General features: G+C 20.5%; 124 protein-coding genes, 12 tRNA genes and 2 other RNA genes (2 of these 138 running past the window's edge). 75 read left to right on the top strand and 63 right to left on the bottom strand.

What is annotated here, in order from left to right; translation table 11 throughout:
• Together mtaB and SMPSPU_RS00750 are read right to left on the bottom strand one after the other, a co-directional pair.
• Positions 1-637, bottom strand: the 5' end (the start) of a protein-coding gene (gene mtaB / locus SMPSPU_RS00745; RefSeq protein WP_041093884.1) for a tRNA (N(6)-L-threonylcarbamoyladenosine(37)-C(2))-methylthiotransferase MtaB. 668 nt of this gene lie to the left of the window's left edge; 637 of the gene's 1,305 nt are visible here — the first part of the coding sequence; its start codon is at positions 635-637; its stop codon lies off the left edge, out of view.
• Positions 634-3,726, bottom strand: a complete 3,093-nt coding sequence (locus SMPSPU_RS00750; RefSeq protein WP_041093886.1) for a preprotein translocase subunit SecA — start codon at positions 3,724-3,726, stop codon at positions 634-636. Before SMPSPU_RS00750 ends, mtaB begins: the two co-directional genes overlap by 4 nt.
• A 51-nt stretch (positions 3,727-3,777) precedes the next feature.
• Here SMPSPU_RS00750 and rplS point away from each other — a divergent pair, with 51 nt between their 5' ends.
• The 4 genes from rplS (at position 3,778) to menA (ending at position 6,994) form a co-directional block, all read left to right on the top strand.
• Positions 3,778-4,113, top strand: a complete 336-nt coding sequence (rplS, locus tag SMPSPU_RS00755) for a 50S ribosomal protein L19 (RefSeq protein WP_041093888.1) — start codon at positions 3,778-3,780, stop codon at positions 4,111-4,113.
• A 9-nt stretch (positions 4,114-4,122) separates the two neighbouring features.
• Positions 4,123-4,470 (top strand): 4Fe-4S binding protein, encoded by a 348-nt coding sequence (locus tag SMPSPU_RS00760; protein WP_041093890.1) that lies wholly within the window; start codon positions 4,123-4,125, stop codon positions 4,468-4,470.
• Positions 4,471-4,473: 3 nt separating this feature from the next.
• Positions 4,474-5,967 (top strand): glycine--tRNA ligase, encoded by a 1,494-nt coding sequence (locus SMPSPU_RS00765; RefSeq protein WP_041093892.1) that lies wholly within the window; start codon positions 4,474-4,476, stop codon positions 5,965-5,967.
• Between the two features lie 127 nt (positions 5,968-6,094).
• A complete protein-coding gene (gene menA, locus SMPSPU_RS00770; protein ID WP_041093895.1) occupies positions 6,095-6,994 on the top strand; it encodes a 1,4-dihydroxy-2-naphthoate octaprenyltransferase in 900 nt (299 codons plus the stop codon).
• A 93-nt stretch (positions 6,995-7,087) separates the two neighbouring features.
• Here the strand turns inward: menA and thrC are convergent, their stop codons facing one another.
• From thrC to rpmH, 16 genes are all read right to left on the bottom strand, one after another.
• Positions 7,088-8,395, bottom strand: coding sequence for a threonine synthase (gene thrC / locus SMPSPU_RS00775; RefSeq protein ID WP_041093897.1), 1,308 nt, complete (start codon positions 8,393-8,395; stop codon positions 7,088-7,090).
• A gap of 16 nt (positions 8,396-8,411) precedes the next feature.
• Complete coding sequence (locus SMPSPU_RS00780) at positions 8,412-9,344, bottom strand: homoserine kinase (protein WP_041093899.1); 933 nt, start codon at positions 9,342-9,344, stop codon at positions 8,412-8,414.
• A gap of 1 nt (position 9,345) precedes the next feature.
• On the bottom strand, positions 9,346-11,802 hold the full coding sequence (thrA, locus tag SMPSPU_RS00785) for a bifunctional aspartate kinase/homoserine dehydrogenase I (RefSeq protein WP_171815084.1): 2,457 nt from the start codon (positions 11,800-11,802) through the stop codon (positions 9,346-9,348).
• Between the two features lie 40 nt (positions 11,803-11,842).
• Positions 11,843-11,915 (bottom strand) — tRNA-Arg (locus SMPSPU_RS00790).
• Positions 11,916-11,922: 7 nt separating this feature from the next.
• Positions 11,923-11,997: transfer RNA gene (locus SMPSPU_RS00795), tRNA-Pro, on the bottom strand.
• A gap of 3 nt (positions 11,998-12,000) precedes the next feature.
• Positions 12,001-12,086 (bottom strand) — tRNA-Ser (locus tag SMPSPU_RS00800).
• A gap of 5 nt (positions 12,087-12,091) precedes the next feature.
• Positions 12,092-13,366, bottom strand: a complete 1,275-nt coding sequence (locus SMPSPU_RS00805) for a malic enzyme-like NAD(P)-binding protein (protein WP_041093901.1) — start codon at positions 13,364-13,366, stop codon at positions 12,092-12,094.
• Positions 13,359-14,039 carry a sulfite exporter TauE/SafE family protein gene (locus SMPSPU_RS00810; RefSeq protein ID WP_041093903.1) on the bottom strand — a complete coding sequence of 227 codons (681 nt, stop codon included), beginning with the start codon at positions 14,037-14,039 and terminating at the stop codon, positions 13,359-13,361. Before SMPSPU_RS00810 ends, SMPSPU_RS00805 begins: the two co-directional genes overlap by 8 nt.
• A gap of 51 nt (positions 14,040-14,090) precedes the next feature.
• Positions 14,091-14,900 (bottom strand): cbb3-type cytochrome c oxidase N-terminal domain-containing protein, encoded by an 810-nt coding sequence (locus SMPSPU_RS00815; protein ID WP_041093905.1) that lies wholly within the window; start codon positions 14,898-14,900, stop codon positions 14,091-14,093.
• 185 nt (positions 14,901-15,085) lie between these two features.
• Complete coding sequence (gene ccoO, locus SMPSPU_RS00820) at positions 15,086-17,266, bottom strand: cytochrome-c oxidase, cbb3-type subunit II (RefSeq protein ID WP_041093907.1); 2,181 nt, start codon at positions 17,264-17,266, stop codon at positions 15,086-15,088.
• Between the two features lie 14 nt (positions 17,267-17,280).
• A complete protein-coding gene (ccoS, locus tag SMPSPU_RS01470) occupies positions 17,281-17,400 on the bottom strand; it encodes a cbb3-type cytochrome oxidase assembly protein CcoS (RefSeq protein ID WP_231850132.1) in 120 nt (39 codons plus the stop codon).
• A gap of 19 nt (positions 17,401-17,419) precedes the next feature.
• Positions 17,420-19,804: a heavy metal translocating P-type ATPase gene (locus SMPSPU_RS00825; RefSeq protein ID WP_080774835.1), complete on the bottom strand. Its 2,385-nt coding sequence runs from the start codon at positions 19,802-19,804 to the stop codon at positions 17,420-17,422.
• A gap of 303 nt (positions 19,805-20,107) precedes the next feature.
• Positions 20,108-20,248 (bottom strand): hypothetical protein, encoded by a 141-nt coding sequence (locus SMPSPU_RS01530; protein ID WP_157932398.1) that lies wholly within the window; start codon positions 20,246-20,248, stop codon positions 20,108-20,110.
• Between the two features lie 20 nt (positions 20,249-20,268).
• Positions 20,269-21,579 carry a ribosome biogenesis GTPase Der gene (gene der, locus SMPSPU_RS00830; protein WP_041093909.1) on the bottom strand — a complete coding sequence of 437 codons (1,311 nt, stop codon included), beginning with the start codon at positions 21,577-21,579 and terminating at the stop codon, positions 20,269-20,271.
• 187 nt (positions 21,580-21,766) lie between these two features.
• Entirely contained in the window at positions 21,767-22,618 is an 852-nt protein-coding gene (lipA, locus tag SMPSPU_RS00835) for a lipoyl synthase (protein WP_041093912.1), read from the bottom strand.
• Between the two features lie 25 nt (positions 22,619-22,643).
• Positions 22,644-22,799: a 50S ribosomal protein L34 gene (rpmH, locus tag SMPSPU_RS00840; protein WP_041093914.1), complete on the bottom strand. Its 156-nt coding sequence runs from the start codon at positions 22,797-22,799 to the stop codon at positions 22,644-22,646.
• 61 nt (positions 22,800-22,860) lie between these two features.
• On the opposite strand from rpmH, the gene efp reads away from it, so the two are divergent.
• Positions 22,861-23,427, top strand: a complete 567-nt coding sequence (gene efp / locus SMPSPU_RS00845; RefSeq protein WP_171815085.1) for an elongation factor P — start codon at positions 22,861-22,863, stop codon at positions 23,425-23,427.
• Positions 23,428-23,429: 2 nt separating this feature from the next.
• Positions 23,430-24,311 carry a succinate--CoA ligase subunit alpha gene (sucD, locus tag SMPSPU_RS00850; protein ID WP_041093916.1) on the top strand — a complete coding sequence of 294 codons (882 nt, stop codon included), beginning with the start codon at positions 23,430-23,432 and terminating at the stop codon, positions 24,309-24,311.
• A gap of 156 nt (positions 24,312-24,467) precedes the next feature.
• On the opposite strand, the gene SMPSPU_RS00855 is transcribed toward sucD, so the two are convergent.
• From SMPSPU_RS00855 to trpS, 5 genes are all read right to left on the bottom strand, one after another.
• Positions 24,468-25,241 (bottom strand): CPBP family intramembrane glutamic endopeptidase, encoded by a 774-nt coding sequence (locus SMPSPU_RS00855; protein WP_075050673.1) that lies wholly within the window; start codon positions 25,239-25,241, stop codon positions 24,468-24,470.
• Between the two features lie 15 nt (positions 25,242-25,256).
• Positions 25,257-25,340 (bottom strand) — tRNA-Leu (locus SMPSPU_RS00860).
• A gap of 126 nt (positions 25,341-25,466) precedes the next feature.
• Entirely contained in the window at positions 25,467-27,212 is a 1,746-nt protein-coding gene (locus tag SMPSPU_RS00865) for a 2-oxoacid:acceptor oxidoreductase subunit alpha (RefSeq protein ID WP_041093918.1), read from the bottom strand.
• 2 nt (positions 27,213-27,214) lie between these two features.
• Positions 27,215-28,225: an Mrp/NBP35 family ATP-binding protein gene (locus SMPSPU_RS00870; RefSeq protein ID WP_041093920.1), complete on the bottom strand. Its 1,011-nt coding sequence runs from the start codon at positions 28,223-28,225 to the stop codon at positions 27,215-27,217.
• The gene (gene trpS / locus SMPSPU_RS00875; RefSeq protein ID WP_041093922.1) at positions 28,222-29,199 is read right to left on the bottom strand and encodes a tryptophan--tRNA ligase; all 978 of its coding nucleotides are present in this window, start codon (positions 29,197-29,199) and stop codon (positions 28,222-28,224) included. Before trpS ends, SMPSPU_RS00870 begins: the two co-directional genes overlap by 4 nt.
• Positions 29,200-29,255: 56 nt before the next feature.
• Here trpS and SMPSPU_RS01490 point away from each other — a divergent pair, with 56 nt between their 5' ends.
• The 3 genes from SMPSPU_RS01490 (at position 29,256) to SMPSPU_RS01535 (ending at position 32,679) form a co-directional block, all read left to right on the top strand.
• The gene (locus tag SMPSPU_RS01490; protein WP_041093924.1) at positions 29,256-30,578 is read left to right on the top strand and encodes a cytochrome c biogenesis protein ResB; all 1,323 of its coding nucleotides are present in this window, start codon (positions 29,256-29,258) and stop codon (positions 30,576-30,578) included.
• On the top strand, positions 30,575-32,350 hold the full coding sequence (locus SMPSPU_RS01495; RefSeq protein ID WP_080774836.1) for a cytochrome c biogenesis protein: 1,776 nt from the start codon (positions 30,575-30,577) through the stop codon (positions 32,348-32,350). Before SMPSPU_RS01490 ends, SMPSPU_RS01495 begins: the two co-directional genes overlap by 4 nt.
• 164 nt (positions 32,351-32,514) lie before the next feature.
• Positions 32,515-32,679 carry a hypothetical protein gene (locus SMPSPU_RS01535; protein WP_169756379.1) on the top strand — a complete coding sequence of 55 codons (165 nt, stop codon included), beginning with the start codon at positions 32,515-32,517 and terminating at the stop codon, positions 32,677-32,679.
• Here SMPSPU_RS01535 and SMPSPU_RS00890 read toward each other — a convergent pair.
• Positions 32,657-35,119: a BamA/OMP85 family outer membrane protein gene (locus tag SMPSPU_RS00890; RefSeq protein ID WP_075050674.1), complete on the bottom strand. Its 2,463-nt coding sequence runs from the start codon at positions 35,117-35,119 to the stop codon at positions 32,657-32,659. The genes SMPSPU_RS01535 and SMPSPU_RS00890 overlap by 23 nt on opposite strands.
• 292 nt (positions 35,120-35,411) lie before the next feature.
• Here SMPSPU_RS00890 and SMPSPU_RS00895 point away from each other — a divergent pair, with 292 nt between their 5' ends.
• From SMPSPU_RS00895 to rplI, 10 genes are all read left to right on the top strand, one after another.
• The gene (locus SMPSPU_RS00895) at positions 35,412-35,966 is read left to right on the top strand and encodes a ribosome-recycling factor (RefSeq protein WP_041093926.1); all 555 of its coding nucleotides are present in this window, start codon (positions 35,412-35,414) and stop codon (positions 35,964-35,966) included.
• Positions 35,966-37,369, top strand: coding sequence for an asparagine--tRNA ligase (gene asnS, locus SMPSPU_RS00900; protein WP_041093928.1), 1,404 nt, complete (start codon positions 35,966-35,968; stop codon positions 37,367-37,369). Before SMPSPU_RS00895 ends, asnS begins: the two co-directional genes overlap by 1 nt.
• A 51-nt stretch (positions 37,370-37,420) precedes the next feature.
• Positions 37,421-37,507 (top strand) — tRNA-Ser (locus SMPSPU_RS00905).
• A 12-nt stretch (positions 37,508-37,519) separates the two neighbouring features.
• A tRNA-Ile gene (locus tag SMPSPU_RS00910) sits at positions 37,520-37,593 on the top strand.
• Positions 37,594-37,618: 25 nt separating this feature from the next.
• Positions 37,619-37,936 carry a 50S ribosomal protein L21 gene (rplU, locus tag SMPSPU_RS00915; RefSeq protein ID WP_041093930.1) on the top strand — a complete coding sequence of 106 codons (318 nt, stop codon included), beginning with the start codon at positions 37,619-37,621 and terminating at the stop codon, positions 37,934-37,936.
• A gap of 5 nt (positions 37,937-37,941) precedes the next feature.
• The gene (gene rpmA, locus SMPSPU_RS00920; protein ID WP_041093932.1) at positions 37,942-38,193 is read left to right on the top strand and encodes a 50S ribosomal protein L27; all 252 of its coding nucleotides are present in this window, start codon (positions 37,942-37,944) and stop codon (positions 38,191-38,193) included.
• Positions 38,194-38,222: 29 nt separating this feature from the next.
• Positions 38,223-38,618, top strand: a transfer-messenger RNA (tmRNA) gene (ssrA, locus tag SMPSPU_RS01480).
• Positions 38,619-38,636: 18 nt separating this feature from the next.
• Entirely contained in the window at positions 38,637-38,978 is a 342-nt protein-coding gene (rpsF, locus tag SMPSPU_RS00925) for a 30S ribosomal protein S6 (protein WP_041093934.1), read from the top strand.
• A gap of 37 nt (positions 38,979-39,015) precedes the next feature.
• The gene (rpsR, locus tag SMPSPU_RS01550; RefSeq protein WP_080774837.1) at positions 39,016-40,293 is read left to right on the top strand and encodes a 30S ribosomal protein S18; all 1,278 of its coding nucleotides are present in this window, start codon (positions 39,016-39,018) and stop codon (positions 40,291-40,293) included.
• Positions 40,294-40,317: 24 nt separating this feature from the next.
• Complete coding sequence (rplI, locus tag SMPSPU_RS00935) at positions 40,318-40,758, top strand: 50S ribosomal protein L9 (RefSeq protein WP_075050675.1); 441 nt, start codon at positions 40,318-40,320, stop codon at positions 40,756-40,758.
• A 201-nt stretch (positions 40,759-40,959) separates the two neighbouring features.
• On the opposite strand, the gene SMPSPU_RS00940 is transcribed toward rplI, so the two are convergent.
• The 4 genes from SMPSPU_RS00940 to SMPSPU_RS00955 form a co-directional block, all read right to left on the bottom strand.
• Entirely contained in the window at positions 40,960-41,292 is a 333-nt protein-coding gene (locus SMPSPU_RS00940) for a DNA-directed RNA polymerase subunit omega (RefSeq protein WP_041093936.1), read from the bottom strand.
• A 6-nt stretch (positions 41,293-41,298) separates the two neighbouring features.
• Positions 41,299-42,186 (bottom strand): outer membrane protein assembly factor BamD, encoded by an 888-nt coding sequence (locus SMPSPU_RS00945; protein ID WP_041093938.1) that lies wholly within the window; start codon positions 42,184-42,186, stop codon positions 41,299-41,301.
• Positions 42,170-43,069: a 4-hydroxy-tetrahydrodipicolinate synthase gene (dapA, locus tag SMPSPU_RS00950; RefSeq protein WP_041093941.1), complete on the bottom strand. Its 900-nt coding sequence runs from the start codon at positions 43,067-43,069 to the stop codon at positions 42,170-42,172. Before dapA ends, SMPSPU_RS00945 begins: the two co-directional genes overlap by 17 nt.
• Positions 43,070-43,104: 35 nt before the next feature.
• Positions 43,105-43,179 (bottom strand) — tRNA-Val (locus tag SMPSPU_RS00955).
• Between the two features lie 54 nt (positions 43,180-43,233).
• Between SMPSPU_RS00955 and prfB the strand changes: the two genes are divergently transcribed.
• The 5 genes from prfB (at position 43,234) to SMPSPU_RS00980 (ending at position 47,411) form a co-directional block, all read left to right on the top strand.
• A complete protein-coding gene (gene prfB / locus SMPSPU_RS00960; protein WP_041093943.1) occupies positions 43,234-44,235 on the top strand; it encodes a peptide chain release factor 2 in 1,002 nt (333 codons plus the stop codon).
• A 150-nt stretch (positions 44,236-44,385) separates the two neighbouring features.
• Positions 44,386-45,099, top strand: coding sequence for a 4-hydroxy-tetrahydrodipicolinate reductase (gene dapB, locus SMPSPU_RS00965; protein WP_041093945.1), 714 nt, complete (start codon positions 44,386-44,388; stop codon positions 45,097-45,099).
• A gap of 145 nt (positions 45,100-45,244) precedes the next feature.
• Entirely contained in the window at positions 45,245-46,456 is a 1,212-nt protein-coding gene (lepB, locus tag SMPSPU_RS00970) for a signal peptidase I (protein ID WP_075050676.1), read from the top strand.
• Positions 46,457-46,468: 12 nt separating this feature from the next.
• Positions 46,469-46,666, top strand: a complete 198-nt coding sequence (rpsU, locus tag SMPSPU_RS00975) for a 30S ribosomal protein S21 (protein ID WP_041093950.1) — start codon at positions 46,469-46,471, stop codon at positions 46,664-46,666.
• The gene (locus SMPSPU_RS00980) at positions 46,659-47,411 is read left to right on the top strand and encodes a shikimate dehydrogenase family protein (protein WP_041093952.1); all 753 of its coding nucleotides are present in this window, start codon (positions 46,659-46,661) and stop codon (positions 47,409-47,411) included. The genes rpsU and SMPSPU_RS00980 overlap by 8 nt, the downstream gene beginning before the upstream one ends.
• Here SMPSPU_RS00980 and obgE read toward each other — a convergent pair.
• From obgE to SMPSPU_RS01000, 4 genes are all read right to left on the bottom strand, one after another.
• Positions 47,408-48,388 (bottom strand): GTPase ObgE, encoded by a 981-nt coding sequence (gene obgE, locus SMPSPU_RS00985; RefSeq protein WP_041093954.1) that lies wholly within the window; start codon positions 48,386-48,388, stop codon positions 47,408-47,410. The genes SMPSPU_RS00980 and obgE overlap by 4 nt on opposite strands.
• A 12-nt stretch (positions 48,389-48,400) precedes the next feature.
• Positions 48,401-49,795 (bottom strand): dihydrolipoyl dehydrogenase, encoded by a 1,395-nt coding sequence (gene lpdA / locus SMPSPU_RS00990; RefSeq protein ID WP_041093956.1) that lies wholly within the window; start codon positions 49,793-49,795, stop codon positions 48,401-48,403.
• 15 nt (positions 49,796-49,810) lie between these two features.
• A tRNA-Leu gene (locus SMPSPU_RS00995) sits at positions 49,811-49,895 on the bottom strand.
• A 42-nt stretch (positions 49,896-49,937) separates the two neighbouring features.
• Positions 49,938-50,315, bottom strand: coding sequence for an START-like domain-containing protein (locus SMPSPU_RS01000; RefSeq protein WP_041093958.1), 378 nt, complete (start codon positions 50,313-50,315; stop codon positions 49,938-49,940).
• Positions 50,316-50,368: 53 nt separating this feature from the next.
• Here SMPSPU_RS01000 and SMPSPU_RS01005 point away from each other — a divergent pair.
• The 5 genes from SMPSPU_RS01005 to tatC all read left to right on the top strand — a co-directional run bounded on the left by SMPSPU_RS01005 (position 50,369) and on the right by tatC (position 56,447).
• Positions 50,369-50,442: transfer RNA gene (locus SMPSPU_RS01005), tRNA-Met, on the top strand.
• A gap of 23 nt (positions 50,443-50,465) precedes the next feature.
• Entirely contained in the window at positions 50,466-51,806 is a 1,341-nt protein-coding gene (locus tag SMPSPU_RS01010) for an alanine--tRNA ligase-related protein (protein ID WP_075050677.1), read from the top strand.
• 14 nt (positions 51,807-51,820) lie between these two features.
• Entirely contained in the window at positions 51,821-54,529 is a 2,709-nt protein-coding gene (locus SMPSPU_RS01015; protein ID WP_041094157.1) for a 2-oxoglutarate dehydrogenase E1 component, read from the top strand.
• 17 nt (positions 54,530-54,546) lie between these two features.
• Complete coding sequence (gene sucB / locus SMPSPU_RS01020; protein WP_041093960.1) at positions 54,547-55,668, top strand: dihydrolipoyllysine-residue succinyltransferase; 1,122 nt, start codon at positions 54,547-54,549, stop codon at positions 55,666-55,668.
• An 8-nt stretch (positions 55,669-55,676) separates the two neighbouring features.
• Positions 55,677-56,447: a twin-arginine translocase subunit TatC gene (gene tatC, locus SMPSPU_RS01025; RefSeq protein ID WP_041093962.1), complete on the top strand. Its 771-nt coding sequence runs from the start codon at positions 55,677-55,679 to the stop codon at positions 56,445-56,447.
• Here the strand turns inward: tatC and smpB are convergent.
• On the bottom strand, positions 56,433-56,882 hold the full coding sequence (gene smpB / locus SMPSPU_RS01030; RefSeq protein ID WP_041093964.1) for an SsrA-binding protein: 450 nt from the start codon (positions 56,880-56,882) through the stop codon (positions 56,433-56,435). The genes tatC and smpB overlap by 15 nt on opposite strands.
• 94 nt (positions 56,883-56,976) lie before the next feature.
• Between smpB and SMPSPU_RS01035 the strand changes: the two genes are divergently transcribed.
• On the top strand, positions 56,977-57,282 hold the full coding sequence (locus SMPSPU_RS01035) for an iron-sulfur cluster assembly protein (protein WP_041093966.1): 306 nt from the start codon (positions 56,977-56,979) through the stop codon (positions 57,280-57,282).
• Positions 57,283-57,364: 82 nt separating this feature from the next.
• Positions 57,365-57,694 (top strand): DUF3127 domain-containing protein, encoded by a 330-nt coding sequence (locus SMPSPU_RS01040; RefSeq protein ID WP_041093969.1) that lies wholly within the window; start codon positions 57,365-57,367, stop codon positions 57,692-57,694.
• 57 nt (positions 57,695-57,751) lie between these two features.
• Here SMPSPU_RS01040 and groL read toward each other — a convergent pair whose 3' ends face one another.
• The 3 genes from groL to miaB all read right to left on the bottom strand — a co-directional run bounded on the left by groL (position 57,752) and on the right by miaB (position 61,331).
• Entirely contained in the window at positions 57,752-59,389 is a 1,638-nt protein-coding gene (gene groL / locus SMPSPU_RS01045; RefSeq protein WP_041093971.1) for a chaperonin GroEL, read from the bottom strand.
• A gap of 4 nt (positions 59,390-59,393) precedes the next feature.
• A complete protein-coding gene (locus SMPSPU_RS01050) occupies positions 59,394-59,672 on the bottom strand; it encodes a co-chaperone GroES (RefSeq protein WP_041094159.1) in 279 nt (92 codons plus the stop codon).
• 276 nt (positions 59,673-59,948) lie between these two features.
• Positions 59,949-61,331: a tRNA (N6-isopentenyl adenosine(37)-C2)-methylthiotransferase MiaB gene (gene miaB / locus SMPSPU_RS01055; RefSeq protein ID WP_041093973.1), complete on the bottom strand. Its 1,383-nt coding sequence runs from the start codon at positions 61,329-61,331 to the stop codon at positions 59,949-59,951.
• 72 nt (positions 61,332-61,403) lie between these two features.
• On the opposite strand from miaB, the gene sufB reads away from it, so the two are divergent.
• From sufB to infB, 5 genes are all read left to right on the top strand, one after another.
• Positions 61,404-62,849, top strand: coding sequence for a Fe-S cluster assembly protein SufB (gene sufB / locus SMPSPU_RS01060; protein WP_041093976.1), 1,446 nt, complete (start codon positions 61,404-61,406; stop codon positions 62,847-62,849).
• A gap of 26 nt (positions 62,850-62,875) precedes the next feature.
• Positions 62,876-63,616: a Fe-S cluster assembly ATPase SufC gene (sufC, locus tag SMPSPU_RS01065; RefSeq protein ID WP_041093978.1), complete on the top strand. Its 741-nt coding sequence runs from the start codon at positions 62,876-62,878 to the stop codon at positions 63,614-63,616.
• 11 nt (positions 63,617-63,627) lie between these two features.
• Positions 63,628-64,932 carry a SufB/SufD family protein gene (locus tag SMPSPU_RS01070; protein WP_041093981.1) on the top strand — a complete coding sequence of 435 codons (1,305 nt, stop codon included), beginning with the start codon at positions 63,628-63,630 and terminating at the stop codon, positions 64,930-64,932.
• Positions 64,933-64,934: 2 nt separating this feature from the next.
• On the top strand, positions 64,935-66,155 hold the full coding sequence (locus tag SMPSPU_RS01075; RefSeq protein ID WP_041093983.1) for an aminotransferase class V-fold PLP-dependent enzyme: 1,221 nt from the start codon (positions 64,935-64,937) through the stop codon (positions 66,153-66,155).
• A gap of 155 nt (positions 66,156-66,310) precedes the next feature.
• Entirely contained in the window at positions 66,311-67,987 is a 1,677-nt protein-coding gene (gene infB / locus SMPSPU_RS01080; RefSeq protein ID WP_201277726.1) for a translation initiation factor IF-2, read from the top strand.
• Positions 67,988-68,041: 54 nt separating this feature from the next.
• On the opposite strand, the gene SMPSPU_RS01085 is transcribed toward infB, so the two are convergent.
• The 11 genes from SMPSPU_RS01085 to SMPSPU_RS01135 all read right to left on the bottom strand — a co-directional run bounded on the left by SMPSPU_RS01085 (position 68,042) and on the right by SMPSPU_RS01135 (position 75,994).
• A complete protein-coding gene (locus SMPSPU_RS01085) occupies positions 68,042-69,088 on the bottom strand; it encodes a bifunctional 3-deoxy-7-phosphoheptulonate synthase/chorismate mutase type II (RefSeq protein ID WP_041093985.1) in 1,047 nt (348 codons plus the stop codon).
• A gap of 23 nt (positions 69,089-69,111) precedes the next feature.
• On the bottom strand, positions 69,112-69,945 hold the full coding sequence (locus tag SMPSPU_RS01090) for a prephenate dehydratase (RefSeq protein WP_041093987.1): 834 nt from the start codon (positions 69,943-69,945) through the stop codon (positions 69,112-69,114).
• 17 nt (positions 69,946-69,962) lie between these two features.
• Entirely contained in the window at positions 69,963-70,952 is a 990-nt protein-coding gene (locus SMPSPU_RS01095; protein ID WP_041093990.1) for an aspartate-semialdehyde dehydrogenase, read from the bottom strand.
• A gap of 5 nt (positions 70,953-70,957) precedes the next feature.
• Positions 70,958-71,194, bottom strand: coding sequence for a 30S ribosomal protein S20 (rpsT, locus tag SMPSPU_RS01100; protein WP_041093992.1), 237 nt, complete (start codon positions 71,192-71,194; stop codon positions 70,958-70,960).
• 16 nt (positions 71,195-71,210) lie between these two features.
• Positions 71,211-71,282: transfer RNA gene (locus tag SMPSPU_RS01105), tRNA-Glu, on the bottom strand.
• A 1-nt stretch (position 71,283) separates the two neighbouring features.
• Positions 71,284-72,537: a 3-phosphoshikimate 1-carboxyvinyltransferase gene (locus SMPSPU_RS01110; RefSeq protein WP_041093994.1), complete on the bottom strand. Its 1,254-nt coding sequence runs from the start codon at positions 72,535-72,537 to the stop codon at positions 71,284-71,286.
• A complete protein-coding gene (gene rpsP, locus SMPSPU_RS01115; RefSeq protein ID WP_041093996.1) occupies positions 72,524-72,865 on the bottom strand; it encodes a 30S ribosomal protein S16 in 342 nt (113 codons plus the stop codon). The genes SMPSPU_RS01110 and rpsP overlap by 14 nt, the downstream gene beginning before the upstream one ends.
• 16 nt (positions 72,866-72,881) lie before the next feature.
• Positions 72,882-72,952: transfer RNA gene (locus SMPSPU_RS01120), tRNA-Gln, on the bottom strand.
• Positions 72,953-72,959: 7 nt separating this feature from the next.
• Positions 72,960-73,436 (bottom strand): transcription elongation factor GreA, encoded by a 477-nt coding sequence (gene greA, locus SMPSPU_RS01125; protein ID WP_197538273.1) that lies wholly within the window; start codon positions 73,434-73,436, stop codon positions 72,960-72,962.
• Positions 73,437-73,448: 12 nt separating this feature from the next.
• Positions 73,449-75,365, bottom strand: a complete 1,917-nt coding sequence (locus tag SMPSPU_RS01130; protein WP_041093998.1) for a DNA gyrase subunit B — start codon at positions 75,363-75,365, stop codon at positions 73,449-73,451.
• Complete coding sequence (locus tag SMPSPU_RS01135; RefSeq protein ID WP_041094000.1) at positions 75,362-75,994, bottom strand: 16S rRNA (guanine(527)-N(7))-methyltransferase RsmG; 633 nt, start codon at positions 75,992-75,994, stop codon at positions 75,362-75,364. Before SMPSPU_RS01135 ends, SMPSPU_RS01130 begins: the two co-directional genes overlap by 4 nt.
• 48 nt (positions 75,995-76,042) lie before the next feature.
• On the opposite strand from SMPSPU_RS01135, the gene SMPSPU_RS01140 reads away from it, so the two are divergent.
• Positions 76,043-77,224 (top strand): pyridoxal phosphate-dependent aminotransferase, encoded by a 1,182-nt coding sequence (locus SMPSPU_RS01140; protein WP_041094002.1) that lies wholly within the window; start codon positions 76,043-76,045, stop codon positions 77,222-77,224.
• Here SMPSPU_RS01140 and map read toward each other — a convergent pair.
• Positions 77,216-78,010, bottom strand: coding sequence for a type I methionyl aminopeptidase (gene map / locus SMPSPU_RS01145; protein WP_041094004.1), 795 nt, complete (start codon positions 78,008-78,010; stop codon positions 77,216-77,218). The genes SMPSPU_RS01140 and map overlap by 9 nt on opposite strands.
• Positions 78,011-78,081: 71 nt before the next feature.
• On the opposite strand from map, the gene rpmF reads away from it, so the two are divergent.
• The gene (gene rpmF / locus SMPSPU_RS01150; protein ID WP_041094005.1) at positions 78,082-78,297 is read left to right on the top strand and encodes a 50S ribosomal protein L32; all 216 of its coding nucleotides are present in this window, start codon (positions 78,082-78,084) and stop codon (positions 78,295-78,297) included.
• Here the strand turns inward: rpmF and SMPSPU_RS01155 are convergent.
• From SMPSPU_RS01155 to SMPSPU_RS01185, 7 genes are all read right to left on the bottom strand, one after another.
• Positions 78,283-79,263 (bottom strand): pyruvate dehydrogenase complex E1 component subunit beta, encoded by a 981-nt coding sequence (locus tag SMPSPU_RS01155; protein WP_041094007.1) that lies wholly within the window; start codon positions 79,261-79,263, stop codon positions 78,283-78,285. The genes rpmF and SMPSPU_RS01155 overlap by 15 nt on opposite strands.
• Positions 79,264-79,269: 6 nt before the next feature.
• The gene (gene fbaA / locus SMPSPU_RS01160; protein WP_041094009.1) at positions 79,270-80,340 is read right to left on the bottom strand and encodes a class II fructose-bisphosphate aldolase; all 1,071 of its coding nucleotides are present in this window, start codon (positions 80,338-80,340) and stop codon (positions 79,270-79,272) included.
• Positions 80,341-80,374: 34 nt separating this feature from the next.
• Complete coding sequence (locus SMPSPU_RS01165) at positions 80,375-81,253, bottom strand: transcription antitermination protein NusB (protein ID WP_133120936.1); 879 nt, start codon at positions 81,251-81,253, stop codon at positions 80,375-80,377.
• Between the two features lie 241 nt (positions 81,254-81,494).
• Positions 81,495-82,361 carry a sigma-70 family RNA polymerase sigma factor gene (locus SMPSPU_RS01170; protein ID WP_041094013.1) on the bottom strand — a complete coding sequence of 289 codons (867 nt, stop codon included), beginning with the start codon at positions 82,359-82,361 and terminating at the stop codon, positions 81,495-81,497.
• Positions 82,362-82,376: 15 nt separating this feature from the next.
• Entirely contained in the window at positions 82,377-84,500 is a 2,124-nt protein-coding gene (locus SMPSPU_RS01175) for a polyribonucleotide nucleotidyltransferase (RefSeq protein ID WP_041094015.1), read from the bottom strand.
• Between the two features lie 17 nt (positions 84,501-84,517).
• Positions 84,518-84,787 carry a 30S ribosomal protein S15 gene (rpsO, locus tag SMPSPU_RS01180; RefSeq protein WP_041094018.1) on the bottom strand — a complete coding sequence of 90 codons (270 nt, stop codon included), beginning with the start codon at positions 84,785-84,787 and terminating at the stop codon, positions 84,518-84,520.
• Positions 84,788-84,814: 27 nt separating this feature from the next.
• The gene (locus SMPSPU_RS01185; RefSeq protein ID WP_041094020.1) at positions 84,815-85,537 is read right to left on the bottom strand and encodes a ubiquinone/menaquinone biosynthesis methyltransferase; all 723 of its coding nucleotides are present in this window, start codon (positions 85,535-85,537) and stop codon (positions 84,815-84,817) included.
• A 40-nt stretch (positions 85,538-85,577) separates the two neighbouring features.
• Between SMPSPU_RS01185 and SMPSPU_RS01190 the strand changes: the two genes are divergently transcribed.
• Genes SMPSPU_RS01190 through rplQ form a run of 31 tightly spaced genes read left to right on the top strand, consistent with a single transcriptional unit; the run spans position 85,578 to position 101,780 of the window.
• Complete coding sequence (locus tag SMPSPU_RS01190; protein WP_041094022.1) at positions 85,578-85,826, top strand: type B 50S ribosomal protein L31; 249 nt, start codon at positions 85,578-85,580, stop codon at positions 85,824-85,826.
• Between the two features lie 59 nt (positions 85,827-85,885).
• Complete coding sequence (rpsL, locus tag SMPSPU_RS01195; RefSeq protein ID WP_041094024.1) at positions 85,886-86,266, top strand: 30S ribosomal protein S12; 381 nt, start codon at positions 85,886-85,888, stop codon at positions 86,264-86,266.
• Positions 86,267-86,743: a 30S ribosomal protein S7 gene (rpsG, locus tag SMPSPU_RS01200; RefSeq protein WP_041094026.1), complete on the top strand. Its 477-nt coding sequence runs from the start codon at positions 86,267-86,269 to the stop codon at positions 86,741-86,743.
• 11 nt (positions 86,744-86,754) lie between these two features.
• Positions 86,755-88,845: an elongation factor G gene (gene fusA, locus SMPSPU_RS01205; protein WP_041094028.1), complete on the top strand. Its 2,091-nt coding sequence runs from the start codon at positions 86,755-86,757 to the stop codon at positions 88,843-88,845.
• Positions 88,846-88,851: 6 nt separating this feature from the next.
• Positions 88,852-89,160: a 30S ribosomal protein S10 gene (rpsJ, locus tag SMPSPU_RS01210; RefSeq protein WP_041094030.1), complete on the top strand. Its 309-nt coding sequence runs from the start codon at positions 88,852-88,854 to the stop codon at positions 89,158-89,160.
• A gap of 12 nt (positions 89,161-89,172) precedes the next feature.
• Positions 89,173-89,787: a 50S ribosomal protein L3 gene (rplC, locus tag SMPSPU_RS01215; RefSeq protein WP_041094166.1), complete on the top strand. Its 615-nt coding sequence runs from the start codon at positions 89,173-89,175 to the stop codon at positions 89,785-89,787.
• Positions 89,784-90,407 carry a 50S ribosomal protein L4 gene (gene rplD / locus SMPSPU_RS01220; RefSeq protein WP_041094032.1) on the top strand — a complete coding sequence of 208 codons (624 nt, stop codon included), beginning with the start codon at positions 89,784-89,786 and terminating at the stop codon, positions 90,405-90,407. Before rplC ends, rplD begins: the two co-directional genes overlap by 4 nt.
• A 2-nt stretch (positions 90,408-90,409) precedes the next feature.
• Positions 90,410-90,652: a 50S ribosomal protein L23 gene (gene rplW / locus SMPSPU_RS01225; protein ID WP_075050679.1), complete on the top strand. Its 243-nt coding sequence runs from the start codon at positions 90,410-90,412 to the stop codon at positions 90,650-90,652.
• Between the two features lie 5 nt (positions 90,653-90,657).
• Positions 90,658-91,479: a 50S ribosomal protein L2 gene (gene rplB / locus SMPSPU_RS01230; RefSeq protein ID WP_041094034.1), complete on the top strand. Its 822-nt coding sequence runs from the start codon at positions 90,658-90,660 to the stop codon at positions 91,477-91,479.
• Positions 91,480-91,486: 7 nt separating this feature from the next.
• Positions 91,487-91,768 (top strand): 30S ribosomal protein S19, encoded by a 282-nt coding sequence (gene rpsS / locus SMPSPU_RS01235; RefSeq protein ID WP_013315671.1) that lies wholly within the window; start codon positions 91,487-91,489, stop codon positions 91,766-91,768.
• Complete coding sequence (locus SMPSPU_RS01240; protein WP_041094037.1) at positions 91,768-92,142, top strand: large ribosomal subunit protein uL22; 375 nt, start codon at positions 91,768-91,770, stop codon at positions 92,140-92,142. The genes rpsS and SMPSPU_RS01240 overlap by 1 nt, the downstream gene beginning before the upstream one ends.
• A 6-nt stretch (positions 92,143-92,148) precedes the next feature.
• Positions 92,149-92,820 (top strand): 30S ribosomal protein S3, encoded by a 672-nt coding sequence (rpsC, locus tag SMPSPU_RS01245; RefSeq protein ID WP_041094039.1) that lies wholly within the window; start codon positions 92,149-92,151, stop codon positions 92,818-92,820.
• A gap of 2 nt (positions 92,821-92,822) precedes the next feature.
• Positions 92,823-93,242, top strand: a complete 420-nt coding sequence (gene rplP, locus SMPSPU_RS01250; RefSeq protein WP_041094041.1) for a 50S ribosomal protein L16 — start codon at positions 92,823-92,825, stop codon at positions 93,240-93,242.
• A gap of 5 nt (positions 93,243-93,247) precedes the next feature.
• Positions 93,248-93,508, top strand: a complete 261-nt coding sequence (gene rpsQ / locus SMPSPU_RS01255; protein ID WP_041094043.1) for a 30S ribosomal protein S17 — start codon at positions 93,248-93,250, stop codon at positions 93,506-93,508.
• 16 nt (positions 93,509-93,524) lie between these two features.
• Positions 93,525-93,893 (top strand): 50S ribosomal protein L14, encoded by a 369-nt coding sequence (gene rplN, locus SMPSPU_RS01260; protein ID WP_013315676.1) that lies wholly within the window; start codon positions 93,525-93,527, stop codon positions 93,891-93,893.
• Complete coding sequence (rplX, locus tag SMPSPU_RS01265) at positions 93,890-94,135, top strand: 50S ribosomal protein L24 (RefSeq protein ID WP_041094045.1); 246 nt, start codon at positions 93,890-93,892, stop codon at positions 94,133-94,135. Before rplN ends, rplX begins: the two co-directional genes overlap by 4 nt.
• Positions 94,132-94,680 (top strand): 50S ribosomal protein L5, encoded by a 549-nt coding sequence (rplE, locus tag SMPSPU_RS01270; RefSeq protein ID WP_041094047.1) that lies wholly within the window; start codon positions 94,132-94,134, stop codon positions 94,678-94,680. Before rplX ends, rplE begins: the two co-directional genes overlap by 4 nt.
• A gap of 4 nt (positions 94,681-94,684) precedes the next feature.
• On the top strand, positions 94,685-94,954 hold the full coding sequence (rpsN, locus tag SMPSPU_RS01275; RefSeq protein ID WP_013315679.1) for a 30S ribosomal protein S14: 270 nt from the start codon (positions 94,685-94,687) through the stop codon (positions 94,952-94,954).
• 15 nt (positions 94,955-94,969) lie between these two features.
• Positions 94,970-95,371, top strand: coding sequence for a 30S ribosomal protein S8 (gene rpsH, locus SMPSPU_RS01280; RefSeq protein WP_041094049.1), 402 nt, complete (start codon positions 94,970-94,972; stop codon positions 95,369-95,371).
• Between the two features lie 14 nt (positions 95,372-95,385).
• Positions 95,386-95,934, top strand: coding sequence for a 50S ribosomal protein L6 (gene rplF / locus SMPSPU_RS01285; RefSeq protein ID WP_041094051.1), 549 nt, complete (start codon positions 95,386-95,388; stop codon positions 95,932-95,934).
• A 10-nt stretch (positions 95,935-95,944) separates the two neighbouring features.
• The gene (rplR, locus tag SMPSPU_RS01290) at positions 95,945-96,274 is read left to right on the top strand and encodes a 50S ribosomal protein L18 (RefSeq protein WP_101731446.1); all 330 of its coding nucleotides are present in this window, start codon (positions 95,945-95,947) and stop codon (positions 96,272-96,274) included.
• Between the two features lie 5 nt (positions 96,275-96,279).
• The gene (gene rpsE / locus SMPSPU_RS01295) at positions 96,280-96,792 is read left to right on the top strand and encodes a 30S ribosomal protein S5 (protein ID WP_041094055.1); all 513 of its coding nucleotides are present in this window, start codon (positions 96,280-96,282) and stop codon (positions 96,790-96,792) included.
• Between the two features lie 51 nt (positions 96,793-96,843).
• The gene (gene rplO, locus SMPSPU_RS01300) at positions 96,844-97,293 is read left to right on the top strand and encodes a 50S ribosomal protein L15 (RefSeq protein ID WP_041094057.1); all 450 of its coding nucleotides are present in this window, start codon (positions 96,844-96,846) and stop codon (positions 97,291-97,293) included.
• 2 nt (positions 97,294-97,295) lie between these two features.
• Positions 97,296-98,603, top strand: coding sequence for a preprotein translocase subunit SecY (gene secY / locus SMPSPU_RS01305; RefSeq protein WP_041094059.1), 1,308 nt, complete (start codon positions 97,296-97,298; stop codon positions 98,601-98,603).
• Positions 98,604-98,616: 13 nt separating this feature from the next.
• The gene (infA, locus tag SMPSPU_RS01310) at positions 98,617-98,832 is read left to right on the top strand and encodes a translation initiation factor IF-1 (protein ID WP_041094061.1); all 216 of its coding nucleotides are present in this window, start codon (positions 98,617-98,619) and stop codon (positions 98,830-98,832) included.
• Between the two features lie 56 nt (positions 98,833-98,888).
• A complete protein-coding gene (gene rpmJ, locus SMPSPU_RS01315; protein WP_041094063.1) occupies positions 98,889-99,005 on the top strand; it encodes a 50S ribosomal protein L36 in 117 nt (38 codons plus the stop codon).
• Positions 99,005-99,385 carry a 30S ribosomal protein S13 gene (gene rpsM, locus SMPSPU_RS01320; protein WP_041094065.1) on the top strand — a complete coding sequence of 127 codons (381 nt, stop codon included), beginning with the start codon at positions 99,005-99,007 and terminating at the stop codon, positions 99,383-99,385. The genes rpmJ and rpsM overlap by 1 nt, the downstream gene beginning before the upstream one ends.
• Positions 99,386-99,399: 14 nt before the next feature.
• The gene (gene rpsK / locus SMPSPU_RS01325; protein WP_041094067.1) at positions 99,400-99,762 is read left to right on the top strand and encodes a 30S ribosomal protein S11; all 363 of its coding nucleotides are present in this window, start codon (positions 99,400-99,402) and stop codon (positions 99,760-99,762) included.
• Positions 99,763-99,774: 12 nt separating this feature from the next.
• On the top strand, positions 99,775-100,389 hold the full coding sequence (gene rpsD / locus SMPSPU_RS01330) for a 30S ribosomal protein S4 (protein WP_041094069.1): 615 nt from the start codon (positions 99,775-99,777) through the stop codon (positions 100,387-100,389).
• Between the two features lie 12 nt (positions 100,390-100,401).
• Entirely contained in the window at positions 100,402-101,403 is a 1,002-nt protein-coding gene (locus SMPSPU_RS01335) for a DNA-directed RNA polymerase subunit alpha (protein ID WP_041094071.1), read from the top strand.
• Positions 101,404-101,405: 2 nt separating this feature from the next.
• A complete protein-coding gene (gene rplQ / locus SMPSPU_RS01340; protein ID WP_041094073.1) occupies positions 101,406-101,780 on the top strand; it encodes a 50S ribosomal protein L17 in 375 nt (124 codons plus the stop codon).
• A 126-nt stretch (positions 101,781-101,906) separates the two neighbouring features.
• On the opposite strand, the gene dapF is transcribed toward rplQ, so the two are convergent.
• Positions 101,907-102,683, bottom strand: coding sequence for a diaminopimelate epimerase (gene dapF, locus SMPSPU_RS01345; RefSeq protein WP_041094170.1), 777 nt, complete (start codon positions 102,681-102,683; stop codon positions 101,907-101,909).
• A 42-nt stretch (positions 102,684-102,725) separates the two neighbouring features.
• Here dapF and rsmH point away from each other — a divergent pair, with 42 nt between their 5' ends.
• Complete coding sequence (rsmH, locus tag SMPSPU_RS01350; RefSeq protein WP_041094172.1) at positions 102,726-103,634, top strand: 16S rRNA (cytosine(1402)-N(4))-methyltransferase RsmH; 909 nt, start codon at positions 102,726-102,728, stop codon at positions 103,632-103,634.
• Here the strand turns inward: rsmH and rnpB are convergent.
• From rnpB to mutL, 3 genes are all read right to left on the bottom strand, one after another.
• Positions 103,632-103,941, bottom strand: an RNA gene (gene rnpB, locus SMPSPU_RS01455) — RNase P RNA component class A. The genes rsmH and rnpB overlap by 3 nt on opposite strands.
• Position 103,942: 1 nt before the next feature.
• Positions 103,943-105,481 carry an aldehyde dehydrogenase family protein gene (locus tag SMPSPU_RS01355; protein WP_075050680.1) on the bottom strand — a complete coding sequence of 513 codons (1,539 nt, stop codon included), beginning with the start codon at positions 105,479-105,481 and terminating at the stop codon, positions 103,943-103,945.
• Positions 105,482-105,496: 15 nt separating this feature from the next.
• Positions 105,497-107,131, bottom strand: a complete 1,635-nt coding sequence (gene mutL / locus SMPSPU_RS01360; protein WP_041094176.1) for a DNA mismatch repair endonuclease MutL — start codon at positions 107,129-107,131, stop codon at positions 105,497-105,499.
• Between the two features lie 78 nt (positions 107,132-107,209).
• Here mutL and argH point away from each other — a divergent pair, with 78 nt between their 5' ends.
• Positions 107,210-108,547, top strand: a complete 1,338-nt coding sequence (argH, locus tag SMPSPU_RS01365; protein ID WP_041094076.1) for an argininosuccinate lyase — start codon at positions 107,210-107,212, stop codon at positions 108,545-108,547.
• A 2-nt stretch (positions 108,548-108,549) separates the two neighbouring features.
• On the opposite strand, the gene lysS is transcribed toward argH, so the two are convergent.
• Complete coding sequence (gene lysS / locus SMPSPU_RS01370) at positions 108,550-110,031, bottom strand: lysine--tRNA ligase (protein ID WP_041094078.1); 1,482 nt, start codon at positions 110,029-110,031, stop codon at positions 108,550-108,552.
• A 31-nt stretch (positions 110,032-110,062) separates the two neighbouring features.
• Positions 110,063-110,136 (bottom strand) — tRNA-Arg (locus SMPSPU_RS01375).
• Positions 110,137-110,222: 86 nt separating this feature from the next.
• Between SMPSPU_RS01375 and pdhA the strand changes: the two genes are divergently transcribed.
• Together pdhA and SMPSPU_RS01385 are read left to right on the top strand one after the other, a co-directional pair.
• Positions 110,223-111,197 carry a pyruvate dehydrogenase (acetyl-transferring) E1 component subunit alpha gene (gene pdhA / locus SMPSPU_RS01380; RefSeq protein ID WP_041094080.1) on the top strand — a complete coding sequence of 325 codons (975 nt, stop codon included), beginning with the start codon at positions 110,223-110,225 and terminating at the stop codon, positions 111,195-111,197.
• A 23-nt stretch (positions 111,198-111,220) separates the two neighbouring features.
• The gene (locus SMPSPU_RS01385; RefSeq protein ID WP_041094082.1) at positions 111,221-112,315 is read left to right on the top strand and encodes a dihydrolipoamide acetyltransferase family protein; all 1,095 of its coding nucleotides are present in this window, start codon (positions 111,221-111,223) and stop codon (positions 112,313-112,315) included.
• Here the strand turns inward: SMPSPU_RS01385 and SMPSPU_RS01390 are convergent.
• The gene (locus tag SMPSPU_RS01390; RefSeq protein ID WP_041094084.1) at positions 112,312-113,040 is read right to left on the bottom strand and encodes a TerC family protein; all 729 of its coding nucleotides are present in this window, start codon (positions 113,038-113,040) and stop codon (positions 112,312-112,314) included. The genes SMPSPU_RS01385 and SMPSPU_RS01390 overlap by 4 nt on opposite strands.
• Before the next feature lie 61 nt (positions 113,041-113,101).
• Here SMPSPU_RS01390 and pfkA point away from each other — a divergent pair, with 61 nt between their 5' ends.
• Both pfkA and gap read left to right on the top strand, forming a co-directional pair.
• Positions 113,102-114,079: a 6-phosphofructokinase gene (pfkA, locus tag SMPSPU_RS01395; protein ID WP_041094086.1), complete on the top strand. Its 978-nt coding sequence runs from the start codon at positions 113,102-113,104 to the stop codon at positions 114,077-114,079.
• A 22-nt stretch (positions 114,080-114,101) separates the two neighbouring features.
• Positions 114,102-115,106: a type I glyceraldehyde-3-phosphate dehydrogenase gene (gene gap / locus SMPSPU_RS01400; protein WP_041094088.1), complete on the top strand. Its 1,005-nt coding sequence runs from the start codon at positions 114,102-114,104 to the stop codon at positions 115,104-115,106.
• A gap of 7 nt (positions 115,107-115,113) precedes the next feature.
• Here gap and SMPSPU_RS01405 read toward each other — a convergent pair whose 3' ends face one another.
• A protein-coding gene (locus tag SMPSPU_RS01405) for a type I restriction enzyme HsdR N-terminal domain-containing protein (protein WP_041094090.1) crosses the window boundary here: on the bottom strand, positions 115,114-115,343 show its 3' portion. Its footprint extends 190 nt past the window's final position; 230 of the gene's 420 nt are visible here — the last part of the coding sequence; its start codon lies off the right edge, out of view; the stop codon is at positions 115,114-115,116.

Below are 115,343 nucleotides of genomic sequence, written 5' to 3' on the forward strand. Positions count from 1 at the left end.
TAGATTTATTTTTTTTATTATATATTTTTCCAAAATCTCCTATATTAACTCCAGTTAATACTATTTCTTTTATACCTTGTTTAATAATATTTTTAGCATATTTAATAATATTTTTTATATTATCAGATCTTGATAAACCTCTAGCTTTTGGAATAGTACAGTAACTACATTTATAATCACAACCATCTTGAATTTTTAAAAAAGAACGTGTACGATTTAATTTTGAATATGATGGAATAAACATATTATATTCTTTTAAAGAACAAGAATATATATTTGCATTCTTTTTTTTAGAAAAATTCTTTAAATAATTAATTATATTAAATTTTTCTTTTGATCCAATTATTAAATCTATTCCATTTATTAAGGAAATTTCTTTTGGATTTACTTGTGAATAACAACCTATAGCTACTATAAATCCATTTACATTATTTTTTATAGCAATACGTACAAGTTTTTTTAGTTCTTTATCTGCATTTTTTGTTACTGAACATGTATTAATTATGTAAATATCAGCAAAAGACCTAAATTTTACATATTCATATCCTTTTTTTAAAAATTTATTTATTATCGTATCTGTTTCGGCAAAATTAAGTTTACATCCTAATGTATAAAAAGCAACTTTATTTTTTTTCATTTAAATGTTAATTTTTTTTTTATAAAAAAGTAATCATTAATTTTACAATTAAATAAAAATTGTATAGAAGATTTATTTATATTTTTAAGAAGCTTATTGAATTTTTCAAAAGCTTTATATTTAAATACTAATATTGGCTTTTTCTGTTCATAAACTGAATATTGTGAAAATTTTATTAAATTTTCCATATATTTAAGATGATGTTTACATTTTTCATCTATAAAATAAATAATTATTTTTTTTTCAAGTTTATTTATTACTTTATAATAGTTCTTTTCTTTTAAAGAAAGTTTAATTATAAAATTTTTAATTTTTAAATTTATAAAATTTGGGTTACAACTAAATTTTATAAATGATCTTATATATTTAATTTTTTTTATTATTTTATGTTTTATAAAATTATAATAATTAATTATATCATAATATATTTTTTTTTTAAAATCTTCTTTATTATAAGAATAATAAAATTTTTTTTTAATAATATTAAAATTAAAAATTTTTAATAATTCATTTTCAAATACTTTAAAATCATTTTTACTATCAGATATAATTTGATCAATTAGATTATAAATCATATGTGATATGAATATACTTGATATATTTATATCTAATGCATTTTTCCTAAATTTATATAGAAATTTTCTTTGTTCATTTATTACATCATCATATTCTAACAAACGTTTTCTAATACTAAAGTTATTGGCTTCTATTTTTTTTTGAGCAAGTTCTATAGAATTACTAATTAATGGCCCTGTTATATACTCTCCTTTTTTATGACCTAATTTATCAAGTAGTTTGGATATACGGTCTAATCCAAAAATCCGCATTAGATCATCTTCCAATGATAAATAAAATTGAGAACTACCAGGATCTCCTTGACGCCCAGAACGACCTATTAATTGTCTATCTATTCGTCTTGAATAATGTTTTTCAGTACCTATTATTGCCAATCCTCCTAATTTTTTTACCTCATCAGATATTTTTATATCAGTTCCTCTACCCGCCATATTAGTTGCAATCGTTACTATTCCAGATAGTCCAGCTGCTTCAATTATATCGGCTTCTTTTTTATAATATTTTGCATTTAAAACATTATTATAAATTTTACTAATGTTTAATGACCTACTTATAAGTTCAGATACCTCAACAGAAGTTGTTCCAACTAATACAGGTCTTTTTTCATTTTTTGATAAAAAAATAACTTTATTTATAATTGCATTATATTTTTCTTTTTTAGTTTTAAAAATAAAATCTTCATAATTTTTTCTTATTACTGGTTTATTTGTAGGAATAATGACTACGTCAAGATTATAAATTTTAAAAAATTCTTCTTCTTCTGTTGAAGCGGTACCCGTCATACCTGATAGTTTTTTATACATTCTAAAATAATTTTGCAATGTAATAGTCGCTAATGGTTGGCTATAATTTTCTATATTTACATTTTCTTTAGCTTCTAATGCTTGATGTAAACCATCTGAATAACGTTTTTCTTCTATAATTCTACCTGTTTGTTCATCTACTATTTTAACTTTATTATCTATTACTAGATAATGTATATTTTTTTCAAATAATGTGTAAGCTTTCATTAATTGATTTACAGTATGTATTTTATCTGATTTTTTATAAAAATTAATTAATTTTTTTCTTTTTAAAAAATTTTTTTCTTCTATAGAAATGTTTTCCATTTCTATATAAATAAATTGTTTTTGTATATCAGGAAGTCTAAAAAAATTAGTATCATTTATTTCATTAGAAATAAAATTCATTCCTTTTTCTGATAATTCTACAGTATTATTTTTTTCATTTATAACAAAATATAAATCTGAATCAACTATAAACATATTTTTATTATTATCTTGCATATAATAATATTCTGTATTTTCTAAAATTTTACGTATTTTTTTTTCTCCTAAAAACTTAATAAGAGGTTTATATTTTGGTAAACCTCTATAAACTTTAAAAAGATTTAATCCACCTTCTTTTTTATTTCCTGAATTGATTAACTTACGAGCTAAATTAAAAATTTTATTTAAAAAAAGAAGTTGTTTATTAAAAATTTTTTCTACTATATATTTAAATATATAAAAATAATTAAAATTTTGGTCATTAACGGGACCAGATATTATGAATGGCGTACGTGCTTCATCTATTAAGACAGAATCGACTTCATCTATTATGGCATAATTTAATTTTTTTTGTATTAATTTTTTAAAAGAATTAACCATATTATCACGTAAATAATCAAATACAAATTCATTATTTGTCCCATATGTAACATCTGCTTCATATGCTTTACGACGGAAATATGAATTATTTTTATATATATCTATACAATCTACAGTTAAACCATGAAATTCCATAAGAGGAGCCATCCATTCACTATCACGTTTAGCTAAATATTCATTTACAGTTACTACATGAACTCCTTTTCCAGTAAGAGCATTCAAATAAATAGGTAAAGTAGCTACTAAAGTTTTACCTTCACCAGTATACATTTCGGCTATTTTACCTTGATGTAATACAACCCCTCCCATTAACTGTACATCATAATGTATCATATTCCATATGACGGGTTTCCCCATAGAACTCCATTTATTTTTCCAAATAGTTTTTCCCCCTTCTATCTTTAGATAAGATCTACTTTTAATTAGTAGATAATCTAGTTTATTAGAATTAACTATTATTTCTTTATTTTCTTTAAATCTTTTAGCAGTTTCTTTTACTACTGCAAATGCTTCAGGAAGTAATTCTACTAAAATTTTTTCTTCTTCTTTATAAATTTTTTTTTTAATTTTATAGATTTTTTTTAAAAAAAATCCTTTTTCATTTATTTCTTCAATAGAAAGATATTGATCCTTTTTATAACTTAACTTTTTTTGTAAGTTATCTATTTCTTTATAAAAAAATTTTGTTTTTTCTTTTATTTTTGATTTGAAAATCAAAGTTTGATTTCTTAATTCATCATTTGAATAGAAATTTATTTTTTTTTCAAAAAATTTAATATTTTTTAAAAAAAAAATAAGATTTTTCATATCTTTTTTGTTTTTTTTTAAAAAAAAAAACTCAATAAGTTTATTGAAACTATTCATTTTATATATTAGATTAGATTATATTATATTATATTATATTTAAAAAAAAAAATGAATAATATTATAAATTATGTTTATAACAAATATATAAAGACAAAAAAGAAATTAGATATTTTAAAATTAAATTCTGGAGATAATATAACAGTTCATTATGAAATAATTGAAGGAGAAAAAAATAGAATACAATTATTTAAAGGAATAATAATTAAAATTAAAGGATATACTTTTACTGTCCGTAAAATTAGTGGAGAAATAGGTGTAGAAAAAATATTTAATATTCATCAAACTTCAATAAAAAAAATATATATAAATCAAAAAGGTAAAGTACGTAGATCTAAAATTTATTATTTTAGAAAATTAAAAGGAAAAAAAGCTAAAATTAAATAAAAATTATTTATGTCATTAAAAATAACAGAAGAATGTATTAATTGTGGTGCTTGTGAACCAGAATGTCCTAATAATGCTATTTATGAAGGATCTAAAGAATGGACTATTTCAGATGGTACAAAAATAAAAGGTTTTATTATTAATAAATTAGGAATTAAAATAGATGTTAATTTTTTACAAAAACCTAAAAAATATGATTATTATTTTATAGTTTACGAAAAATGTACAGAATGTTTAGGATTTTATGATGAACCTCAATGTGCCTCTGTATGTCCAGTAGATTGTTGTATATTAGATGAATCTAATATAGAATCTAAGGAAGAACTTTTAAAAAAAAAAAAAATATTACATACATAAAAAATGGAAAAAAATTATAAAAAATTAAAATTTATTATTTCACATGCAAAATATTACGGTTTTATATTTCCGTCTAGTGAAATATATGATGGATTAAAAGCTGTTTATGATTATGGCCAATATGGTATTTTATTAAAAAATAATATTAAAGAATATTGGTGGAAATCAATGACCCAATTACATGAAAATATAGTTGGTATAGAATCAAGTATATTGATGCATAATAAAATTTGGAAAGCTTCTGGACATATAGATGAATTTAATGATATATTATTATATAATGAAAATACAAAAAAAAATTATCGTATTGATTTATTAATAGAAGATTTTTTAGAAAAAATTAATAATTATAAGAATATATTATTTTATAATAAAAAAATAATTTATAATATAAATTATATAAAAAAAAAATTTAAAAAAAAATTATTTTATTATATATATGAATGTTTCAATAAAAACAAAATTTTAGATATAAAATCATTAATAAATAAATTAAATATATATGAGCCCAATAGTGGTTATAAAATTTATAAAATAAATCTTATGTTTATTGTATATCTAAAAAATTTAGATAATAATAAAAAACTTTATTTAAGACCAGAAACCGCTCAAGGTAGTTTTATAAATTTTTTAAATGTAAAAAAAACAAGTAAAATTAATATTCCTTTTGGAATTTCCCAAATAGGAAAAGTATTTAGAAATGAAATAATAGCTAGACAGTTTCTTTTTAGAATGAGAGAATTTGAACAAATGGAAATGCAATTTTTCTTTTGTCCTGGTGAAGAAGAAAAATGGTATTATTACTGGAAAGAATATAGGTTAAAATGGCATTTATCTTTAGGAATAAAAAAAGATAATTATCGTTTTTATAATCATGATAAACTTGCACATTATTCTAAAGATGCTTGTGATATTCAATTTAAATTTCCTTTTGGATTTAAAGAATTAGAAGGAATTCATTCACGTACAGATTTTGATATGAAAAATCATGAAAAATTTTCTAAAAAAAAATTAAGATATTTTGATTTTAAAAAAAATAGAAGTTATATACCTTATATTATAGAGACCTCTATTGGTTTAGATCGTATGTTTTTAGCTATATTTTCTTCTTGTTTAAAAGAAGAAAAAATTAAAAATGATATTAATCATAAACGTATAGTATTTAAAATACCTTATATACTATCTCCTATAAAAGTAGCAATATTACCTTTAGTTAAAAAAAATGAATTAACTTTTATAGGTAAAAAAATATTTAAAAAATTTAAATTATATTATTCATTAGTTTATGATGAAAAAGATTCAATAGGAAAAAGATATAGAAGACAAGATTCTATAGGAACTCCTATTTGTATAACAATAGATTATGATAGCCTCAATGATAATTGTGTTACAATTAGATATAGAGATAGCATGAATCAAAAAAGAATACCAATATTAAAAATAAAAAAAAATATTGAAAAATCAATAAATATTAAAAATATATTAAATTATATTTAAAATTGTACAAAAGTTTTATAATTTTATTTAGCACGGAATATTGTTTTACTTGTAAAAAATATAACGCGAAAGAAGCCTTAAAAATGGGGTTAATTAATAAATCTCCTTAGATTTTAAAAATCTAATTATGTTAGAATTTTATAATTGGATTTATGCTTTTAGGTTAAATACATTACCTTTGTCTTTATCTGGGATAATATTAAGTTCTTTTATATCTTATTCAGAAAAAGGAATATTTAATGTTCATATTTTTATATGGTCATCATTAACTTCTATATTTCTTCAAATATTATCTAATATTGCAAATGATTATGGTGATGGAATAAAAGGTACAGATAATATATACAGGATTGGTCCTAAAAGAACCATACAATCATGTATGATTTCTAAAAAAAAAATTAGAATAGCATTGATAATATTTAGTGTATTATCATTTATATCAAATATAATATTATTATTTGATTATTTTAAAAAAAAAAATTACTATATTATTATTGTCATTTTAATATGTATTTTATCTGCGATAAAATATACAATTGGTTATCATCCATATGGATATAAAGGGTTAGGCGATTTATCTGTATTAATATTCTTTGGTTTCATTTCTTTAGAAGGAAATTATTATTTATATAATAATCATTTAAATATTAAATTATTATTATTATGTTTTTCTTTAGGATTTTTAACGGTATCAGTACTTAATATTAATAATATGAGGGATATTGATAATGATAAAAAAAATAAAAAATATACTATTCCAGTAAGAATAGGACTTAAAAAGTCTAAAATATATCATATCCTATTAATGATAGTTCCTTTTATTTTAAGTATAATATTTGTTATTATAACATATAAAAGTATATACCAATATATTTTTATTATATTAATATTACCTACAATAATACATTTAAATAAAATTTATAAAATATCTAATAATAAAGATTTTAATAATGAACTAAAAACAGCTGTATATATAAATATATTATATGCATTATTAATGGGTATAGGTTTTATATTAAAAAAATAATTAATAAGCCTATACAAACTAATGATATAGTTAATATATGATAATTATTTTTCATATATATGATTATATTATTAATGGTATAAAAATCTTCTTTTAAAGAAAATTATTACTTAATAACCAATTTTTGAAAATTTCATACTTATTACTTAAGTGTATACTTTTTTTATTTTTTTTTATAAGTTTTATTACTTTTTTATCTAAAAAGATTTTATCAGATAAATCCTCAGTAATTTTATCTAAAAATTTCACTGGAGCGGCTGTTGATAAAAAAATATTATTAAAATAATTATTTTTATAATTTTTAATTAATTTAATTAAACCTAAAAATCCAATTGCTCCATGTGGATCCATCATATATTTATAATTATTCCAAATATATTTAATAATATCAATTGTTTCTTTATCCGTAAAAGAATATGCAGATACAATTGTTTTTAGGTTATTTATTGTTTTAAACATATACATTATACGACTAAAATTACTTGGATCAGATATATCCATAGCATTAGAAATTGTTTCTTGTGAAGGATATGGGTTATAAATTCCTGTTTTTAATAATCTAGGAATTGTGTCATTTATATTTGTAGCTGCAATAAAATGTTTTATAGGTAACCCCATTTTAAATGCTATTAATCCTGCACATATATTTCCATAATTTCCACTAGGAATAGAAAAAACAAGTTTATTATTGGAATGTAATAGTTTATAACACATAAAATAATAAAATATTTGAGAAAGTAAACGTGCAATATTTATAGAATTTGCTGATGTTAAAAATAATTTTTCACGTATTTGTTCGTCGTAAAAAGCTTGTTTTACCAAAATTTGGCAATCATCAAAATTTCCTTTTATTTCTAAAGCTAGAATATTATCTCCTAATGTTGTTATCTGTTTTTCTTGTAAAATACTTATTTTAGAAGAAGGATATAATATTACTACTTTTACACCATCAATTTTATGAAAAGCATGAGCTACCGCAGCTCCTGTATCCCCAGAAGTAGCAGTAAGTATTATAATATTTTTATTCAAATTTTTCCTAAAATATTTTATACATCCTGACAAAAATTTTACTCCTATATCTTTAAAAGCCAGAGTAGGTCCTAAAAATAACTCTAATGAAAAAATATTATTATAAATATTATTTATATTTATTTTAAAATTTAATGTATTAGATATAATATTTAATAATTCTTTATATGGAATTTCATTTCCAATGAATGGTTGGATTACTTCCAGAATTAAATCGTTTACATCATAATTTGATATATTTTTAATTATTTTTTTTTCTAATAAAGGTATATTTTCAGGAAAATACAAACCTTTTTCTGGACTTTGTCCAGTTAAAACAGCTTCCTTAAAAGAAACTTTATATTTATAATTTTTTAAACTTTTATACAGCATTTATAAAATATTAATTTTATATTAATTCATAATATACAATTCCAGTTTTATTAATAGAAGAAGTATATATTTTATATTTTAATTCTAATTTAGAATAAATTTTTTTCATCACATTAGTTACTAATTCTGCTTTTTTTTTCCCATTACTTAACATAAAGACAGAAGGTCCAGAACCAGAAATTCCTCCTCCTAATGCACCTATTGATTTACAATTTATTTTTAATTCATTAAAAGCTGGTATTAATATAGCACGTATAGGTTCTATAATAACATCTTCTAATGATCTACTTATAATATCATAATCTTCTTTATATAATCCTGCTATTAAAGCACCTAAATTCCCCCATTGTTTTATAGCATCGTTCATTAATATTTTATGTTTTAATATTTTTCTTGCATCAGATGTTTTTATTTCTATTTCTGGATGTAGAATACTTATCCAAATATTATCTGGTGAACGCAAAGAAATTATATCTAAAGGTTTATAACTTCTAATTAATGTTATTCCTCCAATAATAGCTGGAGCAACATTATCTGCATGAGGAACACCTCCAGCTAATCTTTCACCTTCCATAGCAAATTGAATTAATTCAATTTTATTAAAAGGATTTCCTAATAAATAGTTAGCTCCTACTACAATTCCTGCTGCACTAGCTGCACTAGAACCTATCCCACTTCCAGGTTTAATTTTTTTATATATTTCTATATCAAATCCTATATTTGATTTTTTATATTTATTTAATAAAGCTTGTAATGCAATACTAATTACATTTTTGTTTTTATTTTTAGATAATTTAGCTCCAAAAATTTTTTTTATTTTTATTCCAGGTATATTTGTTATTTTAATTATGATTTCATCATTAGGTATATTTACAGCTAAACCTAAAACATCAAATCCACAAACTATATTTGCTATAGTAGCAGGAGCAATTACTTTGATTATCTTCATTTTAAAATTTACTAGCTTTAATTATATCTGACAATACTCCAGATGCAGTAACTTCTGCACCTGCACCTGCACCTTTTATAATTAATGGTTGTTCACTATATCTATGTGTATTATATAATACCATATTATCTTTTCCTTCAAGGTTAAAAAATGGATGATCAACTCCTATTGATTTTAAACGTACATATGCATTTCCATTTTTATATTTAGCTATAAAACGTAATTTTTGACCTGTTCTTACAGTTTTTTTACGGATTTCATAAAAAAAATTATTATATTTCTCTAATAGATTATAAAAATTATCTATTGAAGTAGATGTTAAACATTCTTCAGGTAAAAAATTTGTTTTATATATATTTTCTAATTCTAGATTAGATCCACATTCACGTGCTAATATCAATATTTTTCTCATTACATCTATTCCGCTAAGATCTATACGTGGATCTGGTTCTGTATATCCATAATTTTGTGCTTCTATTACAACTTTAAAAAAAGTTTTATTATAAACAAATTTATTAAAAATAAAATTTAAACTTCCAGAAAGAACAGCTTCAATTTTATATATTTTATCGCCACTATTTATTAAATCATTAAGTGTACTAATAACAGGTAAACTAGCTCCTACATTAGTTTCAAAATAAAATGGAAAATTCAAATTTCTTGATAATTCTTTAAGTTTTTTATAATATTTATAATTTGATGAACATGCTATTTTATTACATGTAATAACACCTATTCCTTTTTTTAAAATATTTTCATATATCATAGCAATATTACTATTTGCAGTATTATCAACAAAAATACTATTTCTAAGATTAATTTCAGACATTATTTCCATAAATTTATTTAAATCCATATCATAAGACATATTTTCAATATAATATTGATATTTTTTTATAAAAATTCCATCTTTTTTAAAAATCATTTTTTTACTATTTGCTAAACCAATTACTCTTAATTTAATTTTAAATTCTTTATTTAAATATTTTTTTTGTTTATTTATTTGATATAAAAGATTACTTCCAACTTTTCCTAAACCTATTATAAATAAATTGATTTGTTTATTTTGTTTTTCAAAAAATTTTTCATGTAAAATATTTATAGCTTTTTTTAAATCTGTGTTTTTTATAACAACTGAAATATTTTTTTCAGTTGAACCTTGAGAAATAGCTCGTATATTAATACTATTTTTCCCCATAGCACTAAATATTTTTCCACTTGTACCATGCATATTTTTCATATTATCTCCAACAATAGCTATAATACATAAATCTTTTTCTATAGAAAGGGGTTTTATACTTTTATTATATATTTCTCTGTAAAATTCATTATCTATAACTATTTTAGCTTTTAAAACATCTTTATCATGTATACCTACAGCAATAGAATGTTCTGATGAGCTTTGGGTAATTAATACTACATTTATTTTTTTTTCTGAAAGAGTTTTAAAAAGTCTTTTAGAATAACCAGGTATTCCTACCATTACACTACCTTCTAATGTAATTAATGATATTTGTTTCATTACAGAAATTCCAGTTATAGTTTTTTTTTTAATAAAATTTCTATTTTTTAGAGAAGTTCCCTTTTTTTTTTCTAAAAAAATACTTTTAATTTTTAAAGGTATTTGGTTTTCTATAACTGGTTGTAAAGTTGGAGAATATATTATTTTAGCACAAAAATGTGACAATTCCATGGCCTCTTCATATGAGATCTTTTTTAGAGTATAAGCTTGTGATACTAATTTTGGATCAGCTGTCATTATACCATTTACATTTGTCCATATTTCTAATAAATTTGCTTTTAAAGCTGAAGCAATAATACATGCTATATAGTCTGCCCCCCCTAATGTAGAAGTTTTTACTTCTGATGAAAAAGCTATAAAACCTGGCAATATAATAAATTTTGATTTTTCTTTTTTAAAAAAATCAATTATTTTATAATTACTTTTTTTAAAATCTATATTTGCACATTCAAATTCATAATCTGTTAAAATTAATTCTCTACTATCTTTCAATTTTACTTTTAAATTAAATTCTTTAATTTTTTCTGCTATTAAATAAGACAAATTTATAACTCCAAAATTCATTATATTATATAATGAATATTTTGATAATTCTTCTACTTGAAAAATTCCATTACAGAAATTTTCTAAAACATTTAAATTTTTTTTTAAATTACTAATTATATAACTTTTTTTAGTTATTGTAAATAATTCATATATTATAATTATGTGTTTATATTCTATTAATTCTAGAATATGTTTATAATCATTATTTTTTTTAGAAGCTAATTTTCCACATTTTATTAAAATATTTGTAATATTATATAAAGCAGATATAATAATAGCATATTTTACATTATTTTTATTTTTTTTTAAAATATTACATATTTTTTTTAGTGATACACTATCAATTAGTGAACTACTTCCAAACTTTAATACTTTTATAGCATTTGCCATTCTACAACTTTATAGAAAAATACGGTTTTTTATTTCTTCGTGATCACGACAGGATTCGAACCTGTAACATACTGCTTAGAAGGCAGTTGCTCTATCCATTGAGCTACGTGACCTTCGAAGTCGGGATGATAGGATTCGAACCTACGACCTCCTGGTCCCAAACCAGGCGCGATAACCGTACTACGCTACATCCCGTTGCGGAGAGTGTGAGATTTGAACTCACGAAGCAAATAAATTGCTGACAGTTTAGCAAACTGTTCCGTTAACCACTCCGGCAACTCTCCTTATACTATATATAATTTATTCTATTTAATAATTCTTTTTCATAATTGACCCAATTAGTTATATTTTTTTTAGAAACTCCAGATTTTATAGCTGCTTTGGCAACAGCTGGAGCTACATATGTTATTAACCTTTTATCAAAAGGTTTGGGTATAATATAATTTTTACCAAATTCAATTGTTTTTTCATGATAAATAATATTTATATTTTTTGGTACTGGCTCTTTAGCCAGATTAGCTATAGCTTTTATAGCTGCTAATTTCATTTCTTCGTTAATTATAGTAGCCTTTACATCTAAAGCTCCTCTAAAGATATATGGAAATCCTAAAACATTATTAACTTGATTTGGATAATCACTTCTACCAGTAGCTATAATAATATCAGGACGTATTTTTATTGCCATATTATAATCTATTTCTGGCTCTGGATTTGCCAGAGCAAAAACTATTGGATTTTTTGCCATACTAATTATCATTTCTTTCGTTAAAATATTTCCAACAGATAAACCTATAAATATATCTGCATTTTTAATTACCTCATTTAAAGTTTTTAAATCAGTATTAATAGCAAATTCTAATTTTTCTTTATTTATATTTTTTCTTAAAGTATTTATTACTCCATTTCTATCACACATGACAATATTTTCAGGTTTGACTCCTAATTTTTTATAAATTCTTGTGCAGGAAATAGCTGCAGAACCAGCTCCATTAACAACCATTTTTACTTTTTTAATATCTTTATTAACTAATTCTATAGCATTAATTAAAGCCGCACCTGATATAATAGCAGTACCATGTTGATCATCATGCATGATTGGAATATTTAATTCTTTTTTTAAGATATTTTCTATTTCAAAAGCTTCTGGAGCTTTAATATCTTCTAAATTTATTCCACCAAAAGTTGGTGCTATAGATTTAACTATTTTTATAAATTTTTCTACATCTGTTTCATTGATTTCTATATCAAATACATCAATTCCAGAAAATATTTTAAATAAAAGAGCTTTTCCTTCCATTACAGGTTTAGATGCAAGGGGCCCTATATTTCCTAACCCTAATACAGCTGTTCCATTTGTTATAACAGCTACTAAATTTCCCTTATTTGTATATTTATATACTTTTTGGGGATTCTGTGATATTTCTTTGCAAGGTTCTGCTACTCCAGGAGAGTAAGCTAAAGATAAATCTTCTTGAGTTTTATATTTTTTAGTAGGTGAAATTTTTATTTTTCCAGAAGGAAATTTACTATGATAGTCTAAAGCTTTTTTTTTAAATTTATTCATTTTTAATAATTTGTTTTGTCAATAATGAGTATTCAATAGGAGATACATATGGAAGACCTAATCCTAATCCACGAATTAATAATAAAATTCCTATTATTAATGTTAATATTGTTATATTATTTAATAATATATTTTTAATATTAAAATTAATATATTTGCCTATACTAAATGTAGTAAACATCATAGGTACTGTACCTAATCCAAAATAAAACATAAACATTACACCCCAAAAAATATTTCCTATAGAAATAGCTATACTAATAGCTATGTAAACTATACTACATGGTAGAAGTCCATTTAAAATTCCTATAATAAAGAATGATTTTTTTTTAAAAAAAAATATCAAAGATATTATTTTTTTTAAAAAAAAATATATATTATATTTTTTTTTAAAAAAAAATGAACAAATTAGATTTCCCCCTAAAAATAATGATAATTTTTTTTGAAATCCTGCTAATGCAAATTCATACCCTATTATTCCAAATATAAATCCTAATAAAATATAGGATATAATTCTGCCTATTTGATATAGTAAATTTTTTATTAACATTTTTATTTTATTTTCTCTTTCTAGAGAAAAAAAAAACGTAATAGGTCCACACATGCTAAAACAATGAATACTACTAATCAATCCTAATATAAATCCTATAGTAATATAATTTAATTTTTCCATATGAAATTTCTATTTCATAGAAAAAATGTATAATTTATTAATTTTTTTAAATTAATAAAAATTAATTTTGTCACCTTCTGGAGATTTTGGATTATTTGGTTTTTTATTTTTTTTATTTATAAAATAAATATAACTAGATAATTTTTCAATATCATTGCCTTTTATTTCTCCTGAAGCGCCAAAAGCCCTCATAACTTTATTATTTTTACTACCATTCCAGATTATATAAAATATATTTTTTATAAGAGTTTTTTCTGTATGATTTATCCAATAATCATCTGTTAAATTAGGTCCTATATTTCCTCCTCCATCAACATTATGACAAGTTGCACAATTTTCATTAAATAGTTTTTTTCCATCATTTATAAATTTTTTATCAAATTTTACAGTATCTAGATTAGCTTGTGGTTTTTTTTTTTCATATTCTTTTATTTTTTTTAATTGATTTTTATATGCTATTTTATATTCAAATTGTTGATTGGCAAAATTTGTAAATAAAAAAGAAAAAAAATATAATGTAGACATTACTATAGTAATAATAAAAATTTGTTTCCACCATTTAGGAATTTTATTATCTAATTCTAATATTCCATCAAATCCATGATCAATTTTTTTAATTTTTTTACTATAAATAAAATTATTTTTATTTTTATTTTTATTTATAAAATAAATTTTTTCGTTAATAATTATATTATCTATATAATAGCTTAATATTATTATTATTAATAATAATATATATATAATTATTGATAATGGATGTTTTATATAATAAAAATCACCATCTAAAAACACATAAAAAATAAATATTATAATAAAAAATGAATAAAACATTTTTATTAAAGATGGATGTTTAGATAGCATAATTTTTATTGATTTTATAAAGTCAAATTATATTACTTATATATAAATAAGTTTTTTGAGATTTTGTAAAAATAAAAATTAATATAAAAATAAAAATTATAAAATATAATAATAAAATTATAGACTGTATAATATAAAAATTTTTTATTATTAATAAATAATGTTTAAAAAAAAATATCATTTAATTATTTTTTTTTTATATCTTTTCCTAATCTTTGTAAATATGATATTAATGCAATTATTTCTCTATCTTTTAAAGATATAAATTTAGATCCATAATATTTTTTTTGAAAATCTATCTGATTTTTTATCTCAGGAGATTCTTTATATATTTCTTGTTCTAAAAAAGAAGCTTGTCTATCAAGATAATTATATGCATTTTCTATATCTCTTTTAGAATAAGGAACTCCTAGTTTCTTCAGAGAATTCATTTTTAATAATAAATTATTTTTATATAATTTTCTATAAATTAACCATGGATATCTTGGCATAATAGATCCTGGAGAGGTAGATCTTGGGTCAAACATATGTTTAAAATGCCATGAACTAGTATTTTTCCCTCCTTCTCTAGCTAAATCAGGACCAGTACGCTTAGATCCCCATAAAAAAGGGTGATCGTATACAAATTCACCAGCTTTAGAATATTTTCCATAACGGACTACTTCATCACGAAATGGACGTACAATTTGAGAATGACATCCATTACATCCTTCTCTAATATATAAATCTCTACCTTCTAATTCAAGTGGGGAATAAGGTCTAACACTACTTATAGTAGGTATATTTGATTTTATTACTATAGTAGGGATTATTTCTACTAATCCACCAATAGAAACTACTATTAAAGTCAGTATATAAAATATTATTGGTTTGGTTTCTAACCAACTATGAAAATTTTTATTATTATTAATATTCTTATCATTAAAAGTAATTAATTCGCCAGTTTCATCATTAATAAAAACTCCTTGTTTTATTGTTTTATATATATTAAACATCATAAATAGAAATCCTAACATATATAAAAATCCTCCTATAAATCTTATTTTATAAAAAGGAATGATCTTAATTACAGAATCTAAAAAATTTTTATTTAAAAGTGTTCCATCAGGATTAAATTCTTTCCACATTTTTGATTGTACTATTGCACTACAATACATTGGTATAACATATAATAATATCCCTAAAGTACCTAAAAAGAAATGTATATTAGTATATAATTTAGAATAAATTTTAGTATTCCATAATTTTTCTACAAGCCAATAAATTACTCCAAAAGCCATAAATCCATTCCAGCCTAAAGTTCCTATATGAACATGTGCAACTATCCAATCAGTAAAATGAGCTATAGAATTTAATTTTTGAGTAGCAAGTATAGGACCTTCAAATGTAGCAATTCCATAACAAGTAAGAGATAAAACAAAAAATTTTAAAATTGGATTTTTATAAGAACCTCTTAATGTTAATAAACCATTTAACATTCCCCCCCATGAAGGAGCAATTAACATAATTGAAAATATAGTTCCTAACATTTGAGCCCATGCAGGGAGAGCAGTGTAAATTAAATGATGTGGACCTGCCCAGATATATATAAAGATTAATGACCAAAAATGTATAATTGATAATTTATATGAAAAAATTGGTTTTTCTGAAGCTTTAGGAACGAAATAATACATTAAACCTAATATTGGTGTAGTTAAAATAAATGCTACAGCATTATGACCATACCACCATTGTACTAAAGCATCTTGAACTCCAGCATAAATAGAATAACTTTTAAAAGATGATAAAGATATAGGTAATTCTATATTATTAAATATATGAAGTATACATACACTTACCCAGGTTCCAATAAAAAACCAAATAGATACATATATATGTTTAATCCTTCTTTTAAGGATTGTACCTATAATATTTATTCCATAAATAATCCAGACAATACAGATTATTATATCTAATGGCCATTCATGTTCTGAATATTCTTTACTAGTATTTATTCCGAATAAAAATGTAATCCAAGATAACATAATAAATATTTGCCATCCCCAAAAGTTTATCCAACTTAATATATCACTATACATTCTTGATTTTAATAAACGTTGTAAAGAATAATAAGAACCGGTAAAAATTATATTTCCTATAAATGCAAATATAACTGTTGTCGTATGTATCATTCTTAAACGACCAAAACCCATGACCCCATTATAATATTTTAGACTATGTCCAAATATTATTTCTGGTAAATTTGGATAAAATAGCATTAAAGAAATAATAACCCCTATTAAAAAACCTGTAAAAGCCCAAAATATTGTAGCATATAAAAAGGCTTTTACAATTTTATTATCATAATAAAATTTTTCTATTTTCATATATTTTATATTATTTAATTCTCAATTAACATTCTTATAGAAGACGATTCATAATCATAAAATTGATTATTATTTGCAATAATAATAAATATTATTAGAAATATCATACTTATAATTATACTTGTTAATATCATTAATATGAATATATCCATTTTATATTATATGGAGTTTATAAGCAGTTATCCAAGTAGATAATATAGAAAATATTATAACTGATATAAAACTTAAAGGCATTAATATAGCAGATATAATTGGGGTTAAATGTCCAGTTATAGCAAATAATAATCCAATTAGATTATATATAATACTTATTATCAAACTTATTAATACTAATTTAGAGCTAATATTAGTATATTTTAAAAATCTTGGTATTTCTTCAAAAGAACTAGCATCCATTATTATATCACAATTTTGACAAAAACTATTATTATTTGATATTACTATTCCTACATCACTTTGTTTTAAAGCTAAAGAATCATTAATTCCATCTCCAAACATTAGAATTTTTTCTCCAATTTTTTGTAAATTTTTTATCTTATTCAATTTATCCATTGGACTTTGAAAAAAGAATAATTTACTTTTATAAGGTAATAAAGATTTTAAATATTTTTTTTCTTTATCATTATCTCCTGACATTATTAATATTTTATATTTATTACCTATATTTTTTAATATTAATTGTAATTTATTACGATAATAATTTTTAATTAAAAAGTACCCTATTTTTTTTTTTTCAAAAGAAATAAATACTTTAGTATCTTTTTTTTTATTTATCAATTTGTACCTTGAAATATAAGAATATTTTCCTGCTTTTATTTCTATACCATTTACTAATCCTTTTATTCCTTTACCAGGATTTTCTTCAAAGTAAGTAACAGGAATTATTTCATGTGATTTTATATATGAAAATTTATTATATATAATTTTACATAAAGGATGATTTGAGTTTTTTAATAATGAAATTATTTTTATTTTTTTATCATTATCAAGTTTTTGACCAAAATATTTAATATTTGATTTATCAATTTCAGTTATAGTTCCTGTCTTATCAAAAATTATATATGTTATTTTAGAAATACGTTCTATAATAGATATATCTCTTATATAGAATCCTTTTTTACCTAAAATATGTATAACATTACCAAATATAAAAGGAGTAGATAAAGCTAATCCACATGGACAAGCAACTATTAATATTGAAGATATTATTTCAAAAACTCTATTTATATTTTTATAATACCAAATTATTCCGGAAATAAGAGATATTATTAATATTAATATAGTAAAATATTTGCTAACTAAATTTAATCTAATATTAATAGTTTTTTTTTTATTCCTAAAAGCTTCATTAATCCATAAATTATTAAGATAACTTTTATTTACATTTTTTATTATTTTTAGTTTAATCATTCCTCCCTTTTGTTTAGCTCCAGCATAAATATAATCACCTAATTTTTTTTCTTTTATATTAGATTCTCCTGTTATAAAACTATTATCTATCATTGCTAATCCATCCATCAAGATGGAATCTGCTGGTATAATTTCGTTATTTTTTATGATTATATCATCACCTTTTTTTAAATTAGAAATAAGAATAGTTTCTTCTAAATTATTTATTAATCTTGTAACATAAATAGGATAATAATATTTATAATTATTTTCAAATGATAAATATTTATAAGTTTTTAATTGTAAATATTTTCCTAAAAGAATAAAAAAAACTAATCCAGAAAGACTATCAAAATACCCACTACCTATATTATATATTATTTCATATATACTTCTAAAGTATAATACTAAAATTCCTATAGAAATGGGAATATCTATATTTAGATATTTATGTTTTAAACATAAAAAAGCAGATTGAAAATAATCTATAGATGAAAAGGAGATTATAGGTATAGAAAGAATAAATTTTATTAATTTGAAAAAAATCTTGTTTTTTATAAACCATTCATCATTATTAGATCCTAAATATTCAGGAAATGATAAAAGCATTATGTTTCCAAAACAAAAAAAAGAAATAACTATTTTATATAATAAATAATTATTATTATTTATTTTTTTATTATTTATATCACCATAAGTAATGGATGGTTTATACCCAATTTTAGTAAGAAGTTTAGCTAAATCACTAAGTTTATAGAATGAATTTTTATATGTTATATTAACATTTTTTTTAGTAAAATTTACTGTAGATTTTAGAATTTTGTTTTCTATTTTGTTTAGATTTTCTAATAACCATATACAAGAACTACAATGAATTGATGGAATCTTAAATTTTACAATTGTAATATTATTATCATAATAATATACTATATTTTTATATATATTTTCCGTATCTAAATAATAAAAATTATTTGTTTTTTCAGGAGAAATTCCTGGATTTTTATTTAATTCATAAAATTTAAATAAATTATATTTATTAAATATTTTATAAATTGTTAAACATCCATAACAACAAAAAAAAAAATTATTAATACATATTTTATTAGTAATACATGTTTTACCACAATGGTAACATTTATTAGATAACATTATCTAATTTTGTCTTAGACATTAAAATAGTCATTTAAATAAAAAATATTTTTATAATATAATTATTTGATAGATTAATATCAATAATTGTATTTTAAACACATATTATTAGATATATCTATAACATTAATTAAAAGATCTTATTATTTCATAAATAGTTTATTTAAAATATTATATTAATTAAAAACGATTTTATACATCTAATTTTTAATAGTATTCTATTACCCACCCCAAATTAGGACACATCTTAGTAAGTCTAGGTCATAAATATTTAGCTAATTGTATTTGTGTTTTAGCTCTTTTTTAAAAAATATCCAATATAATTTGGGTACGATAAAAAACTTTAGTTTTTATTATCCATCCTTTATAATAAGGATCTTTATTAATTTTTTTAGTTCCTAATTTATATTGTGCAATATAAGTTCTAAAATTATTTTTATACATTCATGATCTTTAGTAAATTTTTATTTAAATCTAAATAAAATTTTTATTGGAATACCTGTAAAATTAAATTTTTCTCTTATCTTATTTTCTATAAATCTTTTATATGTTTCTTTTATAAAATTTGGATAATTAGTAAAAAAAATAAATTGAGGATTATATGTTGGAATTTGGCTACAATATTTTATTTTAATATATTTTCCATTTATTGATGGGGGAGTATTTTTATATAAAATAGGTAATATAATTTTGTTAAGTAAACTTGTTTTTATTTTTAATTTTAAATTAAATGAAATTTTCACTGCAGTTTTTATAGATTTAATTATATTTTTTTTTGTAAAAGATGAAGTAAAAAATATAGGTACATCATTAAAAGGAGTTATTTTTTTTTTTATTTCTTTTTCATAATTAATTGATAAATTATTTTCATTTTTTTTAATTAAATCCCATTTATTTATTAAAATAACTATTCCTTTATTATTATTCTCAATAATTTTAAATATATTCAGATCTTGAGATTCAAAACCAGATTTAATATCTATTATTAGTAGACATACATCTGAATTTTGTATAGATTTAATGGCTCTCATTACAGAATAAAATTCTATATTTTCTTTTATTTTTTTTTTTTTTCTAATACCAGCAGTATCTACTAATATACATTCAATTCCAAATTTTTGATATAAAACATCTATACTATCTCTTGTTGTTCCAGAAATGTTTGTAACAATATTTTGATTTTTATTTAACAATGTATTTATTAAAGTTGATTTTCCTACATTAGGACGTCCTACTATAGCTATTCTAGGAAATTTTTTTTTATTTTTATTTAAATAATTTTTTCTAAATATAGAGACAATTGAATCTAATAACTCTCCTGTTCCAGTTCCATTAATAGATGATATACAATATGTATTTGAAATACCAAGTTTTAAAAAATTTGAAGTATTATCTCTATTTTTAGAGATATCTATTTTATTTATTACTAAATAAATAATTTTTTTTAATTTTAGTAGAATTTTTGATATATCGTAATCAATACCTAAAATATCATTGCTGGGATCTACTAAAAAAAGTATAATATCTGATTCTTCTAATGCAAAAAAAAATTGTTCACATATTTTTTTTTCAAAAATATTTTCTGATTTATTTGTATATCCTCCTGTATCTATTAAACAAAATTCTATTCCATTCCAATTGCAAAAACCATAATTTCGATCTCTAGTTACGCAACTTTTATAATTAACTATAGATTTTCTATATCCTATTAAACGATTAAAAAGTGTAGATTTTCCAACATTAGAACGTCCTACTATAGAAACTATTTTATTCATAACATATTAAATTTATATCTCCATAAGCATAATTTATCATACTAACTGTAGACCAAATTCTACATGAGTTTTTAACAAAGTTAAAGATAATAAATCAGCAGCAACTATTAATCCTATATTTTAGCTAAATAATAATATCTTCTTCCTGAAGAACTTTTAAATTTAAGAATTATAAAATATTTGTTTTTTATAATACATGTTTATATGCATTGTAAGAAGATCTTATTAATGGACCACTTTCTACATATAGAAAACCCATATCTAATGCAAGATTTTTATATTTTTTAAATAAATAAGGGTGAATAAAATTTTTTACAGGTAAATGTTTAATAGAAGGAGATAAATATTGGCCTATAGTAATGATATCAATTTTAGCATTTATACTATCTTTTAAAGTCTGTATAACTTCTTCTTCAGTTTCACCTAATCCTAACATTAGACCAGTTTTTGTTCTTATATTACTTTTAATTTTTATATATTTTAATACATTAATACTACGATCATACTTAGCTTGAACACGTACTTTTTTAGTTAATCTACGTACAGTTTCTATATTATGTGATATCACCTCTGGTTTTTCATTTATAATAATATTTATTAAATCTTCTCTTCCTTTAAAATCAGGAATTAATGTTTCTAATGTAATTTTATAATTTATATTTCTTATAGCCTTTATTGTTTTTCCCCATATAATGGCTCCCATATCTTTTAAATCATCTCTATCTACTGATGTAATTACTGCATGTTTAATTCTCATAATTTTTATAGAATGAGCAACTTTTTTTGGTTCCTCAAAATAAATTTTTTTTGGTTTACCTGTTTTTACTCCACAAAATTTACATGATCTTGTACATATATTTCCTAATATCATAAAAGTAGCTACTCCTTTTCCCCAACATTCAGCTATATTAGGACAACTACCACTTTTGCAAATAGTATTTAAATTCTTATCATTTGATAATTTAAGTATTTTATTATATTTTTTCCCTATTGGGAATTTAACACGTAACCATTTAGGTTTATAAAAATATATTTTCATTTTTTTTTAAAAATCGTAAATAAAATTATTTAGATTTTTTATAATCACTTACAGTCAGTTTTTTTCTTTTTTTATATTTTCTTCTTTTTAATAATTTACGTCCATTTTTACTATTCATTCTTTTTATAAAACCATGATTATTTATTTTTTTTCTATTAGAAGGTTGATAAGTTCTTTTCATTATAAAAATAAATGAATTTTTTTATTTAAAAATAAATTTAAAAATATAATAACTAAAATAAATGATTATATCTACATCAAATATAAAAAAAGGTTTATGTATTATTTTTAATAATGAAATATATAAAATTATAGAATTTCTTCATGTTAAACCTGGTAAGGGGCCTGCTTTTATAAGAACTAAATTAAAAAATTTTATTACAGGACGTATAATAGAAAATAATTTTATTTCAGGTCATAAAATAAAAGAAATTAATTTAGAATATAAAATATATATATTTTTATATAAAAATAAAATTAATTACTATTTTATGAATATCAAAGATTATAATCAAATATCAATAGAAAAAAAATATATAAAAAAATACAAATTTTTAAAATCTGGACAAGAAGTAATTATTATTTATAAAGAAAATAATAAAACGCCATTTTATGTTAAAATTCCTTCAAAAGTAATTTTAAAAGTAATTGATACAGAAATTGCTTTAAAAGGAGATACAGTAACAAATACCAATAAATATGTAAAGCTTGAAACAGGCTTGATTATACAAGTTCCACTTTTTATAAATATAGGTGATAATATAAAAATTAATACTGAAAATTCAATGTATATAGAAAGAATAAAATAATTATGAGTATATTAGTTAATAAATTTTCTAAAATTATAGTACAAGGCTTTACAGGAAAAGAAGGATCATTTCATTCTAATAAAATGATTTCTTATGGAACTCCTATAATTGGAGGGGTAACTCCAGGAAAAGGAGGAAAAAAACATTTAGGAAAACCTGTATTTAATACAGTAGAAGAAGCTGTAAAAAAATTAAATGCTAATGTTAGTATAATATTTGTTCCACCTATGTTTGCATATGATGCAATTATTGAATCAATAGATTCAGGTATAAAAATAATAGTATGTATAACTGAAGGTATACCTATTTCAGATATGTTAAAAATAAAAAATTATATTAATTTTAAAAAAAAATGTTTATTAATAGGACCAAATTGTCCTGGAATAATAACACCTAATGAGGCTAAAGTAGGAATAATGCCTGGATTTATTTTTAAAAAAGGAAGAGTCGGAATTGTTTCTAAATCAGGTACTCTTACATACGAAGCAGCCGATCAAATTGTAAAATCAGGATATGGAATATCTACAGCTGTAGGAATAGGAGGAGATCCTATTATAGGAACTACAATGAAATATATTATATCAGAATTTTTTAATGATTCTGAAACAGATATCATCGTTATGATAGGAGAAATAGGAGGAAAATTAGAAATAGATGCTGCAAAATGGATAAAAAATAAAAAAAATAAAAAACCAGTTTTATGTTTTATTGCAGGACAGACAGCTCCAAAAGGAAGAACTATGGGACATGCGGGAGCAATAATAGGCAATAAAAATGATACGGCTATTTATAAAATAAATATTTTAAAAAATTGTGGAATACATATAGTAAAATATCATTCACAAATAGGAAATGCAGTATTTAATTATTTTAATAATTGTTAAAAAATTTATAAAGAACGGGGGGTAATAAAATGTATAAAATATCCAATCTTATCTGATATAAATCAAATACAACTATTTATTTGGAGTTACCATTAGTAATGAATGTTAATTCAGCTATTCGTATGGTAGATGCACTTAAATATTCTTAATAACTTTTTATAAGTAGGCCCATCTAATTTTATTATTTAATTTTTTATCAATTACAATTGTAATTGATAAAATCAAAATTAAAATTTTAGATTTATCATATAATGATAAAAATTTATTTGATGATATTATAGCAATCATATTATTATATATATGTATTAATATACATATATTTATCGAGAAAGTAGTTACATAACTAACTCCAATAATATTTCCTATAAAAAATCCACTTATAAATTGTAATATATTCATATGAATAAATCCAAATAATAATGAAGAAAATAAAATGGCTTTTATAGGATCTTCATTATTATATAATATATTTAATATTATTCCTCTGAATAATATTTCTTCAAAAAATGGGGCTAATAGTGTTATTGTAGGTATAAATATATATGGATATTTATATGTTTTTATATCTAAATTTTTTATATCTTTCAAAGATTGTTTTGAAACAAAAAATTTATTTAATCCACAAAAATAATTATTAAATAATATTATAAAAATTATAAAAATAAAAAAAAAATAATAATTTATTTTTTTATTTTTTTTTTTTAAAAATATAATTTTTTTATTATTTTTATTATTTTTAATATATATATATATTAATATATATGGAAATATATAAAGTGTATAAAATAAAGTATATTTATTTATATTTAAAATATAAAAATAGTTTTTTAAAATTAAAGTTAAAATTTTAAAAATTATAAATTTTAAAATTATTTCTATTGAATATTTGTAACTGAATTTTGAGTTCAGCACGTATATAATTTTTGTCATCCATGTTTAATAAAGTGCGGGTAAAGGGACTTGAACCCCCATATCTGTAAAGATACTAGATCCTAAGTCTAGCGTGTATACCAATTCCACCATACCCGCATGTTTTTTTTTACGTTTATAGCTATTTTTTTTTATGTCTATTTTTTCTACTTTTTTTTTTACGTTTATGTGTAGCTATTTTTTTTTTTTTTCTTTTTTTTCCGTTTGGCATATTTTAATTAAATTTTAAATTAACTGATATACTTTATTCATTATATCAGATATTGTAAAAGGAATTCCTTTTATTTTATTTAAAGCAATTGGATCTATTAAAAAATTATTTCGTATAATATTAATTAATTGACCATTATTTATTTCGGGAATAAGAATTTTTTCAAAATTATATATTATTTCTTTAATTCCATTAGGAAATGGATAGAGATATTCTAAATGCATACTAGATACAGAATATCCTTTTATAATCAGTTTTTTAACTGCTTCTGTTATACAACCATAAGTAGATCCCCAACTTAATATTAGTAATTTTCCTTTTTTTTTACCTATATTAATTTTTTGAATAGGTAAATATTTTTTTATTTTATTTATTTTATTTTGACGATATTTTATCATCAATTCATGATTATCTTTATCAGTAGATACATTTCCTGTTAAATGTTTTTTTTCTAATCCTCCTATTATATTTTCAAAGCCTATATTACCTGGTTTAACCCAATATCTTACTCCATTTTTATTTCTTTCATATGGAAAATATATAATATTTTTATTATAATTAATTTTAATTTTATTTAATTTTTTTTCTTTAGGAATTTTCCATGTTTCATAGCAATTTGCTATATATCCATCACTAAGGATTATAACTGGAGTCATATATTCTATAGCAATTTTACAAGCAATAAAAGATATATAAAAACAATTAGAAGGAGATTTAGAAGCCAGTATTGGAATAGGACATTCTCCATGTCTTCCATAAAAAGCTTGCAATAAATCGGATTGTTCTGTTTTAGTTGGTAATCCTGTAGAAGGCCCAGCACGTTGAACATTTATAACTACTAATGGTAGTTCTAACATAAAACATAAACCTAATCCTTCTTGTTTAAGTGACATTCCAGGGCCTGAAGTTCCAGTCATACCTAAATGACCTGAATAAGATGCTCCTATTGATGAAGTAATAGCAGATATTTCATCTTCAGCTTGAAATGTTTTTATTCCATTTATTTTAATATTAGATAAATAACTAAATATTTCTGAAGCTGGAGTAATAGGATATCCTGAATAAAACATTTTTATATTTGCTTTTTTACAAGCTGCAATTAATCCTAATGAAATACCTTCGTTTCCATTTATATTTATATAATTTTTTAATTTTAAATTAGAAATTAATTTTAATTTTTTTTCTTTTAAAAAAAAGTTTTTTTTACCAAAAAAAAATCCAGCTTTTAATAAAATTAAATTTATTTTAATTTTTTTTTTAAAAAATTTAATTTTTATAAAATTTTTAATTTTATTTATTGATATATTATAAAACCAACATAAAAATCCTAATATAAACATATTATTATTTTTTATGTTTAATTTATTTTTAATTTTTATATTATAAAATATATAATTTTTATTTTTTAAAGGATTTTCTAAATATCCTGCTAATTTTAATTGTTTTTTATTAAATCCAGAAATTTCAGCTATAATTATTCCTCCAATTTTTAATTTATTTAAATATTTTTTTAATGAAAATGCATTCATTACTATGAATACATCATATTTATCTCCTATATATGAGATTTTTTTATGGCTAATATTTATTTTAAATACAGAAATTCCTGATTTAATATTAGTTGAACGTATTTCAGAAGGAAAATCTGAAACAGTACTTATATAATTTCCTAATGAAGTACATATATATGCAAATATTTTTCCAAGAAATTGGATTCCTTCTCCAGAATTTCCAGCAAATAGTATATTTATACTATTCATGTTTATATATTATTTATATATGTAAAATTTATTATTTTTTTAGCTATTTTTAGAAAAATATAATATATTTTTTTTTCATTTTTTAATACAATTGGACATCCAAAATCAGCAGATTTTCTAATACTTTCTATTATTGGAATTTCTCCTAAAAATTTAATATTTAAATATTTTGCCATTTTTTTAACTCCTTCTTCTCCAAAAATATAATATTTTTTATTAGGTGATTCTTTAGGAGAAAAAAATGACATATTTTCTATAATTCCTATTATAGGAACATTAATCTGTTTAAGATTAAACATAGCTATTGATTTTCTAACATCTATTAAAGATATTATTTGAGGAGTACTTACTAAAATAACGCCCGTTATATTTAATTCTTGTATTAGAGAGAGAGTAATATCTCCAGTACCTGGAGGTAAATCTACTATTAAAAAATCTAATTTATCCCAAAAAGATTCATTTATAAATTCTTTTATAGCTTTACTTGCCATTGGTCCACGCCAAACTATAGCTTGATTTAATTCTGAAAAAAAACCTATAGATAAAATTTTTATGCCATATTTAATAATAGGTAGTATTTTTTTACAATTTTCAATCTCTATTATAGATATTTTTTCATTTTCAATATCAAACATTAAAGGTATTGAGGGACCATAAAGATCAGCATCTAATAATCCTACTTTAAATCCAAGATTTGATATTGTTAAAGCTATATTAGCAGCTATAGTTGATTTTCCTACCCCTCCTTTTCCAGAAGCGATTACAATAATATTTTTTATATTATTAATATATTTTTTTTCTTTTATATTTGAAATAATTTTAATTTTAATATTTTTATATATATTTTTATATATACATTTTTTTATTTTTGATTCAATTTTTTTTTTATCATTAATATGATTTAATTCTATTTTAATTAGAATTTTATTATTATTATATATAATAATATCAATTTTATTCTTAATTCCAATTTTTTTTATTAATTTTAAAATTTTATATTTAATTTTATTCATTTTTTTTTATTAAAAGCATTTTTGATTTTTATCATTGTAATATTTGCTATTTTTTGAGCTTCTTCAGCTCCTTTATTTAAAATATAATATATTATATTTTTATTTTTTAAAAAAAATTTATATTTTTTTCTTTCATTTGAAAAACTATATATTATATATTTATATAATTCTATTTTTGCTTTTTCATATCCAAATTCTTTTTCAAAAAGAATTTTTTTTTCAAAATTTAAAATTTCAGCTTTATTAGCTAATAATATATATATATTATATATAATATCATTATTTAATTCCTCATAATAGGATATTTTATTATTATTTGTATGTATATTCATTATTTGTTTTTTTATTTCTTTTTTAGAATAAAAAATATTTATTGTATTCTTTTTAGATTTACTCATTTTAGATCCATCTATCCCTGGTATAGACATTGAATTTTTTTTCATTTTAGCTTCTGGTATTACAAATATTTTTTTAATTTTATTATTAATTTTTTTTGCAATTTTTCTAGTTATTTCAATATGTTGTAATTGATCTTTTCCAACGAAAACTATTTTTGTTTCAAAAAGAAGTATATCTGCTGCCATTAATATGGGATATGTAAAAAGTCCAATATTTCTATTTTTATTAGAATTCTTAATATTTTTAAATGAATGAGATAACTTCAATCTTTTATAAGGGAAAAAACAATTTAAATACCAAAAAAGTTCCGTTATTTGAGGAATATCAGATTGTTTGTATAATATTGCTTTATCTATATTTAATCCACAAGCTAACCATGCAGCGGCTATTTTATATGTATTATCTTTAATATCTTTAATATTTTTTATTTTTGTGAGTGAGTGTAAATCAGCTATTAAAATAAAAACTTTTTCTAATGAATTATTCACTATATCAATAATTGGTAACATTACTCCTAATACATTTCCTATATGTGGAATACCAGTACTTTTAATTCCTGTTAAGATTCTCGACATTATTTTTTATATTTTATTTAAATATATATATTTAAATAAAATAAAATTTGTTATAAATGAAAAAAATTATAAATTTTTTTTTATCAAAAATATTCTTTTTATTACTTATTATTATATATATAATAGCTCTTGCTATAGCAACTTTTTTGGAAGAAAAATATTCGACAGAAACAGCACAAGCTATTATTTATTATTCTAAATGGTTTGAAATAATAATGTTATTATTAGTAATAAATTTTATTGGAAATATAAAAAAATATAAATTATTTAATTTAAAAAAATGGCCAATATTAACTTTTCATATATCATTTTTATTTATTATTTTAGGAGGAGGAATATCAAGATATTTTGGTTTTGATGGAACATTATTAATTCGTGAGGGGAATAAATCCAACCATTTTTTTTCAAAAAAAAAATATTTACAAATAAATCTGTCAGATAATAATAAATGTTCTTGTTTTAAACAAAATTATATAATTTCTGATATTCATAATCATTTTGAAAAATTTTTTTATTTTAAAAATAATATTTTTCTAATAAAATTAGAGAATTATTTAAAAAATGTAAAAGAAATCTTTATAAATGATAAGTTAGGTGAAAAATATATTAATATTATTACTATAAATAATAATATTTCTAAATATCATTTTATACAAAGTGGATCTCTAAAAGAGATAGAAGGATATTATATTAGTTTTAATAAACATGTAAAAGGTATTATAAATATTTATGAATTAAATAATAAAATTTATATAGAAACTCCATTAAATCTTAAATCAGAATTGAAATTATCATATATATATAATATCTATAATTTTAAATTTTTTATTAAAAGTAAACCTATTTTAGTAAAAAAATATTTAATTCCTATTAATAATAAATATAATTTATCAAATTATCCATCTTATATAAATGGATTTATTTATAAACAAAATTTGTTTAAAAAATTTGATATTTTAATATCAAAAAATTTTAAATTAATTAAAAATAAAATAAATTTTTTAGGAAATAATATATCTATTACATATGGTCCAATAGAATTGGAATTGCCTTTTTTTGTAAAATTAAAAAAATTTATTTTAGAAAAATATCCTGGATCTTTAAATCCATCTTTTTTCAAAAGTGAATTACAAATTATTTATGGTAATAAAATAAATAATTTTTATATTTCTATGAATAATATTTTTGATTATAAAGGATATAGATTTTTTCAATCTGGATATAATTCAGATGAAAAAGGAACTATTCTTTATATTAATCATGATTTTTGGGGTTATAATATTTCATATTTTGGTTATCTTATATTAATAATAAGTGTGTTTTTTATTTCTTTTTGTAAGAACAGTCGATTTGGTAAATTAAAAAGTCAATTTAAATGATTATGTCAATAAATAAATTGAATATTAAGAAACATATTATTTTAATATTTTTTTGTTTTTTTTTCATTAATTTTAATTATGGAAATTCTAATTTTAAAAATTTAGATAAAAAAAGATTTTATCTTGAACCTTCTCATACTAAAAAATTTGGAACTATACTTGTTCAAGATTCCAATGGGAGGATTAAACCAATGAATACTGTAGCCTTAGAATTATTAAGAAAAATTTCTAAAACAGATCATATTCAAAATATAGATGCCAATAATTGGTTATTGTCATTTTATAAAAATGATATATACTGGTTTATATATCCTTTTATAAAAGTTAATAAAAAACTAGGACCAAAATTATTGGAACTTTTTAAAGTTAATGAAGATGGATATACTTGTTTTATTAATTTCTATAAAAATGTCACTAAATATAGTGATAAAAAAAAAAAATATGAATTAATTTTTAAAAAAGAATTAAAAGAAGCTTTTTCTAAAAATCCTTTTGAAAGGAATGATTTTGATAAAGAAATAGTTGATTTATTTAGGACCATAAATATGATATCAAATATTTTAAAAGGAAAATATATTAAGATTTTCCCTGTTCCTAATAATGAAAATATGGCTTGGGAGCCTTGGATTAATCCAAAATCTAATTTAGAGAATATTTTACCATTTAAAGAATATTTGGAATCTTTATCTTATTCTAAAAAAACTAATAATTGGGATAAACCAAATCAAATATTAGATAATATTATTTCTTTTCAAAAAAAAAATGGTCTTTCTTTAATTCCTTCTAATAAGAAAGTAAAATTAGAAATTTTATATAATAAATTAAATATTAATACATTTTTAATGTATAGTTACATATACTTAGGTATAATAATATTATTATATTCTTTTTTTAGAATATTTAATAAAAAAAAAAAAATTAATTTTATTAATTATATATTATATATTTTATTATATATATTTTTTTTATATCATACATTTGGTTTATTTATACGTTGGTATGTGTCTTCACATGCTCCTTGGAGTAATGAATATGAATCAATTATTTTTATTAGTTGGTGTACTTTATTCTCAGGATTATTATTATCAAAAAATAAAAATTTATTTGTACCAGGAGTATCTTGTATTACATCAAGTATTTTATTATTTATAGCATATTTCAATTTAATTAATCCTGAAATTACAAATTTAACACCTGTTCTTAAATCTTATTGGTTAATTATCCACGTTGCAATTATCATATCAAGTTATGGCTTTTTAATTGTTAGTTCTTTTTTAGGATTATTAGTTTTAATATTTTTATTTTTAAATAAAAAAATAAGAAAAAAAAGACTAGAATTTATAATTTTTGAATTAACTATTATTAATGAATTATCTATGATAATAGGTCTTTTTTTTCTAACTATAGGAACTTTTTTAGGAGCTATTTGGGCAAATGAAAGTTGGGGAACTTATTGGAATTGGGATCCAAAAGAAACATGGGCATTAATTACTATAATGGTTTATGTCTTTATTTTACATATGAGGTTTATTCCTTTATTTAAAGGAATCTATATTTTTAATTTTTTTAGTTTTTTATCTCTATTATCTATAGTTATGACTTATTTTGGAGTAAATTATTATTTATCAGGATTACATTCCTATGCTAAAGGAGAAAATGTAAATATTTTATATATTTTTTACATTTTATTTATTATTATTATAATAATAATTATATTATCATTTAATGATTTATTAGATCATTTCATAAAAAAAAAAAAAATTAATAATTAAATAATTATGACTTATATCTTTTTATATATAAAAAATTTTTTTACTATTATTTTTGATAAAATGCAATTATATGGATATATTATTAATATAATATTAATTATATTATTTATATTATATATGTTTTTTGGTATAAAAAAATATATATTATAATACAAATTATTTATATGTTTATAATGTTTATAAGATATATTATTACTCTTATAGCTTATACAGTTCCATATTTTTTATATGAAATTAATTTTATTATTAAAGTAATAATAATTACAAATTTATCTTACTTTATAAGAAATCATTTTTATCCAATAATTAAAATTTATTATCAAATATAAAATTCAATTTCCATCCTGGTTTAGTAGTCTTATCAAGAGTTTTATCCAATCTATAAGATAAATCACATCCTAAATATCCAATATAATTTACAAAAAGTCTAAGTCCAGTTCCTATAGAACGTTTTAAATTGAAAAGAGAAAAATTTTTATAATTATCAAATATATTTCCAGCTTCAAAAAAATTAGAAATCCAAAATTTAAACCAATTTTTATCCAATATTAAATATCTTAATTCTGATTTATATTTATTATAAATCACTCCTCCATTTTTGGGAGTTATAACTCCCAAAAATTTATTAGGTTCAGAATATCCTCTTAAAGGAATAAAATTTTCTTTATTTAAATTATCTTTTTCAAAATTTGTTCCTCCCATATAAAAATTATTAAGATTATTTGAATTATTATTCAAGATAAATCCAAATTCATATCCTATTTTAGTCATCAAATTATTAAAAAATTGATTATACAAAATCGTTTTCAATTGAAATTGAAAATATTCAAAAAATTTTTTTTTAAAATTAGAAATTCTTAATAAAGAAGGTAAGGTAAAAATTGACTTTAATTTAAAATTTTCACCTGTTTTCATGAAAATTTGTTTTTTATCAATTGTGTTTTTATTAAACAAAAATTTAAATTTTAAATTTTTTGATGTTTTAATAACTTTTGTTATCAAATTGTTTTTATTAAAAAAAGATTTCTTATTAGAATCATAATTTATATGAAATTCTAGTTTATTCATTTTTTTTAATTTTTTTATAAATTTAATTGAATTTTTATTTTTTGTCAAATAATAATTTTTTTCTTCATTTAAATTTGGGTTTGAATTAGATTCAATATTATTTTTCTTTTTTTCTTTAGAAGAAAATAAATTTAATTTAAATTTACTAAAATTAAATAATTTGGGATCTATAAAAGATAGATTAATTTCTTTTAAATTTTCTCCTAAATTTATTAAAAAATTAACTTTTTGATTATCCCCATATGGCCTTTTATTAAATTTTAAAAAATTTAATAAAGAAAAATTCTTTATTTTTAAAAAAAATTGTCCAAATAAATCAGGAACTTTATAATTCATTTTAAAGTTTATCTCACTATTTTTTTTTTCAGTAAATAAAAAATTAATATCTACTTGATTTTTTGTTTTATTGGTTTCATTATTCCAATCCACATTTTCAAATAAATCTAATTTCTTTAAATTTTCTAATGATTTTATAATTTTTTTATGAGACCATAAGTCTCCTGGAGAGAAGGTAATTTCTTGTAAAAGAATACTATCTTTTACTTTTTTATTTCCTATTAAATTTATTTTATTAAAATAAAATTTTTCATTTTCTAATATAGAAATCTCTAAATCAAGAACATTATCATCTACCTTTTTTTCAGAAAAACTAAATTTTGGATTGAAATATCCATTTTTTTTATATTCTGAAATTAGACTATTGGGATTAGATTCATTTAATACCAAACTTTTTATTTCTAATAAATTAAAAATTTTATTTTGAATTGAATTAAATTTTTGTTTTAAAATGTTATCGTTAAAAAATTTATTTCCTTTAAAAGAACAATTTCTTAAAAAGTATTGATTACCTTGATCTATTTTTAGATTTAATAAATAATAATTATTATTAATTTTTTTTATTTTTTCTGAAAGAATTTTTACTTCTTTAAATCCATTTATTTTAAAAAGATTAATTAAATTTTCTTGATCTAATTTAAATTTGTCTTTAACAAAGATTTGTTCTTTAAAAGAATTGATCATTATATTTTTTATTTCCTCTTTTGAAAAAAAATTATTTCCTTCAATTATTAAATCTTTTATTTTAAATAAATTTCCTTTTTTTACTGTAATTTTTAATTTATTATTCTCTTCATAATCCATTTGATATTGGATATTTGTATATCCTTTTTTTTCATAAAATTCATTAATTCTTTTTAAAAAAAAAATAATTAAATCATCATTTAAATCTTTTTTTAAAAAATCTTTATCAAAAATTAATTTTGATTCTTTTTCAGTAATTCCTATTACTTCAATAGTATTAAAATAATCAATTTCATTAGATGATATCTCTAATATAATTTCTTTATTATTAAGATAATGTATATGAATTTTTATATCTTTAAAATTACCATATTTTAATAAATTATTTATAGTTTTATCAAAATTATATTTTTTTATATCAATTTTATCTCCTTCTTTTAAATCTATTAAAGATAATATTTCATTATTTCCATATATTTTAATTTTTTTTATTTTAAAAAAATTTTCTTTATTAAAATTTTCTTTTATCATAATTTTATTCTCACTATGAGCTGGTTGAAAATTTTCTTTATTAAAATTTTCTTTTATCATAATTTTATTCTCACTATAAGCTGGTTGAAAATTTAATTCCAAAAATAGCTCTATTATTAGATATCTTAATATAGATAAAAAATTATTCATTTTGTTCAATATAAATTATATTTATATATTTGTATACTTTAATATAAGTAATTTTTTTTTAAATTTGTAATAATTTAATGTCTTAAATAGGTCCCTTCTAAATTTTGTAACCTATTTACATAATCTTTAATTATCTATCTCATCTGTTTTATTATTTAATATACAATATATAAATATTAAGACTATCAATATTTGATATATTTTATATATTATTTTATAAATAAATTTTATTATAAACAAACTATTAAAAAATTTTTATTTTAATATATAAATATATTTTTTTAAAAAAAAAATGAAAGAATCGTTTGATTTAATCAAAAAATTTAAATTAGAAGTAAAAGATAAAAAGGAAAAATTTAAAAAAAAAATTTTAAAAATTAGAATAGATAGAATAAATGAAAATTTTTTAGATTCTATTAATATAGAATATTATGGGCAGAAAGTACCTATAAATAATCTATCTACTATATTAAAAGTAAATGCAATTACTGTTTTCATAAAACCTTGGGAAAAAAAATATTTAAATATTATTTATAAAACTTTATTAAAAGAAGATAGAGGTTTCATCATTATAAATGATGGAAAAATGATAAAATTAAAAATTTCTAAATTAACAGAAGAAACTAGAAAAAAATTAATAAAAAAGGTAAAATTTTTTTTAGAAAAAAAAAAAATTGAAATAAGAAATCTTCGAAATGAAGTTAATAAAAAATTAAAAAAATTTTCTTATTTAGAAGAAGATTTTTTAAAAAAAAAAAAAAATGAAATACAAAATATAACTGATAAATATTTAGAAAAAATAAATGTTATTTTTAAACAAAAAGAAAAAGAAATATTAACAATTTAATGATAATAAATTCAAATTATATATATAATATATTAATTAATTATAATTTTTTTTTATTTAAAAAAATAAATGTAAAAGGATGGGTAAAACATTTTCGTTATAATTATTTTTTAAATATAAATGATGGATCTTCTTTAAAAGATTTACAAATTATTATTGATAATAAATATTTTAATATTTTTTTTTTAAAAAAAATTAATATAGGAGTTTCCTTAGAAATAATAGGAATTTTAGTATTAAGTAAAGGTCAAAAACAAAATATAGAGATCTATGCAAATAGAATTAAGATTTTGGGATCTTTTAAAATGGAAGATTTACAAAAGACTATTTTACAAAAAAAAAAACATAGTTTAAAAAAATTAAGAGAACAATCTTATTTAAGATTTAGAACAAATATTTTTAGTTCTATTATGAGAATACGTCATAATATTGCTTTTTCAATACACAAATTTTTTTATAAAAAAAATTTTTTTTATATAAATACTCCTATTATTACAACTTATGATACTGAAGGAGCAGGAGATATGTTTAAAGTTACAAATTTTAAGTTGAAACAAATTCCAATAAATGAATTTGGAGAAATAAATAAGACTTTAGATTTTTTTGGAGATTTTACATATTTAACTGTATCTGGTCAATTACAAGGAGAAGCAGCCGTTTCAGGTTTAGGAAAAATTTATACATTTGGACCAACTTTTCGTGCAGAAAAATCTAATACTTTTAGACATTTATCTGAATTTTGGATGATAGAACCTGAAATGGCCTTTTATAAATTAAATCATAATATGATTTTAGCAGAAAATTTATTAAAATATGTCATTAAATATGTGATAAATAATTGTTATGATGATTTATTCTTTTTAGAAAAAAAAAATATTAATAGATTATATTCTATATTAAATTCTTCTTTTAAAAGGATAAGTTATACTAATGCTATAAAAATTCTAAAATATAGTAAATATAATAAAAATGGAAAATTTTTTTTTCCAGTTAAATGGGGAACAGATTTACAATCTGAACATGAAAAATTTTTATCAGAACATTATTTTAATAATTGTCCTATAATTATATATAATTATCCGTTAAGAATTAAACCTTTTTATATGCGTATCAATGATGATAATAAAACTGTAGCGGCTATGGATGTAATATTTCCTATAATAGGTGAAATTATAGGAGGGTCTCAAAGAGAAGAAAGATATAATTTTTTATTAAAACGTATGATTGAGTTAAATTTAAATATAAAATCTCTTTGGTGGTATTTAAATATAAGACGTTTTGGATCTGTTCCTCACAGTGGATTTGGATTAGGATTTGAAAGATTAATTCAATTTATTACAAATATAAATAATATTAAAGATATTATACCTTTTCCTAGATTTCAAAAAAATGCATTTTTTTAAAAAAAAAAATATTTTTTATTTTAAAAAAAATAATTATATTAATTTTAAAAAGGAGAGATTGCTGAGAGGTTTAAGGCACATGTTTGGAAAACATGTATATATTAAAAATATTCAAGGGTTCGAATCCCTTTCTCTCCGCTATAAATTTATGGTCTCATAGCTCAGTTGGTTAGAGCACCTGACTCATAATCAGGTAGTCGCTGGTTCAAATCCAGCTGAGACCACAAATAAAAATTTAATTATTAATTAATGGAAGCATATTTTGAAATATTAGGTTATCAATATAAAGCTTATTTAAATCGTTCTATTTATATTCCTTTTTTAGAAAAAGAAAAAATAGGAAATGATATATATATTAATCATATATTTTTTTTTAAAAAAGAAAAATTAATTATGATTGGTAATCCAATTATAAATAATATAAAAATAAAAGCTAGGATAATAAAACATTTTAGATCTAATAAATTAATTATTTTTAAAAAAAAAAGAAGAAAAGGATATAAATTAAAAAAAGGACATAGACAATATTTAACACAGATAAAAATTATTTCTTTTGAAAAAAAATAAAAAATATGGCACATAAAAAAGGTGTAGGAAGTTCTAGAAATGGACGTGATTCTATTGGAAAACGTCTAGGAGTTAAATTATTTGGAGGACAAATTGCTAAACCTGGAAGTATAATTATAAGACAACGGGGAACAAAACATCATCCTAAAAAAAATGTATATATGGGGAAAGATTATTCAATTCATTCTTTAATTTATGGAAAAGTTTTTTTTGAAAAAAAAAAAAAATCTTTTATATCAGTAATACCTATTTTATAATAAATATTGTACTAATTTAAATTTAGTGAGGGGCTGTATTGGAATTGACATCAAGATTAATATATAAGTAAGCATATCGTGTATTGTAATGTAATCACGTAAAATTAATTACAAAAAAAAACCGACAAAACAAATTATGCTCTTGCTGCTTAATATTATTTATTAATAAAGAGTAAATTCGCATAAACTGCGAAAGCAAGATATTATTTTATTTTTTTTTTCTTACAAAAGAATAAAATATAAAATATAGTAAGAATAGGAAAAATTGAGGTTCTAAATTTTTCTAAAATTTATATAGAACTATTTTCTTTGTTAAAATTTCTTGTTATTTTACTTAGAATTATTTTTTTTTTATAAGATAAATATGTAGAAAGCTTATAATATTACTTGTTTGGACACGGGTTCGAATCCCGTCAGCTCCACTTAATTAATAAATATTAAATATGAAATATGAAACTCTTTTTATTTTAAATCCTGTTCTTTCTGAAGAACAGATGAAATATTGTGTCTATGAATACATAGATTTTTTTTTTAAAAAAAAAGCAAAATTATTGTTTCAAGAACATTGGGGTTTAAAAAAATTAGCTTATTATATACAAAATAAAATTAATGGATATTATCATGTTTTTTATTATAAAGTAAATTCTCAATTTATTTCTAAATTAGAATTAAAAATAAGACGCGATGAAAGAATCATTAGATTTTTTTCTGTTAAAATAGATAAAGATGCTTCTTTATACATAAAAAGAAATAAAAGTAATTTGGTTCAGGCAGATTTTTTTTAAAAAAAAAATTATATATAAATATAATAAAATAATAAAAATGAAAAAAAATAATATTGAAACTGAGACTAAAATAGTAAAACCTAAAAGATCTTATAAAAAAAAGATAAAAAACGTTAATGAAACTTCAATTGAAGGTGTAAAACCTAAAAGATCTTATAAAAAAAAGATAAAAAACGTTAATGAAACTTCAATTGAAGGTGTAAAACCTAAAAGATCTTATAAAAGAAAACTTAAACCTGAAACGGAAGTAGCAAAACCTAAAAAAGATTATAAAACTGAAACGGAAGTAGCAAAACCTAAAAGATCTTATAAAAGAAAACTTAAACCTGAAACGGAAGTAGCAAAACCTAAAAAAGATTATAAACCTGAAACGGAAGTAGCAAAACCTAAAAAAGATTATAAAACTGAAACGGAAGTAGCAAAACCTAAAAGATCTTATAAAAGAAAACTTAAACCTGAAACGGAAGTAGCGAAATATAAACCGGAAACGGAAGTAGCAAAACCTAAAAGATCTTATAAAAGAAAACTTAAACCTGAAACGGAAGTAGCGAAATATAAACCGGAAACGGAAGTAGCAAAACCTAAAAGATCTTATAAAAGAAAACTTAAACCTGAAACGGAAGTAGCGAAATATAAACCGGAAACGAAAGTAGCAAAATATAAACCGGAAACGGAAGTAGCGAAATATAAACCGGAAACGGAAGTAGCAAAACCTAAAAAAGATTATAAACCGGAAACGGAAGTAGCGAAATATAAACCGGAAACGAAAGTAGCAAAATATAAACCGGAAACGGAAGTAGCGAAACCTAAAAAATATTCTATAAAAAAAATTAAAACAGCAATTTTTCCAATAAAAAATAAAATATTAGAATATTTTAATAATGAAATTAATCAAATTTTAAAAAATAAAAAAATCTATTTTAGATTAGATGAGTATAAATTATTAAATAATAATATTATTTTAAATAAAAAAAAAAATAAAAAAATTATTTTTAATTTAAAAAAAAAATTAAAAAAAAAAAAAAAAATAAAATATAAACAAAATCTTGAAGAAATAGAATTAAGATTTTTAACTCCTTTTGAAGTAAAATTAAAAGAGAAAAAAAAATATTGTTTTTTTAAAAAAGCAAATATAGGTTATGTTGATTTTAAAAATCCATTATTTTTAATTAAATTTTTAAATGAAAGAGCAGAAATTCTTCCTAGAAGGATTACTGGAACTTCAAAAAAATTTCAAAGAAAAATAAAAATAGCAGTAAAAAGATGTAAACAAATTGGTTTATTACCATATATAACTGATATATTAAGAAAATAATATTATTAATAATAAATTCATCATATGAAAGTAATTTTATTAAAAAAAAATAACAATTTAGGAAAAAAATTCGAAGAAATAGATGTTAAACCTGGTTATGGTCGTAATTTTTTATTACCTAAACGTTATGTAATAATTGCGACTAATTCAGTTAGAAAAAAAATAATTGAATTTAAAAAAAAAATAATTCAAAATAAAATAAAAAACCTAAAAAAAATTTTTTTTTTTTTAAAAAAAAAAAAAAAAATAGAAATTACTTTTTATCTTAAATTAGGAAAAAATGGAAAATTACTAGGATCAATTACTAAAAAAAATATAAAAAAAATTTTTTTTTTAAAAAAAAATAAAATAAAAAAAATTTTTTTAGAAAAAAGAAAAATAAATAAAATTGGAATTTTTAACGGTTATTTTAATTTACCATATAAGATAAAATACAAATTTTTATTTAAAATATTTTATTACTAATAAATGATTATAAAAAAAAAGTATTTGCTTTTTTAAAAATTTTTTTTTATATTTATAAAAGAAATAAAATTTACTTTTTATTTTTTCTTTCTTTAGAGAGAGGAGAAAAAAATTTTTTTTATAAATGAGAGAATAAACTTATTGAAGTTTTTTTTATTTGAATATAACAAAAAACTGTCCTCTCTTTAAAGAAGGAAAAAATTAATTTTTAAGTTTTTTTTTAATTTTTTTAAAAGAAAGAAGATAATCTAAAAATTCTATTATAGAAATAGATGTAGGTTTGGTCATAATTTCATATTTTTTAGAAATTTTAATTCTTAAATCATTTAAAATAATTTTTTCAAATTTATCTTTTTCTTGTCCAAAAATACCTATTTTACTATATAATGATTCTTTCATAAAATAATTTATTTGATAAGCTCTTTTTGCTAGAATCTGAACTAGATCATATATATTATTTCCTGTATTTTCAATTTTTTTTAGATCTATACTATAAGTAGATAAATCACTGTTTTTATATTTTAAATCAATCATAAATTTTTATTTATTTAAATAAAGTTTAGAATAAATATCAACAATAATTAAATATGATTCTATTTTTTTAAATAAAAATAGAATTTTATTTGAAATTTTTAATTTGTTTTCAATTTTAAAATTATTATCATTTTTTTTAAAAAAAGATAAATAATTATCATATAATTTTCTTGTTTCTTGAAAAGAATAATTTTTATTATTTTCTTCTATTTTATATTGTGATATAATCATATATATATAAAATATTTGAGAATCTGGCATATATAGAAAATATTTAATTAAATATTTAAATATTATTAGTGAAGATTTATAGTTTTTTTTATTAAAATAATAATATGCTATTGTTAAGTGTTTTTGTTTTATTTTAAAAACAGCCTTATAAAGGTTAGAATCAACTTCTTTTATTCTAATACTATTAGGATATAATTGTTTAAATTTTAAAAACAAATCTATTACTTTGTAAGTATTTTTTTGATCAAAATTAAAATCATTAGATTTAAAATAATAACACATTCCTAGATAAAAAAGACTTTCTTCTGAAAGAAAATTAGTATCAAATTTAAAAAAAACAGATTTAAAATCTAAAATAGCTGTATCAAAATTTAATAAAAAATAATTACATAATCCTCTAAAAAATATAATTTTTTTATAAATTGTTTTTTCTTTATTTAACGAATTTTTCTTTTCAGATAAAACCTCTTTTAAAACTTTTAAAGTTTCTTCATATTTTTCTTTATGAAAAAAATTAAGTGCTCTTTTTATATTTTTTTTAAATCTTTTATTTGTTATTTGAGTTTTATCAAAAATTTGAATTAAATTAATCATTTTATGATTATGAATCATAAATGATTTTTCATATTTAAAAAAAAATAATAAATTAATGAATATATTCATTAAATAAATGAACTTTTTTAAGTTCCAAAAAAAGTTTTTTTTCAAAATTTGGGCTACTTTTAAATAAAGGTAATCTAACATATTCATGACATAATCCTTTTAATTTTAATAAAGTTTTTATTCCAGAAGGATTACCTTCTTTAAAAATTAAAGATATAATATTAATTATATTATAATATATTTTATAAGCATAATTAATTTTTTTTTTTTTAATTAATAAAATTATTTTAGAAAATTCTTTTGGAAAGGCTTGTCCTATAACAGATATAATTCCATCTCCTCCTCCCAAAATTATAGGTAATACTAAATTATCATCACCAGATAAAATTATAAATTTTTTTGAAGTTTTTTTTTTTATAAAATTATATGATTGTATCAAATTTCCTGAAGCTTCTTTTATGCCTATAATATTTTTTTTTTTAATTAATTTATTAATAGTTTCTATATTAATATTACAACCAGTTCTATGTGGAACATTATAAATAATAATATTTTTATCAGTATTATCAGATATTTTTTTAAAATGATTATAAATTCCTTTTTGAGTAGGTTTATTATAATAAGGACAAACAGATAAAATTGCATCAATACGATCTAAATTTATTCTGTTTAAATTATATATTACTTTTTTAGTATTATTACTACCTATCCCTAAAACAATAGGTAATCTATCATTATTAACATTTTTTACACAATTTATAATATCAATTTTTTCTTTTAACTTTAATGTACAAGCTTCACCAGTAGTTCCTAATAATACTAAATATTTAACTCCTCCATCTATTACAGAAGAAACTAAATTTTCAAGAGACGTAAAATCTATTTTTCCTTGTTTATTAAAAGGAGTTATTAAAGCAATACCAAGACCCAAAAGTTTTTTCATTTATTTTAAATTAATAAATATGTTTATGAAACAAATGGACATTATTGGATTTGAACCAATGACCTTTACCCTGTCAAGATAACGCTCTTACCAAACTGAGCTAAATGTCCTATATATATATAATAATATTTAATATTATTATGAATTTTTAATTTATTAAATTAATGATAGCAAAAGAAAAAATAAAAAAAATATGGATAAAAATTAAATTTTTTTATTTTTTATTAAAAATAAAAAATATAAAATATAAAAAAAAAAATAAAAAAAAAGTAAAATATTTATATATTTTTATATATAAATTATTATATGATATAAAAATTTTATTAATAAATATAAAATTTCTAAAAAAAATAGAATTAATTAATAAATTAAATAAAATTAAAAATTCAATTTATAAAATTGAAAGTAAAATACTTTTTACTAAAAAAGTATATAAATTAAATGCTATTATACAAATAACTCCAGGAGCTGGAGGAACAGAAAGTTGTGATTGGGTTTCTATGTTATATAGAATGTATACTATGTGGGCAGAAAAAAATAATTATTCTATAAAAGAATTATATAATTTACAAGGAGATGTTGGAGGTTTAAAATATATTCTTTTTGAAGTTCAAGGTTTTTATCCTTTTGGATTTTTAAAAGGAGAAAATGGAGTTCATAGATTAGTAAGAATTTCTCCATTTGATGATTCTAAAAGACATACATCATTTGCTTCTGTATATATATATCCATTAATTAATGATGATATAAAAATTCAAATAAATAATTCAGATATAAAATGGTCTACATTTAGATCAGGAGGATCTGGTGGACAAAATGTAAATAAAGTTGAAACTGGAGTTAGATTACATCATAAACCTACTAATATAATTATTGAAAATACTGAAACAAGATCACAAATTAATAATAAAACTAAAGCCTTAAAATTACTTAAATCTCGTTTATATTATATTGAAAAAAAAAATAAAAATATTATACGAAAAAAAAATAAATTAAAAAAAATAGAATGGGGATCTCAAATAAGGAATTATATTATGCATCCTTATAAATTAGTTAAAGATTTAAAAACTGGATATGAAACATCAAATATAAATTCAGTAATGGATGGAAATATAAATAATTTTTTAAAAAATTATTTAATTCTTTTATTAAAAACAAAAAAGTAGTATCTCTAGTCAGAGAGAAACAGATAGTTTAATTATTTTATAAAAAATTCTTCTCTACAGAAGAGAGAGCAAATACTTTTTTATTTTTATATTAACATTTATAAAGTTATATTACTGGATAAATAATAATTTTTTTTTTAATATAAAAATATGAATATTGGATTAATAGGATATGGAAAAATGGGAAAATCTATAGAAAAACAAGCTATACTACGTGGTCATAAAATTAGTTTTATTACTAATAAAACACCAACTTATAAAGAATTAAAAAAAAATGATATAGAAATGGTCATAGAATTTAGTTCTCCTAAATATGCTGTTTCAAATATAATTATTTGTATTGAAAATAATATATCTGTAGTTTGTGGAACTACAGGTTGGTATAAACATTTTTTTTTTATAAAAAAAAAATGTAAAAAATACAATGGATCATTCCTTTATTCTCCTAATTTTAGTATAGGTGTAAATATTCTTTTTTATATAAATAAATTATTAGCAAAATTAATGTTTAAATCTAATTTAGATTATAAAGTAAGTATAAAAGAAATACATCATAAAAATAAATTAGATACACCAAGTGGAACTGCTTTGCTTTTAGCAGAAGATATAATTATAGAAAAATATTGTGATAATTGGGGATTAATTAATTTTAAAAAAAAAAAAAAGTCCATATATATAGACTCAAAAAGAATAAATAATATAATAGGAATACATTCTGTAATATATAATTCATCTATTGATAGTATAGAAATTAAACATAATGCTAATAATAGAAAAGGGTTCGCATTAGGTTCAATAATTGCAGCTGAATGGTTATTTAAAAAAACTGGAATTTTTTCTATGAAAGATGTTTTAAAATTATAAAATAATAAAATTTTTAATATTTAAAATATTATTATTAATAATAATTATTAAAATAATATATTTTTTAGCGACTTATAATATATATATAAAATATAAAAGAAAACTTTTTGAAGCTATAATTCCAATATATAATGTCATTATATTAATGAGTATCTTAAAAAGACCGATATGGTGGTCTATATTATTATATTTTCCTATAATTTTTTTTTTAATATATCCTTTATTATGTTTAGATATAATAAATCTTTATAAAGAACGTCATAATAAAAAAATATTATTTTTAACAATGGGGGCTTATTTAATATATTTAAATATAAAAAATAAGGTTTTGTTAAATAACATTAATAATAAAAAGAAAACATCTTTATTTTCTTATTTTATTTTTTCTTCTTTTATAAAAATATATATAATTCAATTTTTTTTTATTCCTACTCCTTCTATGCAAGATAGTTTATTAGTGGGAGATTTTTTATTTGTAAGTAAATTCCATTATGGAATAAGAATTCCTATAACTCAAATTTTTTTTCCATCAGAAAATAATGAAATTAAATTTTTAGGAATAAAATCTTATATAAATTATATAAAATTACCTTATATTAGATTACCTAAGTTTAAAACTATTAAATATAATGATATTTTAGTATTTAATTTTCCAAATGATTTAAAAGAAATTCCTATTGATAGGACAAAATATTATATTAAACGTTGTATAGGTTTACCAGGAGATAATTTAAAAATTAAAAATGGTTTTATTTATATAAATGGAATTTTAAAATCAAATGACAAAAATGTTTTTTTTTATAAAATTCAAAAAATTTTTAATTCATTCAATATTTTATTTTTTTTAAAAAAATTATGTTTAAAAAAAGATTATATATATAATATAAAAATTAATGATTATAAAATTAATTTTTTTAAAAAAAATATTTTATATATAAAAAAAAATATTATGCCAAAATATTTAAAAGAATATAATATTTTTCCAGAAGATAAATTCTGGAATCGTGATAATTATGGTCCTATATATATACCAAAAATAGGAGATAATATATCTATAAATAAAAAAAATATAAATTTATATAAAGATATAATTGTTAAATATGAAAAAAATTCATTAAAATTAAAAGATGGTAATATATTTATAAATAATAAAAAAACATCTAATTATAAAATTAAAAAAAATTATTATTTTTTATTGGGAGATAATAGAAACAATTCATTAGATTCTCGTTATTGGGGTTTTTTACCATATGATTATATAGTAGGAAAGCCATTATTTATAATATTAAATTTAATTTTTAATAAAAAAAAAATATTTAAATTACGTTGGAATAGAATCTTTACTATTTTAAAATAAATTATAATAATTATGAAATTAATTACAAATGTAAAAGAAGGAGAATCTATAGATAGAGTTTTAAAAAAATGTAAACAAAAATTTGATAAAGCTCGTATTTTAAAAAAATTACGTAAACGTCAACATTATATTAAACCTTCTGAAAGAAAAAGGAAAAAATTAATAAAAGCTAAATATAGAGAATATATAAATTCTAAAAATTATGATTAAAATATATGGATTAGTAGGTAAAAATATTAGTTATTCTTTTTCTAATTCTTTTTTTAAAAGAAAATTTAAAAAAGAAAATATAAAAAATACTATATATAATATTTTTGATATAAAAAAATTATCATTAATAAATGAAATAATAAAAGTAAATAAAAATTTTTTAGGATTTAATGTAACTATTCCATATAAAAAAAAAATAATTTCTAAGATTAATATCATTAATAATAATTTAAAAAAAATAGGATCAATAAATACTGTTAAAATCATAAATGATATTACTATAGGTTATAATACAGATATATATGGATTTGAAAATTCATTTAAACTTAAATTAAAATCATATCATAATAATGCCTTAATTTTAGGTAATGGTGGAGTATCTAAATCTATAATATATGTTTTAACAAAATTAGGTATAAAATATCTTGTTGTTTCAAGAAATAAAAAAAATGGTATTTCTTATTCAAATATTTCTAAAGAAATTATTAATAATAATAATATTATTATTAATTGTACTCCATTGGGAACATATCCTAATATTAATGAATGTCCTAATATTCCTTATGAATTTCTGTCAAAAAAACATTATTTATATGATTTAGTTTATAATCCTAAAGAAACTTTATTTTTAAAAAAAGGAAAAAATATAGGATGTATTGTCCAAAATGGACTAAATATGCTTTATTTACAGGCAAATCTTTCTTGGAAAATTTGGAATGAGATTAATTTTGATATATTATATTAAATAATATTACATATATAATTTATTAATTCATCTAATCCTTCTTTAGAAAAAGAGGAAATAAAAATATATTTTTCATTTTTTTTTAATTTATTTATAATTTCATATTTTAATTCATTATCTAAATGATCAGATTTAGAAATTAATAATAAACGTTTTTTATTTAAAATTTTTTTATCAAAAAAATTTAATTCATTTAATATTATATTATATTCTTTAATATAATTCTTTTCTTCACAAGAAATCATAATTAATATAATTCTATTACGTTGAATATGTTTCATAAATTTAAATCCTAATCCTTTTCCTTTTGAAGCACCTTTTATTATTCCAGGAATATCTGCTATAACTAATTTTTTAAATTTTTTATAATTAAGTATACCTATATTAGGATTTAATGTAGTAAATGGATAATTAGATATTTTTGGTTTAGATGATGTAATAATAGATATTAAAGTGGATTTTCCAGAATTTGGAAATCCAATAATTCCTACATCGGCTAGAATTTTTAATTCTAAAAAAAAACAAAATTCTTTTACAATTTTTCCTTTTTCAGAATAAAAAGGAGCTTGACATATAGCATTTTTAAAATGCCAATTTCCTTTTCCTCCTTTTCCTCCATATAATAATATTTTTTTTTCATTATGATTTAATATTTCCATAATAATATTTTTATATTCATCTTTAATAATAGTTCCAATTGGAACTTCTATTATACAATCTTTTCCATTAGAACCAGTAATCCTATTTATCCCTCCATTTTTTCCATTTTCAGCTATATTATGTTTTTTATATTTTAAATGAGATATTGTATATAATTGATTATTTCCTTTAATTATTACATTTCCTCCTTTTCCTCCATCTCCTCCATCAGGACCTCCTTTATTAATAAATTTTTCTCTTCTAAAATGTATTAGACCAGATCCACCATTTCCACTTTTACAATAGATTTTTATAAAATCTATAAATTTATTAATCATATAAATATTTAACTAAATATGAATACATTTATTATAAGCATTATTTATTGCTTCAATAATAGATTCACTAATAGTAGGATGTGGGTGAATACATTGACTAAATTCAAATGATGTTGTTTCTAATTTACGAGCTACTACAATTTCAGAAATAAGTTCTGTAACTCCAGAACCTATCATATGACATCCTAACAATTCTCCATATTTTTCATCAAAAATTACTTTAATAAAACCATCTGTACTATCATTAACTTTTGCTTTTCCTAAAGCCGTAAATGGAAACTTACCTATTTTTAATTTATATCCTTTATTTATAGCTTCTTTTTCAGAAAAACCTACATATGAAATTTCAGGATTAGAATAAATACACATAGGAACATTGTTATAATTTAATGTAAAGGGATTTAATCCCGTAATTTTTTCTACACAAATTATTCCTTCATAAGAAGCAACATGAGCTAAAGAAATACTAGAAATTACATCTCCTATAGCATAATATCCTTTTATATTAGTTGAATAATATTTATCGACACAGATATGTTTAGTATTATTCATATCAATACCTATTTCTTCTAATCCTAAATTTTCAGTATTTGGACAAATACCAATAGCAGAAATTATAATATCTACATATAAAATTTCATTATTATTTTTTAAATTTTTAATAATTACTTTTGTACATTTTTTTTCAGATAAATATGAAATATTTTCAATAATTGAAGATTTTATTATTATAATACCAGATTTTTTAAATAACTTTTCCAATTGTATTGAAATATCAATATCTGAAGATGGTAAAATATAAGGCATTTTTTCTATTATAAAAATTTTAGATCCTAGACTATTATAAAAATAAGCAAATTCTAAACCAATAGCACCAGATCCTATAATTAAAATATTTTTAGGTATAGTTTTTAATAACATCGCTTCACGATAACAAATTATATTTGATAATTCTTTTTTCTTAAAAAGATTAGATCTAGCTCCTGTGGCTATAATTATATTTTTAGCATTATATTTTTTTTTATTTCCATATTTATCTTTAACATATACTATTTTAGTTTTTAATATTTTAGCTTTACCATATAATATTTTTATATTATTTTTTTTCATTAAAAATGAAACTCCTTTATTCATCTTTTCTGATATAGAACGACTACGTAAAATAATTTTTTCAAAATCTAATTTTAAATTATTAGTAATAATTCCATATTTTGAAGCTTTTTTTAAAGTATTAAAAATATTTGCACTTTTTAATAATGATTTTGTTGGTATACACCCCCAATTAAGACATACACCTCCAATATTTTCCTTTTCGACAATAGCTGTTTTTAATCCTAATTGTGCAGCACGTATAGCAGCTACATAACCTCCAGGACCACTTCCAATTATAATTAAGTCAAAAGACATAAATAAAGAATTTAGTACTCACGACTGGATTTGAACCAGCAAATCTTAATAAGATACTACCACCTCAAGGTAGCGTGTATACCAATTTCACCACGTGAGTCTTTAAAAGACAATATTCATAATCTACTATTAAATAATATTATTAACTTATTAATAATTTACTTAATATTTGAATTTTATTTTTCCACCACATTTTAGATTCTTCTATTTCATTTTTTTTAGCAAAATCTGTTATAATAAGGTAAATATTTTTTGTTAATTTTTCTTTTTCAAGAAAAAATTCAAAATAATAGATCTTATCAAGATCTTGTTCCCATCTATATCTTACAGATTTATATGGTATTTTTTTTATTAAAAAACATGTTTCTTCATATCCGTTCCAAGTAAAAATATATCTATTACTTAGATAAATAACATTGTCAGCAAACCATTCTGTCATATTTGAAGGTGCAGAAATATAATTATATAATATCTTTATAGAAGAATTCATTCTAAATTCAAAGTTTATTTTTTCACGCATTTTTTTTATCTGTTTTAATTTATTATTATAATAATAATAAATTTTAAAAAAAAGGCGTGATAGCTCATTTGGTTAGAGCGTCGGATTCATAACCCGGAGGTTGGGGGTTCAATTCCCCCTCACGCTACATTTTACATATAGAATAATTTAATGAATTATAAAAATATCATAAAAAATTTTTTATATTTTTTTAAAAAAAAAAATCATAAAATTATTTATTCTGCTTCACTTTTAGCAAAAAATGATACAACTTTAATGTTTACTAATGCTGGAATGAATAGATTTAAAAACTATTTTATTTGTTATAAACATCCAAAATTTTTAAGAATTACGAATATTCAAAAATGTCTTAGAATTACAGGAAAACATAATGATTTATATGATGTAGGAAAGGATAAATATCATCATACTATGTTTGAAATGTTAGGAAATTGGTCATTTGGTGATTATTTTAAAAAAAAAGCTATAAAATGGGCTTGGGAGTTATTAACAAAAATTTATAAAATAAAAAAATACAATATTTATGTTACTATTTTTAGTGGAGATAAAAAAAAAAATTTACCTTTTGATATAGAATCATATAAATTTTGGAAAAAAATAATAGATGAAAATCAAATTATTTTTTTTGATAAAAAAAATAATTTTTGGGAAATGGGGGAAACAGGTCCATGTGGATATAGTTCAGAAATTCATATAGATATTAGAAATGAAAAAGAAAAAAATAAAATATCTGGAAAAAAATTAATTAATAAAGGCCATCCTTTAGTAATTGAATTATGGAATTTAGTTTTTATAGAATATTTTAGGAAAAAAAATGGTAATCTTGAAAAATTACCGAAATCTCATGTTGATACAGGAATGGGTATAGAAAGATTATGTATGATTTTACAAAAAAAAAAATCTACATATGATACTGATATATTTAATATTTTAATTAAAAAAATAGAAAATATTACTGGAATCGTTTATGGGAAATTTTATAAACAGGATATAGCCATTCGTGTATTAGCAGATCATATTAGAGCAATTGTATTTGCTATTAAGGATGGGGTAATTCCTTCAAATAAGAAATCAGGATATATAATAAAAAAACTTTTAAGAAGAACTATTATATATTATTATATTTTTTTAAAAAAAAAAAAAAAAATTTTATATAAACTTGTAAAATATGTATTATTACAGAATAATAAATTTCATTACAAAATGAATAATAAAGAAAAAATTATAAATTTTATAATAAAAAAAGAAGAAATTTTATTTTTTAAAACAATAAGTAAAGTTACTTTTAAAATAAAAAAAAAAATTTTTCTTTTAAAAAAAGAAGGTAAAAAAAAAATAAATGGAAATATAATATTTAAATTATATGATACATATGGATTACCTTTTGAATTAGCAAATTTTATGGCTATAAAAAATAATATGATTATTGATAAATTTTCTTTTGAAAAAGAAATGTTAAAAACAAAACTACGTTCTAAACAAAAGAAATAATGAAATATAAATCTATGGAGAGATTTTCTTTCCTAAATACAATAAATTTTAACCAAATAGAAATATTATATAATAAATATTTAAAATCTCCTGATTCAATAGAACATAGTTGGCGTGCTTTTTTTCAAGGGTTTGATTTTTATAAAAAAAAATATAATATTTTTTTAAAAAAAAAATCAAAAAAAATTTTTAAAGAAATTAATGTGTTAAAATTAATTAATTTTTATAAAGAAAAAGGTCATTTATTTTCTAATATAAATCCTATATTTGAAAAAAAAATAAAATATGATCCTACATTAGATATAAAAAATTTTAATCTTGATAAAGAAGATCTTGATAATTGTTTTTTTTCTTCAAAAGAAATAGGAATATATCCATGTTCTCTTAAAGAAATAATTGGAGTTTTAAAAAAAAAATATTGTGAATCTATTGGATTAGAATATATGTATATAAATAATATAAAACAAATCAAATGGATTAATAACTGGATTAATAATAATAATAATTATATATTATCTAATAATGAAAAAATTAATTTTTTAATAAAATTAAATAAAGCTATAGAATTTGAAAAATTTCTTCATACAAAATTTGTAGGCCAAAAAAGATTTTCAATAGAAGGAAATGAATCTATTTTACCTGCTTTATATTATATTATTGAATATTCTTCTATTAATTATCCTATAGAGGATTTTGTAATAGGTATGTCACATAGAGGACGTTTAAATATATTATGTAATTTTTTTAAAAAAGAATGTAAAAAAATTTTTAATGAATTTTTAGGAAAAGAATATTATGAAAATAAATTTTTAGGAGATGTAAAATATCATTTAGGATATAAAAGATATATAAAAAATAAAATAGGTAAAAAAATTAATATTATTAATGTACCTAATTCATCTCATTTAGAATCTGTGGATCCTATTGTAGAAGGAATTGTTCGTGCTAAAATTGATAATGATTATAATGGTAATTATAATAAAGTTATACCAATTATTATACATGGGGATGCGTCTTTTTCTGCTCAAGGAATAGCATATGAAGTAATACAAATGTCATTACTTGAAGGATATAAAACTGGTGGAACAATACATATTATAATAAATAATCAAATTGGATTTACTACAAATTGCTCAGATTCTCGTTCAAGTATTTATTGTACAGATTTAGCTAAAGTTATTCTTTCTCCAGTTATACATGTTAATTCAGATGATATAGAATCAGTTATATATTCTATTCGTTTTGCTATAGATTTTCGTATGTATTCGAATAAAGATGTATTTGTAGATTTATTAGGTTATAGAAGATATGGGCATAATGAAGGAGATGATCCCCGTTTTACTCAACAATTTTTTTATAAAATGATTGATAATCATAAAAATATATATGATATTTATAAAAAAAAACTTAAAAAAAAGAATTTTTTTTCTAAAAAATTTTTAAAAAAAATTGAAAATAAATATAAAAATATTATTGAAAATGGATATAATGAATCTAAATATATAAAAAAAACTGAATTAGATAATTTTATTTCTTATAAAGATGAATTAATTTATGCTAAATATAAATATTTAATAAAAAAAGTAAATACTACTTTTCCAAAAAAAAAATTATTAGAAATAGGTAATAAAATTTATAATATAAATAAATATCAAAATATTTATAAAAAATTAAAAAAAATATTAATTAATAAATTATTTTTACTTATAAAAAAAAGAATTGTAGATTGGGGAATAGCGGAATTACTTGCTTATGGATCTTTATTATATGAAGGTTATAATGTAAGATTATCTGGAGAAGATGTAGAAAGAGGAACTTTTGCTCATAGACATATTGTAATTAATTCAGAATTTGAAGAAAAAATATTATTATTAAATAATATAGGTAAAGGTAAAATAAATGTTTATAATTCCTTATTATCAGAATATGGAGTTTTAGGTTTTGATTATGGATATTCCATGTTTTCTAACAAAACTTTAACATTATGGGAAGCTCAATTTGGAGATTTTAGTAATGGAGCTCAAATTATAATAGATCAATATTTATCTTCTGCAGAAACTAAATGGAAAATTAAAAATGGATTAGTTTTACTTTTACCTCATGGATATGAAGGTCAAGGATCAGAACATTCTTCTTCAAGAATTGAAAGATATTTACAATTATGTGCAAATTATAATATGTTTATATGTAATTGTAGTACTCCATCAAATTTTTATCATCTTTTAAGAAGACAAATAAAATCTAATTTTAGAAAACCATTAATAATATTTACTCCAAAAAGTTTATTAAGAAATATTAAATGTATTTCCTTATTAAAGGAATTATCTAATGGAGAATTTGAAGAAATTATATATGATAAATATATAAAAAAAAAAAATGTAAAAAAAATAATTTTTTGTTCTGGAAAAATTTATTATGATATTTTAAAAAAAACAAAAAAACTTAATAATAAAAATATTGCGATAATAAGAATTGAACAATTATATCCAATAAAAAATAATTATATTGAAAATATACTAATGCAGTATAAAAATAAAAAATATATTCTTTGGGTACAAGAAGAACCAGAGAATATGGGAGTATGGCCTTATTTATATATAAAATATAGGAAAATTCCATGGATACTTATTTCACCACCTGAAAGTTCAGCACCTTCTACCGGTTCATATAATAGTTTTTTTAAAAATCATATAGAATTAGTAAATAAAATTTTTACTATATAATATTAAATTTAAAATTAATGATATTAGAAATAAAAGTTCCTTCTCCAGGAGAATCAATAACAGAAGTTGAAATCTCATCTTGGTTAGTTAAAAATGGTGATTTTGTTAAAAAAAATCAAGTTATTGCAGAAATAGATTCAGATAAGGCTACTTTAGAAATCTGTGCAGAAGAAAGTGGCATGTTAATTATAAAAGCGAAAAAAGGAGATATTTTAAAAGTAGGAGAAATATTATGTTTAATAGATACTTCTTTTTCAAAAGAAAAAAGAAATTTTAGAGCTCCATCAACAATAAAAATATTAAATCAATATAAAATTGAGAAAAAAAAAATAATTTCAACTGTTAAAAATAAAAAAGATGATGCTCTTAAAAAAATCCCATCTATGGGAACTAAAAATTTAATTAATAGATCTTTTGACATAACAAAGTTATCTAAACTTAGACGGAAATTATCAGAAAGACTTGTTTCCGTGAAAAATGAAACAGCTATGCTGACTACTTTTAACGAAGTAGATATGAGTAATATATTTTTTTTAAGAAAAAAATATAAAAATATTTTTAAAGAAAAACATGGAGTTAAATTAGGCTTCATGTCTTTTTTTGTAAAATCTTGTATAATAGCGTTAAAAAAATATCCAGATATTAATTCTATGATAGATGGGGAAAATAAAATAAATTTTAAATATTATGATATAAGTATTGCAGTATCTGGACCAAAAGGTTTGATGGTCCCAGTTATTAGAAATGCTGATACTCTTTCTTTTAGAGGAATAGAAAAGACTATAAAAAATTTATCTAATAGTATAAAAAATTCAACTATATCTATAGATGATATTACTGGAGGTACTTTTACTATAACAAATGGAGGTATTTTTGGATCTATGTTATCTACTCCTATAATAAATCCTCCCCAAAGTGCTATATTAGGTATGCATAATATAGTAGAAAGACCTATCGTAAAATTAGGAAAAATAGAAATTAGACCAATTATGTATTTAGCATTATCTTATGATCATCGTCTAATAGATGGAAAAGAAGCAGTGGGATTTTTATTATCAATAAAAGAATCAATAGAAAATCCTATTAAAAATTTAATAGGATCAGAAGAAAATTTAAAAAATTCTTTTGAATTAAAATAAAATTATTAATGAATACATGTGAAAAACAATTATTTTTTTATCATGTTAAAGAATTGAGAAAGAGGGTAGTACGTAGTATTATTAGTATAATAATATGTACATTATATTGTTTTAATAAAAAAAAAATTATATTTGAGAATATTCTTTTTTATCCTGCTAAATCTAATTTTATATCTTATCAATTTTTTTATAAAATTGGTCTTTTTTTTAATCCAAAAATTAATATATTACCAAATAATATTTGTATTCAAAATATCCAATTATTTGGACAATTTCATATTTATCTTTTGATATCTTTAATAGGTGGAATTATTTTATCTTTTCCATTTATATGTTATGAATTATGGAAGTTTATTAAACCTGGTCTTTCTAAAAAAGAAAGACAAAATATAAAAAAATTTTTTTTTATATTTTTATCATTATTTATAATAGGTTTATTATTTGGATATTTTATTCTTTCTCCATTTGCAATACAATTTGCAGATAATTTTTTTATAAGTGAATTACCTAAAAATATTTTTGATTTAAATGATTATGTATCAATAATAATTGAATCGACATTATTAATGGGAATAGTTTTTTTATTTCCTATAATTCCATTTTTTTTAAAAAAAATTAATATAATTAAATCAGGTTTGTTAAAAAAATATAGAAAACATGCATTTTTAATATTATTTATAATAGCTTCTGCTATTACTACTGGAGATATTATAACAACTATAATTGTATTTATTCCTTTTTATTTATTATTTGAAATAAGTTTATTAATTATTAATTAATTTTTTTTTTTCTCTTTCTATATCTTTTATTTTTATTAATTGACGTTTATCATATTTTTTTTTACTTTTAGCTAGAAAAAAAATTAATTTTATATATCCTCTATTATTTAATAGAATTTTAGTAGGAATTATATTGAATTTAAATTCATTTATTTTCTTTTTTATTTTATAAATTTCTTTTTTTTTAAGAAGAATTTTTTTTATTCTTTTAGAATCAAAATTCTCTCCAAAAGAAGAATTTGATATATACATATCATATACATATATATTATTATTTATTAATTTACAATAACTATTATTTATAGATACTTTATTTTGTTTTATTGATTTAACTTCACTTCCTAATAAGACTATTCCAGCTATAAATTTATATTTATTTAATAATTCATAATCAAAAAAAGCTTTTTTATTCTTAATATTTAGGTTATATTTCATATAACTTTATTTATATATTATTTAATAAAAATAAAAAACAATTTTTATTAGATAAATTACATTTAATGTCTTATTAAGAAATATAATAATTTATATGATAAAAATATATATATTTGATATAATATCTGTCTTAAAAGATATATATGATCCAGAAATTCCAATAGATATATATGAATTAGGTCTTATATATGATATAAGAATAGAAAATAATAATAATATTCAAATTATTATGACCCTTACTACACCTAATTGTCCTGTAGCAGATATTTTACCTAATGAAGTAAAATTTAAAATTTTTAATATTAAAAATGTAAAAAATGTAGAAGTAATCCTTACATTTTATCCTAATTGGACATATGAAATGATGAGTGAAGTTGCTCGTTTAGAATTAACATTATAATTAAATAAATTATTTTAAAAAACAATTTTTAAAAAAAAAAAAAAATACTTATATTATTCTTATTAATTAATTTTTAAAGGCCATGGAAATAATTGGTTTAGTAAAAACTATATTTGACATTCAAGTATTGAAAAATGGGTTTAAAAAAAGAGAAATACTTTTCTTCACAGAAGAACAATACCCACAAAATTTATTAATTGAATTTATTCAAGACAAAATAAAATTATTAGATGCTCTTAAAATAGAAGATAGAATTAAAATTTTTATTAATTTAAAAGGAAGAAAATGGACTACGCCAAATGGAAGCGTTAAATACTTTAATTCAATTCAAGGATGGAAAATAGAAAAAATTTTAAATAAAAAAAATATATCTTCATCAGATGGAAATGAATTTGATGATTTCCCTTTTTAAAGTAAAACCTCCAAAATAAGTTTATATTATTAATTTATTTTGGGGGTTAATTAAAATTTACATCATTCCTCCCATTCCTCCACCACCACTAGGCATTTGTGGCATAGTTTGTTCTTCTTTTTTTATTTCTGTAATAACACATTCAGTAGTTAATAACATTCCAGAAACTGATGCAGCATTTTCTAATGCTACACGTGTTACTTTTGTTGGATCAATTATTCCTTCATAAATCATATTTTTATATTCACCTAATTTAGCATCGTAACCGAATTCATCTTTGCCTTCAGCAACTTTAGCAACTATTACTGAACCTTCTTCACCAGCATTAGCAACTATTTGACGTAAAGGCTCTTGTAAAGAACGTTTAACAATTTTTATACCTGTATCTTGATCTACATTATCTCCTTTAATTTCACTTAAAGCTTTTATTGCACGAACTAATGCTACTCCTCCTCCAGCAACTATTCCTTCTTCAACTGCTGCTCTTGTAGCATGTAAAGCATCATCTACACGATCTTTTTTTTCTTTCATTTCAACCTCAGATGCAGCACCTACATATAAAACTGCAACTCCTCCAGCTAATTTAGCTAATCTTTCTTGAAGTTTTTCTTTATCATAGTCAGATGTAGTAGTTTCTATTTGAGCTTTTATTTGATTTACACGTGATTCTATATCGTATTTATCTCCATGTCCATTTACAATAGTAGTATTATCTTTATCTATAGTTACTCTTTCTGCTTTTCCTAAAAAATTTAATTTAGTATCTTCTAATTTACTTCCTGTTTCTTCAGAAATAACCGTTCCTCCAGTCAAAATTGCAATATCTTCTAACATTGCTTTTCTTCTATCTCCAAAACCTGGAGCTTTTACTGCTGCTACTTTTAAAGCACCTCTAATTTTATTTACTACAAGAGTAGCTAATGCTTCTCCTTCAACTTCTTCTGATAGAATTAATAAAGGTTTACCAGATTGAGCAATAGGTTCAAGTATAGGAAGTAGATCTTTCATAGAAGAAATTTTTTTATCAGAAAGTAATATATAAGGATTATCAAATTCTGTAATCATTTTTTCAGAATTAGTTACAAAATATGGAGATTGATATCCACGATCAAATTGCATTCCTTCAACAACATCTACAGTCGTTTCTATTCCTTTTGCTTCTTCAACAGTAATTACACCTTCTTTTCCTACTTTTTCAAAAGCAACTGATATTAATTCACCTATAGTTTCATCATTATTAGCAGATATTGAAGCTACTTGTTTAATTTTTTCATTACTTCCTCCTACTTCTCTAGATTGTTTTTTTAAATCATTAACAACAGCTTCTACAGCTTTATCTATTCCTCTTTTTAAATCCATAGGATTAGCTCCAGCTGCTACATTTTTTAATCCTTCACGAACTATAGCTTGTGCTAATACTGTAGCCGTAGTAGTTCCATCTCCTGCTATATCATTCGTTTTAGAAGCTACTTCTTTTACCATTTGAGCTCCAAGATTTTCTATAGGATCTTCTAATTCTATTTCTTTAGCTACTGAAACACCATCTTTAGTAACTTGTGGCCCTCCAAAAGATTTTTGTAAAACAACATTTCTTCCTTTTGGTCCTAAAGTTACTTTAACAGCATTAGCTAATGCATCTACTCCTTTTTTTAATTTATCTCTAGCTTCAATATCAAATTTAATATTTTTTGACATATATTTAAATTATAGCAAATATATCCGATTCCCGCATTATTAAATAATCTTTTCCATTTAATTTAAGTTCTGTTCCAGAATATTTTCCATATAATACTTTATTTCCAATTTTTACAGTTAAAGGTTCATTTTTTTTTCCTAATCCTACTGCTACTACTATTCCTTCTTGAGGTTTTTCTTTTGCTGTATCAGGTATAATTATTCCTGAAGAAGTAATATTTTCTGTTGGAGAGGGTTCTATTAAAACACGATCTGATAAAGGTTTTATTTTTAAAATTTCCATTTTTTTTTTTTTTATATATGCCATATTTTTTTTTTTTTTTTTTACTTAAAAAAAAAATATAATATTTTTAATATGTAATATTATTTATCATTTCATTTGAAATGAAAATTAAAATAATTAATATTAACGCTAATAAAAATATTTTTTTTTTAAGAAAATCATTTATTTTTTTTTTTATCAAAACCTAATTATTTGTTTGAATAAAAATAATTATTATTAATAATAAACATATTATAATAAAAAAAAAATCTATTATATAATAAATCATTTGATGAATCATAAATAGTATTTTTCATTTAATAAATCTCCTATTAAAGTAGCAGATGTACAATTATTAATTTTAACTTTTAAAAAATCTCCTATTTTAAATTTTTTTTTAGGAAAAATTACTATATCATTTTTAGAATTTCTTCCATAAAAAAAATTAATATTTTTTTTTGAAATTCCCTCTATTAAAATTTCTTGAATATTTCCAATAGATTTACTTAATCTAAAATAGGAATGTTTTCTTTGTAAAGATATAATTTCTTTTAATCTACGTTTTTTTATTTCTAAAGAAACATTATCAATTAAATGTTTATAAGCATATGTTCCTATTCGATGGGAATATATAAACATATATGAAAAATTATATTTTACAAGTTTCATTAAATTCAATGTTTCATTATGATCATATTCATATTCATTACAAAATCCCGTGATAATATCACAAGATATTGAACAATTAGGTAAAATTTTATTTATTTTATTTATAAGTAAAATATAATCTTCACGTGTATGTTTTCTATTCATTAATGATAAAATTTTATTACTTCCTGATTGAACTGGTAAATGAATATGTTTACATATATTTTTATATTTTTTAATTATATTTAAAACCTTATATGACATATCATTAGGATTAGAAGTACAAAAACGAATTCTCATAAAAGGAACTGAAATAGCAACTAATTCTAATAAATTAGAAAAATTTATAATTCTTTCATTTTTTATTTTTGATTTTTTAAAATTTTTTTTTAATCCCCCTCCATACCATAAATATGAATCTACATTTTGACCTAAAAGTATAATTTCTTTATATCCTTTTTTAAATAAAAATTCACATTCTTTTATAATACTATGTGGATCACGACTCTTTTCACGACCTCTTGTAAAAGGAACAACACAGAAAGTACACATATTATCACATCCTCGCATTATAGTAACAAACGCCGTTATTTTATTTTTATCTCTTTTAGGTAAAATATCTGCATAAGTTTCATTTTTAGAAAAAAAAGTATTTATATATTTATATGATTTATTATAAATCTTTCTTATTAAAGAAGGAATTTCTCTATAAGAATCTGGCCCTAAAACTAAATTAATTATATTATTAATTTTTAATATTTTTTTTTTAAAATTTTGAGCCAAACAACCCAATATTCCTATTATAATATTATTATTTTTTTTTTTTAAAAATTTAAGTTGATTTATACGTAATAATATTTTTTGTTCAGATTTTTCTCTTATAGAACATGTATTTATTAATATGATATTAGCCTTTTTAAAATTTTCAGTTTTAATAAATCCTTCATTATCTAAAATAGAACATATAATTTCACTATCAGAGATATTCATTTGACAACCATAATTTTCTATATAATATTTTTTATTTATCATTGTTAAATTTTATTATATTAAAAAATATATATATTTATTATATAAATATTTTTTTAATAAAAAATTAAATAAATGATAAAAAAAAAAAAAGAATTTAATATTATAGATAATATTGAAAATTCTTATTATAAATATGGATTTTATACTAATCTAGAATCAGATAAAATTCCAAAAGGAATTAATGAAAATATTATAACTCATATATCAAGAAAAAAAAATGAACCCGATTGGATGTTAAAAAGAAGATTAAAATCATATAAAATATGGAAAAAAATGATTCCTCCTAAATGGGGAAATTTTTCATATAAAATCCCTGATTTTCAAAACATAAGTTATTATTCTGCTATAAAAAAAAATAAATTTCTTAAAAAAGAAATTGATAACAAATTATTAGATACTTTTAATAAATTAAATTTAAAATTAAAAAAAAATAAAAAATTATCAAAAATAGCATTAGACGTAATTATGGATTCTGTTTCTGTTACTACAACTTTTAAAAAAGTTTTATCAGAAAAAGGAATAATATTTTGTCCTATTAGTAAAGCTATAAAAAAATATCCTGATCTTATAAAAAAATATATAGGTAAAATAGTTCCAATAAAAGATAATTTTTATTCAGCATTAAATTCAGCTGTTTTTTCTGATGGATCTTTTTGTTATATCCCAAAAAATGTACGTTGTCCTGTAGAATTATCTACATATTTTCGTATAAATGAATCAGGAATAGGTCAATTTGAAAGAACACTTGTAATTGCTGATAAAAATTCATATGTTAGTTATTTAGAAGGATGCACAGCTCCTCAACGGGAAGAAAATCAATTACATGCTGCTGTTGTTGAATTAATAGCTTTAGAAGGTGCTGAAATTAAATATTCTACTGTACAAAATTGGTATCCTGGAGATAAAAATGGGATAGGTGGAGTTTTTAATTTTGTAACTAAAAGAGGATTATGTGAAAAAAAATCTAAAATATCATGGACTCAAATAGAAACGGGATCAGCTATAACTTGGAAATATCCATCTTGTATTTTAAAAGGTGATGATTCAATAGGAGAATTTTATTCAGTAGCTTTTACAAAGAATTTTCAAAAATCTGATACTGGAACCAAAATGATTCATTTAGGAAAAAATACTAAAAGTACTATTATTTCAAAAGGAATATCAGCTGGATTTTCTAAAAATAGTTATAGAGGATTAGTAAATATTTCTTCTAATGCTATTAATTCACGTAATTTTTCACAATGTGATTCTTTATTAATAGGGAATACCTGTAGTGCTCATACTTTTCCTTTTATAAATGTAAAAAATAATTCATCTAAAGTTGAACATGAAGCTACAACGTCTAAAATAGAAGAAGATCAAATTTTTTATTGTAATCAACGTGGAATTAATTTAGAAAAAGCCATTTCACTTATAGTTACTGGTTTTAGTAAAAATATTTTAGATAGATTACCTATGGAGTTTGCAATAGAAGCGAGGAAATTATTAGAAATAAAATTAGAAGGTTCAGTAGGATAATGAATAAATATTAAAAATTAATTTTTATGTTAAAAATAAAGAATTTATCTGTTTCAGTAAAACAAAATAACATATTAAAAAATGTTAATTTAACAATTAATAAAGGAGAAATTCATGTAATAATGGGACCTAATGGATCAGGGAAAAGTACATTAGCCTCTATAATAGCTGGAAAAAAAGATTATAAAATAAATAAAGGTCAAATTTTATTTGAAAATAAAGAATTAAATTTTTTAGCTCCAGAAGAAAGAGCTCATTTAGGAATTTTTTTATCTTTTCAAGATCCAGTAGAAATTCCTGGTATATCAATTCTTAATTTTATAAGAATTTCTCTAAATTCTATAAGAAAAGCAAATTCTAAAAAAGAAATAGATTCTTATAAATTTTTAAAAAAAATAAGAAATGTATCTGATCTATTAAAAATAGATAAAAATTTTCTTTCAAGATCTTTAAATGAAGGCTTTTCAGGAGGTGAAAAAAAACGTAATGAAATATTTCAAATGTGTATGATTAATCCAAAATTATCAATTTTAGATGAAATGGATTCTGGTTTGGATATAGATGCTATTAAAACTTTATCTTTAGGAATTAATAAATTAAAAAATAAAAATAATTCTATATTAATAATAACTCATTATCAAAGATTATTAAATTATATAATACCTGATTATGTACATGTTTTAGATAAAGGTAAAATAGTTAAATCTGGAAATAAAGAATTAGCGCTAAAAATTGAATCAAAAGGATATGATTGGATTAAAAATTAATTTTTAATTTTATGAAATTTAAAAAAGAAAATATTAATTTTAATAATTATATATATAAATATCTAAATATTATTAGAAATAAATCAATAAAAAAAATTAATAAAAATAATTTATATTTATTTGAATATGAAAAATGGAAAAATTATGATATATCATCAATAATTGATTACGAATATTCATTTCCTATTAAAGAAAAAGAATCAATTTATTTAAAATTATTAAATAAATATGTATTAGATGTCGATGGATTTTATTTATTTTTTATAAATGGATTTTATATTTATAATTTTTTTAAAAAAAAAAATAAAAATTTTTTATCATTAAATGATATTATTATAAATAATAAAAGTTATTGTAATTCCAATATTGAAAAATATTATGGTAAATCATTATCAAATAATGATAATTTAAATTATTTTAATTTTCTTTTTTCAAAAGATGGAGCATATATATATATCCCTGACGGGATTTTTTTTAAAAAAAATATATATATAATATATATATATAATATAAGAAATGATTATTCAATTATTAATCCTAGAAATTTAATAATTTTAGGAAAAAAAACTAAAGCTAAAATTATAGAAATACATGAATCATTAACAAATAAAATTTTTATGAGTAATTCCGTTACTGAAATTTTTAATGAAAAAAAAAGTTATTTAGATTATATTAAAATTCAAAATAATTTATCTTTTTCTTATTTAAAAGATAACACTTTATTAACACAAAAAAAAAATAGTTATTGTTCAATAAATACTTTTTCCTTTGAAGGAAGATTATTAAATAATCATATTAATTTTTTTAATTGTGGTAACAATTCAAAATTTAATTTTAATGGACTTACAATAATAAAAAATAAATCATTAAATCAAATAATAGATAATAAAATATTAATAAATCATTTATATACTAATTGTGAAAGTAATCAAACTTATAAATATATTTTAAATGGAAGATCAAAAGGTATTTTTAATGGTCTTATTAAAGTTCATAAAAATGCGAATAATATAAATGCTTTACAAAAAAATGATAATATTTTAATTTCAAATAAATCTTTTATTTATACTAAACCTGAATTAAAAATTTATGCCAATAATGTTAAATGTACACATGGATGTACTATAGGTAAAATAGATAATGAAAAAATATTTTATTTTCGTTCTAGAGGAATTAAAAAAAAAATAGCTAAATACATCTTATTATTTTTATTTTCTAAAGAAATTTTAAAAAAAATAAAGATATATAATCTAAAAATATATATATATAATATAATTATATATAAATTAAAAATTTTAAATTTAAATTTAATATAAAAATGTTATCTAAAATAGATATTAAAAGAATAAGAAAAAAATTTCCTATATTAAAGACTATTATTAATAATAATAAACTTATTTATTTTGACAATGCTGCAACTACTCAAAAACCTAATAAAGTAATTAATTCAATAAAAAATTATTATTCAAATATAAATTCTAATGTTCATAGAGGAGCTTATTATTTAAGTAATATAGCTACTGAAAAAATGGAATTTAGTAGAGAAAAAATTAAATCATTTATAAATGCTAAATATTCACATGAAATAATTTTTACAAGTGGGGCTACAGAAAGTATTAATTTAATAGCTAATAGCATTTCATATTTAATAAATAAAAATGATGAAATAATCATTCCATATTCTGAACATCATTCAAATATAATTCCATGGCAAATACTTTGTAAAAAAAAAAAAGCATTATTAAAAATAATACCTATAGATTATTATGGAAATTTAAAATTTGATTATTTTAAATATATTATTTCTAATAAAACAAAATTAATTTCTTTAAGTCATATAACTAATGCATTAGGTGTTATTAATCCAATTAAGAAAATTATTTATGAAGCAAAAAAATATAATACATTAGTTTTAATAGATGGTTCACAAGCTATATCTCATATTCCTATAAATATACAAAAAATAAATCCTGATTTTTATGTATTTTCTATACATAAAATGTATGGTCCTACTGGAATCGGAGTTCTTTATGGAAAAGAAGAAATTTTAAACATTTCACCTCCATATCAATATGGAGGTGAAATGATTAACAAGGTTACATTTAAAAAAGCAACATATGCTAATATACCATTTAAATTTGAAGCAGGAACACCTAATATAGGAGGGATTCTATCGACAATAGATGCCATAAAATTTATAGAAAAAATAAATATAAAAAATATTAAAATATATGAAGATAAAATTATTAATTATACAATTAAATTATTAAGTAATATAGAAGGAATTAAAATATATGGAAAAAATAAAAAAAGGTCGAGTATTATATCATTTAATATAAAAAATATTCATCCATTTGATATAGGCAAATTATTAGATAATTTTGGCATAGCTGTAAGAACAGGAAATCATTGTGCACAACCTATAATGGATTTTTTATCTATTCCTGGTACTATAAGAATAAGTTTTGCTATATATAATACTTTTGAGGAAATATATTTTTTTTATAAAAAAATATTAAAAATTAAAAAAATTTTTTAATTATAAATACCTGCTAATGTCTTAATTAAAATTAAGAATTTTATTAATTTGTTATTTAACAAGTAAATTAAATATAAAATTTATATTATTATGATAAAAAAAAAAAAAAAATTAAAGTTGTAGAATTTACTACTGTTAATGAATTAGCATCTATAATGAATATTAATTCTGTAGATATTATAAAAAGTTGTATTTCATTAGGTATTATGGTCACTTTGAATCAACGTTTAGATGCAGAAACTTTAACTTTAGTAGCAGATGAATTTGGTTATTCTATAGAATTAATTGGAACCTATTTAGAAAAAGCCATACAAGGAGAAAAAGATACTGAAAAAGATCTTAAACCTAGATCACCTGTAGTAACTATAATGGGTCATGTAGATCATGGAAAAACATCTTTATTAGATTATATAAGAAAAACAAATATTATAGCTGGAGAATATGGAGGAATAACACAACATGTTGGTGCATATAATGTAAAATTTAAAAAAGGTAATAGTATAACCTTTTTAGATACCCCAGGTCATGAAGCTTTTACTTCTATGAGAGCTAGAGGAACTAAAATAACAGATATAGTAGTGATAGTAATAGCTACAGATGATGATGTAATGCCTCAAACTAAAGAAGCTATTAGTCATGCACAATTAGCTGGTGTTCCTATTATATTTGCATTGAATAAAATTGATAAAATTAATTCAAATACTGATAATATACGTATAAAATTATCTGAAATGAATTTTTTATTTAAAGAATGGGGAGGAAAATATCAAGCTCAAGAGATATCTGCTAAATTTGGTTTAGGAATAAATGAATTATTGGAAAAAATTTTATTAGAAGCAAAAATTTTAAATCTAAAAGCTAATCCTAATAAAACAGCTGTAGGTACAGTAATAGAATCTTATTTAGATAAAGGACGAGGGTATTGTACGTCCCTCCTTATTCAAGGAGGGACTTTAAAAGTAGGAGATTATATAGTAGCAGGAAATTTTCATGGAAAAGTAAAAATTATTTTAAATGAAAGAGGTAATCATATAAAAAAAGTTTATCCTTCAAAACCTGGAATAATTTTAGGATTAAATGGAGCACCTACTTCTGGTGAAAGATTTAAAGTTTTTCAAGATGAAAAAGAAGCCAAACGATTAGCTTCTAAAAAAAATCAATTAAAAAAAGAATATAAAATACGTTATAAAAAAACTATTACATTAGAAGAAATAGTAAAAAAGGTTTCATTAAAAAATTTTAAAGAACTAAAATTAATAGTTAAAGGAGATATGAATGGCTCAGTAGAAGCTTTAATTGATTCAATAGAAAAATTATCTACAAATTATTTTGTAATTAAAATAATATATTATAATATTGGACATATAACAGAATCAGATGTGCTTTTAGCAAAAGCGTCTGATGCAATTATTATTGGTTTTAATGTTGAATGTTCATTAAAATCTAAAATTTTTGCTGAAAAAAATAAAATAGAGATAAGGTTATATTATCTAATATATAATATTATTAATGATTTTAAAAATACATTAAATTTAATTAAATTAAATAAAAAAAAAACAATAATATTAGGAAAAGCAAAAGTATTAAATTCTTTTAAAAAGAAAAATAAAGAAAATATAGCCGGTTGTTTAATTTTAAATGGTAAAATAATACGAAATTCAAAAATTTCTTTAATTAGAAATGGAGTTATTGTATATAATGGAATTTTATTCTCTTTAAAAAGATTTAAAAATGATGTAAAAGAAGTAAATAAAGGATATGAATGTGGGATAATAATAAAAGATTTTAATGATATTAAAATTGGTGATATAATTGAATGTTATCAACATTAAACATAATTTATTGTATTTAATATAATACAGAATTTAAATACAATAATTTTTTATTTAAATAATTTTATTTTGAATATTTATAGATTCTTTATGAATTTCATTAAATATTTTTTTTATAAATGTTTTTGATAAACCTAATCTATTACCTAAATTAATATATTTTTCTATTAAAGATTCCCATCTTTTAGGTTGAAAAACTAAAAAATTATTAATTTTTTTTATTATTGCGATTTTTTCAGATAATATCATTCTATCTGATAATAAATATATTAAATTTTCATCTAATTCATTAATAAATTCTCTTTTATATTCTAATTTTAGATTTTTTTTTTTTTTTAAAAAAATTTTTGAAAAAAAATATTTTATTTTTTCAGGTAAAATTTGTTGATAAGAATCACTTAATGCTTTATCAGGATCACAATGTGTTTCTATTATAAATCCTTCATAATTAAAATTCATAGCTTTTTTTATTACTTCAAATATTCCTTCTCTATTTCCACAGATATGAGATGGATCACATAACATTGGAATATTAGGATATAATTTTTTAAATTTTAATGCTAATTTCCAATTAGGAATATTTCTATATTTTAAATTTTTATAAATAGAAAATCCTCTATGAATAACTCCTAAATTTTTTATTCCTTTATTCATTAATCTTTCTAAAGCTCCTATCCATAGATCTATATCAGGATTTATAGGATTTTTTACTAAAATAATTTTATTGGTATCTTTTAAAGATTCTGCTATTTCTTGTACGGTAAATGGATTTACTGTACTTCGAGCTCCTATCCAAATTATATCAATATCATATTTTAACGCAAGTTCTACATGAATTTTATTAGCTACTTCTATTGCAACTAAAAATCCTGTTTTTTTTTTAACTTTATTTAACCATTTTAAACCTATTTCTCCTATTCCTTCAAAATTATTTGGTCTAGTTCTTGGTTTCCATATTCCTGCTCTAAAAATTTCGACATAATTTGGATCTAATCTTTTAGCTATTTCTAAAATTTGATTTTCATTTTCTGCACTACATGGACCTGAAATAATCAGTGGCTTTTTAAAGCTATTTATCCAATTTGGTTCTATTTTTTTCATTTATCTAAAAAATATAATTTTTATTATATTTTTATAGAATTTTTATATTCTCCCAATATATAATAAAAATTATTTATTTTATTTATTTTTTTTTTCATTAATAAATAATTATTAATTACATTAAATGTAATATCAATATAAAAAATATATTCCCATGGTTTTTTTTTTCTTGGAAAAGTTTTAATATTAGTAATATTAATATTTAAATTAAATATAACTTTTATAAGTTTATAAAATTCTCCTATATTATTTTTTAATTTTAAAAAAAAAGAAACTTTATTAAAAATTTTATTTTTTTTATAGTTAAAATTATTTTTTAATATTAAAAATCTAGTAAAGTTTTTATTAACTGTTTGAATATTTTTATCTATAATTTTTAAATTATATATAAAAGCAGCTTCTTTAGAAGCTATTGCAGCTATATATTTTTTTTTTTTTTTAAAAATAAGAAAAGCTGCTTCAGCAGTATCTCTATATTCAGAGATTTTTATTTTTGGATATTTAGATAAATAATTTTTACATTGTAAAATAGCCATAGGATGTGATATAATTTTTTTTATATTTTTTATATTATTTTTTTTTAATATCATTAAATTATGATTAATATATAAATATATTTCTCCACTTATTTTAAGCAGATTTTTTCTAATTAAATTATAATTATATATTAATGCTCCTGCAATAGAATTTTCTATTGCTATCACACCTAAATAAGTTGTATTTGTTGAGACAAAATATGTTAATTCATTAAATGTTTTACATTTAATTATATTATATTTTTTTTTATAAAAATATTTTTTAGTTGCAATTTCATGAAAACAACCTTTTATTCCTTGAATAGCAATTTTTTTTTTCATGAAATTAAAAATATCATTTAAATAAATTTATTAGAAATTAAATATTCTAATATTTGAACTGCGTTTGTAGCAGATCCTTTACGTAAATTATCAGATACTATCCACATATTTAAAGATTTTTTTTTAGATAAATCTCTTCTAATTCTACCTACAAAAACATTATTATTTTCTTCACATAGAATAGGCATAGGATATATTTTATTTTGAATATTATCCATTAAAATTAATCCACTTGTATTTGATAATATTTTACGTAATTCATTTATATCAAAATCATTTTTAAATGATAAATTAATACTTTCAGAGTGACCTCCTACTATAGGAACACGTATAGAAGTAGAAGTAATTCCTATTCTTTTATTAGAAAAAATTTTTTTTGTTTCATTTATTAATTTTAATTCTTCTTTAGAATATCCAGAAGAATCAAATTTATCACAATGTGGAATTACATTTCTATGTATTTTAAAATAAAAATTTTTTTTTTTTTTTTTTCGGTCTTCTTCATTTATTAATTGATCTAATCCTTTTTTACCGGATCCTGTAACAGATTGATAAGTAGATATTGTTATATTTTTTATTCTATATTTTAGATGTAATGGATATAAAACCATTACTAATTGTATTGTAGAACAATTAGGATTTGCTATAAGTTTATCTCTTTTTGAGATAAATTTTCCATTTATTTCAGGAACTATTAATTTTTTATATTTATTCATTCGCCATGCTGATGAATTATCAATTAATATAGTACCTTTTCTTGTAAATTTCATTCCCCATATTTTTGAAATTTCTGCTCCAGCAGAAAAAATAGCAACATCAGGTTTTAAAGAAAAAGTTTCTTCTATACTTAAGATTTTTATTTTTTTTTTTTTAAAGAAAATTTTTTTTCCTATTGATTTTTTAGAAGCGACAGGATATAAATTTTTTATAAAAATATTTTTTTCTTCTAAAATATTTAAAATAACACGTCCTACCATTCCTGTTACTCCTACTATTGCTAAATTCATAATTTTTATTTAAATAATTTTTTTTTTAATCTATTAGATTTATTTTTATGAATAATTTTTCTTTTGACTAATTGATCTATAAAAGATGAGATTTTAGGAATCTCCTTTAATTTTTTTTTTTTATCCAATTCTAATTGGAATTTTTTTATTATTGTTCTAGTTGATTTAGAATAATATTTATTTTTTTTTCTTTTAAAATTATTTTTTTTTATTTGTTTTAAGGCTGATTTTTTATTTGCCATACTAATTTATAATTAGTAGCCCATAGGGGAATCGAACCCCTCTTTTCAGAATGAAAATCTGATGTCCTTACCAATAGACGAATAGGCCTTTAAATATTTTTATTTTTTATAATAAAATCTAAATTTTTTAAATTTAGCCAAAAATTAGGATAAGATTTATTTATTACATTATAATGTAATATTGAGATAGGATATAAAATTCCTAATGTAGAAAAAGACATAGCCATTCTATGATCATCATAAGTATTTATATATTTATTTTTTTTATTTATTTTAAAATTTAATAATTTTAAACTATTTTTAGTTAAAATAGTTTTTACTCCTAATTTAAATAATTCATTTTTTAATGCATTTAATCTATCAGTTTCCTTAACTTTTAAAGTTTTTAATCCTTTTAATATACATTTTTTTTTTAATCCAGTACAAGTTACTGCTATAGTTTGTGCTATATCTGGAGTTGAATTTAAATTAATATTTATTGTTTTTGTTTTTAACAATTTTTTTTTTTTTAAATTTATTTTTTTTTTTTTAAAAATTGTTTTAACATTAAAAAAATTTGTATATATTCTTGTGATCAATTTATCACCTTGCAAGCTTTTTTTTTTATAAAATTTTAAATTTAAATTAGCTTTTTGGGATAAAGCTACTAAAGAATAATAATATGAAGCTGAACTCCAATCAGATTCTATTAAAATTTTTTTTTTATTTTTAAATTTTTTTTTACTAAATTTTATGTTTTTTATATAAATAATATTATTATTCCAACTAATATTTATTCCAATTTTTTTTAAAATTTTAAAAGTCATCTTCATATAAGAATGAGAAGTAATTTTTTTTGATAAAAAAATTTTTAATCCATTTTCAAATGTTGATGCTATTAACATAATAGAACTTATAAATTGACTACTGAAATTCGCATTCATATAAATTTCACCACCTAATAATTTTTTTCCCATTATTCTTAATGGAGGAAACCCAATTTCTTTTTCATAAACAATATTTGCTCCTAATTTTTTTAATGTTTCAACTAAAATTGAAATAGGTCTTTCTTGTATTCTATAAGATCCAGTTAATAAAACTTCTTTTTTTTCTTTTATAGAAAAGAATGCCGTTAAAAACCGCATAGCAGTACCAGAATGATTTATATTAATTTCTTTTTTATTAGAAAATAAAGCCTTCTTTAATAAGAAAGTATCATCAGAATTTGAAATATTTTTTAAAAAAATTAAATTAGGAAATAATGCTTTTAATATCAAAAATCTATTAGATTCACTTTTAGATCCGGTAATATGAATATATCCATTTATATCTTTTTTTTTTTTATTTATATTAATATAATTCATTTTTATTAATCCAAATTTTAAATTTATTTTTAATATCTAAATTAGAAAAACCTTTTTTTTTTATTCCATTTATCAGATATTTTTTAAAAAAAATTCCCTTAAATAAAAATAAAGATTTAACAGTACATGTAGGTTGTGCTCCTTTAATTAACCAATTAACAGCTTTATCAATATTAATTGATATAGTATAAGGTTTAGTATTAGGATTATAAAAACCTATTTTTTCTATGAATTTTCCATCTCTAGGAGAACGAGAATTGGAAACTACAATAGTGTAAAAAGCTTTTTTTTTTCTTCCTTTTCTTTGTAATCGAATTTTTGTTGACATTTTTTTTTATAAAAAGCAGACCCGTAGGGATTTGAACCCCAACTAACAGAACCAAAATCTGCTGTGCTACCATTACACAACGAGTCTTAAAAAATTAAATTTTAATTTTTATTAATTTAAAATTAATAATTTTATTATTTGGTAATTTAATATAAATTATATCTCCTATTTTTTTTCCAATTAATCCTATAGCAATAGGAGAATTTATAGATATTTTATTTTTTTTTATATTTGATTCACTTTCAGGAACTAATGTATAGTTTTGATAATTTCCATTATCAATATTTTTTAGTTTTACTTTAGTAAAAATTGATACTTGAGAAGTAGATATTTTAGAAATATCTATAATACGTGTATTAGATAATTTTAATTTTAAATTAAAAATTTTAAATTCTAAAATTTTTTGAGCTGCTTTTGCAGCATCATATTCAGAATTTTCTGATAAATCTCCTTTATCTCGCGCTTCTGAAATTGCTTTTATTATTTTTTTACGTTCTATAGTTTCTAATTGTTTTATTTTATTTATAATTTTTTTTATTCCTTTTTTTGTATTATATTCAATAATAGCCATATATAAAAATATTTATGTATCTATATTAGCAAATATAGAATTTTGTTCTATAAATTTTTTTCTAGGTATAACCTTATTTCCCATAAGCATATAAAATATATTTTTTGCAATTTTTAAATTAGATATAGTTACTTTACGTAAAGTTCTATTTATAGGATTCATAGTTGTTTCCCATAATTGTTCAGCATTCATTTCCCCTAAGCCTTTATAACGTTGAACACTTATTTTTTTTAAAGAATTCATTTTTAATTTTTTTAAAATTTTATTTCTTTCTTTTTCATTCCAAGCATAAAATTTTTTATTAAAAGTTTTTATTAAAAATAATGGAGGTGTGGCTATATATATATAACCTTTTTCTATTAAAATTCTCATATATTTAAAAAATAAAGTTAATATTAATGTTGATATATGACTTCCATCTATATCAGCATCAGTCATAATTATTATTTTTTTATAACGAATATTATCAATATTTAAATTGATTTTTTTTTTGTAAAAAAAAATATATACCCCTAAAGAAGAAAAAATATTTTTTATTTCTTCATTATCAAAAATTTTATTTATTATGTTTTTTTCGACATTTAAGATTTTACCTCTTAAGGGTAAAACAGCTTGGAATTTACGTTCTCTACCTTGTTTAGCAGTTCCACCTGCAGAATCACCTTCTACTAAATAAATTTCACATAAATTAGGATCATTAAAAGAACAATCTGCTAATTTTATAGGTAAAAATTTATGTATTGATGTTTTTTTATTTATTAATTCACGAGCTTTTTTTAAAGTTTTTTGAGCTTTAACAGACAAAAAAATTTTTTTTAATATTTTTTTTAAAAAAAAAACATTTTTTTTAAAAAATATACTTATATGTTTATTTATAATTTTTTCTACCAAACCAATAATTTCATTATTTACAAGTTTATTTTTTATTTGTCCTTCAAATTGAGGATTAATAATTCTTATTGCTAAAATTGCCGTAAGACCTTCTCTTAAATTTTTACCAGTAATTTCTATTTTATTTTTTTTTAAAGGAAAAAATTTATAAAAAAATTTCTTTAAAGTTTTAGTTAATGCTCTTTTAAAACCAGAAATATGAGTACCTCCTTGAGAGGTATTAATATTATTAACATAAGAATAAATTTTTTCTTTAAAAGAAGAATTAAACCTCATAGCTAATTCTAATTCTAATTTTAGATTTTTTTTTTTTATATAAATGATATTATCCTTTTTTTTTTCTAGAAATATTAAAAATTCTTTTATTCCTTTTTTGGAAAAAAAAAATTTTTTTTTAAAATTGCCATTTTTATCAATTTCTCTTTCATCTAATAAATAAATTGATAATCCTTTATTAAGATAGGATAATTCTCTTAATCTATTCATTAGAATAGAATAATTATATTGAATTTTTTTAAAAATTAATTTATCTGCTTTAAAAAGAATTTTAGTACCTACTTTATTATTACATTTACCAATAATCTTTATTTTGCTTATTGGAATTCCTCTAGAGTATTTTTGTTCATATATTTTGCCATTACGATAAACTTTAGCTATTAAATTACTTGATAATGCATTAACACAAGAAAGACCTACACCATGTAAACCCCCAGAAACTTTATAAGAATTATTATCAAATTTTCCTCCTGCACCAATTTTAGTCATTACTAATTCAAGAGCTGAAATTCCTTTTTTTTTATGTAAATCAACAGGAATACCTCTTCCATTATCTAAAATGGTAATGGAATTATCTTTATGTATTGTTACATATATTTTATTACAAAAACCAGATAATGATTCATCTATAGAGTTATCTACAACTTCAGAAACCATATGATGTAATCCTTTAATTCCAATATCACCAATATACATTGATGGTCTTAATCTTACATGCTCAATTCCATCTATATATTGAATATTTTTTGAAGTATAATTCATTTTTTTGTAAAAAAAATTGGAATAAATATAATATATTTATTAAAAAAAAATTTTTCTTTAAAAAGATTTGATATATTATATTTAATATAAAATATATTTTTTTTAAAATTTCCTCCTTTTAAATAAATAATTCCATTATCTATTTTATTTTTATTATTTTTTAAAATATTTTTTTTAACTAATTTAATAAAATTAGTAAATTTTGTAACAGCTCTTCCAATAATAAAATTACATTTTTTATTAAAATTTTCTATACGTGTACATTGTATATATACATTTTTTAAATGTAATTTATTAATAATAAAATTAATTAATTTTATTTTTTTTTTAATTGAATCAATTAATATAAATTTTGTTTTATTAAACATTATAGCTAAAGGAATTCCAGGAAAACCTCCTCCAGTTCCAACATCAAGAATAATTGATTTATTAAAAAAATAAAAAATTTTATAAATACTTAAAGAATGTAAAAAATGGCTTTCATAAAAAAATTTTAAACTATTTTTAGAAATAATATTAATTTTTAAATTAAAAAATTTATGTAATTTATATAATTTAAAAAAATTATAAAATTTAAATTCATCTAATAATGAAAAATCTTTTTTCAGATTTTTTATTTTTTTTTTCAAAATATTATTATTATATATACATACAATTATATAATAATTATAGATCTTATGTTATCAGATAGAATACTTAATATGGGATATTCTAAAACATTAGAAATGACTTCTAAAGCAAGAGAATTAAAAGAATTAGGTTATAATATAATAAATTTAAGTGTTGGAGAACCAAATTTTAATACTCCATCTTTTATATTAAATGCTGCTAAAAAAGCTATAAATGAAGGGTATAATTATTATACTCCTATATCAGGATTAAAAAATTTAAAAGAAATTATATGTAATAAATTTAAACGTGATAATAATTTAAATTATAAAATATCACAAATAGTAGTAAGTAATGGTGTAAAACAATCAATTATAAATATATTTTTAGCTTTATTAAATAAAGATGATGAAGTAATAATTCCAGCTCCTTATTGGGTAAGTTATTATGAAATGGTTAAATTTTGTAAAGCTAAACCTATTATTATACCAACTACAATAAAAGATAATTTTAAAATTACTTATAAACAATTAAAAAATGTAATAAACTATAAAACAAAAATATTTGTATTTAATACTCCATGTAATCCTACAGGAAGTGTTTATTCTAAAGAAGAATTAAAAAATTTAGTAAAAGTATTATCAAAATTTGATAAAATAATAATTATTTCAGATGAAATATATGAATATATAATTTATGGAAAAAAACATATTAGTCTTGCTTCTTTTCCAGAAGTATATAATAAAACAGTTACATTAAATGGTCTTTCTAAATCATTTGCTATGACAGGATGGAGAGTCGGATATATGGGGGGGCCTGAATGGATTGCTAAAGCTTGTGAAAAAATTCAAGGTCAAACCACATCATGTGTAAATATAATAGCACAATGTGCTTCTATTGAAGCATTAAAAAATAATACTAAAAAGTCTTTAAAAAAGATAATAAATGAATTTAAAATAAAAAGAGATTTAATAATAAGTATTTTAAATAAAATACCTCAATTTAAATTTAAAATACCTGAAGGTACTTTTTATATCTTTATAGATATTTCTTTTTTATTAAAAAATAAAAAATATAATTTTTATATTAAATCATCAAATAATTTTGCTATGTATTTACTTAATAAATGTCATATAGCAACAGTATCAGGAGAAGCTTTTGGATATAAAAATGGACTTAGAATATCATATGCTAATGATAAAAAAAAAATTATTGAAGGATTTAATAGAATTAAAAATTATTTAAAATAAATATTCTTCTTTTGAAGAAATTCCTAATGATTTATAAATATATTTATATGTAGATAGTAAATATGGATTACCATTAATTATAGCAATATTATGTTCATAATGTGCTGATTTTTTTTTATCTTTAGTAGATATAGTCCAACCATCATTATTAAATTTTATTTTTTTTTTACCTTTATTAACCATAGGTTCTATTGCTAATACTAATCCATTTAATAATTTTAATCCAATGGTTTTTAACCCATAATTAGGGACATTAGGTTTTTCATGAATTTTTTTTCCTAATCCATGTCCTACAAATTCTCTTACTATAGAATATCCATGTTTTTCAACGTAATTTTGAATTGCATATCCTATATCTCCTATATAATTTCCTAATTTACATTCAGAAATTCCTAAATAAAGTGATTTTTTTGTAATTTTAAGTAATTTTTTTATATTTTCATTAACATTACCTACTTCAAATGTATAAGCATGTTCACCATAATAATTATTAATTTTTACTCCACAATCAATAGATAATATATCTCCATCACATAAGGGTTTTTTATTAGGAATACCGTGAATAACTTGTTCATTAGTAGATGCACAAATAGTATAAGGATAATTATATAATCCTAAAAAAGCAGGTATAGCTCCATTATCTCTAATAAATTCTTCAGCTAATGAATCTAAATATAATGTGTTAATTCCAGGTTTAATTTCATTAGTTAACATACCTAATGTTTTAGATACTAAGATAGAACTTGATTTTATCATTTTAATTTCCTCAATAGTTTTGATATCCATTTTTTTTAAAAAATTAATTAATAAAATCTTATTTTATATATATAAAATATAAAATATAATTTTTAAAAAAAATGGCACATCCTAAAAGAAGACAATCTAAATCTAGAAAAAAAAAAAGAAGAACTCATTATTATATTTTAAATCCAAGATTAGGGATAGATATAGAAACTAAACAATATCATTTATATCATAGAGCTCATTGGTATGAAAATAAATTATTTTATAGAGGAAAAATTTTAATAGATAAAAATAAATTTTTTTTTAAAAAAAAATTAATTAATATATAATAATTTTTTTATTTTATTTAAAATATCTATTTTATTAGGATACCATTCTTCAATTAAATTTTTAGCATAAGGTGCAGGAGTATCTTGTACGGTAATTCTTTGAATTGGAGAATCTAAATAATCAAAAGCTTCTTGTTGAATAACATAAGCTATTTCAGAAGAAATAGATGCAAATGGCCATGATTCTTCTAAAATAAGTAATCTATTGGTTTTTTTTACAGAATTTATAATTGTATTATAATCTAAAGGACGTATAGTACGTAAATCTATAACTTCTACACTAATATTTTTATTTTCAAGTTCTAAAGCAATATTTAAAGCCATTTTTATTATTTTTCCAAAAGAAACTATGGTAACATCATTTCCTATTTTTTTTACATTTGCTATTCCTAATGGAATAGTATATTCTTCAATTGGTATCATCATTTGATCTCCATACATCTGTTCAGATTCCATAAATATTACTACATCGTTATCACGTATTGATGATTTTAAAAGACCTTTTGCATCATAAGGATTAGAAGGAATGACTACTTTTAAACCTGGGCAATTAGCATACCAACTTTCAAAAGATTGAGAATGTGTAGAACCTAATTGTCCTGCAAACCCTGTAGGACCTCTAAAAACTATTGGAATATTCCATTGTCCTCCACTCATTTGTCTTATTTTAGCAGCATTATTAATTATTTGATCCATAGCTACTAATGAAAAATTAAAAGTCATAAATTCAATAATAGGACGACATCCATTCATAGCTGAACCAATTCCTATTCCAGAAAAACCTAATTCAGAGATGGGTGTATCAATTATTCTTTTATGACCAAATTCTTTTAGCATTCCTTTAGAAGCTTTATATGCACCATTATATTCTGCTACTTCTTCTCCCATTAAATATATTGTTTTATCTTTTCTCATTTCTTCACTCATAGCAGCAGCTATAACTTCTCTAAAACTCATTTTTTTCATAAAAAATTATGATAATCTATTTATATTATTTAACTTTTCGAAAGTATTTTTTAATATTTTTTTTAAATTATTTTCTCCTTTTCTAAGCCAAACTCTAGGATCATAATATTTTTTATTAGGTAATAATTTTCCTTGTGGATTTCCAATTTGATTTTTTAAATATTCTGTATTATTATTAATATAATCTCTTACACCGCCAGTAAATGAATATTGAATATCTGTATCTAAATTAATTTTAATTACACCATAATTAATAGAATTTTTAAATTCATTTAATGAGGATCCCGATCCTCCATGAAATACAAAATTTATTGGTTTTGGTTTATTTTTATTTTTATTTTTAATATAATTTTGACAATTATTTAAAATTTCAGGTTTAAGTGAAATAATTCCTTTATTATAAACTCCATGTACATTTCCAAATGAAGCAGCTATAATAAATTTAGAATTTATTTTTATTAATTCATTATAAAATTTAAAAACTTCTTTAGGTGAAGTATATAATTTATCAAAATTTATTTTAGTATTATCTATTTCATCTTCTTTACCTCCAGTAATTCCTAATTCTACTTCTAGAGTCATATTAATTTTTTTCATACGTTTAAAATAAATTTTTGAAATTTTAATATTTTCAATTAAAGATTCTTCAGACAAATCTATCATATGAGAACTAAATAAGGTTTTTCCAAAAACTTTATAATAATTTTCATTTATTGTTAATAAACCATCTATCCATGGTAATAATTTTTTATTACAATGATCAGTATGTAATATAACTGTAGTATTATAATATTCAGATAATTCATGAACATATTTAGCTCCACAAATAGATCCTATTATAGAAGCTTTTTCATTTAAATTATTTAATGATTTTCCAGCAAAAAATAAAGAGCCTCCATGAGAAAATTGGATTATTACAGGAGAATTAACTTTTTTAGCTGTTTCCAACACAGCCTTTATACTATTAGATCCAATTACATTTACTGCAGGTAAAGCAAAATTTTCTTCTTTTGCATATTGAAATATTTCTTCTACAAGATTTCCAGTAGCAACTCCTGGAGGAAATTTTTTTTTCATTATTAATAATAATAAAAAATTAAAATCTATCTAATTAATAGATAGATAATTTTTTTTTATTAAGTAAAATTTTTACTACTTTATCGAGTATTCCATTAATATAAATTTTACTTTTTTTTGTTGAAAAAATTTTTGTTATTTCTATATATTCATTTAATGTTACTTTAAATGGAATTTTTTTAAAAAAAATTAATTCACATATAGCCATTTGTAAAATGATTAAATTTATTATAGATAATTTTGTTATTTTCCAATTTTGGGATATTTTTTCTATTAAAATATTGAAATATTTTTGATAAAAAATCGTATTTTTATATAAAAATTTAATAAAATTAATTTGTTTTTTATTTTTATATATATTTATATATATAATTTTTTTTTTTTTTATTAAAAAAAAAAAATTATAAACTATAATATGTGTTATATTTATATTAATAAAACATGTAAGATCATAATTTTTTAAAAATTTATATAAAAATTTGTTTTTAGAAAAACAATATTTATAATATTTTAAAATAAATTCTTTATCTCTATAAAATTCGTATTTTTTTTTATTTAAAACTAAATTAATAGTTTTTAATTTTTTTAATAAAAACTTTAAAAGTTTTTTTTTATATAAAAAATTTATTTTATAATTATAAAAAATTATTTTTTTTTTTTTTGAAAGTAATTCAATTAAAGAATTTTTTTTAAAAAAATAAAAATTATAATTTATTTTATCAAATTTTTTTTTTATTATAATCTTTCTTAAGATTATTATTAAATTTAAAAAAAAAATATAAATATCATATATGTAATATATGCTTTCAAAAAGTGTTTTTTCTAAAAAATTACTATCTGTATTAGATAAATAATATGCATATAAAAATTGCATTACTCTAATTCTCAAATTTCTTCTTATTAAGAATTTCAATTTTTTTATATAAAATTATTATTATAGTTAATATATTGATATTAACAAAAATTATATTAATACATGATAAAAATAATTTTTAAAGTTAAAAAAAAAATAATAAATAAAAAATATAATTTCTATATTAATATAGATTAATATTATTATTAAATAATAATTTTTTTTTATTCTTAAAAAAAAGAAATTAATATAATTTTTAAAAAAAAAAATATATAATATATTTTATAAAAATATAATTTAATTAAGTACATAGATAAAATCTTAAAATATTTTTTCGTGAAGATTTTTTTAATCTTCTAAGACCATATATTTCTATTTGTCGACAACGTTCTCTAGTTAAATTTAATAAAAATGATATTTCTTCTAAATTAATAGTAGAACTTTCCAATCCATAATGTAATGTTATTATTTGAGCTTCTTTTTCTGAAAGAGTATCTAATAATCTTTTTATATCTTTTTTAAGAGATTCTTTTTCTAAATCTAAATCAGTATGAGTATATTCATCATATTTAATGATATCATATAAATTAGAATTTTCTCCTTCTATAATAGGAGCATCTAAAGATGTATGTTTAACTGAATTTTTCAGAGCTTCTTCAATTTCTTTTTCATTTGAATTTAAATATTCTCCAATATGTTTTATAGATGGAGGTATTTGATATATTTGTTCTAATTCAGAATATTTTTTATTAACTTTATTATAAAAAGCAAGTTTATTTGTAGGACAACGTACACAACGAGATTTATCTGCTATAGCTTGTAATATAGATTGTCTTATCCACCAAACAGAATAAGAAATACATTTAAATCCCTTTCTTTCATCAAAACGAAATATGCCTTTAATAAGTCCTAAATTGCCTTCATTAATTAAATCAGATAAATTTAATCCTTGATTTTGATATTGTTTGGCTACAGAAACAACAAATCTTAAATTAGCTTTAATTAAAAAATTAATTGCTTTTATCTTATATGTTTTACGAGCAAATTGAGCAAATTTTATTTCTTCTTCATTATTTAATAATGGAATTTTACCTATTTCATATAAATATTTTTCTAAAGATTCAGATTCACAATTAGTAACTTGTTTAGTTATTTTAAGTTTTTTCATATATTTTTTTTACATCTATTTACGAGATAAAAGAATTTTATGAGATAATTTTATTTTTCCATTTTTATTATTTTTTCCTAAATATTTAACATTTATGAAATGTCCTATTTTTATATAATTTTCTAAATTAGTTAATTTCTTCCAAGAAATTTCAGATATATGTAATAAGCCCTCTATTCCTTTAGAAAGTTCAACAAAAACACCAAAAGGTTTAATATATTTAACTTTTGCTTTATAAATTTTTCCTATTTTTGGTAAAAAAACAATAGATTGTATTTTTTCAATAGCATCTTTTATTTTATTATAATTTTTTCCTAAAATTTCTATTTTACCTAAATTTTCTTTTTCTTCTATTTTTATAGAAGTTTCTGTTGAAGATTGTATTTCTTGTATGATTTTTCCTCCAGGACCAATTACAGCACCTATAAAAGTTTTTGGTATATTAAAAGTATATATTTTAGGAGCAGTAGGTTTAAGTGAAATTCTAGGAGCATTTAAAGTAGTAAGCATATTATTTATAATAAATATTATAATTTTTTTTGCTTTTAAAATGGTTTTTAATAAAATATCATATGATATTCCAGAAATTTTAATATCCATTTGACATGCTGTCATACCATATTTTGTCCCTGTAATTTTAAAATCCATATCCCCTATATTATCTTCATCTCCTAAGAGATCTGAAAGAATTAAGGCTTCACCTGTAAATTTATTAAAAATTAACCCCATAGATATTCCTGATACAGGTCTTTTAATAGGTATTCCTGCATCCATTAATGCTAATGTACTAGCACATACAGTAGCCATAGAAGAAGATCCATTTGATTCTAACACATCTGATACTACTCTTATAGTATAAGGATTATCAAAAGGAATTATATTTTTTAAAGCACGTTGAGCTAAATTTCCATGTCCAATTTCTCGTCTTGAGACTCCTTTTAATAATTTTATTTCTCCAGTTGAAAAAGGAGGAAAATTATAATGTAAATAAAATTTTTGTTTATCTTGTATAATAACATTATCAATTTTATTAACATCTAATGATGAACCTAAAGTTACTGTAGATAATGCTTGTGTTTCTCCTCTTGAGAAAATTGCAGATCCGTGGACACCAGGTAAACAATCTACTTGACTAGAAATATTTCTAATATCATCTAATGATCTACCATCTAAACGAAGATTTTCTTTACAAATAATTTCTCTTATTATTTTTTTTTTAATTTCAAAAAAAATAATATCTATTTCATTTTCATTAATTAAAATATTATCATTAAAAAATAATTTTTTTATATTATTTAATAATCTATTAATTTTTTTTAAACGAATTTTTTTTTTATAAAATTTTTTATAAATATTATATATTTTATAAAAAAATAAAAAATTTAATTTTTCTTTTAAATAAAAAAAATTATTATTTTTAATATTAAAATTTATTTTAGAGAGAGATTTATTTTTTATTTTTTTTAATAAATTAATTTGAGCTTTAATTTGTCTTTTAATATAAAAATGTGCAATTTTAATAATTTTAATTATTTCTTTTTCAGAAACTTCTTTCATCTCTCCTTCTACCATTAAAATAGAATTAATAGTACCTCCTACTATTAAATCTATATCTGATTTTTTTACATCTTCAATACCAGGATTAATAATAAATAAATTTTTAATTCGTATTATACGAACTGCTGATACAGGACCTTTAAAAGGAATTCCTGATAGATATACAGCAGTAGAAGCTACTAATCCAGCTAATCCATCAGGTAATACATTTATATCATATGATAACAAAGAGATCATTATTTGTATTTCCTTATAGAATATTTTTGGAAAAAGTGGACGTAATAAACGATCTACTAATCTCATTGTTAATATTTCTTCATCAGAAGGTCTACCTTCACGTTTTATAAATCCACCTGGAATTTTTCCTCCAGCTGAATATTTTTCTCTATAATCTATATTTAAAGGTAAAAAATTAACACCTTTTTTATCTTCTGTTGATACTACTACAGTAGCTATTAAACTAGTATTTGCCATCCGAACGACAGCAGATCCATTAGCTTGACAAGCTAAAGATCCAGTTTCTATACTTATAGTACGTCCATCTTCTAAAAGAAGATTTTCTTTTATTAATTCTGGTGTCATTTATATTCCAGTTTGAATTATTTTCTTATTTTAAATTGTTTTAAAGTATCTTTATAAATTTTTATTTTTTTTTTTTTTATAAATTTAAGTATTTTTTTTCTTTTATTAACTATTTTTAGTAAAGATCTTTCTGTATTAAAATCATGTTTATGTTTTTTTAAATGTTTGCTTATCTTATTTATTTTATATGTTAACAAAGCAATTTGTACTATACAGTTTCCTGTATCATATTCTGATGAACCATAATTTTTAATTATTTTTAATTTTTTTTTAAAATTTAAATACATATTATAATTTTTGATAAAAATAATAAATTATTTATTTGCAATATAAATTGATACAATACCATAAGTTAATTTTAAAATATTAATATTTTTAAAATTAAAATTTTTTAATAAAATTTCAATATTGACATATTGTGAAAATTTATTAATAGATTTTAATAAATATTTATAAGCAAAAAAATTTTTAGTAAAAAAATTAATTATATTTAATAAAATATATTTAGAATAAATATTATATATATATTTAAAATTATTATTAGAAATAGAAAATTCTAATATTATTAATACTCCTTTTTTTTTTAAAACCCTATAAATTTCTTTTAAAACATTATTAATATTTTCAAAATTTCTAATTCCAAAGACGATAGTAACAATATCAAATTTATTTTTTTTTAAAAAAAAAATTTTTTGACAATCTGCTTTAATTAATTTAATATTTTTATAAAAAAAATTAATTTTTTTTTTACCAATTTTAATCATATTTTTAGAAATGTCTATTCCTAAAATATTAATATTTTTAATTTTATTTGCTAATATTATAGGTAAATTTCCTGTTCCGGTTGCTAAATCTAACAGATTTTTTGGTTTATAATTAAAAATAATATCAGATATTTTTTTTCTCCATTTTATATCATTTCCTAATGATATAATTAAATTAATAAAATTATATTGAGATGATATAATATCAAACATTTTTTCTATTTGATCTGTTTTACAAATTATAGAATTTTCAAATGGTTTTATATTAATCATTAATATTATTTTTAATTTAAAAATAATTAAAAAAAAAATTATGAAAAAAAAAATTCATCCAAATAATTATAGAATTGTTGTATTTAAAGATATGACAAGTAATGATACTTTTTTTTGTAAATCAACTCTTTTAACAAAAGAAAAAATTAATTTAAATGGAAAAGAATTTACATTATATAAAATGGAAATATCAAGTTTTTCTCATCCTTTTTATACAGGACAAATTAAATATGTAGATGCTACTGGGAGAATAGATAAATTCTATAAAAAATATAAAAAAAAAAAATAATTTTTTTTTTTTTAATAAAAATAAATATATATATATATTTAATAACTTAAAATTTAATTATGCCAACTATACAACAACTTGTAAGAAAAGTAAGAAAAAAAATAAAAAATAAAAGTAAATCTATGGCTTTAAATAATTGTCCTCAACGTAGAGGAGTTTGTACTAGAGTATATACAACAACTCCTAAAAAACCTAATTCTGCAATGAGAAAAGTTGCTCGTGTTCGTTTAACAAATGGAAAGGAAGTAAATGCTTATATTCCAGGAGAAGGACATAATCTTCAAGAACATTCTCTAGTTTTAATAAGAGGTGGAAGAGTTAAAGATTTACCAGGTGTTCGTTATCATATAATACGTGGTGCTTTAGATACTGCAGGTGTTAAAGATAGAAAAAAAGCTCGTAGTAAATATGGAGCAAAAATGACTAAAGTAAAAAAATAAATGAGAAAATTAAAATCAAAAATAAAAATTTACGAACCTGATCCTAAATTTAAAGATCCTTTAGTAACGCGTTTTGTCAATCATTTAATGAAAAATGGTAAAAAAACTAGAGCTTATACAATTTTTTATAATTGTATAAATGAAATAGAAAAAAAAAATAATAAAAAAGAAAAATCTGGTTTAAAAATATGGAAAGAAGCATTAGATAATGTAATGCCTCATGTAGAAGTTAGAAGTAGACGTATTGGAGGTTCTAATATACAAGTTCCTACACAGATACCACCTTATGTAAAAGTAACTAAAGCTATGAAATCATTGATTAATTGTGCACGTGAAAGAAATGAAAAAAAAATGTCTAAAAAATTAGCAGGAGAAATTTTATCTGCTTATAAAAAAGAAGGAGCTTCTTTTAAAAAACGTGAAAATATTCATAAAATGGCAGAAGCTAATAAAGCATTTTCTCATTTTAAATTTTAAAAAAAAAATATATGAAAAATAATTTAAAATATACAAGAAATATAGGAATAGCTGCACATATTGATGCAGGTAAAACTACAACGACAGAGCGAATTTTATTTTATACTGGAATAAATCATAAAATAGGAGAAGTCCATGATGGAACAGCTACTATGGATTGGATGAAACAAGAACAAGAAAGAGGTATAACAATTACTTCTGCTGCTACAAAATGCGAATGGTTATATAATAATAAAATTTATAAAATCAATATTATTGATACACCAGGTCATGTTGATTTTACTGTAGAAGTAGAAAGATCTTTAAGAGTTTTAGATGGAATGGTAGCATTATTTAGTGCAGTAGATGGTGTAGAACCACAATCAGAAACAGTTTGGAGGCAAGCAGATAAATATAAAGTTCCTAGAATAGGATTTGTTAATAAAATGGATAGACAAGGTTCTGATTTTTTTAATGTATGTGAACAAATAAAAAAAAATTTAAATGCTAATTGTTTAATTTTACAAATACCTATTGGAATAGAAAATAATTTTAAAGGAGTAGTAGATATTATTTCGAAAAAAGCAATAATTTGGGATGAAAAAAATTATGGAACATCCTATAATATAACTTCTATTCCTGAAGAATTAATAAAAATAACGAATAAATATAGAAATATTCTTTTAGAAACTATATCTGAATATGATGATGAAATCATGAGTAAATATTTTAAGAACCCTAATGAAATATCAGAAAATGAAATAATATCATCTATAAAAAAATCTACAATTAATCTTGATATAGTTCCTCTTATTTGTGGATCTTCTTTTAAAAATAAAGGAGTTCAAGTTATGTTAGATACTATTTGTAGATATTTGCCATCTCCAATTGATATAAAAGAAACAAAAGGAATAAATCCAAAAACAGAAAAAAAAGAAATAAGAAAACATAATTCTAATGAACCTTTTTCTGCTTTAGCTTTTAAAATAGCTACTGATTCTTTTGTTGGTCGTTTAGCTTTTTTTCGTGTATATTCTGGAAAATTAAAGTCTGGAACATATATTCTTAACTCTCGTTCAGGTAATAAAGAACGTATATCAAGAATATATCAAATGCATGCTAATAAACAAAATCCTATTAATATTATTGAAGCTGGAGATATAGGAGCAGCAGTAGGATTTAAAAATATAAAAACTGGGGATACTTTATGTGATGAAAATTATCCAATAATTTTTGAAAAAATATATTTTCCTGATCCAGTAATTGGATTAGCTATTGAACCTAAATATAAATCTGATATAGATAAAATGAGCTTAGCTTTATCTAAATTATCAGAAGAAGATCCTACTTTTATAGTACGTAATGATAAATATACTGGACAAACAATAATCTCAGGGATGGGAGAATTACATTTAGAAATAATTATAGATAGAATGGAAAGGGAATTTAAAGTAAAAGTTAATAAAGGTAATCCTCAAGTAGAATATAAAGAAGCATTAACAAATTCTATTGAACATAGAGAAATATATAAAAAACAAACTGGAGGACGAGGAAAATATGCTGATATTTTATTTATATTAGAACCTGGAAAAAAAGGATCTAAAGGACTGGAATTTATAAATAAAGTAAAAGGAGGAAATATTCCTAAAGAGTATATTCCTTCAATAGAAAAAGCCTTTAAAGAAGCTATTAAAACGGGTCCTTTATATGGATATGAATTAGAAAATGCAAAAGTTATATTAATAGATGGTTCCTATCATTCTGTTGATTCTGATCAATTATCTTTTGAATTAGCTAGTAAAATTGGTTTTAAAAATGCAGCCAAAAAGACAAATACTATTATATTAGAACCTATAATGAAATTAGAAGTATTAACTCCTACAGAAAATATGGGTAATATTGTAGGTGATATAAATAAAAGAAGAGGTATAATCCAAGGTATGGAAGAAAATCGTAGTAATTTAAAAATAATAAAAGCTCTTATTCCTTTATCAGAACTTTTTGGATATGTAACTATTTTACGTACATTATCTTCTGGAAGAGCTACATCTACAATGGAATTTTATAATTATAAACCAGCTCCATCAAATATATATAACAAAATAATTTTAAAAAAAAAATAAAATTTTATGAAAAAAAAAAAAATAAGAATAAAATTAAGATCATATGATCATTCTTTATTAGATAAATCTGTTGAAAGAATAATAAAATATGTAATGACAACAGGTGCAGAAATAAAGGGTCCAATTCCATTACCAACTCAAACAAAAATTTATACAGTTTTAAGATCTCCTCATGTTCATAAAAAATCTCGTGAACAATTTAAGTTGTCAAGTCATATAAGATTTTTAGAAATATGTAATGCTGGACCTAATACGGTCAATCTATTAATGAAATTAGAATTAGCTAGTGGAGTTGAAATAGAAATAAAAATATAATTATTTATGTCAGTGTCAGGTATAATCGGAAAAAATATTGGTATGACTAGTCTATTTGATGAATCAGGATGGAATATTCCATGTACTATAATAGAAGCTGGACCATGTATTGTTTTACAAATAAAAACTAAAGAAAAAGATGGATACGATTCTTGTCAATTAGGTTTTGATGAAAAAAAAATTAAAAATACCAATAAACCATTATTAGGTTTTTTTAAAAAAAATAAATCTACACCTAAAAAAAAAATATTTGAATTTTCTATAAAAAAAAAAATAAAATCAGGAGATTTAATAAAAATAAATATATTTAATGAAAATGAATATGTTAATATTACAGGTATATCTAAAGGTAAGGGATTTCAAGGTGTTGTTAAACGTCATGGATTTTCAGGTGTAGGAGAAAAATCTCATGGTCAACATAATAGGTCTAGAGCTCCTGGATCTATAGGAGCTGGTTCTGATCCTTCAAGAGTATTTAAAGGGACTAAAATGGCTGGAAGATTAGGAAATAAAAAGGTAACTCTAAAAAAAATAAAAATATTAAAAATAGATTTAATTAAGAATTTATTAATTGTAAAAGGATCTGTTCCTGGTCATAAAAATTCTTATTTAATAATAAGAAAATGAAATTAACTATATTTAATAATAATGGAATAAAAACAGGTAGATGTTTAAAATTTAAAAAAAATCTTTTAAAAAAAGAAAATAATAATATTATTTATCTAGAAATAAAAAGATTTTTGTTTTCACAAAGACAAGGCACCAATAAATCTAAAGAAAGAAGTGAAATTACTGGAAGTACAAGAAAAATTCAACGTCAAAAAGGTAGTGGAAATGCTAGAAAAGGAGATATAAAGAATCCTCTATTTAGATCTGGTGGAAGAATATTTGGTCCTAAACCAAGAAATTATAATTTTAAATTAAATAAAAATTTAAAAAGAAGAGTAATAAAAGATATAATTAATTTTAAATTAAAAATAAAAAAAATAAAAATCTTAGAAGATTATGATTTTAAAATCATAAAAACTAAATTAGTATTTAATTTAATTAAAAAATTAAATATTAATCATAAAAAAATATTAATTATATATGATAAAAAAAAAAAAAATTTTTTTTTATCATCTAAAAATTTAAAATCAATTAAAATATTATCAATTAATGAATTGAATAGTTTTAATTTAGCAAATGCAGATTATTTAATTTTTTTTGAAAGTGCTATAAAAAAAATTTTAAAAATAAATAAGTAAATATGTTAAAAACAATAATAAATAATAAAAAAGACATTTTTTATACTTTTAAAGTACCTATATTTTTTTCTAAAAACGAAATTCGTAAATATATATATAAAAGATATAAAGTAACTTTATATAAAATAAATACTATTATTTACTATTCAAAAAAAATAAATAAAAAAAAAAATAAAGGTATCTTTAAAGTAAGATTAAAAAAAGTAATAATAAAATTAAAAAGAATATCTTATATAAAAAAATAAAAAATATGTCAGTAAAAAAAAATAAACCGATAACTCCTAGTCAAAGATTTAAAATTAAAAATACATTTAAAGAAATAACAAGAAATTTTCCTGAAAAAACTCTTTCTAGAGGTAAAAAAAAAACAGGAGGTAGAAATAATTATGGAAAAATGACAATAAGATATTTAGGGGGGGGGCATAAAAAAAAATATAGAATTATAGATTATAAAAGAAATAAATTTGGTATACCTGCTATTATAAAATCTATAGAATATGACCCGAATAGATCCTGTTTTATTTCTCTTATTTATTATATAGATGGAGAAAAAAGATATATATTATCAATTAATGGTTTAAAGATAGGACAAAAAGTTTTATCAGATAAATATACGACTCTAGAATTAGGAAATGCTATGTATCTTATGAATATCCCTTTAGGGACTATAATTTCTTGTGTAGAACTTACTCCTGGTAAAGGAGCTATTTTAGCACGTAGTGCTGGTTCATATGCCCAATTAATTGCAAAATCAGAAAAGTTTTCAACTATAAAATTACCTTCTGGAGAAAACCGAATGGTATTATCAACATGTATGGCAACAATAGGATCAATATCTAATTCTGATCATAAATTAGAAATTGATGGAAAAGCAGGAAGAAAACGTTGGTTAGGTATAAGACCAAGAACTAGAGGAGTTGCTATGAATCCAGTAGATCATCCTATGGGAGGTGGAGAAGGAAAATCATCTGGAGGACATCCTAGAAATAGAAATTGCATTCCTTCTAATGGATTTAAAACACGTGATAAAAAAAACAGATCAAATAAATATATTATAGAATATAAAAAATAAAATTATTATGCCGCGTTCATTAAAAAAAGGTCCATATGTTGATTATAAATTAAAAAAAAAAATAAAAATAAATAATTTTAATTTAAATAAAAAAAAAATAATAAAAACTTGGTCAAGATCTTCTACTATTACCCCTGAATTTATTGGAAATACAATAGCCATTTATAATGGTAAAATTTTTATTACAGTATATATTTCTGAAAATATGGTAGGTCATAAATTAGGAGAATTTGCTCCTACTAGAATTTTTAGAGGACATTCAGGATCTAAAAATAAAATAAAAAAATAATGAAATTAATAAAAAAAAAATATATATATTTTACTAAATCAGTAGCTAATATGAAAAATATTTCTTGTTCTCCTCGTAAACTACGTTTAGTAGCTAATATAATTCGGAATAAAAAAGTAGAATATTCTCTATATAAACTTAACAATATAAAGAATAAAGGAGCAATTATAATAAAAAAATTATTATTATCAGCAATTTCGAATTGTAAAATTCAAAATTTAAAAAAAGATATAAATAAATATAATTTTTATATAGAAAAAATTTTAGTAAATCAAGGATATCAATTAAAAAAAATACGTCCTGCTCCTCAAGGCAGAGGAAATAAGGTAAGAAAAAAATATAGTAATTTATATATTACTATAATTAGTAAATAATGAATTATGGGGCATAAAGTAAACACATTATCTAATAGATTAGGATTAATTGTAGGATGGCAATCAATATGGTGTAGTAATTATCCAGATAGAATAAAAGAAGATTTTCAAATAAGAAAATATATAGAAAATAGTTTCCCTAAAATTTATATATCTAGAATATATATTGAAAGGACCTTAAATAGGATAAAGATTACGATATCTACTTCCCGTCCAGCAATTATAATAGGGAAAGGAGGAGATGAAATAGAAAAAAGAAAAAAAGAAATAGAGCATTTTACTTATAAAGAAATTAAACTAAATATATTTGAAATAAAAAAACCAGAATTAGATGCTGTATTAGTTTCTAAAAGTATAGCTCGTAAATTAGAAAGTAAAAGTTCTTATAAAAAATCAATTAAAAGATGCATATCTTCTGCTTTGCGTCTTAATGCAGAAGGTATAAAAATAAAAATATCAGGACGTCTTAATGGAGCAGAAATGGCTAGAACCGAAACTTATAAAGAAGGTCGAATTCCTTTATCAACTTTTAGAGCAGATATAGATTATTATATGACAGAATCTCATACAGATTATGGATTAATAGGTATAAAAGTATGGATTATGAAAGGTGAAATTTACGGTAAAAAAAAAATATATAATATATTTAAATACAAAAAAGTTAATAAAAAAAAATAATTATGTTACAGCCTAAAAAAACTAAATATGATAAACATCATAAAGGTAGGATAAAAGGGAATGCAACAAGAGGAACAAGACTATTTTTTGGAAAATATGGTATTAAATCATTAGAACCAGGATGGATTACAGATAGACAAATAGAATCTGCTCGTGTTGCTGCAACACGTTATATGAAAAGACAAGGTCAATTATGGTTAAATATTTTTCCTGATAAACCTGTTACTAAAAAACCTCAAGAAGTTCGGATGGGAAAAGGAAAAGGAGTAAAAGATCATTGGGTTTCAGTAATAAAACCAGGAAGAATTTTAATTGAAGTAGATGGAGTAGATCTTCTTTTAGGTAAAGAAGCGCTGAGATTAGCTTCTCAAAAATTACCAGTAAAAACAAAATTTATAATTTCATATAATTTAAATATATAAAATATATGCAAATATCGAAAAATAGTAAAAAAAAAATAGGATTTGTTATAAGTAATAAAATGAAAAAAACAATAATTATATCTGAAATTAATAAAAGAAAACATCCTTATTATAAAAAATGTATTTTAAATACAAAAAAATATTATGTTCATGATGAACATAATATTTCAAATAAAGGTGATTTAGTTAAAATTATTGAAACTAGACCTTTAAGTAAAAAAAAATGTTGGAGATTATTAAAAATCATAAAAAAGTCTAATTATTAATAAAATATAATGTTAAATGTTACAACAAGAATCAATAATTAAAGTAGCAGATAATTCTGGAGCTAAAAAAGTTTTATTAATAAGAGTTCTAGGAGGAACAAAAAAAAAATATGCTTATATAGGGGATAAAATAATAGTTTCTATAAAAGAAGCAATAGCAGGATCTAGTGTAAAAAAAGGGCAAGTATATAAAGCTGTTGTCGTAAGAACAAGAAATAAAATAAGACGTAAAGATGGATCTTATATTAGTTTTGATGATAATGCTTGTGTATTATTAACTAATACAGGAGAAATTAAAGGTACACGTATTTTTGGACCAGTTTCTAGAGAATTAAGAGATAAAGAATATACTAAAATTATATCATTAGCTACAGAAGTATTATGAAAATAAAAATAAAAAAAGGTGATTATGTTATGATTTTAACAGGTGAAAATAAAACAAAAAAAGGAATTATAAAAAAAATAATTCCTAAATTAAATAAAGCAATTGTAAATAATATAAATTTTATAAAAAAACATGTTAAACCAATAAATATAATAAGTAAAGGTAAAATTATTGAAAAAGAAGCCCCTATTCATATATCTAATCTTTATTTATTAAATAAAAATAAACTAAAAAACCAATGACTTATTGTCCAAGACCTAAATTTTTGTATAAAACAAAAATAATTAATGAATTAATAAAAAAATTTAATTATAAATGTGTAATGCAAGTTCCAAAACTTACTAAAATAGTATTAAATCAAGGAATTAATATATCTGTTTTTGATAAAAAAACTAGAGCTAATGCTCTAAATAATATTAAAGCAATTACAGGTCAAAATGCTATTTATTGTTTATCCAAACGTGATGAATCTGGTTTTAAATTAAGAAAAGGAACTCCTATAAGTATTAAAGTAACTTTAAGAAGAAATATTATGTATGAATTTTTAGATAGATTAATTAACATAGCTCTACCTAGAGTTCGTGATTTTAAAGGAGTAAATAAAAAGAGTTTTGATGGAAAAGGAAATTATAATTTAGGAATTTTGGAACAAATGATATTTCCAGAAATAAGTTTTAATTATATAAAAACCAATATTGGCATGAATATAACATTTGTTACTTCATCTAAAAATGATAAAGAAGCTAAATATTTATTACATTTATTCGGATTACCTTTTAAAAAATAAAAATATGTCGAAAGAATCTATAAAAGCAAGACAAAAAAAACGAAAAATAATGGTATTAAAATATTTAAAAAAACGTGAATTATTAAAATTCAATAAAGATTATGAAGGTTTACAAAAATTACCCAGAAATTCTTCTCCAGTACGTTTACATAATTTATGTTCTTTAACTGGAAGATCAAAAGGGTATATGAGAAAATTTGGAATATCCCGTATTGAATTTAGACGTTTAGCATCTCAAGGGTTTATCCCAGGTGTTGTTAAAGCCAGTTGGTAACTAAATAATAATATTATGATTACAGATAAAATAGCTGATTGTTTAACTAGAATTAGAAACGGATATTTATCAAAAAATTTGATAATTGAAATTCCATTTTCAAATTTAAAAAAAGACATAATTAATATTTTATATAATCAAGGTTTTATATCAAGTTATAAAATAATAAAAATAAATAAATTTAAATTAATTATAAAAGTAGCTATGAAATATAATAAATATACAGGTATATCTGTAATAAAATGTATAAAAAGAATTAGTAAACCTAGTTTAAGAAAATATTGTAATTCTAAAAATATACCTCGTGTACTTAATGGATTAGGAATTGCAATTATATCGACTTCTAAAGGTGTTATGACTGATAAAAAAGCACGGGAAAAAAAAATTGGAGGAGAAATAATATGTTATATTTATTAAAATATTAATTATCTATGTCTAGAATTGGTAATATACCTGTGTTAATACCTAATAATGTTTTTGTAAAAAAAAAAAAAAAAATTATTTATATAAATGGACCTTTAGGAGAATTAAGTCAAAAAATTATAGGTGATATTAATATTAAAATTAATACTAATTATATTATTTTAAAACTAAAATATAATGATAAAAAAAATAGAGCTTTACATGGATTATATCGTATGTTGATTTTTAATATGATAAAAGGTGTATTAAATGGATTTAAAAAAAAATTAGAATTAATAGGTATAGGATTTAAAGCCAATAAAAATGGACAAATTTTAGATTTAAATATAGGATATTCTCATAATATAATAATAAAATTACCTAAAGAAATAATTTTAGAAGTAAAAATGGAAAAAAATAAAAATCCTAAGATAATTTTAAAATCTTATGATAAACAATTATTAGGAATAGTTGCCGCAAAAATAAGGTCTTTAAGAAAACCTGAACCCTATAAAGGAAAGGGAATTCGTTATATAAATGAATATGTTAGAAACAAAATAGGCAAATCAGCGAAATAAATTAATTATTATGAATAAAAAAAGAAGAAAAGATAAAATTATAAATAAAATATTTGGTTTTTTAGAAAAACCTAGAATATCAATATTTCTAAGTAATAAGCATATATATGCTCAAGTTATAGATGATTATAAAGGGCATACTTTAATTTATACATCTTCAAAAGAAATAAGATATAAATTAAAAAAAGAAAAAAAATCTTTTATTATAGGTCAAATATTAGGAAATATAGTAAATTCTTATGGAATTACTAAAATAGTATTTGATAGAAATGGATATATCTATCATGGAAGAGTAAAAGCTTTAGCCGAAGGCTTAAGAAATGTAGGATTACAATTTTAATTGTTATGAAAAAAAAAAAAAAAAAAATAAAAACTTTAGAATTAAAAGAAAAATTAGTTATGATTAATAGAGTTTGTAAAGTAACTAAAGGTAGAAGATATTTTAGTTTTACAGCTTTAGTAATAAAAGGAGATAGAAATGGAGTTGTAGGTTATGGTTTTGGAAAAGCAAAAGAAGCACCAGATGCAATATATAAAGCAGGTGAAAAAGCAAAAAAAAAATTATTAAAAATAAATATTATTAAAGGAGGTACAATACCTCATGAACAAGAAGCCAAACATGGGGGGGCTCGTGTGTTTATTTGTCCGGCCTCAGAAGGAACTGGGATAATTGCTGGTGGTGCGGTAAGATCTGTTTTAGAAGCTGTTGGCTTAAAAAATGTATTATCTAAATCAAAAGGATCTTCTAATAAACATAATTGTATAAAAGCTACAATTTTAGCTTTATCTAAAATAAGAACTGTCAATACTATAGCTCTAGAAAGAGGAATATCTATAAAAAAAATATTAAAAGGATAAAATTTGTTACAGTATATAACATTTATTATTAATAAAAATAAATTTAAATAAATGATATTAAATAATTTAAATCCTAAATATGGTTCTGTAAAAAAAAACAAAAGATTAGGTAGAGGTCAAGGATCTGGAAAGGGGGGAACATGTACTAAAGGACATAAAGGAGCAAAAGCTCGTTCAGGAAATTTCAAAAAAATAGGTTTTGAAGGTGGTCAAATGCCTTTACAAAGAAGAATACCCAAATTTGGATTTAAAAAAAAAAATAAAACAAAATATTTTTTATTAAATTTAGATACATTACAATATTTAATAAAGATTGGAACTATTACTAAAATAGTAAATAAAGAAATTTTATTAAAAAAAGGAATTTTAAATAAAAAAAAATTATTAAAAATTTTAGGTAGAGGAAAATTAAAATCTAAAATAGATATTACTGCTAATAAATTTAGTAAAACAGCATATGATGAAATTAAAAAGATGGGTGGAAAAATAATATTATCATAATTATGAAATTTTTTTTTAGAAGATTAAAAAAAAAAAAAATATATAATACATTATTAATTATATTAATATATCGTTTGGGATCTTTTATTACTTTACCTTTTATAAATAAAATTTATAAAAATGATGTTTTATTAAAAACAAATAATAGTTATAAAGTATTCATTAATATGTTAACTTCTTTAACAGGAGGTGCATGTAATAGAGCATCTATTTTTGCTTTAGGAATAACGCCTTATATATCAGCCTCAATATTTACACAATTAATGTGTTATATTTTTCCTTTTTTTTATAAAATTCAACAAGATGGGGAAATAGGTAAAAAAAAATTAAATACTATTACTAGTATAGTAACTATAATAATATCCTTAATACAAGCACCTTTATATATTTTAATACTTATTGAAAATAATCTTAAAGACAAGCCAGATTATTTGAATTTTATTTCAATTTATGGAAAAAATTTATTTTTGATTACATCAATAATATGTCTAACTACAGGAACATTTTTTACAATGTGGTTAGGAAAACAAATTAATAAAAAAGGAATAGGAAATGGAAATTCATTAATAATAATAAGTGGAATATTATCTCGTTTTATAAATTCTCTGATATGTGAAATATTAAATCGTCTAAAATATAATTATTTTTCAGGTAGTTTAATATTATTATTTGAATTTTTTATTTGGGGTTTAATTATTGGTTTTTCTATAATTATAATTAATTTTGTTAAAAAAATATATATACATTATATAAATAATTTTTCTTTTAAAGAAAAAAATATAGAAGAACTTTCTTTAAAAGATGATATTCAATATATTCCTTTAAAAGTCGTTTATTCAGGAGTTATGCCTATAATATTTTCACAAGGAATTTTATTTATAATAATATTATTATTAAATAATATTAATATTAAAAGTGTTGTAATTGATAAAATTAAAAATATATATGGGTTATGGTATAATTTATTATATAGTATATTAATAATAATTATTACGTATTTTTATACATTTTTATCTATTCCTGTTAATAAAATTTCAGATGATTTAAAACTCAATGGAGTTTATATTCCATCTATAAAACCAGGAAAAGAAACTTATATTTATTTAAAAAAAATTTTATTACAAATATCTTTTTTAGGATCAATATTATTAGCTATAATAGCTATATTACCGTCAATATTTCTATCTCTAGGAGGAGATAAAAATTTTTCTTTATTTTTTGGGGGAACTTCATTAATAATTCTAGTAGGAGTCTTATTAGAAATAAAAAAAACTGTAAATAGTAATTTATTAAATTATAATAAATTTTAATTAATTAAAAATTATGGCCAAAGAACAACAGATTGAAGTAGATGGAATAGTTTTAAATGCATTACCTAATGCAATGTTTAAAGTAGAATTAGAAAATAAATGTATTGTAACTTGTCATATTACAGGTAAAATGCGAATGAATTATATTAAAATTTTACAAGGTGATAAAGTTCGTTTACAAATGTCTTCTTACGATTTAAGTAAAGCTAGAATAATATATAGATATTAAAATTTTATAATTTAAATAATTATATATATTTATATTATAATTTAAATATTAATTTTATGAAAAAGGTAACATCTATAAAAAAAAGAAGTGAAAATTGTAAATTTGTTAAGCGTAAAGGTCGTTTAAGAATTATTAATAAATTAAATCCTAAATTTAAACAAAAACAAGGTTAATGGCTATAATTTCAGGAATAGATATTCCAAATAATAAAAGAGGATTAATAGCTCTTACTTATATATTTGGAATAGGTCTTAGTACATCTAAAAAAATATTTAAAAATACAGGTATTGATGAAAATTTGAAAGTTTCAAACTGGTCAGATGATAATCTAAATAAAATAAGAAAATATATATCTTCTAATCTAAAAATAGAAGGAGAATTAAAGTTTGAAATACAATTAGATATAAAAAGAATGATTGAAATTGGATGTTATAGAGGAATACGTCATAGAATAGGATTACCTGTTAGAGGTCAAAAAACTAAAAATAATTGTAGAACAAGGAAAGGTAAAAAAAAAACAGTTGCAAATAAAAAAAAAAAAATTAAATCATAATTAATTTAAAAAAAATGGATAAAAAAAAAAATTCAGTTATAGGAGAAGTTCATATAAAATCAACATTTAATAATATTATAATAACATTAACAAATAAAAAAGGAGATGTTATTGCCTGGTCTTCAGCAGGAAAAATGGGATTTAAAGGTTCTAAAAAAAATACCCCATATGCTGCTCAAGTAGCTGCAGAAGATGTTGCTGAAAAAGGATTTAATGCTGGAATAAAAAAATTAGAGGTAATAATAAAGGGGCCAGGTGCTGGAAGAGATGCGGCTATTCGTGCATTAGTAAATAAAAATTTTAATATATTAGTAATAAAAGATATTACCCCTATTCCTCATAATGGGTGTAGACCTCCTAAAAAAAGAAGAATTTAAACAAAATAATAAATGGCAAAATATATAGGACCAAAAACTAAAATTTCCCGTAAATTTGGAGAATTAATATATGGTAATTACAATAAAAGTTTTGAAAAAAAAAAATATCCACCTGGTCAACATGGAAATAATAGTCGTAGAAATATAAAAAAATCATTTTATTCTATTCAATTATTAGAAAAACAAAAAGTTAAATATACTTATGGAATTTTAGAAAGACAATTTAGAAAAATGTTTTATAAAGCTTCAAAAAAAAAAGGAATTAAAGGTGAAATACTTTTACAATTATGTGAATCTAGATTAGATAATATTGTTTATAGATTAAAATTATCACATTCTAGACCTGAAGCAAGACAATTAGTATCACATCGTCATATTACTGTTAATGGAAAAATTGTAAATATTCCTTCTTATAATTTAAAACCAGGAGATAAGATTTCTTTAAAAGAAAAATCTAAAAAACATAAAGCCATTATCTATGATTCTAATAGATTATTAGGCTCTCTAAAAAAATGGTTAAGTTGGGATAATAAGAAAATGATAGGTATCTTTAAATCAATTCCAAAAAGAAAACAAATTCCTGAAAAGATTAATGAAAACTTAATAGTAGAATTATATTCTAAATAAAATTAATTATATATGTTTTTTTCAAGTTTTACAAAAAATAAAAATTTAATAATATTAAAATTAACTCCTGAAGAAGGGTCTTTTAAAATAGAACCATTATATCCTGGATGGGGGTTAACAATTGGAAATTCACTTAGAAGAGTACTTTTATCTTCTTTAGAAGGATATGCTATATCATCAGTTAAAATTGAAGGAGTAAATAATGAATATTCGACAATAAAAGGGGTAATAGAAGATATGACCGAGATTATTTTAAATCTTAAAAAGATACGTTTTAAAAAAAAAATAGAAGATGAAGATTTCGAATCAGCAGAATTTAATATTATTATTAATAATAATAAAAAAGAAATAACTGCTGGTGATTTAGGTGAATTTATTAATTTATTTGAAATTATAAATCCTTATTTAATTATTTTAAATAAAGAAAAATTAATTTCTTTAAAGATTACTCTTGTAATAAAAAGAGGGATAGGTTATATTCCTTCAGAAAAAAATCAAGATATGCCTAATATAATAGGAACAATTCCAATTGATACTATATTTACTCCTATAAAAAAAGTTAAATATAAAATCGATAATTGTAGTATCAATACAAATCCATTTTATGAAAGTCTTATTTTAAAAATAAAAACTGATGGGTCTATAAATCCTCGAAAAGCATTAACTAGAGCTTCTAATCTATTAATAAGACATTTTCAATGTCTGTCAAATGAAAAAATATTATTAGAATATAAAAAACCAAAGAAAAGAAATAAATATGATAAAAAAATTTTAAAAATGCGGAAACTTTTAAAATCTTCATTAGAAGAAGAAATAGATTATTTATCTGTAAGAACTTTAAATTGTTTAAAATCTGCTAAAATCTTTACATGGGGAGATTTAGTTAAATATAATAAATCGGATTTATTGAAATTAAAAAATTTTGGAAGAAAATCTTTATCTGAATTAGATAAAAGAATGAAAAAATTAAATATATATTCTGGCATGGATATTTCTATATATAAATTAAATTAAATATGAGACATAGAAAAAAAAATAATAATTTAGGAGTAATTAGTTCACATCGTAAATCAATGTTATCGAATATGGCTTCTTCTCTTATAAAGAGAAAGAGAATTATGACTACTTTAGCAAAAGCTAAAGCATTAAGAAAATATATTGAACCTTTACTTACGAAAAGTAAAAAAAATACAATTCATTCTAGACGAAGAATATTTAAATATTTGAATGATAAGCAATCTGTTTTAGAACTTTTTTATAAGATATCATCAAAAATATATAATCGTCCTGGAGGTTATACAAGAATTATAAAAACGGGATTTCGTGTAGGTGATTCTTCAGAAACTGCAATGATTGAATTAGTTGATTATAATAATCAATATAAAAAATAATAATATGTTGTAAAAGTTTATTCTTTATTTGTGACTAATGTTGATATTATCCAAAAATAAATAAATTTCTAATTATATTCTTTTATATCGTATTTAATAATCTTTAGGTAAGAAAAAAAAATAGTATTATATATTTATAATTCCTTTATAAACAAAGTGAACTTCTCCCTTTAAAAAAATATTTTTATAATATTTAAGTAATTTTTCAAACTTAACTTGTAAAGTACCTCCTAGGGTTTTTACTATAATTTTATTATATAATATTTTTTTAATATGATAAGCTGCAATGGCAGAAGCTGTAACTCCTGTTCCACAGGAAAAAGTTTCATTTTCTACTCCACGTTCATAAGTTCTAACATATAAAATATTGTTCTTAATTTTAACAAAGTTAACATTTACTCCTGTTTTTCTATATTTTTTATTAAATCTAATTTTTTTACCTTCCTTATATACATTTATATTATTTATTTTATCTTTAAAAAGAATATGATGTGGGGATCCTGTATTTAGATATATATGTTCTGGATAAACTTTCACAAGTTCAACATTTTTCATATTTAATGAAACAATATTTTTTTTTATTGATGCAGAATGATATCCATCTATTGATTTAAATAATGTATTAGTCTTATTTATAATTCCTATTTTTTTTGCAAAATGAACAGAACATCTTCCTCCATTTCCACACATACTTCCTTCTTTTCCATCAGAATTATAGTATTTCATATAAAAATCATATTTTTTATTTTTTTCAATTAAAATTAGACCATCAGCCCCAATTCCTAAATTTCTATTGCACATATTTTTAATTATTTTTTTATTTAAAAAAAATGATTTTTCAATATTATTAATTATAATAAAATCATTTCCTGTTGCTTGATATTTAAAAAAAATAATTTTCATAAATTTTTTTAAAAAAAATTTTACATATAAATGTATAAAAAAATGTATGAATATCATAATCCTGTTTTATTGGATGAGACCTTGACTCTCTTAGTTAAAGAAATTGATGGAATTTATATAGATACAACTTTTGGTGGGGGGGGACATTCTTTTTCATTATTAAAAAAATTAAATAATAAAGGGAGGCTAATTGCTTTTGATCAAGATATATATTCTATAAAAAAAAATAATATAATTGATACAAGATTTAATCTTGTGAAAACCAATTATATATTTATAAAAAAAATATTAAAAATATATAATCTTAATAAAGTCTCTGGTATATTAGCTGATTTAGGAATTTCTTCTCATCAAATAAATACTCCAAAAAGAGGATTTTCAATTAGATCTAATAGTATTTTAGATATGAGGATGGATACTTTTAATAAAATTAATGCAAAATATATAATAAATAATTATTCATATAATGAATTATATAATATATTTAAAATATATGGAGATATAAAAAATTATAAATTTTTAGCAAAATTAATTCTAAAACAAAGAAAAAAAAAATATATAAAATATACATTTGATTTAATTAATATATTAAAAGTTTTTTTTAAAAAAAAACTAGAAAATAAATTTTTATCAAAGATCTTTCAATCTTTACGAATAGAAGTAAATAATGAAATCAATGCATTAAAATATTTATTAAATAATTCTTTATCTATATTAAAACCTGGAGGTAGAATTGCTGTTATATCTTATAATTCTATAGAAGATAGAATTGTTAAAAAATTTTTAAAAACTGGAAATTTTAATGGAGTTGTTTCATATGATGGATATGGTAATAATATATCACCTTTAATTCTTTTAAAACCTAAAATAATTTTTTCTTCTAAAGAAGAAATTAAAAAAAATAATAGATCAAGAAGTGCTATATTAAGAATAGCAGAAAAAAAACTATAATAAAGTAAACTTATAAGCCGGATTCTGTATTTATCATTTATCTGGGAAAAAAGTTACCTTTTTACTCTATCTGCCCACCCCCCGAATTAATAGTTAAAGGGAATACTACACTTTTTTTAAAAAGTATCCGGTATACATTGCATTTCACAACACAGAGTTTACAATATTTCACTACAGCCTAACTGTACTTTATTTCTGTTGCACTATTCCTAATCTCACGATGGCCGGGAATTACCCGATGTGTTCCCCTAATGTGTCCGGACTTTCCTCATTATTTAATAATAAACGCGATAAAAAAGTCTACTTCTTTATAAAAAATTTTCTTTTATTATTCTTGGATAAACCCATTTAAGTAAATTCATATAAGAATATAAACCTCCCTCAAAATGTTGGGGGATAGTAGGTTTATAATTTATATAAATATTTTCAGCATTAAATTTATTAGTAATAGAAGATATTATGTATCTATCATTACAAAATATATATCCTGTAAAAAAAAAATTTGTTTTATTCACTAAATAAATAGTTTTTTCCCAATTAGAATCTTCATATATATAAACTGTTAAGACTGGGCCAAATATTTCATCTATCATACTTTCATAATATGGATTATTAGTTTCTATTACTGTTGGAGTAATAAAATAACCTTTTGAACTATCACATTTTCCACCAATAATAATATTACAATTATTATCATTCTTAGCTCTATATATATATCCTTTAATTTTATTAAAACTAATTTCATCAATTACAGATGTAATAAAATTTGAAAAATTCCTAGGACTTCCTAGTTTCATAGAATGAATATTATTTATTAATAATTTTTTTATATTTTCTTTCCATAAAGATTTTGGTATATAAGCTCTAGACACAGCAGACAATTTTTGTCCTTGATATTCAAAAGCTCCATATGAAAGTGCTATAGATACTTCTTTTGAATTAGAATTAGGATGTACCCATATAAAATTTTTTCCTCCTGTTTCTCCTACAATACGTGGAGAATATCTATATAAATCTATTTTTTTACTTATATTTTTAAATATTTTTTTAAAGACTTCTGTAGAGCCTGTAAAATTTATTCCTGCAAAATTTTTATGTTTTAATATAACATTTGATGTAGTTTTTACATTTGTTAATAACATATTAATTACACCATCAGGCAATCCAGATTTTTTAAATATTTCCATTAAAACATTTGCAGAATATAATTGTTTATTAGATGGTTTCCATAATACAACATTTCCCATAAGGGCCATACAAGCTGGTAAATATCCAGATATAGAAGTAAAATTAAATGGTGTTATTGCAACTACAAATCCTTTTAAAGGACGATAATATAAACTATTAAAAACTCCTCTACTATATAAATATTTCTTATTATATATTATATATGCATATTCTATATGAAATTTTAAAAGATCTATTAATTCACAAGCGGCATCTATTTCAGATTGAAAAATATTTTTCGATTGACCAATCATTGTAGCTGCATTAATTTTCATTCTATATGGACCAGAAATTAAATCAGCAGCTTTTAAAAATATAGAAGCTCTATCTGCCCAAGATAAATTTGACCAATTTTTATGGACTGATAAAGATGAATTAATTGCATTATTAATATCTTTTTCTGATCCTTCATGCCAATATCCTATAATTTTTTTATTATCATGTGGAGGAGAAATAGGATGTTTTATTCCACTAAAAATTTTTTCATTTCCAATATATTGAGGAATATCTATTTTAGAATTAAACATTTCATCATAAAGTCTTTTTAATTTTAAACGAGAAATAATATCATTATTATAATCATGTATTGGTTCATTAATAAAAAATTTTTTTTTATACATAAAATTATTTTAAATTTAATTTTTAGTAAAATTAAATATAATTTTTTTTCCAAAAGGTGTATAATATGGATTGTTAGAATTAAATAAATTTTTAATTAAATATTTAATTTTTAAATTATTAATTTTTACTCCATTTTTAATAGAAAAATATTTACATATTTTTTTATAAAAAATCTCAAGATTTAAATCAAAATTTGATATAATACTTTTTATAAAATTAGATATATTATATGACTCTAACATTAGAGGTATATATTTAACTAAAATAATATCTTTAATAAGATTAATTTCAAATCCTAAATAATTTAATTTATTTATTATTTCTTTTATAGAAGAATAATTTTTATTAATAATTTTTATTTCGATTGGAAATCGAATTTTTTTTTTTTTTTTATATTTTTTATAATAAAAAAAATCATATAAAATTCTTTGATGAGCACGATTTTGATTGACTAATATGAGTTCAAATTTAATAAAGCCTAATAGATATTTATTATAAATTTGAATCCATTTATATAAATAATATTTATTTACGTTTTCTAAAAAAAAATTAGAATTAAATTTTTTTTCTTTTAAAGATTCTTTTATATTTTTATATTTTTTATTAAAAAAAAAGATATAATTTTTATCAGTATCTTTTTTTTTTAAAAAAAATTTTTTAATATTATTAATTCCTAAATATTCTTTAATAAGAGTACTAATTTTATTACATAAATATATTTCATCATAAAATTTTACTTTTGTTTTGTATGGACTAATATTAATATTAAATTTACTAGGATCCATCGTTAAAAAAATAAAATAAGAAGGATTATATTTTTTTTTTGTAAGACCTTCATAAGAATTTATAATAGCATTATGTAAATTTTTATTTTTTATAAATCGTTTATTTAAAAAAATATATTGTTTTTTTAAATTAAAATATTTAGTATTTGTTATGTAACCTTGTATTTTAACTAAGTTAGTCGTTTTTTTTATTTTAATTAAATATTTTTTTATTTTTTTACCAAAAATTTTTATTATACGTTTTTTATGTGAAGATTTTTTTAAAAAAAAAACAATTTTTTTATTATTTTTTAAAATAAAATTTATATCATTATGACTTAATACAATTTTATAAAATTCATTAATAATATTTTTTAATTCTAAATTAGAAGATTTTAAAAATTTCCTTTTAACAGGAATATTATAAAATATATTCTTTATACATATGCTACACCCTTTATCCATGGAAATTGGTAATGGTTTATATTTTAATTTTCCATTTTCTATAATAAGCCTTATTCCTATATCTGATTCTATATATCTTGTATCAATTTCTATCTGGGTAACAGAAGTAATATAAGATAAAGCTTCACCTCTAAATCCTTTAGTTGAAAGATTTAAAAGATCTTCTACTTTATTTATTTTTGACGTAGAATATCTCTCAAAACTTTTTATAGCATCATTTTTACTCATTCCTATACCATCATCTATAATATGTATTCTATCTTTACCTCCATTTAATAATATTATTTTTATATTTTTTGCATAAGCATCTATAGAATTTTCTAAAATTTCTTTTAATATTGATGATGGGTTATGTATTACATCTCCAGATGCTATTTTATTTGATACATTTTTTGATAATAATTTTATTACATCAGTCATTTTATTATAGATTATAATTTTTAATATTGTTAGTAATTTATTTTTAAATAAATTATTTTTTATTATAATATATATATTGTGAAACTCTGGCAAAAAAATTTTGAAATTAATAAAAAAATAGAAATATTTACAGTAGGAAAAGATAGAAATTTAGATTTATTTTTAGCACCTCATGATGTTATAGGGACATTAGCACATATAATAATGTTAGAAACAATAGGTCTATTAAACATTAACGAATTAAATTCTTTAATTAAAGAATTACATATTATTTATGATACAATTATATCTGGAAAATTTAAAATAGAGGATAATGTCGAAGATATACATTCTCAAATAGAATTAATATTAACTCAACGTTTAGGAGAAATCGGTAAAAAAATCCATAGTGGAAGATCTAGAAATGATCAAATTTTATTAGATATAAAATTATTTATTCGTAAAGAAATACAAGAATTAGTTTTTTTAATTAAAAAATTATTTAATGTCTTAATATATTTAAGTAATCGTTATAAAAAAATATTAATTCCTGGTTATACACATTATCAAATAGCTATGCCTTCTTCATTTGGTTTATGGTTCGCCTCTTATGCAGAAAGTCTTATAGACGATATATGTTTTTTAAAAAACGCTTATAATATTTCTAATAAAAATCCTTTAGGTTCAGCAGCTGGATTTGGATCATCTTTTTCATTAAATAGAAAACTTACAACAGATCTTTTAGGTTTTGAAGATTTAAATTATAATGTAGTATATGCACAAATGTGTAGAGGTAAAACAGAACGTATAGTTTCACAAGCTATTTCATCATTAGCTAGTACTATGAGTAAAATATCTCAAGATATATGTTTATATATGAGTCAGAATTTTAATTTTTTTTCATTACCTGATAATTTAACTACAGGATCTAGCATAATGCCACACAAAAAAAATCCAGATGTATTTGAATTAATAAGATCTAGATGTAATAAAATTATTTCTTTACCTAATCAAATATCAATTATAATAACTAATTTATCTTCAGGATATCATAGAGATTTACAAACTATTAAAGAAATTTTTTTACCAATATTTGATGAAATTAAAACAATAATATTAATATCTACATTTATGTTTAAAAAACTAATTATAAATAAAGAAATATTAAATGATAAAAAATATAAATATTTGTTTAGTGTAGAAGTTGTTAATTCTTTAGTTAAAAAAGGTGTCTCATTTAGAGAAGCATATAAAAAAATTGGATTAGATATCCAAAAAGGATGTTTTTATCCAATTACTGAGATAAAACATTCTCATGAAGGAAGTATAAGCAATTTATGTAATAAAAAACTTTCATATATAATGAAAAATTCAATAAAACAATTTAAATTTGAAATTGTTAATAAAGCCATTAATAAATTATTAATTAATATATAATTTTATTTCATTTGAGGAAAAAATAAAACATCTTGTATACATTTGTTATTTGTTAATAACATTATTAACCTATCTATTCCAATTCCTATTCCTGCACATGGGGGCATTCCAAATTCTAAAGAACGTATAAAATTACAATCTATTAACATAGCTTCATTATCTCCTTTATTATAGAGTTTAATTTGTTCTCTAAATCTTTTTAATTGATCAATAGGATTATTTAATTCAGAATATGAATTTGCTATTTCATTTCCATTAATTATCAATTCAAACCTTTCAGTTAATCCTTTTTTACTTCTATGTATTTGAGTTAAAGGACTCATTTCTATTGGATGATCCATAATAAATGTAGGATTAATATATTTTTTTTCACATTTTTCACTAAAAATTAGATCAATAATTTTACCTTTTCCCATACTATTATCTATTTTTACATTTATTTTTTTACATATTTTAATTATATTTTTTTCATCCATTCCATATAAATCATAGCCAGTATTTTCTTTAATTGAATCTAATATTGTTATTTTTTTAAATGGAATATTAAAATTTATAATATTATATCCAATTTTTATAAATTTTTTATCATGTATTTTTACACATAAAAATTCTAGCATTTTTTCTATAAAAATCATCATCCAAAAATAATCTTTATAAGATACATATAATTCTAAAATAGTAAATTCTGTATTATGTATTTTATCTATACCTTCATTTCTAAAATTTCTAGAAAATTCATAAACGGATTCTAATCCTCCTACAATTAATTTTTTTAAAAATAATTCATTTGAAATACGTAAATATAATGGTATATTTAGTGCATTATGATGAGTCATAAATGGACGAGCGATAGCCCCTCCAGGGATTGATTGAAGTATAGGAGTTTCTACTTCTAAATATCCTTTTTTATTTAAAAAATTACGAATATATTGTATTATTTTAGTTCGCTTTCTAAATATAGATTTTGTTTTATCATTAACTATTAAATCTAAATATCTCATACGATAACGTTGTTCAGACTCATAAAAAGAGTCATGAACTTTTCCAGTTTCATCTTGTTTAACATGGGGTAAAACACGTAAACATTTAGATAATAATTTTATTTTTTTAGCATGTACAGTAGTCTTATTACTTTTAGTTTTAAATAAAAAACCTTTTATTCCTATAATATCTCCAATATCTAAAAGTTTTTTAAAAAAAAAATCATAATTTTTTATACTATCTCTTTTAAGATAAATCTGTATTATTCCATGTTTATCTTTCATTTCTATAAATGAGGCTTTTCCCATTATTCTCATTCTAATAATACGTCCAGAAATAATTACATTTTTTCCATATTCATAAAATTTAATCAAATATATTGATGTTGCATTTACATAATATTCTTCAGACGGATAAGGATTTATACCCAATTTTATAATTTCATAAAGTTTTTTTCTACGTATTATTTCTTGATCTGATAATTTTATAAAATTTTTATTCATAAAATAATTTGAATGATAATATAAACAAAAGTGACCTCGAAGGGAGTTGAACCCCCAACCTTCTGATCCGTAGTCAGATGCTCTATCCAATTAAGCTACGAGGCCTACTTTTTATTTAAAAAGTTTTATAAATTATATATATAATTTTTTTTTAAATAAATATATATATTATAAATATTTATTTAAAATAAATGAAAAAAATTAATAATGATATATATTTAAAATGGTTTAAAGATATGTCATTTTGGAGAAAATTTGAAGATAAATGTAGGTCTTTATACTTAAAACAAAAAATAAGAGGATTTTTACATTTATACAATGGCCAAGAAGCTATACCTGCAGGTATTGTTCATGCTATGGATCTTAATAAAGATCAAATGATTACTGCTTATAGATGTCATATTTTACCTCTTGCTATGGGGGTAGACCCTAAAAATATTATGGCTGAATTATTGGGGAAAAATACTGGAACTTCTTATGGAATGGGGGGGTCTATGCATATTTTTAGTAAAAAATATCGTTTTTATGGAGGTCATGGAATTGTTGGCGGACAAATTCCTTTAGGAGCAGGAATTGCATTTGCTGATAAATATTTTTCTCGTGATGCTGTAACATTAACAATTATGGGTGATGGAGCTGTTAATCAAGGATCACTTCATGAAACTTTTAATATGGCCATGATTTGGAAATTACCTGTTGTGTTTATATGCGAAAATAATAAATATGCAATGGGCACTTCCGTAAAAAGAAGTTCGAATATTAAAGAAATCTATAAAATAGGTTTTTCATATAAAATGCCATCTTTTTGTGTAGATGGAATGAATCCTATAAAAATATATGAACATGCTTATAATGCCATCTCAAGAGCTAGAAATGGTAATGGTCCTACATTTTTAGATATTCGCACTTATAGATATAGAGGTCATTCTATGTCAGATTCAGAATCATATAGGAGTAAAAAAGAAGTAAATGAATATAAAAATAGAGATCCTATTATTTTAATAAAGAAATATATTTTAGAAAAAAAATTAGTTACAGAAAAAAAATTAAATTCATTTAAAGATGAAATTAATCAAAAAATTGATGAATGTGTTCAATTTGCAGAATTGTCAAATTATACAAATGTAAAAAAAATGTATAGTGTAGTTTATAATAAAAAAAATTAATTAATTAATAAAATTAAAAAAATATGGCAGAAGTTATATTGATGCCTCGTTTAAGCGATACTATGGAAGAAGGTACTGTTGTCAAATGGCATAAAAATATAGGTGATCAAATTTTAGAAGGAGATATTTTAGCTGAAATCGAAACGGATAAAGCCATTCAGGAATTTGAAGCTGAATATAATTCGACATTACTTTATATTGGAATTAAAGAAGGAGAAAGTGCCCCAGTAAATAGTTTATTAGCTATTTTAGGTTCTGAACATGAAGATATTAGTTCTTTGCTAAAAGAAAGAAATGAAAAAAAAATTTTTGTTTCTCCTTTAGCTAAAAAAATTGCTTTTGATAAAGGAATCTCATTAGATCAGATTAAAGGCACTGGAAATAATGGACGTATTATAAAAAAAGATATAGAAAAATATTATAAAAAAAATAAATTAAATTATAATGAAGTTGATCATTCTCATATGAGAAAAATAATTAGTAAAAGATTAATTAATTCTAAAATTGAATCACCTCATTATTCTTTATTTATAGAAATAATTATGGATAATTTAATTAAATTAAGAAACTCTCTTAATGAAAAAAAAAATTTAAATAAAATATCTTTTAATGATTTAATTGTGAAAGCTTCAGCTATAGCTATAAAAGAAAATACTAAAATAAATTCTTCTTGGACAGAAAAAAGTATATTATACCATAATAATATTAATATAGGTATAGCAGTAGCATTAGAAGATGGATTAATTGTTCCTGTAATTAATAATGTAGATAAAAAATCTTTAAGACAAATATCTTTTGATATAAAAGAAAAAGTAATAAAAGCTAAAAAAAATAAACTACAATATAATGATTTAGAAGGTAGTACTTTTACTGTTTCCAATCTTGGAATGTTTGGTATAGATTCATTTACATCTATTATAAATCAACCTAATTCTTGTATTTTATCTGTAGGAAGTATAAAAAAAAAACCTATTATAAATAATGATAAAATTGTAATAGGTAATACTACTAAATTCACATTAACATGTGATCATAGAATTATAGATGGTGCAGTAGGTAGTGATTATTTAAAAAGTTTAAAAAACTTATTACAAAAGCCATTAAATATATTAATTTAATTTTTTTTTATATATTTATAATATAATATTGGAATTATAAATATACTAATATTAGTTAAAGAAAATAAAATTTTTACAATTTTACTTTGTAAAAAAGTAGTTAAATAATTATCTGGATAGTATATTTCATATATAGAAAATATTAATTTAAATCCTAATAAAATTAGAATAATAAATGCAGAGTTTTCTAAAGAAGAATATTTTTTTGTTAAATTTAAAATTTTTTTTGTACTAAATCTTATTATAAATAAACTTATAAAAATTCCTAAAAACATTAATAATGTATTATTAGAATAAGATATTCCTGCAAAAATGTTATCTATTGAAAATAAAATATCTATTATTTCTACATAAAAAATAGTTCTCCACATTTTAGGGATAAAATTTAAAATAAATATATTTTTTCTTAAAAAGAAAGGTTTTTTTTTATCTATAAAATGATTATATCCTAAATATATTAAATATATTCCTCCAATTAATTTTAAATACCACATATTAATTATTACAGAAGCAAACATAAAAAAAAAAAATCTAAATAAATATGCTCCGTAAATTCCATATTTTAACGTTTTTTCTCTATCTTCTTTATTAAGTTTATTAACAATAGTTGTTAATATGGCTGCATTATCTATAGATAATAGACAATCTATTAAGACTAAATTAAAAATTATCGATATAGAATTGATAGGATTATATATAATTTCTTTTAAAAAATTATAATACATGAATTATACGTTATATTAATATAATTATAATTAATAAATTTTTTTTTAAGTAAATCATTAAATGAATATAGGTAAAATAGGTATTTTGACCTCAGGAGGAGATTCTCCTGGTATGAATGCTGCAATTCGTGCTGTTGTTAGAACCGCTTCATATTATTGTGTGAATTGTATTGGTATATCATTAGGATATAAAGGTTTAATTAATAATGAAATGAGAAAGGTAGTACCTACAGATGTAAATAATCTAATTCATAGAGGGGGAACTCTATTAAAAACTGCTCGTTCTGAGGAATTTAAAACAAAATTTGGTAGAAAAAAAGCAAATATAAATTATAAAAAAAATGGATTAGAAGGACTAATAGTAATTGGTGGCGATGGATCATTTACTGGAGCTATGATTTTTGGTCAAGAATATAATATTCCTATAATAGGAATTCCAGGTACTATTGATAATGATATATATGGAACTGATTTTACTGTTGGATATGATACTGCCTTAAATACAGCAATAGAAGCTATAGATAAAATTAGAGATACAGCTAAATCTCATAATCGATTATTTTTTATAGAAGTTATGGGAAAAGATTCCGGTTTTTTAGCGTTAAATAGTGGTATTGCTACTGGAGCTTTAGATATACTTATTCCAGAAAAAAAATATAATTTAGATAAACTTTTTTATTCAATAGAAAAAGTAAAACAAAAAGGTAAATATTCTAGTATAATTATTGTTTCTGAAGGAAAAAAATTAGGAGGTGTTTATGATTTAGCTAAAACTACAAAAAAAAAATTTCCTGATTATGATATACGTGTTTCTATATTAGGTCATATACAAAGAGGAGGTTATCCTACTTGTTCAGATCGTGTTCTTGCGAGCCGTCTTGGAGTAGCTTCTGTTGAAGCTTTAATTTCAGGTAAAAAAAACGTAATGACAGGAATAAAAGCTAATAAAGTAATATTTACTCCCTTTTTAAAAGCTATAAAAAAAAAAAGAAAAATTGATATAGATCTTATTAAGATATCAGATATTATAGCTTGTTAATAACAAATTAACTAAAAAATTTATGTCTAAAATTAGAATTGGTATAAATGGTTTTGGAAGAATAGGTAGATTACTATTTAACGCTTCTATAGAAAGAAAAAATATTGAAATAGTAGCTATAAATGATATTTTAGATGTTGATTATATAGCTTATATGTTAAAATATGATTCAACACATGGAATTTTTAAAAAAAGTATAAAAATAAGTAATAATAATATTATAGTTAATAATAAAAAAATTAGAATTACTTCTGAAAGAAATCCCAATAAAATTGATTGGGGCATTATAAATGCAGATTACATAGTAGAATCAACAGGAGCCTTTCTTACATATGAAAAAGCATTTAATCATTTAAAATCAGGTGCGAAAAAAGTTATATTATCTGCACCTCCAAAAGACGATATTCCTATGTTTGTAATGGGTGTTAATCATTTTTGTTTAAAAAAAAATCAAAATATAATATCTAATGCATCATGTACTACTAATTGTTTAGCTCCTATAGCTAAAATATTAAATGATAAATTTGGAATTTTAGAAGGATTAATGACAACTGTTCATTCAGCTACAGCAACTCAGAAAGTAGTTGATTCTCCATCAATTAGGGATTGGAGAGGTGGCCGTTCTGCACTAGTAAATATTATTCCATCATATACAGGTGCAGCTCTTGCTGTTGGCAAGGTAATACCGGAATTATATGGAAAGTTAACAGGAATTGCTTTTAGGGTTCCTACAGTGAATGTTTCAGTAGTAGATTTGACAGTTAGTTTAAAAACTAAAACAAATTATGATGATGTAAAATTTGTTATTAAACAAGCTTCAGAAAATGAATATAAAAATATTTTAGGATATATAGAAGATCCTGTAGTATCAACAGATTTTATTGGAGATAAAAGAACTTCAATATTTGATGCCAACGCTAGTATTATGTTAAATTCTACTTTTTTAAAAGTAATATCATGGTATGATAATGAAGTTGCTTATTCTAATAAATTACTAGATTTAATAGAATATATTAATACTTTATAAAAAAAAATTAATTAAAATTTGGAATTTTATTAAAAAATAAAATTCTATTATTTTTTTTATCTATTTTAAATATTAAATAATTTATATAATTAGTAATTATTAAATAATTACTTTTAAGAAAAAAAAAATATTTAATGATTTGATCAAATACTTTTTGTGAAAAAATACATGAAGATTTACATTCAATAAGAATATAAGGTTTTTTTTTATTATAAACTATAATATCTATACGTTTTT

This window comes from Candidatus Karelsulcia muelleri PSPU (assembly GCF_000829155.1).
Classification (GTDB): domain Bacteria; phylum Bacteroidota; class Bacteroidia; order Flavobacteriales; family Blattabacteriaceae; genus Karelsulcia; species Karelsulcia muelleri_A.

What these genes read in the sequence shown, in the direction of transcription:
- SMPSPU_RS00750 (WP_041093886.1), bottom strand. Translation starts at nt 3,726, where the DNA reads ATGAATAGTTTCAATAAACTTATTGAGTTTTTTTTTTTAAAAAAAAAC.
- rplS (WP_041093888.1), top strand. Translation starts at nt 3,778, where the DNA reads ATGAATAATATTATAAATTATGTTTATAACAAATATATAAAGACAAAA.
- SMPSPU_RS00760 (WP_041093890.1), top strand. Translation starts at nt 4,123, where the DNA reads ATGTCATTAAAAATAACAGAAGAATGTATTAATTGTGGTGCTTGTGAA.
- SMPSPU_RS00765 (WP_041093892.1), top strand. Translation starts at nt 4,474, where the DNA reads ATGGAAAAAAATTATAAAAAATTAAAATTTATTATTTCACATGCAAAA.
- menA (WP_041093895.1), top strand. Translation starts at nt 6,095, where the DNA reads ATGTTAGAATTTTATAATTGGATTTATGCTTTTAGGTTAAATACATTA.
- thrC (WP_041093897.1), bottom strand. Translation starts at nt 8,395, where the DNA reads ATGCTGTATAAAAGTTTAAAAAATTATAAATATAAAGTTTCTTTTAAG.
- SMPSPU_RS00780 (WP_041093899.1), bottom strand. Translation starts at nt 9,344, where the DNA reads ATGAAGATAATCAAAGTAATTGCTCCTGCTACTATAGCAAATATAGTT.
- thrA (WP_171815084.1), bottom strand. Translation starts at nt 11,802, where the DNA reads ATGGCAAATGCTATAAAAGTATTAAAGTTTGGAAGTAGTTCACTAATT.
- SMPSPU_RS00805 (WP_041093901.1), bottom strand. Translation starts at nt 13,366, where the DNA reads ATGAATAAATTTAAAAAAAAAGCTTTAGACTATCATAGTAAATTTCCT.
- SMPSPU_RS00810 (WP_041093903.1), bottom strand. Translation starts at nt 14,039, where the DNA reads ATGGAAAAATTAAATTATATTACTATAGGATTTATATTAGGATTGATT.
- SMPSPU_RS00815 (WP_041093905.1), bottom strand. Translation starts at nt 14,900, where the DNA reads ATGCTATCTAAACATCCATCTTTAATAAAAATGTTTTATTCATTTTTT.
- ccoO (WP_041093907.1), bottom strand. Translation starts at nt 17,266, where the DNA reads ATGAAAATAGAAAAATTTTATTATGATAATAAAATTGTAAAAGCCTTT.
- ccoS (WP_231850132.1), bottom strand. Translation starts at nt 17,400, where the DNA reads ATGATATTAACAAGTATAATTATAAGTATGATATTTCTAATAATATTT.
- SMPSPU_RS00825 (WP_080774835.1), bottom strand. Translation starts at nt 19,804, where the DNA reads ATGTTATCTAATAAATGTTACCATTGTGGTAAAACATGTATTACTAAT.
- SMPSPU_RS01530 (WP_157932398.1), bottom strand. Translation starts at nt 20,248, where the DNA reads ATGTATAAAAATAATTTTAGAACTTATATTGCACAATATAAATTAGGA.
- der (WP_041093909.1), bottom strand. Translation starts at nt 21,579, where the DNA reads ATGAATAAAATAGTTTCTATAGTAGGACGTTCTAATGTTGGAAAATCT.
- lipA (WP_041093912.1), bottom strand. Translation starts at nt 22,618, where the DNA reads ATGAAAATATATTTTTATAAACCTAAATGGTTACGTGTTAAATTCCCA.
- rpmH (WP_041093914.1), bottom strand. Translation starts at nt 22,799, where the DNA reads ATGAAAAGAACTTATCAACCTTCTAATAGAAAAAAAATAAATAATCAT.
- efp (WP_171815085.1), top strand. Translation starts at nt 22,861, where the DNA reads ATGATTATATCTACATCAAATATAAAAAAAGGTTTATGTATTATTTTT.
- sucD (WP_041093916.1), top strand. Translation starts at nt 23,430, where the DNA reads ATGAGTATATTAGTTAATAAATTTTCTAAAATTATAGTACAAGGCTTT.
- SMPSPU_RS00855 (WP_075050673.1), bottom strand. Translation starts at nt 25,241, where the DNA reads ATGACAAAAATTATATACGTGCTGAACTCAAAATTCAGTTACAAATAT.
- SMPSPU_RS00865 (WP_041093918.1), bottom strand. Translation starts at nt 27,212, where the DNA reads ATGAATAGTATAAATATACTATTTGCTGGAAATTCTGGAGAAGGAATC.
- SMPSPU_RS00870 (WP_041093920.1), bottom strand. Translation starts at nt 28,225, where the DNA reads ATGAATAAAATTAAATATAAAATTTTAAAATTAATAAAAAAAATTGGA.
- trpS (WP_041093922.1), bottom strand. Translation starts at nt 29,199, where the DNA reads ATGTCGAGAATCTTAACAGGAATTAAAAGTACTGGTATTCCACATATA.
- SMPSPU_RS01490 (WP_041093924.1), top strand. Translation starts at nt 29,256, where the DNA reads ATGAAAAAAATTATAAATTTTTTTTTATCAAAAATATTCTTTTTATTA.
- SMPSPU_RS01495 (WP_080774836.1), top strand. Translation starts at nt 30,575, where the DNA reads ATGATTATGTCAATAAATAAATTGAATATTAAGAAACATATTATTTTA.
- SMPSPU_RS01535 (WP_169756379.1), top strand. Translation starts at nt 32,515, where the DNA reads ATGTTTATAATGTTTATAAGATATATTATTACTCTTATAGCTTATACA.
- SMPSPU_RS00890 (WP_075050674.1), bottom strand. Translation starts at nt 35,119, where the DNA reads ATGAATAATTTTTTATCTATATTAAGATATCTAATAATAGAGCTATTT.
- SMPSPU_RS00895 (WP_041093926.1), top strand. Translation starts at nt 35,412, where the DNA reads ATGAAAGAATCGTTTGATTTAATCAAAAAATTTAAATTAGAAGTAAAA.
- asnS (WP_041093928.1), top strand. Translation starts at nt 35,966, where the DNA reads ATGATAATAAATTCAAATTATATATATAATATATTAATTAATTATAAT.
- rplU (WP_041093930.1), top strand. Translation starts at nt 37,619, where the DNA reads ATGGAAGCATATTTTGAAATATTAGGTTATCAATATAAAGCTTATTTA.
- rpmA (WP_041093932.1), top strand. Translation starts at nt 37,942, where the DNA reads ATGGCACATAAAAAAGGTGTAGGAAGTTCTAGAAATGGACGTGATTCT.
- rpsF (WP_041093934.1), top strand. Translation starts at nt 38,637, where the DNA reads ATGAAATATGAAACTCTTTTTATTTTAAATCCTGTTCTTTCTGAAGAA.
- rpsR (WP_080774837.1), top strand. Translation starts at nt 39,016, where the DNA reads ATGAAAAAAAATAATATTGAAACTGAGACTAAAATAGTAAAACCTAAA.
- rplI (WP_075050675.1), top strand. Translation starts at nt 40,318, where the DNA reads ATGAAAGTAATTTTATTAAAAAAAAATAACAATTTAGGAAAAAAATTC.
- SMPSPU_RS00940 (WP_041093936.1), bottom strand. Translation starts at nt 41,292, where the DNA reads ATGATTGATTTAAAATATAAAAACAGTGATTTATCTACTTATAGTATA.
- SMPSPU_RS00945 (WP_041093938.1), bottom strand. Translation starts at nt 42,186, where the DNA reads ATGAATATATTCATTAATTTATTATTTTTTTTTAAATATGAAAAATCA.
- dapA (WP_041093941.1), bottom strand. Translation starts at nt 43,069, where the DNA reads ATGAAAAAACTTTTGGGTCTTGGTATTGCTTTAATAACTCCTTTTAAT.
- prfB (WP_041093943.1), top strand. Translation starts at nt 43,234, where the DNA reads ATGATAGCAAAAGAAAAAATAAAAAAAATATGGATAAAAATTAAATTT.
- dapB (WP_041093945.1), top strand. Translation starts at nt 44,386, where the DNA reads ATGAATATTGGATTAATAGGATATGGAAAAATGGGAAAATCTATAGAA.
- lepB (WP_075050676.1), top strand. Translation starts at nt 45,245, where the DNA reads ATGAGTATCTTAAAAAGACCGATATGGTGGTCTATATTATTATATTTT.
- rpsU (WP_041093950.1), top strand. Translation starts at nt 46,469, where the DNA reads ATGAAATTAATTACAAATGTAAAAGAAGGAGAATCTATAGATAGAGTT.
- SMPSPU_RS00980 (WP_041093952.1), top strand. Translation starts at nt 46,659, where the DNA reads ATGATTAAAATATATGGATTAGTAGGTAAAAATATTAGTTATTCTTTT.
- obgE (WP_041093954.1), bottom strand. Translation starts at nt 48,388, where the DNA reads ATGATTAATAAATTTATAGATTTTATAAAAATCTATTGTAAAAGTGGA.
- lpdA (WP_041093956.1), bottom strand. Translation starts at nt 49,795, where the DNA reads ATGTCTTTTGACTTAATTATAATTGGAAGTGGTCCTGGAGGTTATGTA.
- SMPSPU_RS01000 (WP_041093958.1), bottom strand. Translation starts at nt 50,315, where the DNA reads ATGCGTGAAAAAATAAACTTTGAATTTAGAATGAATTCTTCTATAAAG.
- SMPSPU_RS01010 (WP_075050677.1), top strand. Translation starts at nt 50,466, where the DNA reads ATGAATTATAAAAATATCATAAAAAATTTTTTATATTTTTTTAAAAAA.
- SMPSPU_RS01015 (WP_041094157.1), top strand. Translation starts at nt 51,821, where the DNA reads ATGGAGAGATTTTCTTTCCTAAATACAATAAATTTTAACCAAATAGAA.
- sucB (WP_041093960.1), top strand. Translation starts at nt 54,547, where the DNA reads ATGATATTAGAAATAAAAGTTCCTTCTCCAGGAGAATCAATAACAGAA.
- tatC (WP_041093962.1), top strand. Translation starts at nt 55,677, where the DNA reads ATGAATACATGTGAAAAACAATTATTTTTTTATCATGTTAAAGAATTG.
- smpB (WP_041093964.1), bottom strand. Translation starts at nt 56,882, where the DNA reads ATGAAATATAACCTAAATATTAAGAATAAAAAAGCTTTTTTTGATTAT.
- SMPSPU_RS01035 (WP_041093966.1), top strand. Translation starts at nt 56,977, where the DNA reads ATGATAAAAATATATATATTTGATATAATATCTGTCTTAAAAGATATA.
- SMPSPU_RS01040 (WP_041093969.1), top strand. Translation starts at nt 57,365, where the DNA reads ATGGAAATAATTGGTTTAGTAAAAACTATATTTGACATTCAAGTATTG.
- groL (WP_041093971.1), bottom strand. Translation starts at nt 59,389, where the DNA reads ATGTCAAAAAATATTAAATTTGATATTGAAGCTAGAGATAAATTAAAA.
- SMPSPU_RS01050 (WP_041094159.1), bottom strand. Translation starts at nt 59,672, where the DNA reads ATGGAAATTTTAAAAATAAAACCTTTATCAGATCGTGTTTTAATAGAA.
- miaB (WP_041093973.1), bottom strand. Translation starts at nt 61,331, where the DNA reads ATGATAAATAAAAAATATTATATAGAAAATTATGGTTGTCAAATGAAT.
- sufB (WP_041093976.1), top strand. Translation starts at nt 61,404, where the DNA reads ATGATAAAAAAAAAAAAAGAATTTAATATTATAGATAATATTGAAAAT.
- sufC (WP_041093978.1), top strand. Translation starts at nt 62,876, where the DNA reads ATGTTAAAAATAAAGAATTTATCTGTTTCAGTAAAACAAAATAACATA.
- SMPSPU_RS01070 (WP_041093981.1), top strand. Translation starts at nt 63,628, where the DNA reads ATGAAATTTAAAAAAGAAAATATTAATTTTAATAATTATATATATAAA.
- SMPSPU_RS01075 (WP_041093983.1), top strand. Translation starts at nt 64,935, where the DNA reads ATGTTATCTAAAATAGATATTAAAAGAATAAGAAAAAAATTTCCTATA.
- infB (WP_201277726.1), top strand. Translation starts at nt 66,311, where the DNA reads ATGAATATTAATTCTGTAGATATTATAAAAAGTTGTATTTCATTAGGT.
- SMPSPU_RS01085 (WP_041093985.1), bottom strand. Translation starts at nt 69,088, where the DNA reads ATGAAAAAAATAGAACCAAATTGGATAAATAGCTTTAAAAAGCCACTG.
- SMPSPU_RS01090 (WP_041093987.1), bottom strand. Translation starts at nt 69,945, where the DNA reads ATGAAAAAAAAAATTGCTATTCAAGGAATAAAAGGTTGTTTTCATGAA.
- SMPSPU_RS01095 (WP_041093990.1), bottom strand. Translation starts at nt 70,952, where the DNA reads ATGAATTTAGCAATAGTAGGAGTAACAGGAATGGTAGGACGTGTTATT.
- rpsT (WP_041093992.1), bottom strand. Translation starts at nt 71,194, where the DNA reads ATGGCAAATAAAAAATCAGCCTTAAAACAAATAAAAAAAAATAATTTT.
- SMPSPU_RS01110 (WP_041093994.1), bottom strand. Translation starts at nt 72,537, where the DNA reads ATGAATTATATTAATATAAATAAAAAAAAAAAAGATATAAATGGATAT.
- rpsP (WP_041093996.1), bottom strand. Translation starts at nt 72,865, where the DNA reads ATGTCAACAAAAATTCGATTACAAAGAAAAGGAAGAAAAAAAAAAGCT.
- greA (WP_197538273.1), bottom strand. Translation starts at nt 73,436, where the DNA reads ATGGCTATTATTGAATATAATACAAAAAAAGGAATAAAAAAAATTATA.
- SMPSPU_RS01130 (WP_041093998.1), bottom strand. Translation starts at nt 75,365, where the DNA reads ATGAATTATACTTCAAAAAATATTCAATATATAGATGGAATTGAGCAT.
- SMPSPU_RS01140 (WP_041094002.1), top strand. Translation starts at nt 76,043, where the DNA reads ATGTTATCAGATAGAATACTTAATATGGGATATTCTAAAACATTAGAA.
- map (WP_041094004.1), bottom strand. Translation starts at nt 78,010, where the DNA reads ATGGATATCAAAACTATTGAGGAAATTAAAATGATAAAATCAAGTTCT.
- rpmF (WP_041094005.1), top strand. Translation starts at nt 78,082, where the DNA reads ATGGCACATCCTAAAAGAAGACAATCTAAATCTAGAAAAAAAAAAAGA.
- SMPSPU_RS01155 (WP_041094007.1), bottom strand. Translation starts at nt 79,263, where the DNA reads ATGAAAAAAATGAGTTTTAGAGAAGTTATAGCTGCTGCTATGAGTGAA.
- fbaA (WP_041094009.1), bottom strand. Translation starts at nt 80,340, where the DNA reads ATGAAAAAAAAATTTCCTCCAGGAGTTGCTACTGGAAATCTTGTAGAA.
- SMPSPU_RS01170 (WP_041094013.1), bottom strand. Translation starts at nt 82,361, where the DNA reads ATGAAAAAACTTAAAATAACTAAACAAGTTACTAATTGTGAATCTGAA.
- SMPSPU_RS01175 (WP_041094015.1), bottom strand. Translation starts at nt 84,500, where the DNA reads ATGACACCAGAATTAATAAAAGAAAATCTTCTTTTAGAAGATGGACGT.
- rpsO (WP_041094018.1), bottom strand. Translation starts at nt 84,787, where the DNA reads ATGTATTTAAATTTTAAAAAAAAATTAAAAATAATTAAAAATTATGGT.
- SMPSPU_RS01185 (WP_041094020.1), bottom strand. Translation starts at nt 85,537, where the DNA reads ATGATTAATATAAAACCATTTGAAAATTCTATAATTTGTAAAACAGAT.
- SMPSPU_RS01190 (WP_041094022.1), top strand. Translation starts at nt 85,578, where the DNA reads ATGAAAAAAAAAATTCATCCAAATAATTATAGAATTGTTGTATTTAAA.
- rpsL (WP_041094024.1), top strand. Translation starts at nt 85,886, where the DNA reads ATGCCAACTATACAACAACTTGTAAGAAAAGTAAGAAAAAAAATAAAA.
- rpsG (WP_041094026.1), top strand. Translation starts at nt 86,267, where the DNA reads ATGAGAAAATTAAAATCAAAAATAAAAATTTACGAACCTGATCCTAAA.
- fusA (WP_041094028.1), top strand. Translation starts at nt 86,755, where the DNA reads ATGAAAAATAATTTAAAATATACAAGAAATATAGGAATAGCTGCACAT.
- rpsJ (WP_041094030.1), top strand. Translation starts at nt 88,852, where the DNA reads ATGAAAAAAAAAAAAATAAGAATAAAATTAAGATCATATGATCATTCT.
- rplD (WP_041094032.1), top strand. Translation starts at nt 89,784, where the DNA reads ATGAAATTAACTATATTTAATAATAATGGAATAAAAACAGGTAGATGT.
- rplW (WP_075050679.1), top strand. Translation starts at nt 90,410, where the DNA reads ATGTTAAAAACAATAATAAATAATAAAAAAGACATTTTTTATACTTTT.
- rplB (WP_041094034.1), top strand. Translation starts at nt 90,658, where the DNA reads ATGTCAGTAAAAAAAAATAAACCGATAACTCCTAGTCAAAGATTTAAA.
- rpsS (WP_013315671.1), top strand. Translation starts at nt 91,487, where the DNA reads ATGCCGCGTTCATTAAAAAAAGGTCCATATGTTGATTATAAATTAAAA.
- SMPSPU_RS01240 (WP_041094037.1), top strand. Translation starts at nt 91,768, where the DNA reads ATGAAATTAATAAAAAAAAAATATATATATTTTACTAAATCAGTAGCT.
- rpsC (WP_041094039.1), top strand. Translation starts at nt 92,149, where the DNA reads ATGGGGCATAAAGTAAACACATTATCTAATAGATTAGGATTAATTGTA.
- rplP (WP_041094041.1), top strand. Translation starts at nt 92,823, where the DNA reads ATGTTACAGCCTAAAAAAACTAAATATGATAAACATCATAAAGGTAGG.
- rpsQ (WP_041094043.1), top strand. Translation starts at nt 93,248, where the DNA reads ATGCAAATATCGAAAAATAGTAAAAAAAAAATAGGATTTGTTATAAGT.
- rplN (WP_013315676.1), top strand. Translation starts at nt 93,525, where the DNA reads ATGTTACAACAAGAATCAATAATTAAAGTAGCAGATAATTCTGGAGCT.
- rplX (WP_041094045.1), top strand. Translation starts at nt 93,890, where the DNA reads ATGAAAATAAAAATAAAAAAAGGTGATTATGTTATGATTTTAACAGGT.
- rplE (WP_041094047.1), top strand. Translation starts at nt 94,132, where the DNA reads ATGACTTATTGTCCAAGACCTAAATTTTTGTATAAAACAAAAATAATT.
- rpsN (WP_013315679.1), top strand. Translation starts at nt 94,685, where the DNA reads ATGTCGAAAGAATCTATAAAAGCAAGACAAAAAAAACGAAAAATAATG.
- rpsH (WP_041094049.1), top strand. Translation starts at nt 94,970, where the DNA reads ATGATTACAGATAAAATAGCTGATTGTTTAACTAGAATTAGAAACGGA.
- rplF (WP_041094051.1), top strand. Translation starts at nt 95,386, where the DNA reads ATGTCTAGAATTGGTAATATACCTGTGTTAATACCTAATAATGTTTTT.
- rplR (WP_101731446.1), top strand. Translation starts at nt 95,945, where the DNA reads ATGAATAAAAAAAGAAGAAAAGATAAAATTATAAATAAAATATTTGGT.
- rpsE (WP_041094055.1), top strand. Translation starts at nt 96,280, where the DNA reads ATGAAAAAAAAAAAAAAAAAAATAAAAACTTTAGAATTAAAAGAAAAA.
- rplO (WP_041094057.1), top strand. Translation starts at nt 96,844, where the DNA reads ATGATATTAAATAATTTAAATCCTAAATATGGTTCTGTAAAAAAAAAC.
- secY (WP_041094059.1), top strand. Translation starts at nt 97,296, where the DNA reads ATGAAATTTTTTTTTAGAAGATTAAAAAAAAAAAAAATATATAATACA.
- infA (WP_041094061.1), top strand. Translation starts at nt 98,617, where the DNA reads ATGGCCAAAGAACAACAGATTGAAGTAGATGGAATAGTTTTAAATGCA.
- rpmJ (WP_041094063.1), top strand. Translation starts at nt 98,889, where the DNA reads ATGAAAAAGGTAACATCTATAAAAAAAAGAAGTGAAAATTGTAAATTT.
- rpsM (WP_041094065.1), top strand. Translation starts at nt 99,005, where the DNA reads ATGGCTATAATTTCAGGAATAGATATTCCAAATAATAAAAGAGGATTA.
- rpsK (WP_041094067.1), top strand. Translation starts at nt 99,400, where the DNA reads ATGGATAAAAAAAAAAATTCAGTTATAGGAGAAGTTCATATAAAATCA.
- rpsD (WP_041094069.1), top strand. Translation starts at nt 99,775, where the DNA reads ATGGCAAAATATATAGGACCAAAAACTAAAATTTCCCGTAAATTTGGA.
- SMPSPU_RS01335 (WP_041094071.1), top strand. Translation starts at nt 100,402, where the DNA reads ATGTTTTTTTCAAGTTTTACAAAAAATAAAAATTTAATAATATTAAAA.
- rplQ (WP_041094073.1), top strand. Translation starts at nt 101,406, where the DNA reads ATGAGACATAGAAAAAAAAATAATAATTTAGGAGTAATTAGTTCACAT.
- dapF (WP_041094170.1), bottom strand. Translation starts at nt 102,683, where the DNA reads ATGAAAATTATTTTTTTTAAATATCAAGCAACAGGAAATGATTTTATT.
- rsmH (WP_041094172.1), top strand. Translation starts at nt 102,726, where the DNA reads ATGTATGAATATCATAATCCTGTTTTATTGGATGAGACCTTGACTCTC.
- SMPSPU_RS01355 (WP_075050680.1), bottom strand. Translation starts at nt 105,481, where the DNA reads ATGTATAAAAAAAAATTTTTTATTAATGAACCAATACATGATTATAAT.
- mutL (WP_041094176.1), bottom strand. Translation starts at nt 107,131, where the DNA reads ATGACTGATGTAATAAAATTATTATCAAAAAATGTATCAAATAAAATA.
- lysS (WP_041094078.1), bottom strand. Translation starts at nt 110,031, where the DNA reads ATGAATAAAAATTTTATAAAATTATCAGATCAAGAAATAATACGTAGA.
- pdhA (WP_041094080.1), top strand. Translation starts at nt 110,223, where the DNA reads ATGAAAAAAATTAATAATGATATATATTTAAAATGGTTTAAAGATATG.
- SMPSPU_RS01385 (WP_041094082.1), top strand. Translation starts at nt 111,221, where the DNA reads ATGGCAGAAGTTATATTGATGCCTCGTTTAAGCGATACTATGGAAGAA.
- SMPSPU_RS01390 (WP_041094084.1), bottom strand. Translation starts at nt 113,040, where the DNA reads ATGTATTATAATTTTTTAAAAGAAATTATATATAATCCTATCAATTCT.
- pfkA (WP_041094086.1), top strand. Translation starts at nt 113,102, where the DNA reads ATGAATATAGGTAAAATAGGTATTTTGACCTCAGGAGGAGATTCTCCT.
- gap (WP_041094088.1), top strand. Translation starts at nt 114,102, where the DNA reads ATGTCTAAAATTAGAATTGGTATAAATGGTTTTGGAAGAATAGGTAGA.